Source organism: Planococcus beigongshangi (assembly GCF_016820495.1).
Classification (GTDB): Bacteria; Bacillota; Bacilli; order Bacillales_A; family Planococcaceae; genus Planococcus; species Planococcus beigongshangi.
The window spans coordinates 56,779-170,591 of the sequence record NZ_JADHDU010000004.1 but is presented as its reverse complement, the minus strand read 5'-3'; the positions used below and the strand labels follow the sequence as shown (position 1 = coordinate 170,591).

The 113,813-nt window shown below is 47.5% G+C and carries 118 protein-coding genes, 1 riboswitch and 1 other annotated feature (1 of these 120 running past the window's edge); of the genes, 37 read left to right on the top strand and 81 right to left on the bottom strand.

What is annotated here, in order from left to right; genetic code table 11:
* Positions 1-122 precede the first annotated feature (122 nt).
* Positions 123-770 (top strand): PAQR family membrane homeostasis protein TrhA, encoded by a 648-nt coding sequence (trhA, locus tag IQ294_RS10890; RefSeq protein WP_203334065.1) that lies wholly within the window; start codon positions 123-125, stop codon positions 768-770.
* Positions 771-841: 71 nt separating this feature from the next.
* On the opposite strand, the gene IQ294_RS10885 is transcribed toward trhA, so the two are convergent.
* The 8 genes from IQ294_RS10885 to IQ294_RS10850 form a co-directional block, all read right to left on the bottom strand.
* Positions 842-1,675: an STAS domain-containing protein gene (locus IQ294_RS10885; protein ID WP_203334064.1), complete on the bottom strand. Its 834-nt coding sequence runs from the start codon at positions 1,673-1,675 to the stop codon at positions 842-844.
* 79 nt (positions 1,676-1,754) lie between these two features.
* A complete protein-coding gene (locus tag IQ294_RS10880) occupies positions 1,755-2,930 on the bottom strand; it encodes an MFS transporter (RefSeq protein WP_203334063.1) in 1,176 nt (391 codons plus the stop codon).
* 1 nt (position 2,931) lies between these two features.
* Positions 2,932-3,357, bottom strand: a complete 426-nt coding sequence (locus IQ294_RS10875; RefSeq protein ID WP_203334062.1) for a MarR family winged helix-turn-helix transcriptional regulator — start codon at positions 3,355-3,357, stop codon at positions 2,932-2,934.
* Between the two features lie 933 nt (positions 3,358-4,290).
* Positions 4,291-5,559 (bottom strand): acetyl-CoA hydrolase/transferase family protein, encoded by a 1,269-nt coding sequence (locus IQ294_RS10870; protein WP_203334237.1) that lies wholly within the window; start codon positions 5,557-5,559, stop codon positions 4,291-4,293.
* A 116-nt stretch (positions 5,560-5,675) separates the two neighbouring features.
* Positions 5,676-5,891, bottom strand: coding sequence for a hypothetical protein (locus IQ294_RS10865; protein ID WP_203334061.1), 216 nt, complete (start codon positions 5,889-5,891; stop codon positions 5,676-5,678).
* Positions 5,884-6,561: a phospholipid phosphatase gene (locus tag IQ294_RS10860; RefSeq protein ID WP_203334060.1), complete on the bottom strand. Its 678-nt coding sequence runs from the start codon at positions 6,559-6,561 to the stop codon at positions 5,884-5,886. The genes IQ294_RS10865 and IQ294_RS10860 overlap by 8 nt, the downstream gene beginning before the upstream one ends.
* An 80-nt stretch (positions 6,562-6,641) precedes the next feature.
* Positions 6,642-9,728: an AAA family ATPase gene (locus IQ294_RS10855; protein WP_203334059.1), complete on the bottom strand. Its 3,087-nt coding sequence runs from the start codon at positions 9,726-9,728 to the stop codon at positions 6,642-6,644.
* Positions 9,725-10,891 carry an exonuclease SbcCD subunit D gene (locus IQ294_RS10850; protein ID WP_203334058.1) on the bottom strand — a complete coding sequence of 389 codons (1,167 nt, stop codon included), beginning with the start codon at positions 10,889-10,891 and terminating at the stop codon, positions 9,725-9,727. Before IQ294_RS10850 ends, IQ294_RS10855 begins: the two co-directional genes overlap by 4 nt.
* Positions 10,892-11,507: 616 nt before the next feature.
* Here IQ294_RS10850 and IQ294_RS10845 point away from each other — a divergent pair.
* The 4 genes from IQ294_RS10845 (at position 11,508) to IQ294_RS10830 (ending at position 13,683) form a co-directional block, all read left to right on the top strand.
* Positions 11,508-11,729, top strand: coding sequence for a transcriptional regulator (locus tag IQ294_RS10845; RefSeq protein ID WP_203334057.1), 222 nt, complete (start codon positions 11,508-11,510; stop codon positions 11,727-11,729).
* Positions 11,730-11,787: 58 nt separating this feature from the next.
* On the top strand, positions 11,788-12,228 hold the full coding sequence (locus IQ294_RS10840) for a YtoQ family protein (RefSeq protein ID WP_203334056.1): 441 nt from the start codon (positions 11,788-11,790) through the stop codon (positions 12,226-12,228).
* A gap of 161 nt (positions 12,229-12,389) precedes the next feature.
* Positions 12,390-12,905, top strand: coding sequence for a DUF2243 domain-containing protein (locus IQ294_RS10835; RefSeq protein ID WP_203334055.1), 516 nt, complete (start codon positions 12,390-12,392; stop codon positions 12,903-12,905).
* The gene (locus tag IQ294_RS10830) at positions 12,898-13,683 is read left to right on the top strand and encodes a cytochrome c oxidase assembly protein (protein WP_203334054.1); all 786 of its coding nucleotides are present in this window, start codon (positions 12,898-12,900) and stop codon (positions 13,681-13,683) included. Before IQ294_RS10835 ends, IQ294_RS10830 begins: the two co-directional genes overlap by 8 nt.
* A 263-nt stretch (positions 13,684-13,946) precedes the next feature.
* Here IQ294_RS10830 and IQ294_RS10825 read toward each other — a convergent pair whose 3' ends face one another.
* The 5 genes from IQ294_RS10825 to IQ294_RS10805 all read right to left on the bottom strand — a co-directional run bounded on the left by IQ294_RS10825 (position 13,947) and on the right by IQ294_RS10805 (position 19,620).
* On the bottom strand, positions 13,947-14,747 hold the full coding sequence (locus IQ294_RS10825; protein WP_203334053.1) for a hypothetical protein: 801 nt from the start codon (positions 14,745-14,747) through the stop codon (positions 13,947-13,949).
* Positions 14,734-15,258, bottom strand: a complete 525-nt coding sequence (locus tag IQ294_RS10820; protein ID WP_203334052.1) for an RNA polymerase sigma factor — start codon at positions 15,256-15,258, stop codon at positions 14,734-14,736. The genes IQ294_RS10825 and IQ294_RS10820 overlap by 14 nt, the downstream gene beginning before the upstream one ends.
* 107 nt (positions 15,259-15,365) lie before the next feature.
* Complete coding sequence (locus IQ294_RS10815; RefSeq protein WP_203334051.1) at positions 15,366-15,710, bottom strand: YolD-like family protein; 345 nt, start codon at positions 15,708-15,710, stop codon at positions 15,366-15,368.
* Positions 15,711-16,273: 563 nt separating this feature from the next.
* Complete coding sequence (locus IQ294_RS10810; protein WP_238942800.1) at positions 16,274-19,111, bottom strand: YhgE/Pip domain-containing protein; 2,838 nt, start codon at positions 19,109-19,111, stop codon at positions 16,274-16,276.
* Between the two features lie 2 nt (positions 19,112-19,113).
* Positions 19,114-19,620, bottom strand: a complete 507-nt coding sequence (locus IQ294_RS10805; RefSeq protein WP_203334049.1) for an Rrf2 family transcriptional regulator — start codon at positions 19,618-19,620, stop codon at positions 19,114-19,116.
* A 183-nt stretch (positions 19,621-19,803) separates the two neighbouring features.
* Here IQ294_RS10805 and IQ294_RS10800 point away from each other — a divergent pair, with 183 nt between their 5' ends.
* Both IQ294_RS10800 and IQ294_RS10795 read left to right on the top strand, forming a co-directional pair.
* A complete protein-coding gene (locus IQ294_RS10800) occupies positions 19,804-20,100 on the top strand; it encodes a hypothetical protein (protein ID WP_238942782.1) in 297 nt (98 codons plus the stop codon).
* A 525-nt stretch (positions 20,101-20,625) separates the two neighbouring features.
* On the top strand, positions 20,626-21,495 hold the full coding sequence (locus IQ294_RS10795) for a cation diffusion facilitator family transporter (RefSeq protein WP_203334048.1): 870 nt from the start codon (positions 20,626-20,628) through the stop codon (positions 21,493-21,495).
* Positions 21,496-21,826: 331 nt separating this feature from the next.
* Here IQ294_RS10795 and IQ294_RS10790 read toward each other — a convergent pair whose 3' ends face one another.
* The 19 genes from IQ294_RS10790 to IQ294_RS10700 all read right to left on the bottom strand — a co-directional run bounded on the left by IQ294_RS10790 (position 21,827) and on the right by IQ294_RS10700 (position 38,449).
* The gene (locus tag IQ294_RS10790; protein WP_203334047.1) at positions 21,827-23,287 is read right to left on the bottom strand and encodes an Msr family ABC-F type ribosomal protection protein; all 1,461 of its coding nucleotides are present in this window, start codon (positions 23,285-23,287) and stop codon (positions 21,827-21,829) included.
* A gap of 129 nt (positions 23,288-23,416) precedes the next feature.
* Positions 23,417-23,575 carry a hypothetical protein gene (locus tag IQ294_RS16320; RefSeq protein WP_238942781.1) on the bottom strand — a complete coding sequence of 53 codons (159 nt, stop codon included), beginning with the start codon at positions 23,573-23,575 and terminating at the stop codon, positions 23,417-23,419.
* Positions 23,575-24,471 (bottom strand): macrolide 2'-phosphotransferase, encoded by an 897-nt coding sequence (locus tag IQ294_RS10780; protein WP_203334045.1) that lies wholly within the window; start codon positions 24,469-24,471, stop codon positions 23,575-23,577. Before IQ294_RS10780 ends, IQ294_RS16320 begins: the two co-directional genes overlap by 1 nt.
* A 361-nt stretch (positions 24,472-24,832) precedes the next feature.
* Entirely contained in the window at positions 24,833-24,877 is a 45-nt protein-coding gene (locus tag IQ294_RS16510) for an erythromycin resistance leader peptide (RefSeq protein ID WP_203334236.1), read from the bottom strand.
* A 431-nt stretch (positions 24,878-25,308) separates the two neighbouring features.
* On the bottom strand, positions 25,309-25,623 hold the full coding sequence (locus IQ294_RS10770; protein ID WP_203334044.1) for an RNHCP domain-containing protein: 315 nt from the start codon (positions 25,621-25,623) through the stop codon (positions 25,309-25,311).
* 81 nt (positions 25,624-25,704) lie between these two features.
* Positions 25,705-25,879 (bottom strand) — a sequence feature (16S ribosomal RNA rRNA prediction is too short).
* A gap of 105 nt (positions 25,880-25,984) precedes the next feature.
* Positions 25,985-26,572 (bottom strand): GNAT family N-acetyltransferase, encoded by a 588-nt coding sequence (locus tag IQ294_RS10765; RefSeq protein ID WP_203334043.1) that lies wholly within the window; start codon positions 26,570-26,572, stop codon positions 25,985-25,987.
* 476 nt (positions 26,573-27,048) lie between these two features.
* Positions 27,049-27,372, bottom strand: coding sequence for a DUF4870 domain-containing protein (locus IQ294_RS10760; RefSeq protein ID WP_203334235.1), 324 nt, complete (start codon positions 27,370-27,372; stop codon positions 27,049-27,051).
* A 70-nt stretch (positions 27,373-27,442) separates the two neighbouring features.
* Positions 27,443-28,426 (bottom strand): zinc-binding dehydrogenase, encoded by a 984-nt coding sequence (locus IQ294_RS10755; protein ID WP_203334042.1) that lies wholly within the window; start codon positions 28,424-28,426, stop codon positions 27,443-27,445.
* On the bottom strand, positions 28,423-29,361 hold the full coding sequence (locus IQ294_RS10750) for an ArsA family ATPase (protein ID WP_203334041.1): 939 nt from the start codon (positions 29,359-29,361) through the stop codon (positions 28,423-28,425). The genes IQ294_RS10755 and IQ294_RS10750 overlap by 4 nt, the downstream gene beginning before the upstream one ends.
* A gap of 23 nt (positions 29,362-29,384) precedes the next feature.
* The gene (locus IQ294_RS10745; RefSeq protein WP_203334040.1) at positions 29,385-29,648 is read right to left on the bottom strand and encodes a cory-CC-star protein; all 264 of its coding nucleotides are present in this window, start codon (positions 29,646-29,648) and stop codon (positions 29,385-29,387) included.
* A 74-nt stretch (positions 29,649-29,722) separates the two neighbouring features.
* Positions 29,723-31,456: a carbon starvation CstA family protein gene (locus IQ294_RS10740; protein ID WP_203334039.1), complete on the bottom strand. Its 1,734-nt coding sequence runs from the start codon at positions 31,454-31,456 to the stop codon at positions 29,723-29,725.
* Positions 31,457-31,565: 109 nt separating this feature from the next.
* Positions 31,566-32,486, bottom strand: coding sequence for a ketopantoate reductase family protein (locus tag IQ294_RS10735; RefSeq protein WP_203334234.1), 921 nt, complete (start codon positions 32,484-32,486; stop codon positions 31,566-31,568).
* Between the two features lie 70 nt (positions 32,487-32,556).
* Positions 32,557-33,531: a quinone oxidoreductase family protein gene (locus IQ294_RS10730; RefSeq protein ID WP_203334038.1), complete on the bottom strand. Its 975-nt coding sequence runs from the start codon at positions 33,529-33,531 to the stop codon at positions 32,557-32,559.
* 12 nt (positions 33,532-33,543) lie between these two features.
* The gene (locus tag IQ294_RS10725) at positions 33,544-35,316 is read right to left on the bottom strand and encodes an acyl-CoA dehydrogenase FadE (RefSeq protein ID WP_203334037.1); all 1,773 of its coding nucleotides are present in this window, start codon (positions 35,314-35,316) and stop codon (positions 33,544-33,546) included.
* The gene (locus IQ294_RS10720) at positions 35,306-35,728 is read right to left on the bottom strand and encodes an acyl-CoA thioesterase (RefSeq protein WP_203334036.1); all 423 of its coding nucleotides are present in this window, start codon (positions 35,726-35,728) and stop codon (positions 35,306-35,308) included. The genes IQ294_RS10725 and IQ294_RS10720 overlap by 11 nt, the downstream gene beginning before the upstream one ends.
* Positions 35,729-35,736: 8 nt before the next feature.
* Complete coding sequence (locus IQ294_RS10715; RefSeq protein ID WP_203334035.1) at positions 35,737-36,309, bottom strand: TetR/AcrR family transcriptional regulator; 573 nt, start codon at positions 36,307-36,309, stop codon at positions 35,737-35,739.
* An 18-nt stretch (positions 36,310-36,327) separates the two neighbouring features.
* Positions 36,328-37,101: an SDR family oxidoreductase gene (locus IQ294_RS10710; protein WP_203334034.1), complete on the bottom strand. Its 774-nt coding sequence runs from the start codon at positions 37,099-37,101 to the stop codon at positions 36,328-36,330.
* 164 nt (positions 37,102-37,265) lie between these two features.
* Complete coding sequence (locus IQ294_RS10705) at positions 37,266-37,424, bottom strand: YfhE family protein (RefSeq protein WP_203334033.1); 159 nt, start codon at positions 37,422-37,424, stop codon at positions 37,266-37,268.
* 74 nt (positions 37,425-37,498) lie between these two features.
* Complete coding sequence (locus IQ294_RS10700; RefSeq protein ID WP_203334032.1) at positions 37,499-38,449, bottom strand: threonine ammonia-lyase; 951 nt, start codon at positions 38,447-38,449, stop codon at positions 37,499-37,501.
* 145 nt (positions 38,450-38,594) lie between these two features.
* Here IQ294_RS10700 and IQ294_RS10695 point away from each other — a divergent pair, with 145 nt between their 5' ends.
* Together IQ294_RS10695 and IQ294_RS10690 are read left to right on the top strand one after the other, a co-directional pair.
* Positions 38,595-39,152: an SLOG family protein gene (locus tag IQ294_RS10695; RefSeq protein ID WP_203334031.1), complete on the top strand. Its 558-nt coding sequence runs from the start codon at positions 38,595-38,597 to the stop codon at positions 39,150-39,152.
* A gap of 70 nt (positions 39,153-39,222) precedes the next feature.
* Positions 39,223-40,602 (top strand): Glu/Leu/Phe/Val family dehydrogenase, encoded by a 1,380-nt coding sequence (locus IQ294_RS10690; RefSeq protein ID WP_203334030.1) that lies wholly within the window; start codon positions 39,223-39,225, stop codon positions 40,600-40,602.
* 290 nt (positions 40,603-40,892) lie between these two features.
* Here IQ294_RS10690 and IQ294_RS10685 read toward each other — a convergent pair whose 3' ends face one another.
* The gene (locus tag IQ294_RS10685) at positions 40,893-41,810 is read right to left on the bottom strand and encodes a catalase family peroxidase (protein ID WP_203334029.1); all 918 of its coding nucleotides are present in this window, start codon (positions 41,808-41,810) and stop codon (positions 40,893-40,895) included.
* A gap of 102 nt (positions 41,811-41,912) precedes the next feature.
* Here IQ294_RS10685 and IQ294_RS10680 point away from each other — a divergent pair, with 102 nt between their 5' ends.
* Positions 41,913-42,182 (top strand): GNAT family N-acetyltransferase, encoded by a 270-nt coding sequence (locus IQ294_RS10680; protein WP_203334028.1) that lies wholly within the window; start codon positions 41,913-41,915, stop codon positions 42,180-42,182.
* Between the two features lie 72 nt (positions 42,183-42,254).
* Positions 42,255-43,502, top strand: coding sequence for an erythromycin esterase family protein (locus tag IQ294_RS10675; RefSeq protein WP_203334027.1), 1,248 nt, complete (start codon positions 42,255-42,257; stop codon positions 43,500-43,502).
* Between the two features lie 65 nt (positions 43,503-43,567).
* Here IQ294_RS10675 and IQ294_RS10670 read toward each other — a convergent pair whose 3' ends face one another.
* Entirely contained in the window at positions 43,568-44,245 is a 678-nt protein-coding gene (locus IQ294_RS10670) for a hypothetical protein (RefSeq protein WP_203334026.1), read from the bottom strand.
* A gap of 127 nt (positions 44,246-44,372) precedes the next feature.
* On the opposite strand from IQ294_RS10670, the gene IQ294_RS10665 reads away from it, so the two are divergent.
* Positions 44,373-44,681, top strand: a complete 309-nt coding sequence (locus tag IQ294_RS10665) for a protein YxiS (RefSeq protein WP_203334025.1) — start codon at positions 44,373-44,375, stop codon at positions 44,679-44,681.
* 63 nt (positions 44,682-44,744) lie between these two features.
* On the opposite strand, the gene IQ294_RS16315 is transcribed toward IQ294_RS10665, so the two are convergent.
* From IQ294_RS16315 to IQ294_RS10650, 3 genes are all read right to left on the bottom strand, one after another.
* Entirely contained in the window at positions 44,745-45,131 is a 387-nt protein-coding gene (locus IQ294_RS16315) for a hypothetical protein (RefSeq protein WP_238942780.1), read from the bottom strand.
* 122 nt (positions 45,132-45,253) lie between these two features.
* A complete protein-coding gene (locus IQ294_RS10655) occupies positions 45,254-45,640 on the bottom strand; it encodes a DnaJ family domain-containing protein (protein ID WP_349291349.1) in 387 nt (128 codons plus the stop codon).
* A 21-nt stretch (positions 45,641-45,661) separates the two neighbouring features.
* Positions 45,662-46,141 carry a PaaI family thioesterase gene (locus IQ294_RS10650; protein WP_203334024.1) on the bottom strand — a complete coding sequence of 160 codons (480 nt, stop codon included), beginning with the start codon at positions 46,139-46,141 and terminating at the stop codon, positions 45,662-45,664.
* A 692-nt stretch (positions 46,142-46,833) separates the two neighbouring features.
* Here IQ294_RS10650 and pepF point away from each other — a divergent pair.
* Entirely contained in the window at positions 46,834-48,645 is a 1,812-nt protein-coding gene (pepF, locus tag IQ294_RS10645; RefSeq protein ID WP_203334023.1) for an oligoendopeptidase F, read from the top strand.
* A gap of 36 nt (positions 48,646-48,681) precedes the next feature.
* On the opposite strand, the gene IQ294_RS10640 is transcribed toward pepF, so the two are convergent.
* From IQ294_RS10640 to IQ294_RS10625, 4 genes are all read right to left on the bottom strand, one after another.
* Entirely contained in the window at positions 48,682-48,945 is a 264-nt protein-coding gene (locus IQ294_RS10640; RefSeq protein WP_203334247.1) for a hypothetical protein, read from the bottom strand.
* A gap of 862 nt (positions 48,946-49,807) precedes the next feature.
* Entirely contained in the window at positions 49,808-50,452 is a 645-nt protein-coding gene (locus IQ294_RS10635; protein ID WP_203334022.1) for an NAD(P)-dependent oxidoreductase, read from the bottom strand.
* 14 nt (positions 50,453-50,466) lie between these two features.
* The gene (locus IQ294_RS10630) at positions 50,467-51,453 is read right to left on the bottom strand and encodes a cation diffusion facilitator family transporter (RefSeq protein ID WP_203334021.1); all 987 of its coding nucleotides are present in this window, start codon (positions 51,451-51,453) and stop codon (positions 50,467-50,469) included.
* A gap of 107 nt (positions 51,454-51,560) precedes the next feature.
* Positions 51,561-52,295, bottom strand: a complete 735-nt coding sequence (locus IQ294_RS10625) for an MBL fold metallo-hydrolase (RefSeq protein ID WP_203334020.1) — start codon at positions 52,293-52,295, stop codon at positions 51,561-51,563.
* Between the two features lie 123 nt (positions 52,296-52,418).
* On the opposite strand from IQ294_RS10625, the gene IQ294_RS10620 reads away from it, so the two are divergent.
* The 3 genes from IQ294_RS10620 to IQ294_RS10610 all read left to right on the top strand — a co-directional run bounded on the left by IQ294_RS10620 (position 52,419) and on the right by IQ294_RS10610 (position 54,397).
* Positions 52,419-52,745 (top strand): YflT domain-containing protein, encoded by a 327-nt coding sequence (locus IQ294_RS10620; protein WP_203334019.1) that lies wholly within the window; start codon positions 52,419-52,421, stop codon positions 52,743-52,745.
* Positions 52,746-52,949: 204 nt separating this feature from the next.
* Complete coding sequence (locus IQ294_RS10615; RefSeq protein WP_203334018.1) at positions 52,950-54,011, top strand: YkvI family membrane protein; 1,062 nt, start codon at positions 52,950-52,952, stop codon at positions 54,009-54,011.
* An 83-nt stretch (positions 54,012-54,094) separates the two neighbouring features.
* Positions 54,095-54,397, top strand: coding sequence for a DUF3219 family protein (locus IQ294_RS10610; protein ID WP_203334017.1), 303 nt, complete (start codon positions 54,095-54,097; stop codon positions 54,395-54,397).
* A gap of 46 nt (positions 54,398-54,443) precedes the next feature.
* Here IQ294_RS10610 and IQ294_RS10605 read toward each other — a convergent pair whose 3' ends face one another.
* The 7 genes from IQ294_RS10605 to glgB form a co-directional block, all read right to left on the bottom strand.
* Positions 54,444-54,704, bottom strand: coding sequence for a DUF3006 family protein (locus IQ294_RS10605; protein ID WP_203334016.1), 261 nt, complete (start codon positions 54,702-54,704; stop codon positions 54,444-54,446).
* Positions 54,705-54,708: 4 nt separating this feature from the next.
* A complete protein-coding gene (locus IQ294_RS10600; RefSeq protein WP_238942778.1) occupies positions 54,709-55,788 on the bottom strand; it encodes an MBL fold metallo-hydrolase in 1,080 nt (359 codons plus the stop codon).
* A gap of 115 nt (positions 55,789-55,903) precedes the next feature.
* On the bottom strand, positions 55,904-56,713 hold the full coding sequence (locus IQ294_RS10595) for an SDR family oxidoreductase (RefSeq protein ID WP_203334015.1): 810 nt from the start codon (positions 56,711-56,713) through the stop codon (positions 55,904-55,906).
* A 197-nt stretch (positions 56,714-56,910) separates the two neighbouring features.
* Complete coding sequence (gene glgA, locus IQ294_RS10590) at positions 56,911-58,347, bottom strand: glycogen synthase GlgA (protein ID WP_203334014.1); 1,437 nt, start codon at positions 58,345-58,347, stop codon at positions 56,911-56,913.
* Entirely contained in the window at positions 58,344-59,369 is a 1,026-nt protein-coding gene (locus IQ294_RS10585) for a GlgC family sugar phosphate nucleotidyltransferase (protein WP_238942777.1), read from the bottom strand. The genes glgA and IQ294_RS10585 overlap by 4 nt, the downstream gene beginning before the upstream one ends.
* A complete protein-coding gene (locus tag IQ294_RS10580; protein ID WP_284699728.1) occupies positions 59,344-60,510 on the bottom strand; it encodes a glucose-1-phosphate adenylyltransferase in 1,167 nt (388 codons plus the stop codon). The genes IQ294_RS10585 and IQ294_RS10580 overlap by 26 nt, the downstream gene beginning before the upstream one ends.
* Entirely contained in the window at positions 60,507-62,372 is a 1,866-nt protein-coding gene (glgB, locus tag IQ294_RS10575) for a 1,4-alpha-glucan branching protein GlgB (RefSeq protein WP_238942796.1), read from the bottom strand. The genes IQ294_RS10580 and glgB overlap by 4 nt, the downstream gene beginning before the upstream one ends.
* Positions 62,373-62,625: 253 nt before the next feature.
* On the opposite strand from glgB, the gene IQ294_RS10570 reads away from it, so the two are divergent.
* Together IQ294_RS10570 and IQ294_RS10565 are read left to right on the top strand one after the other, a co-directional pair.
* Complete coding sequence (locus tag IQ294_RS10570; protein ID WP_432419957.1) at positions 62,626-63,186, top strand: SCO family protein; 561 nt, start codon at positions 62,626-62,628, stop codon at positions 63,184-63,186.
* A 3-nt stretch (positions 63,187-63,189) separates the two neighbouring features.
* Entirely contained in the window at positions 63,190-63,519 is a 330-nt protein-coding gene (locus IQ294_RS10565) for a hypothetical protein (RefSeq protein WP_203334011.1), read from the top strand.
* A gap of 42 nt (positions 63,520-63,561) precedes the next feature.
* Here IQ294_RS10565 and IQ294_RS10560 read toward each other — a convergent pair whose 3' ends face one another.
* Positions 63,562-64,656, bottom strand: a complete 1,095-nt coding sequence (locus tag IQ294_RS10560; RefSeq protein WP_238942776.1) for a lactonase family protein — start codon at positions 64,654-64,656, stop codon at positions 63,562-63,564.
* Positions 64,657-64,718: 62 nt separating this feature from the next.
* A complete protein-coding gene (locus IQ294_RS10555) occupies positions 64,719-66,128 on the bottom strand; it encodes a hypothetical protein (RefSeq protein ID WP_203334010.1) in 1,410 nt (469 codons plus the stop codon).
* Between the two features lie 433 nt (positions 66,129-66,561).
* Here IQ294_RS10555 and IQ294_RS10550 point away from each other — a divergent pair, with 433 nt between their 5' ends.
* A complete protein-coding gene (locus tag IQ294_RS10550) occupies positions 66,562-67,470 on the top strand; it encodes a proline dehydrogenase family protein (protein ID WP_203334009.1) in 909 nt (302 codons plus the stop codon).
* Positions 67,471-67,720: 250 nt separating this feature from the next.
* Here IQ294_RS10550 and IQ294_RS10545 read toward each other — a convergent pair whose 3' ends face one another.
* Positions 67,721-68,662, bottom strand: a complete 942-nt coding sequence (locus IQ294_RS10545; protein WP_203334008.1) for a VOC family protein — start codon at positions 68,660-68,662, stop codon at positions 67,721-67,723.
* Positions 68,663-68,764: 102 nt separating this feature from the next.
* On the bottom strand, positions 68,765-69,475 hold the full coding sequence (locus IQ294_RS10540) for a hypothetical protein (RefSeq protein ID WP_203334007.1): 711 nt from the start codon (positions 69,473-69,475) through the stop codon (positions 68,765-68,767).
* Positions 69,476-69,662: 187 nt separating this feature from the next.
* On the opposite strand from IQ294_RS10540, the gene IQ294_RS10535 reads away from it, so the two are divergent.
* Positions 69,663-70,658 carry an alpha/beta hydrolase gene (locus tag IQ294_RS10535; RefSeq protein WP_238942775.1) on the top strand — a complete coding sequence of 332 codons (996 nt, stop codon included), beginning with the start codon at positions 69,663-69,665 and terminating at the stop codon, positions 70,656-70,658.
* 44 nt (positions 70,659-70,702) lie between these two features.
* On the opposite strand, the gene IQ294_RS10530 is transcribed toward IQ294_RS10535, so the two are convergent.
* The 3 genes from IQ294_RS10530 to IQ294_RS10520 form a co-directional block, all read right to left on the bottom strand.
* Positions 70,703-72,037 (bottom strand): nucleobase:cation symporter-2 family protein, encoded by a 1,335-nt coding sequence (locus tag IQ294_RS10530; RefSeq protein WP_203334006.1) that lies wholly within the window; start codon positions 72,035-72,037, stop codon positions 70,703-70,705.
* Positions 72,034-72,621: a xanthine phosphoribosyltransferase gene (locus tag IQ294_RS10525; protein ID WP_203334005.1), complete on the bottom strand. Its 588-nt coding sequence runs from the start codon at positions 72,619-72,621 to the stop codon at positions 72,034-72,036. Before IQ294_RS10525 ends, IQ294_RS10530 begins: the two co-directional genes overlap by 4 nt.
* Before the next feature lie 146 nt (positions 72,622-72,767).
* A riboswitch (purine riboswitch) is annotated at positions 72,768-72,869 on the bottom strand.
* A gap of 153 nt (positions 72,870-73,022) precedes the next feature.
* Positions 73,023-77,405 carry a S8 family peptidase gene (locus IQ294_RS10520; protein ID WP_203334226.1) on the bottom strand — a complete coding sequence of 1,461 codons (4,383 nt, stop codon included), beginning with the start codon at positions 77,403-77,405 and terminating at the stop codon, positions 73,023-73,025.
* Between the two features lie 669 nt (positions 77,406-78,074).
* Between IQ294_RS10520 and IQ294_RS10515 the strand changes: the two genes are divergently transcribed.
* Complete coding sequence (locus IQ294_RS10515) at positions 78,075-79,331, top strand: MFS transporter (RefSeq protein WP_203334004.1); 1,257 nt, start codon at positions 78,075-78,077, stop codon at positions 79,329-79,331.
* Between the two features lie 46 nt (positions 79,332-79,377).
* Here IQ294_RS10515 and IQ294_RS10510 read toward each other — a convergent pair whose 3' ends face one another.
* The 4 genes from IQ294_RS10510 to IQ294_RS10495 all read right to left on the bottom strand — a co-directional run bounded on the left by IQ294_RS10510 (position 79,378) and on the right by IQ294_RS10495 (position 82,080).
* A complete protein-coding gene (locus IQ294_RS10510) occupies positions 79,378-79,992 on the bottom strand; it encodes a PH domain-containing protein (protein WP_203334003.1) in 615 nt (204 codons plus the stop codon).
* A 51-nt stretch (positions 79,993-80,043) separates the two neighbouring features.
* Positions 80,044-80,265 (bottom strand): hypothetical protein, encoded by a 222-nt coding sequence (locus IQ294_RS10505; protein WP_203334002.1) that lies wholly within the window; start codon positions 80,263-80,265, stop codon positions 80,044-80,046.
* A gap of 168 nt (positions 80,266-80,433) precedes the next feature.
* Positions 80,434-81,396, bottom strand: a complete 963-nt coding sequence (locus IQ294_RS10500) for a hypothetical protein (RefSeq protein ID WP_203334001.1) — start codon at positions 81,394-81,396, stop codon at positions 80,434-80,436.
* Between the two features lie 291 nt (positions 81,397-81,687).
* Entirely contained in the window at positions 81,688-82,080 is a 393-nt protein-coding gene (locus IQ294_RS10495) for a hotdog fold thioesterase (RefSeq protein ID WP_203334000.1), read from the bottom strand.
* Positions 82,081-82,350: 270 nt separating this feature from the next.
* Between IQ294_RS10495 and IQ294_RS10490 the strand changes: the two genes are divergently transcribed.
* Positions 82,351-83,454: a C40 family peptidase gene (locus IQ294_RS10490; RefSeq protein ID WP_203333999.1), complete on the top strand. Its 1,104-nt coding sequence runs from the start codon at positions 82,351-82,353 to the stop codon at positions 83,452-83,454.
* A 182-nt stretch (positions 83,455-83,636) separates the two neighbouring features.
* Positions 83,637-85,100, top strand: coding sequence for a catalase KatA (gene katA, locus IQ294_RS10485; protein WP_203333998.1), 1,464 nt, complete (start codon positions 83,637-83,639; stop codon positions 85,098-85,100).
* Between the two features lie 253 nt (positions 85,101-85,353).
* On the opposite strand, the gene IQ294_RS10480 is transcribed toward katA, so the two are convergent.
* Positions 85,354-86,748 carry a protoporphyrinogen oxidase gene (locus IQ294_RS10480; protein ID WP_203333997.1) on the bottom strand — a complete coding sequence of 465 codons (1,395 nt, stop codon included), beginning with the start codon at positions 86,746-86,748 and terminating at the stop codon, positions 85,354-85,356.
* A 174-nt stretch (positions 86,749-86,922) separates the two neighbouring features.
* On the opposite strand from IQ294_RS10480, the gene IQ294_RS10475 reads away from it, so the two are divergent.
* Positions 86,923-87,483 (top strand): nitroreductase family protein, encoded by a 561-nt coding sequence (locus IQ294_RS10475; RefSeq protein ID WP_203333996.1) that lies wholly within the window; start codon positions 86,923-86,925, stop codon positions 87,481-87,483.
* Positions 87,484-87,849: 366 nt separating this feature from the next.
* Here the strand turns inward: IQ294_RS10475 and coaW are convergent, their stop codons facing one another.
* The 6 genes from coaW to IQ294_RS10445 all read right to left on the bottom strand — a co-directional run bounded on the left by coaW (position 87,850) and on the right by IQ294_RS10445 (position 93,010).
* Positions 87,850-88,653, bottom strand: a complete 804-nt coding sequence (gene coaW, locus IQ294_RS10470; RefSeq protein ID WP_203333995.1) for a type II pantothenate kinase — start codon at positions 88,651-88,653, stop codon at positions 87,850-87,852.
* 188 nt (positions 88,654-88,841) lie between these two features.
* A complete protein-coding gene (locus tag IQ294_RS10465) occupies positions 88,842-90,377 on the bottom strand; it encodes a solute symporter family protein (RefSeq protein ID WP_203333994.1) in 1,536 nt (511 codons plus the stop codon).
* Positions 90,374-90,781 (bottom strand): DUF485 domain-containing protein, encoded by a 408-nt coding sequence (locus IQ294_RS10460; RefSeq protein WP_203333993.1) that lies wholly within the window; start codon positions 90,779-90,781, stop codon positions 90,374-90,376. Before IQ294_RS10460 ends, IQ294_RS10465 begins: the two co-directional genes overlap by 4 nt.
* Positions 90,782-90,968: 187 nt before the next feature.
* Positions 90,969-91,721: an ABC transporter permease gene (locus IQ294_RS10455; protein WP_203333992.1), complete on the bottom strand. Its 753-nt coding sequence runs from the start codon at positions 91,719-91,721 to the stop codon at positions 90,969-90,971.
* Positions 91,718-92,449 (bottom strand): ABC transporter ATP-binding protein, encoded by a 732-nt coding sequence (locus tag IQ294_RS10450; RefSeq protein ID WP_203333991.1) that lies wholly within the window; start codon positions 92,447-92,449, stop codon positions 91,718-91,720. Before IQ294_RS10450 ends, IQ294_RS10455 begins: the two co-directional genes overlap by 4 nt.
* Before the next feature lie 63 nt (positions 92,450-92,512).
* A complete protein-coding gene (locus IQ294_RS10445; RefSeq protein ID WP_203333990.1) occupies positions 92,513-93,010 on the bottom strand; it encodes a ferritin in 498 nt (165 codons plus the stop codon).
* A 684-nt stretch (positions 93,011-93,694) separates the two neighbouring features.
* Between IQ294_RS10445 and IQ294_RS10440 the strand changes: the two genes are divergently transcribed.
* The 3 genes from IQ294_RS10440 to IQ294_RS10430 are packed head-to-tail and all read left to right on the top strand — an operon-like array spanning position 93,695 to position 96,111.
* Positions 93,695-94,453, top strand: a complete 759-nt coding sequence (locus tag IQ294_RS10440; protein WP_203333989.1) for a GTP cyclohydrolase II — start codon at positions 93,695-93,697, stop codon at positions 94,451-94,453.
* Positions 94,440-95,558: a bifunctional diaminohydroxyphosphoribosylaminopyrimidine deaminase/5-amino-6-(5-phosphoribosylamino)uracil reductase RibD gene (ribD, locus tag IQ294_RS10435; RefSeq protein ID WP_203333988.1), complete on the top strand. Its 1,119-nt coding sequence runs from the start codon at positions 94,440-94,442 to the stop codon at positions 95,556-95,558. Before IQ294_RS10440 ends, ribD begins: the two co-directional genes overlap by 14 nt.
* Complete coding sequence (locus IQ294_RS10430) at positions 95,542-96,111, top strand: 5' nucleotidase, NT5C type (RefSeq protein ID WP_203333987.1); 570 nt, start codon at positions 95,542-95,544, stop codon at positions 96,109-96,111. Before ribD ends, IQ294_RS10430 begins: the two co-directional genes overlap by 17 nt.
* 56 nt (positions 96,112-96,167) lie before the next feature.
* On the opposite strand, the gene IQ294_RS10425 is transcribed toward IQ294_RS10430, so the two are convergent.
* The gene (locus IQ294_RS10425; RefSeq protein WP_203333986.1) at positions 96,168-96,344 is read right to left on the bottom strand and encodes a hypothetical protein; all 177 of its coding nucleotides are present in this window, start codon (positions 96,342-96,344) and stop codon (positions 96,168-96,170) included.
* Between the two features lie 66 nt (positions 96,345-96,410).
* A complete protein-coding gene (locus IQ294_RS10420; protein ID WP_203333985.1) occupies positions 96,411-96,710 on the bottom strand; it encodes a hypothetical protein in 300 nt (99 codons plus the stop codon).
* Between the two features lie 103 nt (positions 96,711-96,813).
* On the opposite strand from IQ294_RS10420, the gene IQ294_RS10415 reads away from it, so the two are divergent.
* On the top strand, positions 96,814-97,596 hold the full coding sequence (locus tag IQ294_RS10415; RefSeq protein WP_238942774.1) for a YwaF family protein: 783 nt from the start codon (positions 96,814-96,816) through the stop codon (positions 97,594-97,596).
* Between the two features lie 15 nt (positions 97,597-97,611).
* On the opposite strand, the gene IQ294_RS10410 is transcribed toward IQ294_RS10415, so the two are convergent.
* Positions 97,612-98,520 carry an NAD(P)/FAD-dependent oxidoreductase gene (locus tag IQ294_RS10410; RefSeq protein WP_203333984.1) on the bottom strand — a complete coding sequence of 303 codons (909 nt, stop codon included), beginning with the start codon at positions 98,518-98,520 and terminating at the stop codon, positions 97,612-97,614.
* Between the two features lie 122 nt (positions 98,521-98,642).
* Positions 98,643-99,752 (bottom strand): histidinol-phosphate transaminase, encoded by a 1,110-nt coding sequence (hisC, locus tag IQ294_RS10405; RefSeq protein ID WP_203333983.1) that lies wholly within the window; start codon positions 99,750-99,752, stop codon positions 98,643-98,645.
* A gap of 151 nt (positions 99,753-99,903) precedes the next feature.
* On the opposite strand from hisC, the gene IQ294_RS10400 reads away from it, so the two are divergent.
* The gene (locus IQ294_RS10400) at positions 99,904-100,638 is read left to right on the top strand and encodes a SurA N-terminal domain-containing protein (protein ID WP_203333982.1); all 735 of its coding nucleotides are present in this window, start codon (positions 99,904-99,906) and stop codon (positions 100,636-100,638) included.
* Positions 100,639-100,682: 44 nt separating this feature from the next.
* On the opposite strand, the gene IQ294_RS10395 is transcribed toward IQ294_RS10400, so the two are convergent.
* Positions 100,683-100,967 carry a DUF6509 family protein gene (locus tag IQ294_RS10395; protein WP_203333981.1) on the bottom strand — a complete coding sequence of 95 codons (285 nt, stop codon included), beginning with the start codon at positions 100,965-100,967 and terminating at the stop codon, positions 100,683-100,685.
* Positions 100,968-101,259: 292 nt separating this feature from the next.
* Between IQ294_RS10395 and IQ294_RS10390 the strand changes: the two genes are divergently transcribed.
* Together IQ294_RS10390 and IQ294_RS10385 are read left to right on the top strand one after the other, a co-directional pair.
* A complete protein-coding gene (locus IQ294_RS10390; RefSeq protein WP_203333980.1) occupies positions 101,260-101,907 on the top strand; it encodes an SDR family oxidoreductase in 648 nt (215 codons plus the stop codon).
* A gap of 79 nt (positions 101,908-101,986) precedes the next feature.
* Complete coding sequence (locus IQ294_RS10385; RefSeq protein ID WP_203333979.1) at positions 101,987-102,367, top strand: nucleotide excision repair endonuclease; 381 nt, start codon at positions 101,987-101,989, stop codon at positions 102,365-102,367.
* Between the two features lie 79 nt (positions 102,368-102,446).
* On the opposite strand, the gene IQ294_RS10380 is transcribed toward IQ294_RS10385, so the two are convergent.
* On the bottom strand, positions 102,447-102,911 hold the full coding sequence (locus tag IQ294_RS10380) for a GNAT family N-acetyltransferase (protein ID WP_238942773.1): 465 nt from the start codon (positions 102,909-102,911) through the stop codon (positions 102,447-102,449).
* A 65-nt stretch (positions 102,912-102,976) separates the two neighbouring features.
* Between IQ294_RS10380 and IQ294_RS10375 the strand changes: the two genes are divergently transcribed.
* The 4 genes from IQ294_RS10375 to IQ294_RS10360 all read left to right on the top strand — a co-directional run bounded on the left by IQ294_RS10375 (position 102,977) and on the right by IQ294_RS10360 (position 106,957).
* Positions 102,977-103,831, top strand: a complete 855-nt coding sequence (locus tag IQ294_RS10375) for a dimethylarginine dimethylaminohydrolase family protein (protein WP_203333978.1) — start codon at positions 102,977-102,979, stop codon at positions 103,829-103,831.
* A gap of 150 nt (positions 103,832-103,981) precedes the next feature.
* Positions 103,982-105,253, top strand: a complete 1,272-nt coding sequence (locus IQ294_RS10370) for an ABC transporter substrate-binding protein (protein ID WP_203333977.1) — start codon at positions 103,982-103,984, stop codon at positions 105,251-105,253.
* 4 nt (positions 105,254-105,257) lie between these two features.
* Entirely contained in the window at positions 105,258-106,133 is an 876-nt protein-coding gene (locus IQ294_RS10365; RefSeq protein ID WP_203333976.1) for a carbohydrate ABC transporter permease, read from the top strand.
* A gap of 14 nt (positions 106,134-106,147) precedes the next feature.
* Positions 106,148-106,957 carry a carbohydrate ABC transporter permease gene (locus IQ294_RS10360; RefSeq protein ID WP_238942772.1) on the top strand — a complete coding sequence of 270 codons (810 nt, stop codon included), beginning with the start codon at positions 106,148-106,150 and terminating at the stop codon, positions 106,955-106,957.
* A 69-nt stretch (positions 106,958-107,026) separates the two neighbouring features.
* Here IQ294_RS10360 and IQ294_RS10355 read toward each other — a convergent pair whose 3' ends face one another.
* The 4 genes from IQ294_RS10355 to IQ294_RS10335 form a co-directional block, all read right to left on the bottom strand.
* On the bottom strand, positions 107,027-107,461 hold the full coding sequence (locus IQ294_RS10355; protein ID WP_203333975.1) for a DUF2269 family protein: 435 nt from the start codon (positions 107,459-107,461) through the stop codon (positions 107,027-107,029).
* Positions 107,462-107,771: 310 nt separating this feature from the next.
* Positions 107,772-108,398: a cell wall hydrolase gene (locus IQ294_RS10345; protein WP_203333973.1), complete on the bottom strand. Its 627-nt coding sequence runs from the start codon at positions 108,396-108,398 to the stop codon at positions 107,772-107,774.
* A gap of 165 nt (positions 108,399-108,563) precedes the next feature.
* A complete protein-coding gene (locus IQ294_RS10340; RefSeq protein ID WP_203333972.1) occupies positions 108,564-109,094 on the bottom strand; it encodes a dihydrofolate reductase family protein in 531 nt (176 codons plus the stop codon).
* Positions 109,095-109,128: 34 nt separating this feature from the next.
* The gene (locus tag IQ294_RS10335; RefSeq protein ID WP_203333971.1) at positions 109,129-109,416 is read right to left on the bottom strand and encodes a hypothetical protein; all 288 of its coding nucleotides are present in this window, start codon (positions 109,414-109,416) and stop codon (positions 109,129-109,131) included.
* A 149-nt stretch (positions 109,417-109,565) separates the two neighbouring features.
* Between IQ294_RS10335 and IQ294_RS10330 the strand changes: the two genes are divergently transcribed.
* On the top strand, positions 109,566-110,066 hold the full coding sequence (locus IQ294_RS10330; protein WP_203333970.1) for a metallophosphoesterase family protein: 501 nt from the start codon (positions 109,566-109,568) through the stop codon (positions 110,064-110,066).
* A 95-nt stretch (positions 110,067-110,161) separates the two neighbouring features.
* Here the strand turns inward: IQ294_RS10330 and IQ294_RS10325 are convergent, their stop codons facing one another.
* Positions 110,162-110,548: a hypothetical protein gene (locus IQ294_RS10325; protein WP_203333969.1), complete on the bottom strand. Its 387-nt coding sequence runs from the start codon at positions 110,546-110,548 to the stop codon at positions 110,162-110,164.
* 163 nt (positions 110,549-110,711) lie between these two features.
* On the opposite strand from IQ294_RS10325, the gene IQ294_RS10320 reads away from it, so the two are divergent.
* Positions 110,712-111,908: a DUF3238 domain-containing protein gene (locus IQ294_RS10320; protein WP_203333968.1), complete on the top strand. Its 1,197-nt coding sequence runs from the start codon at positions 110,712-110,714 to the stop codon at positions 111,906-111,908.
* A gap of 259 nt (positions 111,909-112,167) precedes the next feature.
* Here IQ294_RS10320 and IQ294_RS10315 read toward each other — a convergent pair whose 3' ends face one another.
* The 4 genes from IQ294_RS10315 to IQ294_RS10300 form a co-directional block, all read right to left on the bottom strand.
* On the bottom strand, positions 112,168-112,566 hold the full coding sequence (locus IQ294_RS10315) for a thiol-disulfide oxidoreductase DCC family protein (RefSeq protein ID WP_203333967.1): 399 nt from the start codon (positions 112,564-112,566) through the stop codon (positions 112,168-112,170).
* Positions 112,567-112,619: 53 nt separating this feature from the next.
* Positions 112,620-112,982, bottom strand: coding sequence for a nuclear transport factor 2 family protein (locus tag IQ294_RS10310; protein ID WP_203333966.1), 363 nt, complete (start codon positions 112,980-112,982; stop codon positions 112,620-112,622).
* 108 nt (positions 112,983-113,090) lie between these two features.
* Entirely contained in the window at positions 113,091-113,639 is a 549-nt protein-coding gene (locus IQ294_RS10305; protein ID WP_203333965.1) for a TraR/DksA C4-type zinc finger protein, read from the bottom strand.
* A gap of 67 nt (positions 113,640-113,706) precedes the next feature.
* Positions 113,707-113,813, bottom strand: partial view of a phosphotransferase family protein gene (locus tag IQ294_RS10300; protein WP_203333964.1) — the final stretch only. Its footprint extends 847 nt past the window's final position; only the last 107 of its 954 coding nucleotides appear in the window; its start codon lies beyond the right edge, outside the window; the stop codon is at positions 113,707-113,709.

Sequence of the window (113,813 nt, the reverse complement as noted above, 5' to 3'; positions counted from 1 at the left end):
GCTAAAGCTATTGCTTTAATTTTATACCATAACCTTAAAACAGCCAAGCTTGACTACCAATTATAATACATATATCATTACAAGTAGTTTCAATAACTACATAACGAAGAGGAGATACGAATATGCATGTATATTTCAGAGAACCTTTCAATGCAATATCCCATTTAATCGGCGCGCTCCTGTCAATCACGGCTCTTTTGGCCATGACAATGAAAGCGGGTACGGAAGGCTTGCCCACCTTGCAGATCGTATCCGTCATCCTGTTCGGGGCAAGTTTGATCTCCCTTTACACGGCTTCGACCGTTTACCATTCCGCAAAAGAAAGACCTGAAACCATCGCGTTCCTCAGAAAATTGGATCATTCGATGATTTTCCTGCTGATCGCCGGATCCTACGCCCCTTTCTGCCTGATTGCACTGGGCGGCACAATCGGCTGGGTCGTCTTCGGATTGGTGGCATTTTTCGGAATGAGCGGCATCCTATTCAAAATGGTGTGGTTCCATTCACCGCGCTGGCTGTCCACCGCCATTTACATCATCATGGGATGGATCATCGTCATTGCCATCGTACCGCTTTCAGAAAGCCTTTCCGCGACTGGCCTCGGCTTACTGATCGGCGGCGGGATCATGTACACGGTCGGTGGCATCATCTACGGTGTGAAACCGAATTTCCTGTCATTCAAATATGCCGGGTTCCATGAAATTTTCCATATCTTCATCCTGCTCGGCAGCCTGTGCCACTTTTTGGCAGTCTATTTCTATGTACTTTGAAAAGGTTGAACAGAATAAACCAAAAACCAGCCGCTGACAATTGTCAGCGGCTGGTTTTTATTGTTCATGGATTAAGCCTGCGTTTCCAATGCGCGCATCAGATTGGCATGGACTTTGATGTTTTTGAAATCGATGCCGAGAGTGATGGCCGTTTGGGCGATTTCCGGACGGATGCCCGACAAGACAGATTCGACGCCGATGATTTTCAATGAAGCCATGACCTGGAAAATCTGCTGTGCCACCATCGTGTCGATAATCGCCACTGCGGATAAATCGATGTAGAGCGTATCCAATTGCTGCTTCACGCTTTGGTCGAGCGCCGTTTCCAAAATGATTTTCGCTCGGTGTGTATCGATATCCCCCACTAACGGAAGGATGCCGATCCCCTTTTTGATTGGAATAACCGGACTGCTCAGTTCATAGATCATTTCCCGCTGGCTGTTAAGGATTCGCTGATCGGCTTCGTAATGGCTGATGGCAAACCGCTCAATTATAAAATCGAACGAGTTATTCAGGGTCTCAGCCCATTCCAGTGCATCCTTGCTGTCGGCTTCAACATTTTCCTCAAAGAATTTCCGCACATAGCTCCAGTAAATCTTTCGGAAGATCCGGATCTGGGCAATGACTTCGTACAATGGAACCGATTGGCGGGCACGGGCAGTTGCAACCATCTCCACCCATTTTTCCAAAGCTTCCCCGGCCCCATCTGTTTCGCTGATGAATACCCCCGTCACAGCTTCGATGAAAGCACCGTTTTGCGCCTTCAACTGATTTTCAATCTGTGGAGATGAATTGCCGGCATACATGGAGCCATCTGTTTTTACACGGCTGGCCAGCCATTCCTCCGTCATTTTTTCTTTATTGCCCATTAGATAGTTATATAATTCTGCTCGTTTATGCGCCATGGAAATAAACCCCTTTTGACTTTATGTCTGTCTCCCCAGTATAAGGCATAGTCTTGATTAAATGAAATTTATACCGCTGTTACATTTTAATGGATCCGGCAGATTTCGAACTGATCCATTTATAATAGATCCCGATCAGGAGCAGGAATACAGCGAGCAAGAGATACAATTTCGAATAGCCGAGCGTGCCGGCCATCACACCGAGCGCCAGCGCTCCAACGGCGATGCCGCTGTCATAGAAGGCGAAGAATGTGCCGGTCGCATAACCGCTCCGGTGTTTATCCGCAGCCTGGATGGCGAGAGTCTGGAAGCAAGGCAGCAATGTGCCGTACCCAAGTCCGATCAGCGCGCCGGACAGGAGAAGCATCCAGGACGTTTCCGTCAGGCTAAGCGTAAACAGGCCGATCGCAAAAATGACGATTGATGGGATGATGACATAATCCGGCCCTTTCCCGTCGAAGATCCTGCCGGTGAACGGACGCACCATGAGCATGGCGACCGCATAGACAACAAAGAAGAAGCTGGCTGTCTGCAATAAACCGAGGGAAGCCGCATAGACGGAGATGAACGTGATGATGCTCGCATAAGCGAAAGAAATTAAAAATCCGACGCTGGCAATCGGCATACTCTTCAATTCCAGGAAATTATGGATGCTCAGTTTTCTTGGAGCCAGCGTTTCTTTTGGAATCTTTTCGACCCGGACCATCAACGCACAAATAAACCCGATGATCATGATTACGCCGAAAACGGTGTAAATCGTTTTTGGAGAGGCAAGCGGCTGCATCGTCAATGCGATGAACGGCCCGGCAACAACTGCCAGGTTCATGGCGATGGCATAATAGCCCATTCCTTCACCCCGCCGTTCCGGTGGAATAATATCAGCTGCGATCGCACCCGCCACCGTCGTCAGCAAACTGAACCAGATGCCGTGGAAAAACCGCAGCAGCAGGAGTGCTGCCAGCGTGCCGACAAATATATACAGAATCGTACTGACAGCAAACATCAGCACAGAAAATACAAGAACTTCCCTGTTGCCGAATTTATCCAGGATCATGCCGGCACCGAGACGCATGATGATGGCACTGACGAGAAACACCGACGTTGCAAGACCGCCTTCCGTCACCGTACCGTTCAAATCCTCGACTACATATAACGGCACATATGTAAGCAATGCATAAAATACCGTAAATACAAAAAATGTACTGACGGATATATTGATAAAACTCTTTGTCCAAATCGGTTTTCTTTTAGTCATCCTAGACATCCTTTTCCGTGCGGGTCCCTGCTTTTATTTTTTTGAGCAGGTCCTGCAATTGTTTCTGTTGCGCCGGACTCAAATCCGACAGCATATCTGTTTCAAGACGGGTCACCCGGTCCTCGATTTCCGCCACTTTCGCTTCCGCTTTCGGCGTCAGGCAGACGATCCGCTGCCTTTTGTCCGTCCCTTCGACCCGTTCGGCCCAACCGCTTTCCTCCAGTTTTGACAACGTCCGCGTGACAGTCGGTGCCTCGACATTCAGGTATTGCCAAATTTCCGTCTGCGTCATTGGCCCGAATTGTTTCAGGCAGAACAGGACGGACCATTGTGCATTATATAAACCATATTCCTTCAGCACCTCGTTGACTTCCTTGATGGCCAAGCGGGATTTCTGATGGATTTCATGAAACAATAAATTCTCCATGGGAACCGCTCCTCTTGAATTACTTACCTAAGTAAGTATATTAGGTTTTGGAGGCCAAGTAAAGCTGACGCACTCTGCTGGCTACGAAAAGTGCTGATTGATGGAATGAAAGAACATTTGTTGGCGCAAATGTTCTCTGGATGGTCTTCGCTTCGCGAAAACCATCCACTGGGGCATGCAAAGCGAGGAAAATGTTGTCGATGAAGAGGATTTGCCGGGCCGAATTTCCAGTTATTTGGATATACTGTCCGGATCGGACATAATACTATCCGGGTTCTGAAAATACTATCCGGATTGGCTAAAATACTATCCGGAAATGAGAAATACTATCCGGACTCATTTCTCACACAAAAAACCAACAGATCATAGAAATGAAAGAACATTTGTTGGCGCAAATGTTCTCTGGATGGTCTTCGCTTCGCGAAAACCATCCACTGGGGCATGCAAAGCGAGGAAAGTGTTGTCGATGGAGAGGATTTGTCGGTCCGAATTTCCAGTTCTTTGGATATACTGTCCACTAAAGGCGAAATACTGTCCACTAGCATCGAAATACTGTCCACTGGAGCTGAAATACTGTCCGTTGCGATTTCCAGCAGTTTCTAAAAGGAAATCAGCCCTGATTTGATACGACCGCGAAATCTTTATTCCCATTATTTGGATATACTTTCCAAAACGGGCGAAATACTTTCCAATTCAGCTCAAATACTTTCCAAAATTCCTCAAATACTTTCTATTTCATTAATTTGACCTACGAAAAATTAATCTGCATAATTTTGTTAACAAAAAAGAGAAGTCCACCGATCCAGCGGCGTGCTTTGCCGCCGCCCGATCCGCTCTATTAATGCGGTTTACTCATATGGATAGAACAATAAATTTTTACCTCAAAAAAACCCGGAAACAGCAGCGCTGTCCCCGGGTCAGGTAAATCTTATGTTAAATGATAATCCCGTTCTTCTTCGCGTCAAACAGCAACTCTTCGCGGAAATTCGGATGTGCGATGCTGATCAGGCGCTTGGCGCGTTCAGAGATGGAGACGCCGTGGAGACGGGCGATGCCGTATTCCGTAACGATATTATCCACGTCGTTTTTGACGGTGGTGACCACTGAGCCCGGCGTCAGATTCAGCTTGATGCGCGACATCGTGTCGCCTTTGACAGTCGAAGCCATGCAGATATAGCCTTTGCCGTTTTCAGCAAAACGCACGCCTCGGGCAAAGTCGATCTGCCCGCCGCTTGATGAATAATATTTGCCGCCGACTGTTTCAGAAGCACATTGGCCGAACAGATCCACTTCCGTCGTGGCATTGATCGAGACAATGTTCTTCTCCAGCGCGATCTCCCTTGGGTCATTGACTTTACTGACCGGCAGGAACTCAACGACCGGATTATTATCAATGAAATCATAGAGCTTCTTCGAACCATAAGCGAAAGTGGCGACCACTTTACCGCGATTTGTAAATTTGCGCGTGCCGTCGACCGCTCCCGCTTTGATCAGATCGACTACTCCGTCCGGCAGCATTTCCGTATGGATGCCCAAATGGCGGTGATCTTTCAGCATGCTGATGACGGCGTTCGGCACTGAACCGATGCCGATCTGCAGCGTATCGCCGTCTTTGATGTCTTCGATGATCGAAGAGGCGATCAACAGGTCCTTATCGCTGATTTCTCCGGCTTTTTCCTCCATCAGCGGTGCATGATGCTCGACAAAACCGGCGATTTGGCTGATGTGGATCTGGTTTTGTCCATAAGTTCTCGGCATGTTCTCATTCACTTCAAGGATAAATGGAACTTCACCGACAAATTCAGCGATATAATCAGCTTGTGTGCCGAAAGTGAAATAACCGTGCTCATCCATAGGGGATGCCACTGTCATGATCATCGACATTTTCGTAACCTTCTTCAGCATCTTCGGCACTTCGTGGAAATTATTCGGGATCAATTCCATCTTAGCCTGCTGATAGACTTTCCGTGTCGCGCCGCTCAGGAAATAGGAAACATGCTTTAATTGTGCCAGCTCGCCTTTAATGTAACTGCGTTCGCGCAATGCCAGCATCTGATGGATCTTCACGTCCTGCAATCGGTCCGCGTTTTCTTCCAGCATATCCAGCAATTGGATCGGTTCACCGTTGGCAATCGGAATGATGATATCCGCGCCTTTATCGATCAATCCTATGACTTCTTCAGGATTCAATTTCTTTGTCATCTTTTTCACTCCCGCTTTTTCTGATAAAAACACTTTATCATACATATTGCCTTCTCCTGTATTTGCAAACTTACCGCTAAATTCACTTTTTTCGAAAAATAAAGAAAAACGCAGACTCATCGTCCGCGTCCCTTTCTATTTCTTGAAATTGAGTAAATCATCCCGCCCAGGCCAAATGCCACCATCAGGCCCCATAATACAAGTAAAACGTATGAACCGGTTCCGGTATCACTGTTCAGTACAGCGTATAGCTGAAGCACAAAGAATGCCAGACTGGCGAGCGCAATCAAGCCGAAATATAATAATCTTGATCGGTAGCTGAATTTATTCATGAGTAGGACCTCTTTCGGATGTTGTATGCTTTGTTTCCAAATGGATCTTCGTCCACACAAGCGAAGTCAGGAGAATCAGTTCGAAAATATTCGTCACAGCGGCACTGTCGACCGGAATCGTCACGCTGCTGCCGATGCCCATGATGACCGCACCGGCGAACATCCACGGCCAGCCTGCCTTCTTCCAGACAATCGCCCCCGCAATCAGTAAAGCGGCTGATACCAATAGGATCATTACCGGCGGTCCGGAAATCTCCTCAGCTGAAGCGTATTTCAAGACGCCATATTCCCTGACCGGCTCCAGTTCCGTCCCCCAGGTCACCTGCCAGATTTCAATCACAATCCCGATGATAAAAAGCGCAATTGCACTGTAGAGCGCCCACGATTTTCTCGCCCAATCGACTCCGGCAGCGCGCAGGGCACCAAGCGAAAACAGCACCAATGCCGGCGTCAGTAAGGCATGGATCCAGAAACGCAGGGCATTGAGCGTTTCCAATAGCGCACCTTCGCCTATGAATTTCCCGAGCGCAATAATGCCATTGTCATAGACCAAACCGAACAGCACCAGATAAACGGCCGCCATCAGCGTCCATTTCTTCTGCCTTGCCACTGCCCAGACAACCAGCCCGATATAGACGGCTGTGAGAATAAAGAATAACACCAAATCCATTCAATCACCTTCCGGAAATTACCTGTTACTTACTCCATTCACGCTCCGGAAGGGTTTTAAACTCTAAATCGGAAATCCTGCTATTTAATATGGAAACTCGTCTTACTGAAGCCTTCCTTCGACTTTCTTACTTCCAGAATCGCCGGTATTGCCGCCTTCAGTTCCTGGACATGTGAAATGACGCCGATCATGCGGCCGGAACGCTGCAGATCAATCAATGTCTCGATCGATTTATTCAGCGATTCTTCATCGAGTGAACCGAATCCTTCATCGATGAACATGGTGTCGATGGAAACATTTCCTTGGAAGCTTTGAATGACGTCAGCCATGCCAAGCGCCAGACAAAGAGAGGCATTGAATTTTTCGCCGCCGGACAAGGTTTTGACGTCGCGTGTCTGCCCCGTATAGGAATCATAGACATCGAGGCCGAGGCCGCTCTGTTTGCCGCGGGCTTCCTGCCTGTCGCTGCGGATCAGATAGAACTGCCCGTTCGACAAATTGCGCAGGCGTTCATTGGCTGCCTGGATAATCTGTTCCAGGTATTCAATCTGCAAATAACGCTCAAACGAAATTTTGAGGCTGTTCTGTCCGCGGATCATATCGTGCAGATCCGCCACCCGGTTCAATTGCGCTTCGGCTTCGGCCGCCCCTTCGACAGCTCCGTTGATCTGTTCCATCAAAGCTTCGCCTTTCGCGCAGCAATCCTTCGAATGATTCAACTTCGATAACGCCTGTTCATAATCGGTTTTCAATTGTTCGAGTTCCGCTTCCACCAGGGACAAGTCTTCATTTTTGCGTCCAGCGAGCAGTTCAGTGAGCTCGCTGATCTGCTGCTCAAGGGTGTGGCGGTCCTGGTTGAAACGCGTGATCTGCTGTTTCATCTCTTCCATGTCCGAATCGCGCATTTTCGCCCGCTGGTACGCGTCTTCCGTTTCAAATTCCGATTTCTCCAACGCATCCTTGAATTCCGCTTCCGCTTTTTGGTGCTTGGCAGTCATTTCGTCAGCAGCCGTTTTCGAATGCTGCAACGCCATTGCTGCTGAAGCCAAACGTTCTTTCGCTCCCTGGAATAAGTCCTGTGCCGCCTTCCAGACTCTCTCCATATCGTCTCTTTCAGCGATTGCCTGGCGAATTCGCCGCTCCAGAACGGCAAGCGAACGCATCTCTTCCGGGATCGACGCCAGTTTTTCAGCCAGCACCGCTTTCGCCGATTCAGCAGCGGATTTCTTATCATTCATTTCCATCAGGAGAAGCGAGCGGCTCTGCTCGGCTGTCTCCGTCTCCTCCACCAAATCCGCAAGCTTCGTTTTCCATTCGCGCAGTTCCGTTTTACAGCGCTGCAATGTTTGCACATCTTCCTCTAATTGCTGTTTGGCTTGCTCCAGCGAAGCTATCTCTTCAGCTGCTTCCGCAATGCCCCGCTCTTTCGCCTCCGCTTTTTTGCGGCTCCACTGCTCATCCAATGAAACAAGGCGCGCCGCAGCATTTCGGTAAGCGTTATCCAGCGTATCCAAACGGGATTTCTCCTGATCCAGCTGCTCTTTTGAAACAGCCGCCCCCCGCGCTCCCTGGTGTTTTACAGGATGCTCATGGCTGCCGCAAACCGGGCAGGCTTCGCCGTCTGTCAATTGCTCAGCAAGAAGATGCGCCTGGTCGGCAAACCAGCTCTCTTCGATCTCTTTATAGTTCGTCAGCGCTTCGCTGTATACCGCTTCTTTTTGATCCCTCACGGCTTGCTGGGCATCCACTTCCGTCTGTACAGCCAGCAATTCACCGGCGACGCGCAGGCGATCCTCTGCCGCTCTGAGTTCTTCGGGCTTGCTGTCAAAGCTGTCGGTCAGTTTCTCCAGTTCATTGACCTTTTCGGCTGCAGCAATTTTCTGCTGTTTTTTAGCGGTTAATTGCTGTTCGATTGCCTGAAAACGCTGTTCGGCGTCCTGAGCGGCGCTGCTCAAAACGGCGACTTCTTTTTCTTTCGCCGCCAACTCCTGCACCTGCGGCAATAATTGCTGAAGACGCAGCACCCGGTCCTGTGCAGCCGACCGCTCGTCGTCGCGGCCCTGCTGCTCGAGGAATTTCCCTTCTGCCGCCAGTTTCGCCTGTTCCGCCTGCTGTGCTTCCTCCACCGCCCGGTCGAGCAATCTGCGTTTTTCCGTCTCATTGACTCCAAGTTCCCGGTAAAGATTTTCGATATTGGCAATAAAACCTGCGCGCTCCGCCTGCTGCACCGCTTTTTCTTTTCCAGCGATTGCCGGCAGCTGTTCCGTCAAGGCTTTGTAGCGCTGCTCTTTTTCAAGCTTTTCATCAAAACGTCCATTCCATTTTTTCGCCTCGTGATAGCTTTCGAGTTTTTCCTGATGCTTTTTATACAGCGTTTCGTGCTGAATTTGGTCATCCGCGATCTTCTCTTTATAAAAGGCTGTTTCCAGCTGGAGTGCCGACAGGATCTGATGGATATTGGGCTGTTCTCTCCCTAGCACTTCGAACAATTCGGATTCCCGTTCCGGAAGCGAAGATCCGATGCTGCGAAGATGCCCGTTCAGCACTTGCGCTTCCAGCATATACGCTTCTTTTGCCGCGTCGCGCTTTTGTTTCAGCCGTTCGCTGATCATTTTATACGGTTCGGTCTTGAAGATGCGGCGCAGGATCTCTTCCTTATTATCCGTTTCAGACGTCAGCAATTTACGGAATTCCCCCTGCGGCAGCATAACAATCTGGCTGAACTGATTTTGCGTCAGCCCCAGGATCTCTTCGACGCGCTGGTTGATCTCCGACACGATCTGCCGTTCCACACATGGCTTTTCGCCGTCTTTATGAATCTCGAAAAATTCATAGCGTTCACCAGTCGGGCTTTTATTCCCCTTTTTGACGTGCGGCATCTGGCGCAGAATCCGGTATCTCTGATTGTGTATCTCGAATTCCATCTCGACACAGGTATGCACGGCATCATCCGCGAAGTCACTCCGCAGATTGCGCGTTTCGCTGCGGTCCGAACCGCTTGCTCCGCCGTACAGCGCAAACGAGATACCGTCAAAAATCGTCGTCTTTCCGGCTCCGGTGCTGCCGGAAATGACGAACAGCCGATTTTCCCGGAGATCATTAAAGTCGATTGTTTCCGTCTCCTTGTAAGGGCCGAATGCTGTCAGCTTCAATTTTAAAGGTCTCATGCTTTCACCTCTTCTTTTTCAGCAGGCTCTTCCTGCAGGAATTCCTGCAGCACTTCTTCGAAAATCGCCGCAGTTTCATCCGTCGCTCTTTCGCCTTTCACTTCTTCGTAAAATGCATGGAATAAAGACAGGGAATCCATCTGACGGCGCGACTCTCCGTCACCTTCCGATGCCTCCCTGACAAAATTCTTCCTTTCGACATGCATTGCGTTCGGGTAAACGGAACGGACCTTCTCCATCGGAAACAGGACCGGCGCATCGTCAAGCAAAGTCACGAAGACAAAATCCTCACTCACTTCGTGACGAAGGATTTCATCAATTGTGCCTTCCACCCGGCGCATATTGCGGCGCGGTTCCAGCAGCCTTTTTTCAATGGTCGCATTTCCGTCGCTATCCAGTTCAACCACCAAGTATCCTTTTTGGTGATGTTCTTCCGAAATTGAATATTTCAAAGGAGACCCCGCGTAACGGATGGTTTCATTCCGCACAAAATGGGCTTTATGCAAATGGCCGAGCGCCGAGTAATGGAACTCTTCCAAATGGGCCGCGCTGACGTGCTCCGCCCCTCCGATCGCCAGTGGACGCTCGGAATCACTTGTATTCTCTTCCTGTTCACCATGGGAAGTCACGAACGCATGACCGACAAAGACGTGGCGCACTGAAGGGTTCCACGACGTTTTGATATGATCAGTGATCGCTTTCAGTGCGTCATCATGTGTCCGGATCGCCGGATCATCGAAAATATAACGGACCATCGATGGATCGGTATACGGCACCAGGTGGAAATGCACTTCGCCATGTTCGTCTTGGAGTACGACCGGCTGCGCATCTTTTTTCACATGCCCCGCAATGTGAATGCCCTTATCTTTCATCAGGCGGCTGCCGAAATTGAGGCGTCCCGGACTGTCATGGTTCCCGGCGACCGCTAGCACTGGAGTCTCAAGTTCCAGAACGATTTTCGCCAATAATTCGTCGAGCAGATTGACTGCATCTGTAGGAGGCACTGCGCGGTCGTACAAGTCCCCCGCAATGATCACCGCATCCGGTTTTTCCGTTTTGATCGCATCTATAAATTGCTGCAGCGCGTATCGCTGTTCCTCCGTCATGTAAATCCCCTGGATGAGCTTTCCTAAATGCCAGTCGGCCGTGTGAAAAATCTTCATGGTTTGGCTCCTCTCTTTGCTCTGAAAAGAATATATGTTCGTTCCATTATACACGATTCTGTTTAGTTGTTTTAGGGGGTAATTAGGTTTATAATGAGAACAAGCGTTCTGTATAAATAAAATATAAATAGATATAACGCTTTGGCGCTATGGACAGTGCAAAGATTATGCTCCACCGCTACGCTCGTCGCAAAGGAGGCGCCATCTTCGTATGGCACACCTTGCCTCCCGCAATAAGCCGAGAAGAACACTCGTCTTATTGCTTCGGCCAATCCGGAACCGCGCCTTTGCTGAAGTTTACTTCTGGAGATGAGACAAGGTGGCAGAGTCCCCTCTTGTGCTGGCGAAGTTCTGAGAGACCCACTCGGACGATGGTCCGAGTTAACTTGGTATCGAAACCGGCGAAGAAGTAATATGTATCAGCAAATTTTTAATCTCATAAATTGAACTAAAGAAATAGCATATTATTTACCTTTTTGTGGCTGAAAGATGTCTCAAGAGGTATGAAGCAAAACAGCGCAGCGATGCAGGAGCATGGGTTTATGGAAAGCGAAGCTGTTTTGCGGAATATCGATTTTCAACACTTTTATTAAATATTGTTAAGGAGGGAAATGAAATGAAAGCACAGATCCTGAAGGCTTTTAAGTACCAGCAGCTGATCGATATGATGTATATGGCAAATGACGGGGACATCAGCAAACGCCGTGTAAAAGTCCTGAAAGTGAGCGGTGAAACGTTCCAGGCGTATTGCTTTTTGCGGAAAGAGAAGCGTACTTTCAAGATGGAGAATGTGCTTTCAGCCGTTCCCATTTTCAAAAAAGAGCGCATGATTGTCTGAAGCCACTCCTTTCGGGAAGTATGATACACTGAAGGAAATGGGTTTTGGAGGGTGAATCATGAGACTGACCGTTTATCTTGCAGGAGAAATTCACAGTACATGGCGTGAAGAAATCAAAAAGAAATCCCTGGCACTCGATCTGCCGGTCGATTTTGTCGGTCCGATGGAAAACCACGACCGTTCTGACAATATCGGCGAAGAGATTCTGGGCGAACAACCGAACGCGATTTCCAAAGATGCCGCTGCATCCAGTTTCAATAATCTGCGGACGACCGTATTGATGCAAAAAGCGGATCTGGTCATAGCGCTGTTCGGCGAACAATACAAGCAATGGAATACGGCGATGGACGCAAGCAGTGCACTGGCATCAGGCAAACCTACTATTATTATCCGGCCGGAGAAACTGCACCATCCACTGAAGGAGCTTTCCGCCAAAGCGAACGCTACAGTGGAAACATGCGACCAGGCGATCAAAGCCCTGTCCTATATTTTCGAATAAGGAAATCATTCACCAACGGAGAAAAAGAGCTCTTAGCCGAGCATCTTCTTCTCCGTTTTTATTTGTCTTTATTTCGGCTTCACCCCTTGGACTTTGGGGTATTGATGAGAAACGATTTCTTATGGCGGGTTTAAAATTCCAGGTTGTGAAAGGAGAATTCGATGGCGACTAAACCGGCAACTTCAAATTCTGCAGGCAAGACCGGCGCCCCTGCCGTGAACAGCAGCCGGAATTTTGGGTCGGGGCTGTTTTTCGGAATCGGGCTGATCGCTTTTATGGATGAAGTGGTGTTCCATCAACTGCTGCAATGGCATCATTTTTATGATCTGGCAACGACCCGGATCGGCATCCTTTCCGATGGGCTGCTGAACTCGTTCGCCTGGTTCGCCGCCATCTTTTCCCTTTTCATGGTCGCGGATCTCCGGCGGAAAAATGCGTTCTGGCTGAAAAAATGGATAGGCGCTTCATTTTTGGGTGCGGGAGCTTTCCAGCTTTTCGATGGACTGATCAACCATAAAGTGCTGAATCTCCATCAGATCAGATACAATGTCGATCTTCTGCCTTATGATCTCATATGGAATATCAGCGCTGTCCTTCTTCTTTTGACCGGCGCCTTCATCCTTTCGAAGGCACGGACTCCGCAGAAGAAAAAAAAGGCAGGCCGATCAGATGCATGAGCAACATCCGGCACAAACCACTCCCGAATTCCTGCCATTTTTTCTGTTCATGCTTTTGTTGGCAATCGTACCTTATGCAGCCGCTGTTTTCATGAGCAACCGGAAATACAGGAAATGGCCTCTGCACCGGTTTGTATTATGGTGCCTCGGCGCCCTGGCCATAGTCGCCGCTTTGACCGGTCCGCTCGCAGAACAGGCTCATCACGATTTTCGGATGCACATGGTGGTCCATCTGCTCCTCGGCATGCTGGCGCCTTTATTGATTGCCATGTCCTGTCCGTTGACCTTACTGCTCCGGACTGCGAGTACAGCGGCAGCCAGGAAATTGACGGCTATCCTGAAAAGCCGTCCGTTCCGGGTACTCGGCAACCCGATTACTGCCGCCATCCTGAATATCGGCGGATTATACCTGCTTTACCTGACAGACCTCTACCACTTGATGCATGAATCCATTCTTCTTTATGCACTCATTCATCTGCATATCTTTTTGGCCGGTTACCTGTTTACGGTTGCCCTTGTCTATTTTGATGTGACACCGCATCGTTTCAGCTTTTTATACCGCTCCAGCGTGCTGATCATCGCTCTTGCGGGACATAAGATCCTGGCAAAAACGCTTTATGCCGATCCTCCAGCAGGTGTCGGGCGGCAAGAAGCCGAAGCCGGCAGCATGCTGATGTATTACGGCGGTGATTTGATCGATGCCTTTCTGATTTTCTTCCTGTGCTGGCACTGGTATAGAGCGGCAGGGAAAGGCATCCGGCATTCTCAAATGACCTGATTGCCATACAATAAATTCAGTGATGTCAAAAGCCCTTGTCCGGGTGCAGACAAGGGCTTTCAACTTTTTTATAAGGAAGCGGTCTTTTTAATCCATTCCACAAATTGTCCACGATTCAGTCCAAGAACTGAGCAATGGCTGGACACAAAGATTTCATTGTCCGGCATGCTAAATGCAGGCATGCCGGGAGAGTGGGGATCTGACGCAGGTGCATCTGCGCGCGCTGTTCCGAGAGCACCACCAAAAGGCAGTATCCATTTAAATCATTCTTCTTCATTGTCTTTAAGTTTTTGGAGCAAGCCGTCTTCCAGCCCATCCAGATATTCGATCTTCACTATCTTGCCTTCTTCCGAAACAGCAGCTGTCCCTTCAAAATCATGGTAGCTCGTTTCGTTATTTCCGTTTCTGTACTCTACCTGGAAACTTAGATCATATACCGACGGCCTGCCTTCAATTTCCTCAATCTCGATATCAGTGGCAGCCAAGTTGTAGTCGTGATTAAAACCTGAGTACATAAAAGCATGCATAACATTTATGAATTCCTCATAGCCGCCTTCTGTAAAATAAGCAGCATAGGTTTCTTCCATATACCCCATTAATGCCTGATACTCCGGCGACTCCAGATAGGCTTCATAATCTTCCATGTATTCTTCTGAAATTTGAGCGTCCATTGCCGCGTCCAATAATTCTTTGTACTTTTCATCCGGTCCATCGAATTCCTTTTCGATAACGGCACGAATCGCTTCTTCACTTCCAGCGGCAGCGGAACCTTGATCTCCTGTTACAGCAGGAGCGGTTTCAGTATCATTTCCTGGATTCGCACTGTCCGTCCCTAAGTTCTGCGAGATGAACAGATAGCCCGCCACTAAAATGATCATGAACAGCATGAAACTGGAAGCCAGTTTAAAACCTCCGGAAAAACGCTTTACGGATTCCTGTTTATCCAGTTTCGATAGGATCCGATGGTGCAGTTTCGCCTGCCGTCTCTCATCCCAAACCAGATCATGATCCAATTGAGTCAATTGGTCATCCAGCAAAGTTCTCTGATTTTCAGTTTTTTTCATAGAAAATCCCCTCCTTGTTCAATTGATCTTCCAGCGCAGGAATTGCCCGGGACAGGGTGTTTTTAACTTTGCTTTCCGGCCAATTCAGAATTTCGGCTGTTTCCTGGATACTGAATTCCCTTATTTTCCTAAGGATGATCACTTCCCGATAAGAACTTTTTAACCGTCCGAGAGCCTTGTAAAGTTCTTTGGAGTTCTCTTTTATCTCCACAGATTCTTCAGGTAATTCGCTGCGGTTTCCTCCAATGAACAGGAGTTCCTTCAACAGTTCCAACGGCTTCTGTTTCCGGATAAAATCGATGGTAAGATTGTGTGCGATGCGAAAGAGCCAGGTTTTAGGATTCGCCTTTCTTTCGAATGTCTCATAATGATTGAATGCTTTGATGAAGGTTTCCTGCGTTAAATCTTCAGCTTGCTGATCATCACGCACCATCAGCAAGATATACCTGAATATGGAACCACTGTGCTGCTCATACCATGCTGAAATTTCCCTCTTCTTTTCAGTGGCCAAAAAATCCCCCCCTTTTTTATGCTTCTATCTATTAGACGGACTCAAAATTCAAAAGTCTTATTTTCTCAAATTTTATCTGAAATCGATGTGTGGCTGCATTATCCTGATCAATCCAGCATATGAATCGAAGTGATCGATTCAATTGCAAGCTGCATGCGGCCGCCCGCCTCTTCACATATAATACGCCCCCGCTCCCAATCGATGTCCCGGACTATGCACCGATGAAAATGGAAATGGCGCTCCTGCCACGACTGGATAAAAACTGTGCATCTGCGGTCGCAGGCTACGAAGAGCATATCCAGGATGGCTTGCTGTTCATCGGCACTGAGCATCGGCTGCGGGTCGCTGCTGTAATCATCCGCGGAACTCCAGGCATGCTCGGATACAAAAAGTCCGTCCCATTGCGTTTGTTTTCTTCCTCTTCTTTTTCCGATCCTGCTTCTTTCCTCCATAATTTACTCCCCCTCAAAAATAGGAACATTTGTTCTTATTATACCCATAAAAAATATGAAATGCTTATTTTTGGAGAAATTTTCTGCTTCAGGGGAATCAATCTATCTCCAGACAGGCTGATTCCCAAATATTCTTGGTTCGTCGCTGTAATCCCTTTATTCTATAAGAATAATAAAATCCCGAAGACCGGTTTTGTATTAACCAGCCGGTCTTCGGGAGTGGAAATTCAGCGTATTCTCTTAGTGCTGCTTCCGGTAATTTGATGATTTGCAAACTCATATTTACTCGGAATTGTTACTTAAAATCCTTACGTAACAACATTTTAATTTCCTACTTTCCAGTAACCTGGTTCGCACTTGTTACTCTTCCCTGAATTCAACAGTTTCTTTTATATACTCAATATCATTTTCTTCAATTTTATAAAAATCAATAAGCAAAACAGAGAAAAGAGACTCACGGATGAGTCTCTTTTCTCCATTTTCATTTAACCTTTTTCATCATTTCTCCAGATAAAAACCTGGAAATCACAGCACGAATTTCGAATCAATTGATGTCCAGCCGATCAGCTTTCTTCCGCCAGCTTGAATGCTCTGCGGCTCCGTATACTCAGCACGAGCCAGAGCAAGGCATTAAAGCCCAGGAAGAATATTCCGAGGATAGAAATGCTCATGATAAATGTTCCGCTTCCATACGCGGAAGACATCGCTTCCCGGAATCCGACAACCGCATAGCTCATCGGAACAAAATCGTGCACACTGCGGAAGAAACCGTTCGTCAACTCTACCGGGAACATGCCTCCACTCGCACCCAATTGCAGGACCAGCAGAATCATGGCAATGAACCGTCCGGGATTTCCGAAAGTCATCCCCAGGAACATGATCAGGAACATATAAGTGAGTGAAGTGACGATGGAAATTGCTATGAACTCGCCTGTATGTTCCACTTGCAGCTGAAAACCGAATAGCATGATAGCGTCAACTATCAATGCAGCTGCAGTTGCCTGAACAAACCCAAGCGAGAATTTGCTTAACCACCATGCAGTGCCCGAAGTGGACCGGCCTGCCGGGGTATTAATTGGGAATACGATGTTGAATGACAAAGCTCCAACAAAAAGACCCAGCGATAAAATATAAGGTGCCAGCGCATGACCATAGTTCGGCACTTCGCTGCGCTGGCTTTCGGTAGCTGTTGCCGGAGCTGCAATCATTTCAAAATTGTCATCTTCGATTTGGACGCCGTCCAAGTCGGCTGCTCCTTCCGACAGACTCGCAGCGAGTTCAAAGGATCCTTCCTCCAAACGGCTGATGCCTTCGCCCAGTTTTCCCGAACCGTTCTGGAGCTCACTTGACCCTTTACGAAGTTCACCTGCGCCGCCGGCAAGTTCATTTACTCCACCGGAAAGTTCCGGAACTGCTTCTGTCAGACGTTTTGTTCCATCCGCCAATTCATCGGCACCCGAATTCAGTTTTGCTGAGTTGGCAGCTAATTGACCGGCTCCTTGTTGAATCTGGCCTGCTCCTTCTGCCGCAGCTGACACTCCGGCGGTATAGGCAGCAGCTCCTTTTTCTAATTTCAATGAGCCCTGTTGCAATGCACCAGCTCCATCAACAAGTTCCATTGAACCTGCTGACAGGGAAGAGACGCCTTCGTTCAGGATGGAACTGCCTTGTGCCAATCCATCGACTGCAGCCGCGAGCTGAGGAAGACTCTCTGCGGCCTGTTCTGCACCTGCCTGCAATTTTGCACTGCCTTGCACAGCTTCCCCTGCTCCTTCACTGAGAGAAACTGCACCCGGTATAAGCTGGCCTGTGAGCGTATTGTGGACAGCCGAATAACCGCCCAGTGCTTGGCTCGCACCGGGATTCACCTGGTCCACCAGGTTTTTCAAGTTCGTGATTTGCTCCGGCAATGAACCCAATGATTCAAAAGCTGGAATAATCTGTTCGTTCAAACCGGATGATACAGCAGCCAGGTTTCCGGCAAGCGCTTCAATCGACGCTTGCTGTAATGTTGATTGTTCTGCAGCACTCCCGCTTACAGCAGCCGACAATTCCGTCTGCTGTTCTTCAGTCAAATTGCCGTAAACTGGTGCCGACTGTAACGCGGTCAATGCGGAAGTCGCGGCAGAGTTCTGCAATTCACTTAAATTTTGCTGGGCCGCCGCCAAATTCGCTTGAAGGTCTGAAGCTTCTTGTCCGCTGTTCGTTACAGAAACTGCGCCGTTCAATTGACTGATGCCTTTTTCAATTCCTGCAAGCCCTTCCTGCAGTATCCCGATTTGTTCAGCCGCAGGGAGACCCTTATCCAATTCCTTCAATCCGTCCTGAAGTGCCGAACTGCCCGCTGCCAAATCAGCCAGACCATCGCCCAGTGCAACTTGGCCCGACACCAACTGCTGGATGCCAGAAGAATCGTCCGCCAACTCGCTGGTTTTCGACTGCAACTCATGCAAACCGTTATCTAATCTGGCACTGCCTTGCTGCGTTTCTGAAAGTCCATCGCTCAATTGCTCAGCTCCCGGTACAAGAGATGCCAGTCCTTCCGACAGAGTTTCCGTACCTTCTACAAGAACTGAACCATTATTATCCAGCTCAGCAGTTCCTTCCAACAAGCCAACTGCCCCGTCCCGCAGGCTGGCCACCCCGTTGGTATACTCAAGAATCCCTTTGGCAAGCTGATCAGCCCCCTGATCCAAAGTTGATATGCCACCCGCAAACTGGCTGACACCGACTTCCAGCTTCTCCGCACCATCCTGGAAACTCAAACTGCCTTTTGAAAGTTCACTCAAACCTGCAGTCAATTCTCTATTTCCTTCTTGCAATCGTACAGATCCATCATTCAGCTGGCCAGCACCATCAGCTGCCTCGCCTATACCATCGCCCAGCGTTTCAATTTGCCCAAAAACCGCTTTTACATATTCTTTGGTCACATTTTCAGCGATTTCTTCTTTTATATTCATTGTTGCCTGGTTGCTGACTGCTTCAATAAAGAAGCCACGCCCGGGATTTGTTTCATACTCTAAATTCATGGCTTTGGGTTCATCACCCATAGCGGAAGCAGCATTTGCCGAAAAATTGGCCGGGATAGTCAAAACCATAAAGTATGTACCATCATCCATTCCTTTTTCAGCTGTTTCGGCATCCGTAAAATGCCATTCGAGCGCTTCATTTTCTTTTAGGTTGTCAACCAACTCATCTCCCACCGCAAATATGCTGCCTTCATATTCGGAAGGGATATCCTCGTTGACGACTGCGACTGGCAACCGCTCTGTTTTACCATATGGGTCCCATGAAGAACCGAGAAAAAACCCAGCATAAATAATCGGTATAAACATCATGACAATCATTGTTCCGAGCAAAAGCGGTTTGGCCAGCAATTGTTTCCATTCCTGTTTCAGCATTTTCACTTAAAATCATCCTGTTCTTTATCTAATACATCACTTAAAGTTTCCCGATTCCAGTTCAATGTCGGCAAATCCGACATTCCCAGCCCTTCTTTCAAAAGGTCGGCCGCCGTCACTTTGGAGAAATATTCAACCAGTAAACGGTCTCCTTGTGAAAAAACACTGCGAAGAAGTTCCTGCCCTTTTTGAGCATATCTGCCTTCATGAAAAGCGAGGCTTATCAAGCCCGTATCCGGGTACATCCGAATTGGACCTTCCATCGCTTCAATAACATCGAGCAGCGTAATATCCGTTGCGGCTTTCGCAAGCGAAATACCGCCATTATTACCTGGAACCGACACGACAACTCCTTGCACAACCAACTTTCTCGTAATCTTTTTCATGTAGGAAGGTGACACACCCAGTCTGCGGCTGATTTCATCTGAAGCAAGCGGAGCACTGCTTTCCTGTGTGGCAAGCAATACAATAATGCAAATTCCCTGTTCGACACCTTTTGTCAATTGCATATGAAGAACCTCTTTTCATCTACTTCTAACATCCATTATGGATATTATATATCCAATTAGAAATTTTACTCCTTTTCCGGGAAAATGCAAGCGGCGGGTCAGATTTATTAAATGACAATAAATAAAAAGACAACACGCAAATTCGCAGCTGCACTCCCCCGTCTCCATACGACGGTAAAGCGCATGAAAAAGCAAACGCAAAAAACAGTATGGACTCAAGTGGTGAAAACGGGAATCATCAAGTCGAATCTGATTCCGATGGCCGCCCGGATTGATCCTGCTGTACATTGCTTCGCCTTTAGCATCCTTGCCCGTGTTCTTAGGCGTGTTTTCCGTATTACGATGCTACACCATCTGGAATATCGAAGTTGGCAGTATTTCAGGGCAAAGCGCACCTATCTCCAAAGCAATATTTATTTGGTTTTACTTGTGCTCTCCGGCTTTTTGTTCCTGCCGCTCAGCCTTTTCCGGCCCCCGTAAATTGAGAATCGAAGCCCGGAATGTTTTTTTCCTTGGTGCATATGATGGGCGTATATTTCACCTTCATCATCTGTGCTTCGCTCGGCTTGAGACTTGCAGCCATTTAACGAACTTACCGATATACAAAAGAAGATCTCCAACCAGTGATTTATCACCGGTCGGAGATCTTCTTTTGATTTTTGAAGTTCTTCTAAAGTATTGGTGTTATAAGAAGATCTCTTATGGGAATGAAGAGTCTGGATACGGATAGAATACAGTCTGATGTTACCTGCTTCCGATAATATGTCATATGTTAACTTTTTTTATATACCGATAAATCTACCTCTATACATTTAAAAATAGGCTGAAAGGCAACTAAGAAAAGCTATCACGTTAGATTTCACAAGGATTTGGAGTGTCTTTCCTTATTGAAACTTTCTTGCCCTACCTCCCCCCTTATGCTATGCTGAAAAACCTTTGCTGTAGACCCACTCGATAAGCGGCTGTTATCATATTCAAGTGACTTTGAAAGTGGGGGAATGAACTATGGAACAAGAAAGATATGATAATTTAAAGCTGGGGGAAAAGGGTGCGATCATTAGTATTACCGCCTATATTATCTTATCTGTACTCAAGCTGTTTATTGGGTACATAGCCGATTCGGCAGCCCTTACAGCAGATGGATTCAATAATGTGACCGATATCGTCGCTTCTATAGCAGTTTTGATTGGATTGAAATTTTCCCAAAAGCCCGCAGATGATAATCATCCGTATGGACATTGGCGAGCTGAAACAATCGCTGCATTAATTGCCTCTTTCATTATGATGGCAATTGGCTTGCAGGTAGTCTATGCGGCTATCACTTCTGTTTTTGCCGGACGCCACGAAGCTCCCGATCTGCTTGCAGCCTGGACGGGCGGTTTTTCTGCAATTATCATGTACTTTGTCTACCGATATAACATAAAGTTGGGTAAAAAAATCAACAGTCAGGCAGTCCGTGCTGCAGCAAAAGATAACCTTTCCGATGCCTGGGTAAGCATCGCGGCAATGGTTGGAATTATCGGTGCTCAATTTCATTTGCCATGGCTTGATACCTTGACAGCCGTACTGGTGGGCTTCTTAATTTGCAAAACCGCATGGGGAATTTTTTGGGATGCCACCCATGATTTAACGGATGGGTTCGACAAAAATTTGATTGAATCATTTAAAGAAACCGTCTTAAGCGTTTATGGTGTCACAGGAGTCAAAGACATCCGAGCCAGAAACTATGGCAATCGTGCGGCAGTGGATATTGTTCTGCTTGTCCGGTCCGATTTGGATATTCGCGTTGCTCATGACATTTCAACAAAGGTGGAAAAAGAATTGATGAAGATGTATGATATCTCTGCTGTTCATGTGCATGTGGAACCAAATTAGTAGAAAAACGCTAAAGATTCTAACTCTCTAAGAGATTTCCTTAATAAAACAACTTTTCGAGAAATCTTAGTATTTCGCTGATTTAAATTGCTGCTTAAGGAGTAGGATTTAAAGAAGGACACTTGAAACATCAAAAAGGAAGAGAAAATGCTCTAATTGGCAGCTTCTCTTCCTTTTTTCTTCATTAGATGTATAGTTTATCTCTGCCGATAATCTGATGATATATAAACTGGAATAAAAGACTAAAAATCTTCTCGAAATACAAATCTTTCAAGTAATTAAAGAAACAAAAAATAGTCATCGACTAATATCGATGACTATTTCAAGTTCCTTATATCAATTGCAACTTCTTATTACTTAGGATGTACTGAATATCTGCTGAATTTCGGATAAAGAACTCATCATGGGAAACAAATACGATGGTGCCTTGATAGGCCTTTACGAACTGCTCTAGTGCTTCAATCGCTTTAATATCTAAAAAGTTAGTTGGTTCGTCCAATAACAGGATATTATGAGAACCTAGAAAGAGTAAACAAAGCTGCAGCCGGATGGCTTCTCCCCCGCTTAAATCTTTCACCTGTTTTAGCAAGTCTGTATCCACAAACTGCATCGAATGAAGGACGCTCCTTAAAAAGCTATCCTCATGTTCCGAACGATTTTTGATGTAATGGAAGACAGTCTCATCACCGCTGAACTGATAACTCATTTGCTGAAAATACCCGATCTTTGCTTTAGGAGAAATGGTCAATTGCTCATCCTTTCTCGCAATTCGTTGAAGCAATGTACTTTTACCACTCCCATTCACACCTGAAATCGCAATCTTTTTACCAAGTGGAAGTTGGAAGTTCACTTCTTCCAATAATATATTATCTCCGGCATATAAAGTGAAACGATTGGCCATGATTGGAAATTTATTGTGCAGCTCCAGTGCTTTCTGATGTGGAAAAACAATCGGCTTCTCAACTTGAACCTCACTCACTTCCTCGAGCTTCTCCATTCGCTGCTCGATTGCCTTGGCCGCACGATGTACCGCTTTCTGGCTTGTGCCTTTGGATTTTGTCTCAAACATTCGATTTGCCATGGCCTTTGATTCCTTCTTCGAATATTTTCCGGCTTGGGCAACCTTCTCTGCTTTCTTCATCTTTTCTTTTGCAGCTTTTTCCAGTCGGTTCTTTTCTTTTAAGAACTGTTCGTGAGCTTGATTTTGTTGTTCCCATTCCAACCTTTTTTGATTCATGTAGTCGCTATAATTTCCCGAATACACATGCACTTGCCCATCCTGGACTTCCCAGATCTTTGTCACAAGTTCATCCAACACGGCCCGGTCATGGCTGATGATCACCAAAGCACCATAGTAATAGCGAAGTTCTTCGAGCAAATACGAAATGCCCTGCTTATCCATATGAGTGGTTGGCTCATCCAGCAATAACGCTTCATAATAATGACTCATTAGCTGAGCGAGCTTTAATTTCGTCTGTTCTCCACCACTCAGTGACTCTAGATTTCGTGGTACCGCTAATTGCCTAAGCAATGCTGGATCAATACCGGCCTCTTCTTTTTTAGGAGTCTCCAGCTGTTTAAAGTATCCTGGATCAACGTAACTCTTCACTTGCCCCACTGTTGGCTGAATTTCTTTCGCTAATAATTTCAGTAATGTGCTTTTTCCTGCACCGTTTTTCCCCACAATGCCAATGCGGTCAAACTGGTGGATAGCTAGATCTTCAATTCGCAAGATTTCTTTATCTAAATAGGACACTTCAATATTTTTTAATTCAAAACAAAGTTTTTCCATTTTGCTACCTCCGAAATTTTTAATTTCGTACCGATAGCCAAGATCGATACGAGCTTCTGCTTCAAGCCCGCATCAATCAATAAAACAATAAAAATTGCATTACGTTCCCCTCCTAATTTAAATTTCAAGTTACCATTTACAGGTGATGGCATTAACAACAATCGAACATCCTGTAACAGCAAATAAAGCAGCTATAGTTGTTGCTTCTGCAACAATTCCTGCATTCGCAACTACACCCTTTGCGTTAAACTGATCGTTAAGCACAGCTAAACGACCAGTCCATTTCATTACATTTCGCTAGCGAGCATGTGTGCAGCTGTTTCGTGCATCTCTTGAAGGCCTGAGATTTCTGCAAATTCAGCTATAGTGATGGCGCTGGTTGTAAGAAGTTCTACAATATGCTCATCCATTCTTGACCACGTTTTTCCACCGGCATTTTCATAAGCATTGATTAACTTTGTTAGTCCATCATTCCCAAAAAGAAGGTGATGGGACAGGAAATCGACAGATACATCAGCAATCCCTACTTCTGTCCAGTCAATTAAGCCCGTTACTTGATAGTTTTTATTAATAAGGATATGACCCGGATGTATGTCCCCGTGTTTCACTCCTACATGGGAGGGCCAAAAAGAGTCTTCGGCAAGCCATGCTTGCCAACGGTCCCATAAAGCTGGATTGATTTCGTATTGTTTCTTTACCCGTTCCATTCGCTGTTTCAAGGAAGTTCTTAACTCATCGGCACGAAGGGTTTCAACCCCGATATGTTTGAATTCTTCCTGAGGCAATGCGTGTAAATCTGCTAGGACTTTTCCTAATGATTGATAATACGCAGGTGGAACATTGGATTCATCAAAACTCCAAACATAGTTCTGTTGCTCCACATCAATCGTCGCTGCAGGAATGCCCTTTAGTTGCTTATAAGCAACTAAATCTTCAGAGAAGATAGACCAATTCGGAACTTGAAAGCTCGCTTGTTGGTGAAGGATATCTAACGCTTTTTTCTCTTGGCCTGCATGTCTCATTGACTCAGGTCTACGCGGAATTCTTAAAATCCATTTATCTCCATGTTGATCTTTGGCGTGGACTACTTGAAAGTCAACACCCGACTCATTGATTTTGATGCTGCTTTCTACAATATCCAATCCTCTATCCGTTGCTAATTGTTTAAGTTTAAGTGTATTCAAGTTTATTTCCTCCAATTGTTTATTCTAATAAATTTTTTTGATTCTATTTTCTTGTATTCTCTCTATGATCTGCCGCACATTTGACAAACTCATGGTGATTCCAGAAAACAAAAAAACTCACAGACGGCTTGTCTGTGAGTAAAAGGGACATTACTAATCAATTAATATCAGGTAAATAAAGATAGATTTCATACAAATTCCTTTAAAATCCTTGTTGAAGAAAGAAAACTACAGAATTATAAAAGGTAGAGTTATACCTCTTCTTTAACTATTTTAATTTTATAGATTGAAGATTATTAAAAAAGGACAGACTTATCCCGTTTACTCTGATTTCACAAACAGAGCCTTTGAACGTATTCAATTACTGATTCAAAGTTGGGAAACGAAGTTTCATTGAGTGTGTCATTTTTTAATAATCCTCCTTATCGAATAAGCGTACATTAATCATTGTATATTACTAAATAAAGTTAGTCAAAAGAGTTGGCTTGTTCCATCTTCATGGAATTCATTTATAGAGATTAATAATTTCATAGGAGTTTAAAGTTCTACTGGATGCACCAATTATTTCCACACATTAATTGACTAAAGAATGTAAATGCATTTCTCATTAATTAGCGTTCGTAAAAGTACACCTTTGCAGACAAAAGGGAGAGTAGATGCTAATCAAAAGTGCATCTACTCTCCGTTTCTATTTATGCAGCTTCCGATAAGCGATCATATGTAAACTGGTTTTTTTGATTATAAATACTTCGTAGAGAATTTCATTAGTTGAAGGAAATAAATAAAACCCTTCACGCAGGTTTTCATGCGTGAAGGCAGAGAATAATCTGATCTTTTTCAGTTAGAATACTTCGTCATAAACGAGAGAAACTCGTCCTCTTGCCTAGTATTAATGGCAACTTTATTTTTTTGTACTTTTCCACACCTATTACATTGATGGATAATTTGATATCCTTTTTTACTTAAATAATCCCATCCTATTGGACGCATCAATCCACGGCAATTACTTGCACGGTCTCCAGGTTGATGGTCCAGATGCTTTGAATGCAAGCAAAATGGACAGTGGTTGCGAAAACTTCCATTTGTCACGGGATTAATTTGAGCTTGGCACTGTTCACATTGGAATTCGGTATTTTCTTTTTTTCTGCTCAACGTATCTTCCTCCAAGATGATTTTTTTCATCTTTGGAGAAAGGGTTCCGTTTAGTTTTTCTGACTAGGTCAGGTCCAGGCTTTCAAGGGGAATGTACAGATTCACCGCGCTGCTCTACAGTGCGATTACTTCTAGTTCCTGCTTCACAAAAGCATTTTTCATCTTTTGATCCGGACCACGATTGACTTTATAGAATTTGTATCAACCACTGTAGGACGGCTTTTACCACCCTCCACTAGTAAGTGTTCCGCCTTAATCACTGGCATTGGCATCCGTCCCCTAGAAGACACGCCGGCAGTTTTTATCGTAGTGCAAAAAATCACTCCAATATTCAAGATAATCAGACTATTCTCTATAACTATTATGCATGAAAATATTTTTCAAAACAAACGCATTCATGTATTCTTTGATTTGTGCCTCTAAACTGGTCAATATTATCTCCCGTATAATGTGCAAAGCTATGTACTACATTTAATTTGGGAACAGAAGTTGATATTATTCCCTCTCCTTCTTTACCGTCAAAGTATAAATGATAATAAGATTCTACAGTCTCGAAGTCCATTTTTTCATACCACTTCTGTACCCAAGGATTATCGCGTGTCCATGCTTCAAACCGATTTAGCCCCAACGGAATGGCACGATTCACTGCTTCTTGGAGCAATTTCTCCCCGATGCCTTGACGACGATAGTCCGGATGAACGGCTATATGCCAGATCATCCCTCCCAATCCTTCACCTCTGGAGCATACACTTCTTTCCACTTGTTCATACTCTACATCTAAAAGCCCGATAATTTGTCCATCTCTCACTGCCACCAATTCAATACTCGGATTCTCATAACTCTCTTTTCGTTGCAACACATTATCGAAGTAGGCTGTATCCAAAAAAGCGAGCACTCTGCATCTAACCCAACCGATCTCATCTGTTTGACGGTATTCTCTAATTTCCATTTCCTCATCCTTTCTTTCATTTAATAACATATCAATCATCAGCACTTTTTGCACTAATTAATTGATTACTCTATTTATTATTATCTTCAGTTTCTCAAAGTTGGTATTACTTAATTTCGAAGCGTTCGTAAAAGTACACCTTTACGAACGGTTTAAAAAAGACCTGATATGGCCAAAAAAACCGTTCGTAAACGTACCAAATGACTTTACGAACGTCCGCTTTATTCCATCCACTTTTACGAACGGTTTTGCTCAAAAAAAAAAGCCCCTAAGGACTTTTGGTGTCTAGACTCCAGCACCTAGCTCTTCGGGATATAAGTCAAACCTACTGCGTGGCAAAAAGCGCCACTCCGCAGGTTCGCCTAAAGCCCTTATTGCTCCTGCATCGCTACGCTAGCTTCGTCGCAAAGAGATGACCCAAATTACATTTGGGTCATCTCTTGCCTATCAGAACTGAACAGGCTGTTCTGCTTTTCTTAATAATACCAGCTGCCGACGATCGGGTAGCTGAAATGTTCGTCGTTCAGGGCTTTGATGATGCCGAGGATCGGGACCACCACTCCGATGATGCCGAATACGATAAGCATCGGGATACCGATCAGGAAGATGACGAGGAAACCTGAAACAGTCAATAGGACACCCATGACGATTTGGAACAGCAGCGCCTGGATCGATAATCTTCTTATATCTTTATCATCCGGATACAGGTAGGTCGCAAAAAGAAAAACGGCAACCGGCACAAGAAACGGAGCAAAAAACGCACTGGCGTGGACGAGAATTTTTAATCCTTTACTTTCCATCATTCATTACCTCCAGTAATGTTGGTTCTTATACTCCTTAATACGGATGAACGGCCATAAGGTTTCAAGATTATTGGTCCATCCGCAAAATAACTTTGCCGAATTGTCTACCGTCCGCCAAATAATCGAATGCGTGCTGTGCCTCGTCCAGCTCGAACACTTTTCCGACAACCGGATGCGTCCCGTATTGAACCATATGAGCGATCATTTCCCGCAATTCATCGCGGCTGCCCATTGTTGAACCGAACAGCTGATATTGGCCGTAGAAGAATTTACGCAGATCGAAATCGATGACATCGTCTGTAGTGGCGCCGAAAATGACGATGCGCCCGCCTTTTTTCAGCACTTCCAATGTCCGGTTGAATGTCGCTGCCCCGACGCTGTCGATGGCAAGGTCAATCGTTTCGCCATCCAATTCCTTTGTCCAGTCGCTGTCGGTCGCGATGGCAAGATCTGCGCCAATTTCTTTCGCATGCGCCAGTTTGTCTTCGCTTCTCGACGTCACAATGACACGGGCGCCGACATTTTTCGCAAACTGAATCAGAAAAGTCGCGACTCCGCTTCCCGCTCCCGGGATGAACAGCGTATCGCCTTCTTTAACCTGGCCTTTAGTAAACAGAGCCCGGTAACCGGTCAACGCCGGCAGCGCCAGGCCGCCAGCTTCTTCCCATGTAAGGTGATGCGGCTTCTTTTCGACCTGTTCAGCGGATAATGCAATTTTCTCTGCAAAGGTCCCGTGATCGGGCATGCCGAGAATATCGAATTCAGGCGGCGGAGCGTCACTGTTGGCGAACCAGCGCAGCGCCGGGTTGATGATGACTTCGTCTCCGACGGCAAAGTTCATAACGCCTTCCCCTACAGCTTCCACAACGCCCGCTCCGTCCGAACCGATGATGAGCGGCTCGGGTTTATTGCCGTGGCGGTTCACTAAATTCAGATCACGGCGGTTGATGCCCGCTGTCTTCAGCGCCACCACCACTTCCCCTTTTTTCGCTTCCGGTTCCGGCATGTCCGTTATTTTCAGTTCCCCTTTTTCGATGACAAATGCTTTCACTTTACTCCTCCTCCGAAATTCCCGCTGAATAATTTCAGCTGGTCCATATTGATAATGTCCTGTGAAAATAATGGAATGAAAATCAGCTCCTGTTTCGGAAACGTCTCCCTGATCAATTCCATGTATTTCTTTTCGTGTTTCTTGCGTTCCATCAGGAATTCGCCGTCCGCTTCTTCCGGCAGCACTTTATTGATGATCAGCGTCTTCACATGCAAATGGTATTTATGCAGCAGTTCCAGCGCTTTTTTCGTTTCAAGGATCGGCAGGCGTTCAGGATTCAATACGAAAATAAAACCGGTTTCGTCCTCATTCAACAGAAGGTCCCGCGCTTTTGAAAATCGCGCCTGGCGTTCCCGCAGCACATCGTAGATCGGATCTTCTCGCGGTTCACCGTCGTTCAGGAGCGCGGAATAATTTTCATTCGTTTTACGCCGCTTATTGAGGAGCCCTTCAATCCAGACCCCCATCAGCTCCGGCAATGTCAGCAGCCGGATGGTATGGCCGGTCGGCGCCGTATCAAATATCAGTTTATCGAAATTCTGCCGCTCTTCCAAAATGATGTGGATCAGTTTATCGAACAATGCCGCTTCGTCTGCACCTGGTGAAGCTTTCGCCGTATCGAGCTGGCGGTTCACTTCTTCCATCATACTTGTATGGACGGTCCCTTTGATATTCTCTTTCACACCTTTGATGTATTTCTCGGTCTCGATTTCGGGATCTATTTCGAGCGCATAAAGATTCTTCGCAATTTCTTTCGTATGTCCGCCGATTTTCTGATTGAAGATATCCCCGACGTTATGGGCGGGGTCCGTCGAGATCAATAAAGTCTTAAAGCCGCTGTCAGCCGCTTTGGAGGCGATGGCCGCAGCAGAAGTCGATTTGCCGACGCCTCCCTTGCCTCCGACAAAAATGATGCTTTTCGATAAAACGTCCATTCCCATTCCTCTTTTCAATGAAATTAACAGCAGCGTATACCGGAAAGGGGTGATTTTTCCATGCCCATCCGCAGGTGCCAATCATGGAATTCTTCTATCATGAAAGGATACAGTTCGAGTGTGTAATAGTAAGCAGGATTCGGAATGCCCAGCATCTCCGAATAGAGCATCAGCAGAAACAAATCATCTTCCGCCCTCAGTTCCCGCGCGATTTCCGTTTTATGAGGATGTTCCAGCACAGCTTCATACCATTTGATCAATCTTTTCAGATTATCGGTGATCAGCATATAAGCACCTCTCTATCGTAAAAATAATTGAAGGGATCACAACTAGTATGATCCCTTCTGTGCAACTATTCTATTTATTCGTCTTCCAGTGTTCCGGTTTTATTCGTGATCAGAACTTGAACAGCTGTAAGGCTGATCCATAGCGCAAAGACGAAGATGATGGAACCGAAGACAAACAGCAGCATGTTGGCTTGGTCAGCATACCAGGCCCATTGCAGAAACACCTGCTGGAACATCGCCCACAGCGTCATGAACATCAGGAAGATCATCGGGATGATGGTGACCATATAATTCCTGCCCTTTTTCCTCAGCCAGATGGAAATGAGCAGCAAACTGATGCCGGCAAGCAACTGGTTCGATGTCCCGAATAATGGCCATAGCAAGTAGCCGCCGGAACCGAAACCGTTCGGCCCTTCCGGAATCAGCACTAATGCGGCACTCGCCACTACAGCGATCGTTGTCGCTACATGCTTCTTCTCCAATGAAGGGATTTTGTATTCGACGCCAAGCTCTGAAATGATATAGCGCATCAAACGGACAGACGTATCAAGTGTCGTTGCCGCAAATGATACGACGATAACCGATACGATGGTGGAGGCGATGGCTGACGGAATCATCAGGCCCGACGCCAATTGCGTCGCTCCCTGGATGAACGAGCCAAGGCCGGCACTGCTGGATGCAGTGAAGCTGCTGTAAGTCGCGAAAAATGCGTCGCGGTCCGGGAATAAGGTGATGACGGCAATAATCGAAACGAGTGCCAGGATCCCTTCCCCGACAGCCCCCAGATAACCGACAAAGCGCGCGTCCGTTTCCTTATCCAGCTGTTTGGACGATGTACCCGAGGAGACGAGTCCGTGGAAACCGGAAATTGCCCCACAGGCAATCGTGATGAACAGCAGCGGGAACCACGAAACATCTGCATCCGGATTCGTCATTGGTGCAGTAATCTCGGGATTCGTAAACAATAGCCCAAGATACAGGATACCGAGTCCGACCACCAATTGGTGCGAATTGATGAAATCGCGCGGCTGGAGCAATTTCCAGACCGGCAATGTCGAAGCGATGTATACATAGATCATCAAGACGATGATCCAGATGAAGAATGCGGTCGAAATCGCACCAAGACCGAATAATCCAGCTCCGTCTTCTCCGCCCATATAGCGCACAAGATCAATTTGCAGGAAATCGTATTGGGCTGAGAAAATGGCTGTTCCATACATGACAGCCAGCGCAATCAACGATGGTACAAGCATTTTGATGTTCTTCTTGTAAACCGAATAACCGATCCAGACCGCAAGTGGAATTTGGATGAATACCGGAAGTACGCTTGCCGGGAATGAAATGAATAAGTTCGCGATGACCCAGGCAAAAACGGCATTGACCATCAATACCAGGATGAGGATGATGAACAGGAAAAGAATTTTTCCACGCTGCCCGATCAAACGGTGGGCGAGCGTTCCGACCGATTGGCCTTTGTTTCGCACAGACAGGGCAAGCGTTCCGAAATCATGCACCCCGGCGGCAAAGACTGTACCGAGCACAACCCATAAGACGGCCGGCAGCCAGCCCCAATAGACGGCTATCGCCGGTCCAAGGATCGGAGCAGCTCCAGCTACTGAAGTAAAATGATGACCCCACAGGACAAATTTATTCGTCGGCACGAAATCGACGTCGTCTCTGAATTTATGGGCAGGGGTTACGTAGTTCGGATCCAACCTGAAAATTTTCTCTCCAAGAAATTTAGAATAAAAGCGGTAACCTAATACAAAGATGAAAATTCCAATGGCAGCGAGAGCTATTGCATTCAAAGTCTTCAACTCCTTTTCTTCTATAATTTGAGCAAGCGCTTTCACACTTGCTCTTTAATGATAGATTAATGAAGCAATTTTGTAAATATTCCGTTAATTTAATCTGGAGTTATTTTTTTACAGCCTGCTCATATAACTTCAGCTTTGTGAAAACCGTTTCAAGCACCGGCACAGCGACTCCCGATTCACGCGCTTTCGCTAACAGAAAGCCCTGCAGATGTTCCGCTTCGATCGGCTTGGATTTTTCTGCGTCCCGCTGCATCGATGATTTCATCTCTTCGCCCAGTCCGTTGATGCGCTCCAATAATTTCTTGGAGATCCCTTTTTCAATCGGCGCACCGTCTGCTTCCATCACAGTCTCAAGTTCTTCCAGCAGCACAGCAATCGTCCGTTGGCCAGATGCCAATTTCCGGATGGGGCCGATGGGCTTTTCAAACAAGGTGGTGATGCCGGACATCGTCGTGATGAAGAGGTATTTATGCCACATTTCCTGATTGATCTTATGGCTCAGCATAAATTCGGCCTTGGTTCCGTCAAACGCTCTTTTCAACTGTCTGATGCGGTCCGTTTCCTCACCGCTGCGTTCGCCGTAAACCAATTGGTTCACCGGACTCGACTGGACAATCGTCCCGTTCTCATCCAATGTCGTTTCCACAAAGCACAAGCCGCCGATGACGGAAGTCTCCCCGAATGCTTCGATCAATTGATCGACATGGGCGATGCCATTCAGCAGCGGCAGCACCATCGTATCCTCTCCGACAAATGGACGCATATCTTCTATGGCGTCCGCAAGCTGATAGGATTTTGTCGATAACAGCACGACGTCATACGGGTGAGGTTCACTGTTTTTTGTAATCAGTTGGGGCGTGAGCCGGCAATTGCCATTGACACTGTCTATATTCAACCCCGTGGACTCTAGTTCTTGCTTCCGTCTTTCCCGCACCAAAAATGTGACGCCCTCCCCTTTTTCGAGCAGACGTCCGCCAAAATAGCCGCCGATCGCACCGGCGCCCACGACAAGAATCTTCATCATCCGTTCCCTCCTTGATATAATCTCCTTCCATCACAGACACTCACCTTAGGTCAAAGTTTCAGCTGTTCTATGGGTTGAGCACCAATTTCCCGATGGTTTTGCGGCTTTGCAGCAATTTATGGACTTCTGCCGCGTCCGCTAGAGGATAGCTTCCACCGATAGTCAATTTCAGCTTGCCGCTGGCCATATAACCCAGCAATTCCTCGAAACTTTTTTGGAACAGCTCCGGTTTGCGCATAATCTGCGGCAGGAAGAAGCCGATGACCGACTGGTTTTTTCGCATTAACTGTCCCGGATGCATCTGGGCCTGTTCTCCGCTCGCAGCTCCGAAAATGACAAGCCGGCCGAACGGTGCCAGGCATTTGAGCGTTTGATTGAACACTTCGCCTCCGACCATTTCCAGTGCCAGATCTACCCCTTTCCCTTCAGTGATCCCTTTGACTTCCTCAACCCAATTGTCCTTCGTATAGTCCACTAAATGAGTGGCGCCCATGGCCTTGGCATGTTCCAGCTTTTCATCGGAACTCGCTGTCGCAATGATTTTACCGGCACCGAATAATTTCGCGAGCTGAACGGCAATTGCACCGACACCGCCCGCTGCTGCATGGATGAGTACCGTTTCCCCCTCTTCAAGACGCCCCATCGTTGTCAGGACATGATACGCACTCAGGCCCTGTAACGGCAATGCCACTGCCTGTTCAAACTCAACAGCGTCCGGCACCGGAATCAGCATATTCTCATCAACTGCCACAAACTCAGCATAAGCGCCGGATTCGATCAATGCCGATACACGCATTCCCGTTTTGAATTTCGTTACGTTATTGCCTACTCCCGCGATTATTCCCGCCACTTCCGAACCCGGCACATAGGGCAGAGGGGTTGGAACCACATATTTCCCTTCCCGTCTCGCTGTATCCGCATAATTGACGCCGATCGCCTTTACTTCAACCAATACTTCATTGTCTGCCGGTTCCGGCCGGGTTTCTTCTATATAACGTAGAACTTCCGGACCACCGTATTTTTCGAATTGGATCAATTTCAATGCTGCTTCCTCCTAGCAAATATAATTTTCCGCTTCCAATACTGCAGAAGCTATATTCCGTTTCGTCTCATTGCTGTGTTCGGCATGAAGCCGGCTCAATTCGCCGCCAGCGAGCACCATGCTGTTTTTCAGCTCACGACCCCCGGCCATGCCCTGCATCAATTTTCTCGCTGACATCTCCACATTCAAAAGGGCGTCATCCAGCAGCGCTTTCGTCAAGTCGACTTTCGGCGTTTCTTTTTCTTCTCCATTTTTCTCTATCGCTTTCTGTGTTCTCAGTACCGCAGATTCTGCAGCATAGAGCTGGATGCCGATATCCGCCAGTTTCATCAATGTTTCCTGCTGTTCTGCGAGTTTTTCACCGAATGTCTCAATCGCCATGCCCGCTGACAGCAGGAAAACCCGGCGGATTGCGTGGACCGCTTCTATTTCCCGGGAAATAATGCCGATGGACCCGACTTTCGGGTTGTTCATTTTAGAGACAGCCTGTGCAATAAACTCACCTAACGGCAGCGTTCCTTTTCCCGCCTGTTTCAATAAACCACCCGGTATCAGCAGGCGATTCACTTCGTTCGTGCCTTCGAAAATGCGATTGATGCGCGAGTCCCGATACATCTGCTCGACTTTATATTCCTTGATATAACCGTAGCCGCCGTGCAATTGCAAAGTTTCATCCGCGACATAATCCAGCGTTTCCGATCCATGCACTTTGCATACAGCGCATTCGGTGGCGTATTCCATCAAGCGGCGGGCAATGAATGAGTGGTCTTCGACATCATAAAGGTCGCCGAGCGCATCTTCAAGATAGCCTGCCGTACGGTATTGCAGGGATTCCGATTCGTAGATGCGGACTGCCATCATCGCAAGTTTTTCCTGTGTCGCCGAGAACTCGGCAATGGATTTCCCGAACTGCTTTCGCTGTTTGGTGTAGGATGCCGACAAATGGAGGCCATATTTAGCTGCCCCCATGCAGGCAGACCCCAGATTGAATCGTCCGAGATTCAGAACGTTCAAGGCAATGATATGGCCTTTCCCGATATCACCCAGCAGGTTTTTCACCGGCACTTCGCAATGATCGAAATTGACGGTGCGTGTGGACGAGCCTTTAATGCCCATCTTTTCTTCTTCTGCTCCAAGCGACAGCCCCGGAAAGTCCTTTTCTACGATAAACGCGGTAAAATCCTTGCCGTCGACTTTTGCATAGACGATGAACGTATCCGAAAAAGAGGCGTTGGTGATGAACATTTTGCTGCCGTTCAGTAAATAATGCGTTCCCGCCCCGTTCAAGACAGCCGTTGTTCTGGCTGATAGTGCATCGGATCCCGCTTCCGGCTCCGTCAGGCAATAGGCGCCGACAAATTCACCGGATGCGAGCTTCGGCAAATAATATTCCTTCTGTTCCGGTGTGCCGAAATACGTGATCGGCAAAGTTGCGATGCATGTGTGATTCGAATGTGCGACGCCGTAGCCGCCGGCGGGACCGAGTGATTCGCCGACAATGCCTTTGCTGATTTTATCGAGCCCGAGACCGCCGTACTTTTCAGGCACACTGTGCGCCAATAAACCGAGGTCCCCCGCTTTTTGCATAAGTCTTCTGACAAGCACGAAATCCTGCTGTTCAAGCTGTTCATTGTTCGGCCGGATTTCCGTTTCCAGAAACCGTTTGGCTGTTTTTGCGATCAGGAAATGTTCTTCTGTCAGATCTTCCGGGGTGAAGACGGCCGACGGTGCGGAATGCTGATAGAAAAATCCGGCACCCGGATAGCTGAGTGTTTCATTGGCCATGCGTTGCCCCCTCCTTTACCAGGTGTTTCTCGAGCATTGACCGGAGAGGGTCCGGTATTCTTTCGGACTTCTGTTCCTTGAAATCGAAATAGACTGCGCTCGCTTCGCCGGCAGCGATGAGCTGGCCGGATTCTTGGTCTTCAATGCGGTGGACTATTGTAAAGCTCGAGTTCCCTATTTTTTTGACTTCCGATACCACTTTCAGCCTTTGATTGTAATAACCCTGACTTACAAAATCGCATTTGGCGGAAGCCATGATGACTTTCCAGTCTTCCAGATCCGCACCAAAGCCCAACTCAACAAAAAAATCGGTCCGCGCTTCTTCCAGATAGATAAAATAGCTGATGTTGCTGATATGCCCGAGTGCATCCGTTTCGCAAAAACGCACTTTCACTGCCGTTTCATAAGCCATTTTTCACCTCATCCTTTCTTCGGTTCATTGATCCCATCCAGTACAATGCTGCTGTAGATTTCAGCAAGTTCATCCGCCGCCAGTTCACCGGTTGTGTTGAACCATTGGTATGTCCAGTTGGTGATGCCAAGTACTGCGAGTGCCGTCATATCCGGTCGCAACTGTGCCCGGAATTCTCCTTTTTCCATGCCGAGGCGAATTGTTTCTTCTATAGTAAGGCGGAATTGTTCCCGGCTCTTTTTGATCTCGATTGCATTTTCTTCGGTCAGATGGCGCATTTCACGGAAAAACACCTTGCCGCTGTCGCCATTTCTCGCGATATCGGAAATCAGCAGATGAATGATTCCTTTCAGTTTTTCTTTCTGATTTACATCGCTGTCAGTGATTTTCCGTTGGCGTTCCAGCAGATCGTCGATATATTCCTCATGAATTTTCATCAGCAGCTGTTCTTTGCTGCTGTAATAATAATAGAACGTGCCTTTCGTGACGTTCAGCGCTTCCACAATATCCTGAATCGATGTTTCACTAAATCCTTTCCTTTCAAAAAGGCGGATGCTCTGTTCTTTAATCCTGTCTTTCATCGCCATTCCTCTCGTTTCTTAAAGGGTATGCATGCCGCCGTCGACGACGATTACATCCCCCGTGATATAATCCGATGCTTTGGAGGCAAGGAATAAAGCCGCGCCCTTCAGATCTTCATCGGTGCCAAATCGGTTCAGCGGTGTCTGCTTCAAGAACTGCTCGCGGCCGCGCTCGATCAGAACCTCTGACATTTTCGTCGGGAAGAAGCCCGGAGCCAGGGCATTGACATTGATATTATGCTGGCCCCATTTTGCTGCGAGGTCTTTCGTGAACGTAATGACGGCGCCTTTACTCGTGTTATAGCCAATCGTATTCATCAACTCGGGATCGATGCCGCCAAGTCCTGCGACTGATGAAATATTGATGATTTTCCCGCTCTTCTGTTTGATCATCACCTGTCCGGCCGCCCGGCTCATCAAGAACGTTCCCGTCACGTTAACGTTCATGACTTTCTGCCAGGCATCGAGCGGCATCTGTTCCACTGGCGCTCCCCATGTCGCCCCGGAGTTATTGACCAGAATATCGACTGTGCCGAATTCTTCCACCGTTTTTCTGATGACATTTTCCACATCCTGCTCACTGGTGACGTCGCATTTGAGGGCGAGCGCTTTAACTCCAAGACCTCTCAATAATTCAGCCGTTTCTTCGCAGGCTTCCATTTTCCTGGAACAGACAACAACATTTGCTCCCGCTTCCGCGAACCCCTGCGCAATTTGAGCGCCAAGCCCGCGCCCCCCTCCGGTCACAATGGCGGTTTTGCCTGTCAGATTAAATAATTCCATTACATGCATACTATTCCCTCCAAGCTTCTTGGTTTCCAACATACTTACCAGTTGGTATGTTCAGAATACTTAAACTTCATTTTACCTGTGTGTTTTAGGGATTGCAATATAGACCGGAAATTTCTTCAGACACAACAAACCCCGGTGACCTGATAGGTCACCGGGGTTTGTTGTTATTTATCACCGTTGTCCTGTTCCTCATTTTCCTGGCGCTGCGCTTCTCCAGCTTTGTCCGCTTTTTTAAAATCATCCGTATAATGGACTTTCTGAGCGGCTTTCAAATCACTTTCTTTGTCCCTCATTTTTTCGTGGGGCTGTTTGTCTTCTGCCATTCCGGTCCTCTCCTTTACTCATAGATGGATTTTATTCTTATCGTTCTTTTCCCGCCACGCGGCCGGCTAAACGTCTATTCAGGCAGACAGCTCCGAAGTTCCAGCAAATCGATATTTCCTCCGGAGAGGACGGCAACGATCCGTTCATCTTGCCCGCCCGCCTTTCCTGCCAGGATGGCAGCGACCGTCACCGCGGCTGATGGTTCAATCAGTTGTTTGGTGCGTTCGATGATGAATTGCAGGGCGGATTTTATTTCTTCTTCCGTCACCACGACGAGATCGTCCAGCTGTTTTTGCAGGATGGGGAAAGTCAGCTCACCCGGCTGTGACGTGCGCAGACCGTCCGCGATGGAAAAATTGCCGGACACGGAGGTGATTTTCCCTGATTTCAAAGACAATTGTGTGTCGTTGCCGGTCTCCGGCTCGACTCCGACGATCCGGACTTCCGGTTTGATGGCTTTGACAGCCGTGAGGATGCCACTAATCAGCCCGCCGCCTCCGACAGGTACGACAATCACATCGACTTCCGGCAATTGTTCCAGGATTTCGAGGCCGATCGTCCCCTGTCCCGCGATGATATGCGGATGGTCGTATGGTGGAATATAGACGCCGCTGTTTTCTGCAGCGAGCTGCATCGCGCGTGGAATCCGGTCGCTCGATGTAAAACCGCAGTATTCCACTTTTCCGCCGTACGCTTCAATTGCTGCAACTTTTGCCCGGTTCGCATCTTGCGGTACCACAATAACGGCAGGTATCCCAAGCTTTCCGGCTATGCAGGCGACTGCTTGCCCATGATTGCCGGAAGAGGCGGCCGTGATGAATTCCGCTCCGTTCCGGACTGCATGTTTTACTGCATTGACAGCGCCTCTGATTTTAAACGACCCTGTTTTCTGCAGATGCTCGGCTTTCAGGAAAATCCGACGGCCGGCTCTTGCATTCAATAATTCCGAGCTCAGCAGCGGCGTTTTATGAATGATATCGCCAATTTCTTCCCGCGCTTTTTTGATGTCCTCCAGATTGACCATCTTCCTCACCCCTTCATGCAAGATATTTTATCACAATGAATATTAATTCACTGACAATTCCATCACTTTATTGCCTGATTAGAAATGACGGAAGGACTAAGGTAAACTGGTGGTATGGAAAATTAACAGCCCGAGGTGAAAGACGATGATAAAACGATTGGTGGTCACAGGCTATAAACAGCATGAGCTCGGAATTTTCGATGATAAAAATCCCGGCGTCCGCTTTATCAAGAAAGCTTTGGAAAACCGGTTCCGCGCGTTGATCGATGAAGAGCTTGAATGGATCATCGTCAGCGGCCAGCTGGGCGTGGAAACGTGGGCTGCAGAAGTCGCGATCGAGTTGAAAGAGGAATTCCCCCAATTGCAGCTGGCGCTCCTCACCCCTTTTCTCGAACAGGAAAACAGATGGAATGAAACGAACCAGGAAAGATATAAAGAAATTCAGAGGCGGGCCGATTTTCACCGGAGCCTGACGAACCGTCCCTACGAAGCCCCTTGGCAATTCATCGAGAAAAATAAATTTTTCCTGCGGAATTCCGACGGCATCCTGATCGTCTATGATGAGGAAACGGACGGTTCGCCGAAGTTCATCAAAAAAGAAGCGGATCATTATGCAGAAAAAGCGGATTACCAGGTCATGCTGATTACAGCCGATGACCTGCGGGTGGTTACGGAAGAGGAACAATACGACAGCTGGGAATAAATGCGCGTGATTATTCTATTTCGGACAGGGTATGGATGTATGGAGATACTAAATTCGGAGGTGCAATGAAATGGAAGAACCGACAAATGCTATTATCCAGAGTTCACTTGATGCGCTATTGGAAAATGAAAGTTTTCTGCCTGACTTGACCGGTGCCGCCCGCGAGCAGGCTTTCACTTCCCTGAGCGCAATCCTGTCAACACCGAACAAAGTACACAAATCTTATTTACGAGTCCCATTGGACAACGGCAAAGTGGTGCGTATCCCGTCATTCCGGATTCAGCACAACGATGCACTCGGACCCTATAAAGGCGGCATCCGCTTCCATGAGAGCGTAAACGAAGAAGAAGTCATGAATCTGGCTTTCCTGATGACGTTGAAGAACGCGCTTCACGGCGTACCGTTCGGCGGCGGCAAAGGCGGCATAGTCATCAATCCCCGAAACTATTCCGAAAAGGAATTGAATTTGATCTCCCGAAAATATGTGAGGTATTTCGCTGATGTCATCGGACCGGATAAGGATATTCCTGCACCTGACGTCGGCTCGGGCGAACGCGAAATGGATTGGATGATGGCCGAATACAAGAAAGTGCATCACGGCTTGCCATATCTGGGCAGTTTCACGGGTAAATCCGTCGTCAATGGCGGCTCGCTCGGACGTCGTGAAGCTACCGGTAAAGGCGTGTATTTTTCATTCCGCTACATGATCCATGATTTCCTGAAGGAAAAAGAAGAGTTGCTGGCTTCGACGGATAATGTGTTTGCCCGGACAACGTTGGCTACAGCGAACCGTCCGCTTAAAGTCGCTGTACAGGGCTTCGGTAATGTCGGCTCCGTCACAGCGCACGAAGCGTATAAATGCCCTTTGGTGGATAATACGGTGGTCGCCGTCAGTGACCGTAACGTAACGTTATACAATGAGGAAGGCCTGAATATCCCGGCATTGATCGCATTTTCATCAAAAAACCAAGGAGATCTTCCGGCAACGGAAGAGCAATTGGCGGAAGCCGGAACGCGAGCGGAGATTCGTGGACGCGATGAGCTGCTGACGCTGGATGTTGATGTGTTATTCCTGGCTGCATTGGAAAATCAGCTGCATGAAGGCAATATGAAGGACATCAAAGCCCGGATTATCGTAGAAGGTGCCAATGCGCCGACAACACAGGAAGCCGATGATTACCTCAGCGCCAATGGCGTCGTCATCATCCCGGATATCCTGGCCAACGCCGGCGGGGTCATCGTTTCTTATTTCGAATGGCTGCAGGGCCGCGAAACACAATACGATTCGGAAGAAGAGATCTATCAGAAACTCATTGCACAGATGAGGAAAACATTCGATCTTATTTTGCCGCAATTTTACGGAGATCCATTTCCACTCCGCCAAAATTGCTTTATCCACGCCGTATCCCGGTTGTCGAATGTTTTGTATAAACAAGGCAAACTGTATTGAACAGGTGAACGCTGGAGTCCGATCGGGACTTCAGCGTTTTTTTGCGCTGGCGGGATCCGATTTTATTGAAATGGATGGGAAAATGGACGATTTCTTCGAAAATCCTTGATGATGCTGAAGATTTCATGCAAATAAAGCACTGGATCCGGGTGATTTTCGGACGTTTTGACTTTTGTGATCGGCATTGGCGGATTTGTGATCGGCATAAGCGGTTTTATGATCGGCATTGGACCTTTTGTGATCGGCATCATTTCAGCGCCGATAAAAAACGCTGGATCCCTTATCCGAATTCAGCGTTTTTCCATATTTCTCCTCTTATAGGAAATGGCATAGGCCGGGTTACGGAAATGCAGGATCGGGTCATCAGTGCACTCAATGCCTTCTGCAAGTTCCGTCGGGTCGAACAGCAGATCCTCCGGTTCAGCACTCCGCTGAATCAGCTTCAAGCGTCCGATTTCCACTTTTTCTCTGTCTTCCGCCCAATCTTTCGTCGGGTCATCCACAGGGTCGCCTTCCTCACCGATTACTGCGATGAGGCGGAATGCCGTTTCGCCTGCAGCCACACGCTTTTCAATCTCTTTTTCAAAATCGCCTTTTTGCACAGACGCCGCTTCGGCCGGATTCAGCGATTCCACGCCAGCTTCCGGTTGCCATTGAAATTTTACCGGTACGTGTTTGCCTGTTCCGTTAACGAGATAAAAAGCGTGGATGGAATGATAAAGTCCGGTCGCAAAGCTCGCAGGACCCTGCATTTTACGGATGATGCGGACAGCGGCTCGGCTTTCCGGATATTTGATGAATAAGGTAATCAGATCCCGCAATCGCGGCCGCCCTTTTTTGAAGGACTTGGCGATATCGAGCATTTCCGTGAAAACCTCCGGCGTCCGCGCAAAGAATATCGAGGATGTGACTCCCACGCTGTTCATTATCTGCCCATCCGGCAATTTGAATTGCACCGCCATCCCTTTGACCGGCGACAGGTTATCCGTCCAAAACGGATCCGGGGCACTATGGGAGAAACGCACCCATGCCTTCGTTGTGCCTTCCCTTAAATACGGCGCCACCGTCCAATTCTTCCCTTCGCCGTTCGCTGTAAATTCCGCTTCATAACCGATTCCTCTCGAATGTGCACGCCTGTATCCCGGATGCTCCCCAAAGATCTTTTCGATTTTATTGACTGCCGTTTCCGCAAGGTTTTCCTGTGCCATCCCGTCACCCCATTCTATTTTCTGTTCTTTTTCCATACCCGCTATTGAATAGTTTTAACAATAACGGGAATACATCTGTATAGACGAAAAGGAGGCTGAACGATGGATATCAAACAAGGCAACAATAAATTCTTTGTCGAAAAGGATTCGGAAGAACTGGCGGCTCTTGAATATATGCCGAATGGCGATGTGCTGACCGTTACGCATACGGAAGTGTCACCGGAACTTTCAGGCCAGGGCGTGGGCAAACAGCTGGTCAGTGAAATTGTCCAGTATGCCCGGAACGAAGGCAAAACGATCGATGCACAATGTTCCTTTGCGCGTGGTGTAATCGAAAAGACTCCGGAATTCCAGGATGTATTGAATAAGTAAGCCAACAGCATATCCGCAGCCGCGGATATGCTGTTTTTCACCTTTGAATATCCACCGAAAGGAAGTGTCTGCATGAAACTTACACTGGAAGTGGCCATCCGAAAATTTGCACAGCCTGTAACTGCCAGCAGTGATTTGGACTTATTGCTGGAAGCTGCGGGTGACGCAAAAATTGTCTTATTGGGCGAAGCCACTCACGGTACGTCAGAGTTTTACCAATGGCGCGCGGCTCTCTCGAAACGGCTGATTCAGGAAAAAGGGTTTTCCCTTATTGCGGTGGAGGGCGACTGGCCGTCGTCATATCAGGTGCACCGCTATATCAATGGCTTTACTGATGGCAATGAAAACGCAGCGGATTTATTGGCACAGTCGTTTACACGCTGGCCGAGATGGATGTGGGCCAACGCGGAAATCGCTGATTTTATTGATTGGCTGAAGGATTTTAATGCCGCGGAGAGTAAAAAGATCGGATTTTACGGCATTGATGTCTACAGTCTATGGGAATCCATGGAAGAAGTGATCCGCTACCTGACGGATGTCGATCCTGCAGGAGGCGATGTGCAGCTGGCGAAACAGGCATTTTCCTGCTTCGATCCGAGCAACCGCGAGCCTGAAAAGTATGCCATTTCCTACGCCACTTTTTCCACATCCTGTGTCGAGGAAGTTACCAGGCTGCTCGCTTCCATACAGAGCAATCCGGAACGTTACGCCAATGAAGAAGAAGCGGACCTCAATCTTCAGATCAACTCACTAGTCGCGAAAAATGCAGAAGAATATTACCGGGCCATGTTGCGGTCCGGTGCGGATTCCTGGAATATCCGGGATGGACATATGGTGGAAACGATAAATGAACTGCGGAAGTACCATGGCCCCGACGCCAGGATCATTATTTGGGAACATAATACGCATATCGGGGATGCCCGGGCGACCGATATGAAAAACGATGGCATGGTCAATGTCGGACAATTGCTCCGGGAACAGAATCCGCCGGAAGATGTCTATGCAATCGGTTTCGGTTCTTATGAAGGCACTGTCATCGCAGCGGAATCCTGGGAAGCCCCGTATGAAGAAATGCCCCTGCCACCGGCCCAAAAGAATTCGTGGGAGGAATTGCTGCACAGGACGGGTGCCCACGATAAACAGCTGATTTTTGACGACAGCAACCGCCAGTTGTTTGACCGCTGGGCAGGCCACCGGGCCGTCGGTGTCGTCTACCATCCGGAACGGGAAGCATACGGCAATTACGTGCCAACGATGATATCGAAACGCTATGACGCTTTTCTGTTCTTCGATCAGACAACCGCGCTCGAGCCGCTATGAAATGAAAAAAAGCCAGCGAAGGATTCATCCATCCTTCGCTGGCTCTGGTTATCATTCTTATAAAATTAACGGAATTCGCCGTCCACTACGTTGTAAAGGAAGTTCCAGTTATCCGCTCTGTACAATTCCTGGAATGTCAGGCGGTCGCCTGTGCCAAGCGTCACTTCTTCACGTGAAATCGCTACGACCATCGCGCTTGTCCCGTTGTCCAGGTTCAGGTAGACATCCCCGATGGATGGACGGATTGCATCGCGCTCACGGATTTTTTCGATCAATTGCTTATCCGCTTCCAGCTGGCTTGCATCGACTTTCGACTTGTCGTAATAGGCGATGTCTTTGCTGCCCTCCGCTTCACCCGGATCCATAATAAAGAATTCCTTGAATTTCACCGTGTTTTGTCTCGTCGTCAGCACGTTCTTGCCTTCAACCGTTTCCACTTTTTCAAATTCATTGAGAGAATAATGGTCCATATAATCAGGATCCGGTTTGCTGATCAGGATATAGCCGCCTTCTTCAGGCACCATATCATCGCGCAGTGTATAACGGCTGCCGAAAAATAAGAAAGAGTCCATATGCTGTGGTTTGTAGAAAGTGATTTCATCCGCTTTCGCATCCACTTGCTCCATGTCCTTGACACGGAACATAAGAACGGATCTTTTCGCGAGCGGTTTAACTGAATAGACTTTGTGCAATTCGTTATTGTAATACACGAATTGACCTTTTCTGACTTGAAGTAATTTCATCTTTTTCCCTCCGATACTATCATGGGTCCTGCTACAAATTCTAGAGGATATTAGGATGGAAGTCCAAGCATCCACCTGTTTTTTTTGGTATGTTACCTATAAGATTGCTTTTAAGGAGCTGAAAGACATGGAATATGAAAATCGTGATGACTATATCATCAAAAAGTATCAGCAGGATGAAGCCACAATGGTCCAGCTTTTCGTCAATTGGTCGCTGAGCAACGACCTGGATCCACTCGAACTTTATAAGCGCGCTTATCCTGTGCAATCAACCAATGAAGTTCTCATCAAGGCATTGGAAGACGCGGATTCTTCCGAAATGGATATCAGCGATGAGACAATCCTCGAGATTCTCCAGATGTTCGGCAACGATGATCTGGCTTTCGTTGTTTCTGAAGAAATGGAGAAGCTAAGGAAACGCAAAGGCGAGAGATGACCCGAAGTGCTGGGCCGACTTGAATTTGGACAATCATAAAACGCGGGACAGCACGCCCCCGTTTTATTTTCTTTTTTTCCTCAATTCTTTCGCCTGATTTTCTATATAACTGGTGCGCAGATTTTCATAACGGTTTGACGCCACATTGCTGTAAATTTTACTGAAGCGGCTGGTTTCATTTTCCTCTTCTGTCTGTTCATCGATTTCCTCGACTTCTTCCGCTTCGGCCGGCGGCGATTCAACCCGTTCCTTTTTCGCCGGCTTCTCCGCTTTCACTTTCGTGGCCGGTTCCGCCGGTGTCTCCGGAATCGGTTCCACTGGTGTCTCCGGAATCGGTTCCACTGGTGTCTCCGGGATCGGTTCCGCCGGCGTTTCGCCTACCCGCTCCGACGTTTCCACCTCAATCGTTTCTTCCTTTTTCATCTTCGGTGTCTCCTCTTTTCTTTCCATTGCTGCTCACTCCTCCCTTTCGATTTCCAAAAATTCATTTCCTATAAAATTCCCCTAAAAATGGGTCCGTTAAACCAACAAAGGACTTCGCCGAGGCGAGGTCCTTTGTTAAGCAAAAATTATTATTCCCATCTGCTGGCCATCCGGTCGATATTCTCCATCGTGATCGACCCTTTTTGAAGCGGCACCGGGCAGGATTGATTGAATTCGTGGATTTTCTCGTTGATTTTCGTAATGAGCAATGGCACGTCCCTGTGCTTTCCTGCTTGGCGTCTTTCCTGTATTGCATGTATCCGGTCCCGGATTTCATGCTGCAATTTAAGCCAATGCGGTTTGTAACCCTGCTCGTTAGCCACCCGCTGGAACTGCTGGAACAAGTCACCCGAGAAGTATTCGGAAGGCAACGGTTTACCGGTTCCCGGCAGATTATCCATGCCTCCGGTCTTTTCATATTCCCTCAAAATATCGCCGATCAGATCATTGCGTATTTCCTGCTTTTCTTCCGCCACTTTCCCAGCCCCTTTGGAATTCTATTTTCCAAATGAGGACGGCATAACGACGGCAACCACTGTTCCTGTTGCACACACCACGCCGTCCGCAGTGACTTCGACAGTCACCTTGAATTTCTTCGGATGGATCTCTTCCACTGCACCTGCAGCTTTTAACGTGACGCCCTGCGGAGTCGGCTTCAGATAATCAACATGCAGGGAAGCCGTCACAAAACGCGGCGGCTCCTCACCACTGCCCGGTTCAAATCCATTCTTCCGGTGCAAAGCCAGCGACGCTGAACCGGTACCGTGGCAATCCACCAACGAAGCGATGACTCCGCCGTAGACAAAACCGGGAATCGCAGTATGTGCATCCGACGGGTTATATTCGGTATACGTCTTCTCCCCCTGCCAAACAGTCCGGAAGTGATGCCCCTCTTCATTCAAACGGCCACAGCCGTAACAATGCGCAAACTCTTCCGCGTATTCATCCTGGATTGCTGTACTAGTCGTCTCATTCATCTTATTCCCTCTTTCTCCGGTGAATTTTGCTTGTAATGCCTTTATTTTAACATAGCATTATGCTGATTACCGTCAATTTTCTGAATTTATTCTTGGCAGGATTTTCTGTAAATGAACACACAGAAAAAGCGCAGCCCTTTTCATCAGGCTGCGCTTTTCCCTGTTGCAACTCCTCCACTCTCAGAGGAGTTAGTGCACGCGGAAAATTTGTTATTCATACTTCTACATTCTTAATAAAGGTTGACGAATGTTCAAATCCCGTCAATACAGCTTCTTGTTCTGTCTGCATCTTTAGATTTACTCGCATATACCTCACAGCGAATCCGATGTTCTGCAGTCAGATATTCAGTTGCACTTACACAAAAAACTTACCAATCTTCGTTTGGAGCACTTTCTTTTAAAACTCTGCAAACGGTGGTACCCGACGAGAAAACAATCGCCAGTAAAGCAAATTTTCCGCCAAGGCTGTGCATGTCCTCGTCTGGAGGCGATTATAAGCTAAGATTCTGCTTACTCGTTTCTCCCTACGGTGGTTCCGCCTTGTATCTTTTATATACCACGCACATTTTAAATTTAAACCTCTTTTTATTCGAATTTTTTAATTTATTCGATAAATCCTTTTTACTTTTTTCTCCTTGCCCGCTATACTTGGAATAGTTCGATACCCGTAATAAAAGAGGAGAGATAGATAAATGGTTAAAAGTTTACCCGCACGCTCAGAAGTGAATGTTGAAGAAACTTGGGATTTACAGTCTTTATTTGCATCAGACGAAGCCTTCCATGAAAGCTTAGGGTCGCTCCAGCAGGAAGTCGATACTTTTGAAGTGAATTATAAAGGCAAAACGGAAGATGCCGCTTCAGTCATCGAATTATTGGAAGCCTACGCGGAACTCACTGAAAAATTTGTTCCAATCGGTACATATGCAAGCCTGAAAATCAGTACAGATCAAACGGACAATGATGCTCAGATGCTGTCGAGCACATTCGGTTCGGCTGCCGCAAAAGTGAACAGCACACTGTCATTCGTAACAAGTGAATTGCTGGCATTGCCCGAAGAGACACTGGTGCAGGCAATGAAAGATTCAGATGAATTCAAGGTCTATCTGGAAAAATTGATCCGCAGAAAAAAACACCAATTGCATCCCGAAGTCGAAAAAACACTCGCCGCCTATTCATCAACATTCAACGCGCCTTACGGACTTTATAATACGACGAAAATGGTCGACATGTCGTTCGAGGATTTCGAAGTGGACGGCGAGAGCTACCCACTCAGCTATGTATCGTTTGAAGGCGACTGGGAAGCGGAAACGGATACAGGGAAACGACGCGCTGCCTTTGATGCATTTTCCGCAAAATTGAAAGACTATCAGCATACGACTGCAAAAACATATGATATGCAGCTGCAGATGGAAAAAACCACATCCGACCTGCGCGGCTACGAGTCGATTTTCGATTACCTCCTGTTCAATCAGGAAGTGGACCGTTCCCTGTACAACCGCCAAATCGACCTGATCACAAGTGAATTGGCACCGCATATGCGCAAATATGCAAAACTGCTGCAAAAAGCGCATGGCCTTGAAAAAATGACTTTTGCTGATCTGAAGATTTCACTGGATCCGACATACGAGCCTGAAATCACAGTCGAAGAATCGAAGAAATACATCAATGACGCACTCGGCATCATGGGCGAAGATTATTTGGAAATGATTGAACGTTCCTACTCGGAACGCTGGATTGATTTTGCGCAGAATAAAGGAAAATCGACTGGGGCTTTCTGTTCGAGCCCTTACGGCAACCACCCGTATATCCTGATTTCCTGGACCGGCCGCATGAACGAAGTGTTTGTCCTGGCACATGAGCTTGGGCACGCCGGCCATTTCTACAACGCGAACCGCGAACAGAATGTGTTCAACGCGCGTCCTTCGCTGTACTTCATCGAAGCGCCTTCGACAATGAACGAAATGCTCGTCGCCAATCACCTGCTGTCGAATTCGAAAGATCCGAAATTCAAACGCTGGGTCATCTCATCGATTGTCGCCCGCACGTATTACCATAATTTCGTGACGCATCTGCTGGAAGCGGCTTATCAGCGTAAAGTATACGAGCGCATCGATTCCGGGCAGAGCGTCAATGCCGGCATTCTGAATAACCTGAAGCGCGGTGTGCTCGAAGAATTCTGGGGAGACGCGGTGGATATCAATGAAGGTGCCGAGCTGACGTGGATGCGCCAGCCACATTATTACATGGGCTTGTATCCGTACACTTACAGCGCGGGGCTGACTATTTCCACGCAAGTGTCGAAACGCATCCTTGAAGAAGGGCAGCCAGCTGTCGATGAATGGCTGGAAGTATTGAAAGCCGGCGGAACGAAATCACCGGTGGAACTGTCGAAAATGGCCGGTATCGACATCACGACCGACCAGCCGCTCCGCGATACTATCGCTTATATCGGCGAACTGATTGATGAACTGGAAAAATTGACAGAGGAAATTGAAGGTAATTAATTTCATTCCGCAATATAAAAAGAGTCCTGAATTTCTTCAGGACTCTTTTTTGTCGTTCTTATTATCAGAAGTGTGCTCCACTTCATCTTTACCCGGCGTACTATCTATAGACAGCGGATCCTCGCTGTTTTTCGTGTCGTAATCAATATAATACTCCTGTTCACCCATTTGCTTAACCTGTTTTTTTGAAGCTTTGACCAGCAGCCAGATGATAAGCATGGATAGAATGAAGATAACAATTACGGAGATAATACCGGGGATATACTCAGACTTATCTTCTGGAAAGTAAAGAAATTCCATCGTGTTTACCCACCTTTATCTTCAAGTTTCATTTCATTATACATGATTCTTTAATGCCCTGAAGAGATGAAGGTGAACGTTTAATGGCAATTGGAAAAGCGACGGCACCCGCTTAGCTCTGATAGGCATAAGACAGAATAGCGAAGCGGCGCCCTTTGCCGCATAGCTGGGCTGGCTTATGACCCGAAGAGCTGGGTCGCCGGAGCCTGGACAATAGAAAAGCGACAACGGCCGTTCAGCTCCGACAGATTTAAGATAAACTTCCGAAGCGGCGTCTTTTCGGCCGCGCAGGAAGGGCGGCTTAAGTCCGAGGAGTTGGCCAGTTGGAGTCTGGACAATAGAAAAGCGACGGCACCCGCTTAGCTCTGATAGGCATAAGACAGAATAGCGAAGCGGCGTCTTTTCGGCCGCGCAGGAAGGGCGGCTTAAGTCCGAGGAGTTGGCCAGTTGGAGTCTGGACAATAGAAAAGCGACGGCACCCGCTTAGCTCTGATAGGCATAAGACAGAATAGCGAAGCGGCGTCTTTTCGGCCGCGCAGGAAGGGCGGCTTAAGTCCGAGGAGTTGGCCAGTTGGAGTCTGGACAATAGAAAAGCGACGGCACCCGCTTAGCTCTGATAGGCATAAGACAGAATAGCGAAGCGGCGTCTTTTCGGCCGCGCAGGAAGGGCGGCTTAAGTCCGAGGAGTTGGCCAGTTGGAGTCTGGACAATAGAAAAGCGACGGCACCCGCTTAGCTCTGATAGGCATAAGACAGAATAGCGAAGCGGCGTCTTTTCGGCCGCGCAGGAAGGGCGGCTTAAGTCCGAGGAGTTGGCCAGTTGGAGTCTGGACAATAGAAAAGCGACGGCACCCGTTCAATGGTCATTCCTTTTCCCCTGCAACCGTAAAGCGTTTATTGATATGCCAGCCATTTTCGATTTCATCGACCATGGCAATCGCGTAATCCGCATAACTGATATAGCTTTTCCCTTTCCTATTCACCAGAAAGGCGTCCTCGCCAATCTGGTATTTACCGGTGCGCTTGCCTTCTGGATCAAAAAATGCCGCCGGGCTAAGGAATGTCCAGCGGATGCCTTCCGACTGTTCAAGGTCAGATAAGTTCTGGGACTGGTTTAATGCGATGGCTTTAAAAGCTTCCGGAAACTCAGGCGTTTCATTCAGGCGGGTAGTTTTCGCCTCATCGACAAACAGGCTCCCTGCTCCGCCGACTACCAGAAGTCTGGTGTCTTTAGCACCTTTCAACGCATCGATGAGCGTCCGGCCTGCCTCCACATGCTGGACCGCTTTTTCAGGAGGCACACCGAAAGCATTGACGACGGCATCAAATTGTTTCAGGTCATCGGCCTCGAGATCGAAGATATCCTTTTCCAGCACAGCGACATCTTTTTCATTCGTAAGCCTCTGGGCGTCCCGGACGATCGCCGTCACTTCGTGCCCTCTGGATTTCGCTTCCTTCATAATCAGACTTCCGGCTTTTCCTGTAGCTCCGATAATTCCGATTTTCAAGACAATCCCTCCATTTATTCCGTCGGTTTCTTAATGACCACCTTTTGCCAGTGAACGATTTCATCGACTTGGTCGAACTCAATGATGATGTCCGTGACATTCGGTACGCGTTTCTTGATCTCCTCAGCAATGAAATCACGGATTTCGTCTGCTTCTTTGACTGTCATATCGGCTTCGACTTCAACTTTCAATTCCACGTGCAGATCGTCGCCTTCACGGATGACATCGAGATCCTGTATATCGTGGATGCGGGGATGTTTCATAATTTCATTGCCCATACGCTCCTGCATCTCGAGATCGGCCACTCCGAGAACGCCAGCAGCATTATCCAGGAAGATGCGCCCGACAACGACGACCAGCATGATCCCGATGATGACCGATGCATAGCCTGTCGCACTGTGGAACGGTGTGAACGTGGCGATGACGATGGCAACCAACGCAAGAACTGCGCCTCCTACTGCAACCATATCCTCTAAAAATACAAGCTTTGTAGCAGGGTTGGCGTATTTCACATTTTTAAAAGCCGCAGGGAAAATTTTCAGCCCTTTTGTCTGTTCTTTCGGAAGCGTATGCGTGATTTCTTTCATCGCTTTATGCAACACGAACATCTCCAGTACGATCGCCACCCCCAGCACGCCGACATTCAGCCAGAACCAATCTTCGGAATGTGCGCCCGATCGGATATGGTGGATCCCTTCCACAATCGTTTCATAAGCCAGAATACCAACAATCAGGACAGCTCCCAAAAGGACCAGATTGACCAATCGGCCAAAACCTCCCGGAAAGCGGTCGGTTGGCTTCTTCTTGCTGAGCCCGGAACCGATAAATACGAAAAACTGATTGGCCGCGTCGCCGAAACTGTGCATCATCTCGGCGAACATGGCCACATTCCCTGTAATCAGATAGGCAGCTGTTTTAATAATGCCAAGAACCGTATTTATAATTGCTGCCCATAAAGCTGATTTGGCTCCGAATTTCATCAAGCCGAATAATTCTCTCATAATAATCCAGGCCCCTTTCATTTTCTACCTATTAATAGCTTCCCTTTTTTTATGAAAAGGAAAACACGTTCCTGGTAAAATTTTCGAAAGGATTTTCAACCGCTATTTCAGATATTATAGGTTTTGCCGATTTGAGCGAATTCAAGCGGCCCTGTATAGGCGTTTTTCGCTGATTCCAGAATTTCTTCCAGGTCCCCGTATTGCGGGAGATGCGTCAACACCATCCTTTTCACACCTGCCTGCTCCGCAAGTTCCCCTGCTTGCCGGCCGCTCATATGCCCTTGGATGATCCCGACATATTTCTCATACAGATTCGATTCGGCCGCGATGAAATCAGCGCCTGCCGAAAACTCGACAAGTTCGTCTTTCCATGCCGTATCAGCTGTAAATACAGCGCTTTTTCCGTTTGAAGTAAATCTCAATGCCAGACAATAAACCGGATGGACCGTTTCACAAAATGAAACTTCCCATGGCCCAAGCTGGACGGGAGTATCGACATGCAGCTCCCTGCCTACCGTGACTCCCTTATAGGAAAGATTTGCAAAACCGGCGGCATCCCGGTTATGCGCATAGATGGGCAGCGGCGTCTCCCATTCCTTCAATTGCATGCCCACCATCGCGGCATGCTGCAAGACGCCGATGTCCGCCACATGATCCGGATGATAATGAGTGATGATCACCGCATCCAGTTCACTCAGTTTCATATAATTCTGCAGCGCGGCAAGTACCCCGCTGCCGCAGTCGACCAAGCAGCGGAAACCGTCCTGTTCGATTAAAAATGAGGAGGTCGCTTCATTTTTATTGGGATAGCCTCCCCAAATGCCAATAGGTGTAATGTTCATCTCCATCGCTCCATTCCGTCTATTTTTCTTCAGTATAACGCAATCCCCCAGCAGCCACTTGTTTGAAGAGCAGAAGATCGTGGTAAACATAGTAGTGGATAGAAAATTTGGGAGGGATTAATTTTGACTATTAAAATGACAGTTGAAAACGCAATCCAGGCTAAAGAAGAAATCGACAAATTAGAATCACAAGGGTACACGCACGATGACATTTACATTTTCGCTCATGATAAAAAACGCCAAAAGCATGTAACGGATGCACTCGATACTGAAAGCGTCGGGATGAAGGAACAAGGTTTCCTGGACAGCATGAAGAATATGACCAGCTCTCGCGGTGATGAATTGCGCGCGAAAATGGCAAGTGCCGGCTTAACGACACAGGAAGCAGAAGAATACGAAGAAGAACTCGACAAAGGAAAACTGGTTATCATTGCCAATAAAAATCAATAAGAATCTCATGAGAACTGGCTGAAGCCGCTAACGGCTTCAGCCAGCTTTTCTTTTTACTTAGAAAACTTCCATTTTATGTTCTTAATATAATTTCATTTACTTACTATTGTAAATCTTTCAAAAGAATTTTTGCGTACGTGCCTGTTTTTTGTTATATTTAAATAAGTTTTCATTCCAGACTCAAACACATCCAGGGGGTACACCATGATTAGAAGTTTGAAGATTGGAAGCGCTTTTATCGGAATCATCGTTGGAGCAGGCTTTGCATCCGGCCAGGAAATCCTGCAATATTTTACAAGTTTCGGTATACCCGGCATTTTTGCTGCAATATTAGCGACTGCCCTTTTCGCTTATATGGGAATGAGTTTAACAAGAATAGGCAGCCGCCTGCAGACCACATCGCATAAAGATGCTCTTTACACCATGGGCGGAAGAATTGGCGGGATCATCATGGATGCCATCATCATTCTGACGTTATTCGGCGTCGGCGTCGTGATGATTGCGGGAGCAGGCTCCATCTTTTCTCAGCAATTCGGATTCCCGGCAGCTTATGGGAATACCGTGATGGCTTTGCTTGTTATGGGAACGATCATGTTGAATATCCAAAAGGTTATTGCGATTATCGGAAGCATCACGCCGTTTCTGATTTTGACAGTTGTCGGTCTTGCCATATACAGCCTGATGACGATGGACTCCACATTCACGGCATTGGAACCGATTGCAAAATCAGCGGATTCCGCTTTATCCAATTGGTTTTATTCAGCGGTGAACTATGTATCATTTAATATAGCGGTCGGCGCTTCCATGTCGATTGTCATGGGCGGCGCAGAGAAAGATGAAAAAGTCGCTGCCCGCGGCGGATTGATCGGCGGGCTTGGACTTGGCATTCTCATCATCCTAAACCATTTGGCGATATTCTCTTCCATCGACCGTGTCGGTGAGGCGGAAATGCCCATTCTTCAGATAGCCAACGATATTGCGCCATTCCTTGGTTTCTTCGTTTCACTGATCTTATTCGCCATGATCTACAATACGGCTGTCAGTATGCTGTTTTCATTCACGGCCCGTTTTGCGGAACAAAACACCAAACGCTTCAGAATCACGGTTGTTGCTGTTGTCGGAATCGCATATGCACTCAGCTTCAGAGGATTCAAAGACCTTGTCAGCGAATTTTATCCGGTCATCGGTTTGCTCGGATTGTTCCTTGTCGTTACGCTAGTGGTGACGAACATCCGTTATTCGCGTGAGAAAAAAATGACCGCCTGAAAAACCGCCAATCCTTTTTTTAGGATGTGGCGGTTTTTTCATGGTAAAGTCAAAGTGAAGAAATTTTGAAAGGCGGTTTTTCCGTGGAGACAATTGTATGGATAGATGAGAAACAAATCGAGGCCACTGATTTCAACTCGGAACGGGTCATAGTTCCCGGTTATGCAAACGATGCACAAAAAATCTCCTTGTCATTTAAAGTCACCAGCGAAGAGTATCATGATGTGGCGGTACTCCTTTACAAAAATGATTTTCTCGTCCGCGTCCCTGAGATGGATCTGGAATTTCCTGCCGTAATCCATAATTACGCGACCGATCGTACAGATTTATATCAGCCTGGGCAAGTGGCGGATTATTACCTTGAATTGCGTGAAAAACTGGATTGAATGCTGATGCCCTGAATCCCAAACCGGATCCAGGGCATTTCTCACTTCATTTCCGTTTGAATTTACTGCCTTGGCTTTTCATCTTTAACTTTCGGGTTATCCGGTTTACCAGCTGTTCCCGGCGGATTCGTTCTTCCTCGTCCAATACGAATGAATAACCGCCATCCCGCTCATAAATTCGGAACCATGATCCTATCCTGCTGCCTTCCGGTAAATGCTGTACAGACAGGATGATTTCAAAACCCTGCTCTTCCAAAATAATAACGGCTTTACCGCCATCTTCAATCCGATCCAAATAGCCCTGCACCCGATCACTCCCCTATACAGGCCAGCCCCTGCTCTTTGATAGCCGTAACAGTTCCCTGGCCGATGCCTTTGATGTCCGCCAATTCGTCAATTGTGTCAAATGGCCGCATTCGCATGATTTCAGCCGCATAGGCCTCCCCCACTCCAGCAATTTGCTGGAGTTCCGCACTTGAAGCGATATTGATATTGATGCAGCGGTTTTCACCCTCCGCTGCCACACCTTCACGTTCAGTCACGATTCGGTAGGAATCTCCATCCGATTCTACGATGACTGTGCCGTTGACATCGGTGCCGTACACTTCCGCTCCTGCATTCTCAGCGGCAGCAAGGACTTCCGCATGTGGATGTCCGTAGGAATTATCTGCTCCGGCACTGTAAATCGCAATTTCAGCCGACACCGCCTCCAGAAAAGCCTTCCCTGTTGATGTATTGGATCCGTGGTGGCCGAGATGCAGGATTTCTGCCTGCAAATCCGTGCCACTGTCGATCATCCATTGTTCCTCTTTTACTCCCGCATCGCCCGTGAAAACAAATCGCACGTCGCCATATGCCAATTTCATCGAAATCGATTCTTCATTGGCCGCACCGGTAATCTCCTCCGGATAAAGGACTTCTATCTCCATCTTCCCTATATCAAAAACTTCTCCTGCACGCGGTTCGTAATAATCCGTTCCACTGGCATCGATCGACTGCATCACATTCAGATACGTATTCGAAGTGCTCGTATTTCCAGGCATCCAGACTTCATCGACATTAAATTCACCGATAACCTGCGCCAGCTGCCCGATATGATCGGCATCGGGATGTGTACCGACCGCCAGATCGATTTCCGTGATGCCGATCTCCTTCAGGTAATCCACCGCCTGGGTCGATTTCCAATGCCCCGCATCAATCAGGATGGCATGGCCATCAAATTCGACCAATGTCGCATCCCCTTGTCCGACGTCAATGTAATGCACCTTTAATGTCGGTTCCATTTTTGCCTGGTCTGTTTTTTCTTCCACCGGCTGTTCAGGTTCCTTGGTTTCCTGGCACCCTGAAATTGCCCATATGACAGCCATTAAAACCAATACGATCCTTTTCAAAAGCTCACTCCCTTATTCACTGTGAATTTTATCACAGCTTCTCCTGCGGTGGATAATCACCGAAAGGAATCAGGTAAAAAACCTCCGTCAGGGATTTCCCTGCTGGAGGTTGGAATTATGTCGACATATAGTCCCCGCCGTTCATATGAAGAAACTGGCCCGTCATATACGAATTTTGCGGATCCGCTAAAAATACATAGGCTTTCACCAACTCAAATGGCTCTCCGGCCCGGCCAGCCGGAACATCTTCTCCAAAGTCATCCGCAACGTCAGGGTTTATGTCCCCGAAAGTCTTGGTGATGAGCGGTGTCCAGATCGGGCCCGGCGCTATGCCATTCACCGCGATTTCCTCCCGGACAAGGCGGCGGGCAAGCGAGCGGGTCATCGCCACCATTGCACCGTTTGCACCGGCGTAGTCGATCAGGTCCGAATGGCCCCGATATGCATTGATCGATGCCGTGTTGATGATGCGCGACCCTTTCTTCAGATGGGGCAACGCTGCCCGCACAAGATAAAACATGGCAAATGCTTTGATCTCGAACGTTTTCAGCATTTGCTCATCTGTTATATCCAGCGGAGAAGTCTGCGGATATTGATAGCCTGCGTTATTAACTAGGATATCTATCTGCCCATATGACTGAAGTGTAAATTGGACGATTTTCTCACATTCTTCCGATTTCCCCAAATCGCCTTGAAACGCTTTTGCATCACCGCCGTATTTTTCGATCAGCTTGATCGTCGTTTCTGCCCCTTCTTCATTGCCTTTATAGCCGATGACAACTTTCGCCCCTTCTTTCGCATAGGCTATTGCGACAGCCTGTCCGATTCCGCTGCTTGCCCCCGTTATGATGGCGACTTTCCCTTCCAGCACCCCGCTTGCTTTGTAATCGGCTAAATCCGTATTATCGAATGATCTTTCTGCCATTGGATCACCATTCCTTTGTTGTTTATTGCGCTGTTACTTGTGGATTTCTCTGTAATTAGTAGAACTGATGATTTGCAGCACCCGATATTCTGCAAAACAGCTCGCTTTCCTGGCTGCTTGCGACGAGCGCAGCGGTGGAGCATAATCTTTGCACTGTCCATAGCGCCGAAGCGGTATATTAAGAATATCTTTTTCACTTACCTTTCAGCCAGCTCTTTATACAATTCCTCATACGATTCCGCCGATGGCTTCCAGGAATAATCCGCATTCATGCCATTTTGTTTGATGGCTCCCCAATGATCAGGTTCCGGATAAAGCGCCAATGCCCGCTCAATTGCATCGCCGAAAAGTGACCCTTGCTTGAAATCGCTCAGGAAGCCGTTGCCCGTTTTAGTATGGACATCATATTCGGTAACCGTGTCTTTCAGGCCGCCTGTCCGATTGACAACAGGAACCGTACCGTAGCGCATCGAAATCAGCTGGCTGAGTCCACACGGTTCGAAATGCGACGGCATAAGGAAAATATCGGCACCCGCGTATAGCTGATGCGCAAGGTTCTCGTCAAATCCGATATATGCCGCCACTTTCCGAGGGAATTTCTCGGCGAGTCCCCGGAAGAAGTTCTCGGATTTCTCTTCTCCGGACCCCAGCAGGATAAATTGCATTTCATTGACTGCCAGCAGCCTCGGCAGGCATTCCTCCAGAACATCGATTCCTTTTTGGCCGGCCAGCCGCGAGATCATGACAGCAAACGGAACGTCCCCTTTGACCGGCAATCCCATCTGCGTCTGAGCCGCACGCTTATTGACCGCTTTTCCTTCCACGGATGTATGGTCAAATTCCATTTCAATCGACAGATCTGTAGCAGGATTATACAATTCTGTATCCAGGCCGTTCAGGATCCCGGTCAAATCATCTTTACGCTGCTGGAGGACCGTCTCCAGCCCTTCGCCATATTCTGCTGTCAGAATTTCATCACGGTAGGAAGGGCTGACAGTCGTGATTTTATCTGCATAAAGAATTCCTGTTTTCAGCATATTATAATCGCCGTTCCAGTCGATCGCCCCTTCGTCAAACCCGCTTTCTTTCAAACCGAAACTGTTTTCAAACAGGGCTTTTGAAAATTTCCCCTGAAACTGCAGATTGTGGATGGTCAAAATCGTCTTAGCTTTTCTCCCTATTTGATTGAATCTGGTGTCTTCTTTCAATAAGAAGGGAATCATGGCAGCATGCCAGTCATGAACATGGATAATATCCGCTTCCAACTCCAGTGCCTGCATGACCGACAGCACCGCAGCATTAAAGAATCCGAACCGTTCTCCATCATCCTGCTGACTGTAGATCTCCGGACCTCCGTAATATTCTTCATTTCCTAAAAATAAATAACGGACCTGATCTTTTTGATATTGAAAGACGGCACATGTTTTCTGTTCTCCGGAAAAAGAGACTGCAATTTCTGCAAGAAGGGTAAATCCAGCGGTGAATCCTTCTGCTATCCCTCCGTATTTAGGCATCATCACGGTGACTTCATGGCCATATTCCGCGAGCTTCGCGGGCAGCGCCCCAATTACATCAGCCAGTCCCCCGGTTTTCGCGAACGGCACACATTCTGCCGCAGCCATCACTATCTTCATACTCCATCACCTTCCGACACGACACTGCCTTTCCGGATGACCACCGGCTTCTCTTTTGTGCCTCGGATTATTGTGCCCGCTTTAATGTGCACATCTTTATCCGCAACAACATAAAGCAGGCTGCACCCTTCCTCTATCACACATTTTTGCATGATGATGCATTTTTCCAGCTTCGAATTTTTGCCGATTTCGACCGCACGGCTCAGGATGCTGTCGCTGATCTCCCCATCGAGCAGACTCCCGTTCGCAACCAGCGAACGTTTGACTTTTGAGCCCTTCAGATATTTCGTCGGCGGTTCATCTTTGACTTTGGTATAGATCGGCCTTTCCGGCAGGAATAATTTACGCCAGTTTTCTGCATCCAACAACGCCATCGATTCATTGAAATAACTTTCCATGGAATTGATCAGCACGAAATAACCTCCGTATTCGTACTGGGCGAAGGTATAGGGTTTCTTCTTCAAGTTCACGATATCTTCCACACTGACAACGCGTTCTTCCCGGAAGCCTTTAATCATCCGGAGCAATAAATCCTTTGACAGGATATAGGATTTCATACAGTTGCCATTATGGACGGCTTCCGTGATATCAGCTCCTGAGGCAATGTGCTTTTCCAGCATATCGTTGTAATTGATCTGGGAAATGGTAAATGCGCTGGTCACCATGACATAGGGCTGCGCACTTTTACGGAAGAAACTGAGATGGTCTTCGAGTGCGGCAAATGAGCCTACACTAAATTGATCGCCTTCCCTTTGTGAAGTCGGCAAAAAGAACAGCCCATTGCGCCGCCTGTCGAGATCCCAACTCTTCCCTTTCCCGACATGGTCCATGAGGGATACGCTTTGCTGACTGGCAAAAACTCCGACTGAACTGATATTGGAGTTGACGATATTGGAAAGGGCAAAATCGATTAACCGGTATCTTCCCGCAAATGGAATGGAAGCGGAAGATCTGTACATCGCCAGTTCCTTCAACCCTGGAATTGTCACTGTTGCATCAATTACCGCTGCTAGCCGCATCATCTTCACGCCCTTCCGGATTATTGATCGTATAATTTGTCAAAAGAGTGATGTCGCGGTCTTTCTTCTTCAAAACGTAGTTGTCCGGTATATGCAGGTCCGGGGTGATGATGGCGCGGCTGACCTTGGCGCCCGCTCCGATCACTGCGCCTGCCATCACTACGCATTCATCCACTTCTGCGCCTTCTTTAATGTGCACATTCTGGGAAATGACCGATTTCCTGACTTTCCCTTCGATGATGCAGCCTTCATTGATAAAAGATTCCTCTATTTCACAGTTCTCCGTCACGACCTGCGGGGGGAGCTGCGGATTCGATGAAAAAATCCGCCAGGCCGGATCATGGATGACCAGTCCGGATTCCAGATTCAATAAATCCATATTCGCTTCCCACAGGCTTTCGACAGTCCCTACGTCTTTCCAGTATCCTTTATACGGATAAGCCACCATTTTTTCGCCGTTTTCCAGCATGGCCGGAATAATATCTTTTCCAAAATCATGGCTGGAATCTTCCTTATCGGCATCCGCTTTCAAATATTCCTTCAATTTTTGATAATTGAAAATGTAGACGCCCATCGACGCCAAATTGCTTTTCGGGTTTTCAGGCTTTTCAACAAAGCGCTTTACCTGCATGTCCCCATCGGTTTCCATCAGCCCGAAGCGGCTCGCTTCTTCCCAGGGAACTTCAATCACTGAAATTGTGGCGTCCGCCTGCTGGTTCTTGTGAAAATCGAGCATCAGCAGATAATTCATCTTATATATATGGTCTCCGGACAGGATCAGCACGTATTCCGGATCGTGCGCTTCCAGGAATTTCAGGTTCTGAAAAATGGCATTTGCCGTTCCGTCATACCATTTAATGCCATCAGCCTCCGCGTAAGGAGGAAGCATCGTCACCCCGCCATTGCGGCGATCAAGGTCCCATGGTGTTCCAAGACCGATATATTGATGCAGAAGATGCGGTTCATATTGTGTCAGTACACCCACTGTGCGAATCTCGGAATTCGTACAATTGGATAATGGAAAATCGATGATGCGGTATTTTCCGCCAAACGGAATGGCGGGCTTGGCAACCGCATTTGTCAGTTCTTTCAGCCGCGTCCCTTGTCCACCGGCCAACAGCATGGCAACCATCTGCTTTTTCAATCTGCTTCGCTCCCTCTCTCCATTAATTTCCAGATGCACATGGTAAACGCCGGCAAATCGATTTGGATGGATTGGTCCCGGCCATCTGCATGTATATCGTCGGCAACAGCTGTTCGGATTGCATCTTCCTGTACGCCTCCGTACTTTGCGGCAGCGCTTGAAAAAACCTGCTCGTATTTACCCGCTCCCGTTACTCCCACACGAAATTCCGAGTATGCGGCATTTGAGAAATTGCACAGCACGATGGCTTCATCTTCCGGATTTTTGCCCCTGCGAATAAAAGAAGCCACGCTTTGTTCGTGATTATCGGCATCAAGCCAGACAAAACCTTTCGGATGATCGTCCAACTGAAATAACGCCTTTTCCTGTTTATAGAATGCAAGAAGCTCTTTTGTATAGCGTGCCATCTGCTGATGCGGTTCTTTCTCAAGCGAGCCCCAGTCCAGCTCGGGCTTGAATTCCCATTCATCAAAATGGCCGAATTCCTGCCCCATGAACAATAATTTCTTACCAGGGTGCGTTGCCCAAAAACCGAGCAGCAGCCGCAATTGGCTAAACTTCTCTTCGAGTGCCCCCGGCAATTTATTCAGCAGCGATTTCTCCCCATGCACCACTTCATCGTGCGAAAACGCCAGAATATAACGTTCATCGTATTGATACATCAATGAGAAATTCATCTTCCCGTGATGTTCAGGCCGTTTTTCAGGCGGTGTTTTCATGTATGCGAGCGTGTCATGCATCCAGCCGAAATTCCATTTATAATCAAAACCGACTCCATTCTGATCGGAGGCATGCGTCACTTTCGGGTGCCCCCATGCATCTTCAGCAATTAAAATCGTCTGCGGAGCCGCCTTTTTCAAACTGGCGGTCAGGCTTGCCAAAAAGCTCTTTCCTTCTTCATTGAAAGGACGGGTTTCCTCATTTGGTATAAAAAGCTGCGTAATGACCGCATCCATCCGAAAGCCGTCGAATTTAAATTCTTCCAGCCAATAATGCGCGCTGGATTTCAGAAAACTGGCGACTTCCCCTTTTTGAATATCGAAATTCAAGGTGCCCCAATCCGGATTCAACCTTCTTTCAAGGCGCGATTCTTCGTAAAGCGGTTTGCCGTTGAACAGGGACAGCGCAAAAGCATCGCTGCAGAAATGGCCTGGCACCCAGTCCAAAAACAGTCCGATGCCTTGCTCTGCACAGGCTGAAACAAAATATTTCAAATCATCCGCAGTCCCGTGCCGGCTTGTCGGCGCAAAATAACCGGTTGTCTGGTATCCCCAGGATTCGTCGAGAGGATGTTCTGTAATCGGCAGGATTTCGATATGTGTGAACCCCATATTTTTGACATAGGGAACGAGTTCGTGGGCAAGTTCCCGGTAACTCAGGAACTCCCCTTGCTTATTCCGTTTCCAGGTGCCGATATGAAGTTCATAAATCGCCATCGGCTTTTCGATATGCTTTTCAGCAATGTCCCCTTTATTGTTCAAAACCGCCTTTGTCCATTCATGCCGGGAGCGTTCAGCAATTACAGATTTTGTATCCGGCCTCATCTGCCCTTGCTTCGCATAGGGATCGGCTTTCATCAGAAGCTCTCCCGTCGACAGCAGAATTTCATACATATAGGAAAAACCGGTCAAATCCTTCGGTACCTGGACTTGCCAAATCGTATCGTCATTCGGTAAGCGGTTCATATTATAGGATTTCCATGGATTATCCGAAGCATCGAACAATACGACGTCCACACTTTCCACATCCGGCACCCACAGGGTAAAGAACGTGTTTCCGCCTTCCACTGTCGCTCCGAAATATTTATGGGCGTCCGTCATGGAACCAGTATGAAAATCCTTCAGCTTTTCTTCCGGGATCATCAAGAGCATACCTCCTCAGCCTTCCCTTAACTGGCTATCTTTAGTAGATTCTACAAACGGAACAAAAATCCTTTGTAAATTAACTTAATATTTTGTAAATGATTGTTAAATCCAATTTCCCCTCTTTCCTGCAGTTCGAAATATATACATATGTTTTTAAGGTCCGGTACTTGTTTGACGGCCGTATATCCACTAACCTTAGGGATGTAGGAAAGTATAGAAAGGAAGGGTACTGTTGCTGAAAATCAAGTGGATGGCCCTGTTGTTATTTTTAAGCCTTGTTCTTGCCGGATGCGGCCAGAGCATCAAAGATTCCGTCAATTGGGAAATAGAAGATTTCCATTTCACCAATCAAGATAATGAAGAAGTCAGTCTGGGCGATCTCAAGGGGGAGGTCTGGCTGGCGGATTTCGTCTTCACTAATTGCACAACTGTCTGTCTGCCGATGATGGCGAATATGACACAGCTGCAGCAGCAATTGGAAGAAGAAGGACTGGATGTACGAATTGTGTCATTCAGTGTCGATCCAGCGGTCGATACACCTGAAGTGTTGAAATCATATGCAGAAAATTACGGTGCGAATCTTGAAAGCTGGGATTTACTGACCGGCTACGTGCCTGAGAAGATCGATCAATTTGCCCTGAAAAATTTCAAGACAGTGGCCAGAAAACCGGATGACTCCGATCAAGTGGTACATGGCACCGACTTTTTCCTGATTGACCGTCAAGGGGTCGTGCGGAAATTCTATAACGGCATCAACCCTCCAACGGATGAAATATTAAGCGATATCGAAATCCTGCTGGCGGAGGATTAAGCGATGAAAAAGAATAAGATCTGGATTCTTGCGGGGGCAGCAGCTGCAGCTGCGCTTCTGGTTTTCCTTTTCATCCCGCGTGACAATACGCCGCCTCCCACTGCGCGGGTGGTGCTGGAACATACTTACCGGACATATATCGCTCCATCCTGTTTCCAAGGGGCGGACGCGACGAACTTTCTTGAAGAGTCGACGCTGCAGCATGCAGAGGAATTGAATTACCCTCCCCATTCCGACTGCACGAAAAAAGCTTTTGCAGGCACTCGTGAAAGCCGGATCACAAGCATTTTAAAAGAATTCGGGATAGTTGAAAAAGAAACAGAGGATTGGTGAGAATGGAAAACAGGCAAAGGATCTCTATCCTTTGCCTTTTTTTTATATGGTCCATGGTAAGAATTTCACACAGACCGGCGATTCTGTTTTTACTTCCTGTGCCATCGCAAGCGGGCGCCCATTTTCAAGTTTCAACACGGCCAGGGAATGTGATTTTTCATTTGCCGCAATGAGCCAGCCTCCCCCTGGAGCGAGTGTGAAATGGCGCGGCCCCTGCCCTCCGCTGCTGGTGAATTCGGGATGATCCAAGCTGCCGTCTTCAGCAATCTCAAACGACACGATGCTGTCATCTCCCCTGTTCGACGCGTACAGGAATTTGCCGTCTTCGGACACAGCGACTTCAGCTGCCGTATTGTCGCCTTCAAATGCCTCGGGCAGCAATGGCAGGCGCTGGATTTTTTCAATCTTATTTTCAGTAAAGGAATAGGCCGTCACCGTAGAGTCCAATTCACCGAGCGAATAAAAAATCGGCAATCGGGGATGGAAGGCGAGATGTCGCGGCCCGCTGCCTTTTTCAGCCTCGATGCCTTGCTTCAGCCGCAGTTTTCCGTTCTCTTCATCCAGCTGATAGCAGGTGATCGTATCCGTTCCGAGATCCGATACCGCAAACAAACCGCCTGCCGGAAATTCGATGACCGAATGCGGATGTGCGGCGTCCTGCCGTTCTGCGTTCGGTCCGCTGCCCTCATGCTGGACAGAATCCGACAGTTCGCCCAGGGTACCGTCGCCATTCAGCCTGAAGACATTCACATTGCCCGCCGAATAATTGACGGACAGCAGCCACTTGCCGCTCCGGTCGATGGCGACGTAGGCAGGATGATCTCCGTTGCCTTTGATGCGGCTCGTTTCGTTGACCGCCGCTTCAGCCAGCGCCACCCGATACGTCGCAATCTCTCCGCCGAAATCCTCGCTGCCGGCTGCGAACATCTTCTTCTCTGGATGGAGAGCCAGAAATGACGGGCGTTCAATTCCACCGACTCCCGCAACTTCCGTTAATTCACCTGCATCGGTATCGAATCGCCAAAGCTTGATGCCTTGATCTTCGCGGCCGGCATAAGATCCTGAAAGCATATGAAGAATCGCCAAACCAATCCCCCCTTTCATCATCGCCGGCTCTTGCTGAAAACCGGCCGTCATTATCTACAGCCTACCAAACCCCGCAGCCCTTAGCCAATGAAAAACCACCCTGCTGCGGGTGGTTAAAATAAGAGACTCGCCTGGATGAAAACTTGTGTCATGAGATAAAAAGCGATGGCGTATTTCCAATTGAAACGGAAGCCATTTCGAATCCCTTTTAATCCGTTCATACTGCTCAGAATAATGACAGGCATAAGGAACGGCGACAGCATAATGGAAATGACACTGCCTGATGTCACGGCAAGAACGACCAATTCGGGTGAATAAGGCAGATTGGCCCCTTCTAAAATACCGGTTACGAGAACGATGACCGGCAACGGCCCCAAACCGATAAACCCGAGGAAAATGAGGAGAAACGGCAATAAAAACAGGATATTCAGGAACGGAACGACCTCAGTCAGCTCATTCATTGCCCCGATGACGTAATTTCCCGTTTCCGATTTATTCAGCGCGTAGATCATCAAACCCGCAGACATAAGAATACTGACTTGCTGAGCCTGCTTCGGAATCGAACCTGAAATATACTTCCTGCCATTAGCCAAGTAATTTTCCGTACGTTTTTTCAGCAGGAAGTAAACGAACGTCCAAACGAGGATCACCAACGGAATCGTCACCAGGAAATCGATACCCCATACTTCATGGATGATGAAAATTGTGCCGAACAATGAAATGAAAAGCAAGGCAAATTCCGCTACATCCCGGTTCCACTTCCCGATATTACGGGATTTCTTCATTGCCAAAGCAATTTCCGTCCGCAGTACCGCAGAAAAATCTTCCCCGCTCCTCCGTTCCTCCCGATAAGCGAAAAACGCAGCCAGCAAACTGCCGCCGACCGCTGCAGTAAATCCGTAAATTACCGATTTCCATAAGGTGGCCCCGAGCGCTTCAACCGCAAAGATGAAACTCGGGATGCTGATGACCCACAAAGTGGACAGCGCAAAACCGCGTAAAATAGCGGTTCCTTTGAACTGCTCCCATGCTGCGCTTTTATGCTCCTTCAGGAATGAATCGATGAAACTGTACATCATCGGCACCGCCCCGAATAACAGGAAATGCGAAATAATCTGCGTCATTCCCGTCAATCCCACATAGAACTTCCGGCTTTCATTGAGAAATTTATGGCCAAAACTCATGATTTCATCAATATAGGGTTCTTCACTGAGCACCCAGCTGATCATCGGCACGACCAGCAACAGCGAAATCAGGCTCCGCATCTGCAAAAAGCCATCAGCCAGGCTGCCGATCAGCGGATCGCCTGACATCACAAGGATCGTTACCGCAATGGACGACAGGAAAATCGGCAACTGCAATTTGCTGCCCCGCAGCTGGAGCAGCCCGAATACAAGCGTCAGCAATCCCAGTACGGAAAGAACTTCGATCAGCACGCTATTATAATAGAAGTAAGTGAAAAAATGCAGAATGGCGTAAAGCGATACCGAAACAATAAAACCTTTTGCTGCGATATCTTTCATAGAACCTCTTCCCTTCGAGTTAAAGTGCTGAGTTGTTAACTATTCTACACCTTTCAGACTAAGCTGAAACTGTCTCCGACTAAAAAAAGACATTAAAATAATTTATTTAAAGAGAATAGTTTTAAATTTTGTTAAGTTAATGATATGCTGACTTCAAACAATCATATATAATAAATTGGGGATACAGGCGCAAAGCGTGTTTCTTCCAGGTTTCCCTTGGCTTACACGAGGGAAGCTGATTCTTTTTTTGACCAATCTACCAGTTTTACAGGATAAAGAGAAACTTCATTCAGCAGGGATTCTGCATCCCGCCGAATGTTAGTTGATCCAATCGGGTTTTTATGGTCAGCTGGCCTTCCGCTTGAAGAAGCTTGAGTCTACTGGCCGTAATACGGGATATATAGAATCGTTTGATAGTATAGGAGGAAACAGAGTGGGTGTAACAAGGGACTTTTTTATTGCTTTATCCAAAAACCAATTGTTGAACACAGGTGCAAAAAAATGGGGTTTAAAACTGGGGGCCGGAAAAGTGGTAGCCGGCACTGATATTGATAGCATGATGAAATCGGTTAAAGAATTAAACAGTATGGGAATCAGCGCAACAATCGACAACCTGGGAGAATTCGTCTACAGCAGAGAAGAAGCGACTGCCGCCAAAGAGAATATCCTGCACACAATAGAAGCTATTCAGGCAAACGGCGTAAATGCCCATATGTCGATCAAGCTTACACAGATCGGCCTTGATGTGGATTATGAGTTCTGCCTCCAAAACATGCGTGAAATCGCACAGGCAGCTGCAAATTACGACATCTTCATCAACCTGGATATGGAGGATTACGCACATCTGCAGCAAACGCTCGATCTATTGCTTGAACTGCGGAAAGATTACCCGAATATCGGGACAGTGATCCAGGCTTACCTGTATCGTTCAGAAAAAGATCTTGACCGTCTTCAGGATGTCCGTCTGCGCCTTGTAAAAGGGGCTTATAAAGAAATTCCGGATGTATCCCTTCAAAGCAAACAGGACATCGATGATAATTACTTGAAATTGATCAAACTTCGCCTTCAGGGGAAAGCGTTTACTTCCATCGCGACGCACGATCACCACATCATCAATGATGTGAAGAAGTTCGTGGAAGAAAACGATATTCCGCGCGACCGCTTCGAATTCCAGATGCTTTACGGTTTCCGGACGGAAATGCAGAAAGAGCTGGCGGACGAAGGATATGCATTTACAACTTACGTGCCTTTCGGTGAAGACTGGTACGGCTATTATATGAGAAGACTTGCCGAGCGCCCGCAGAATATCAATCTTGCCCTGCGCAGCATGGTATCAAAATAAAGCGAATAAAAGAAGGAGCCGCGGATAGAATCCGGGGCTCCTTTCTGGTTAGTTGAGAAAAATTTCTGCTTCAATCATTCCGTTGCAGTCGGACGCTTTCCGCAGGGAGCTGCCTGAGCCTCCTCGCTCGCTTCGCTCACTGCGGGGTCTCAGGACTAGCTCTATATCCTGCAGGAGTCGCCGACTGCCACTTCATTCTGATCGACGAAGTTAGCGAAGCTGCTTTGCGCAATATTGATTTTGATTTTTATCACTTATCCAAATCCCTTACCTGCACCCTCGGCAATTCCTGCGTCAGCCTTTTGCGGACGGATTCATATTGCGGTGGAAGCTTCAGCTCCTGCCCCAGTGAGTCGAGCGGCTCATCAATGGTGAAACCCGGCGGATCGGTGGCGATTTCAAAGAGAATTTCCCCGTACTCGCGGAAATAGATCGAATTGAAATAATTACGGTCCTGGACAGGCGTCACGCCGAGTCGCCAGTTTTCAATCTTTTCTTTCCATGCCAGCTGATCGGCATCGTCTTCAGCGCGCCAGGCAATATGATGCACCGTTCCGACCCCCATCTGCCCGATGCCTTGCCGCTCCGTCATCACTTCTACAATATTGCCGATAGCAGCCGGCGACTGATAACGGGCAACATTGCCTTCCTGGCCCATTTTTTCTAACCCCATCACCGATTCGAGCAATTCGCCGGTCTTTTCGGCATTGGCCGAAAAAAGAAGCGCTCCCGCAAACCCTTTGATGGCGGTTTCTGCAGTGATGTCGCCGAATTCCCAAGAGCTGTTTTTACCCGGCGTCCTCTCAACCAATTCCAAAAGCAACCCGTGCGGATCTTCGAAGCCGATGTACTTTTCGTTGAACCTTTCGCTTTCGGTGAATGGGACGCCGAATTTATTGAGCCGTTCTTTCCAGAATTCCAGACTGTTGTCTGGAATCGCAAAAGCTGTGACCCCTACCTGTCCATCACCAATTTTTCCGCGGTACGCATTGCCCCACGGGAAAAAGGTCATAATCGTGCCGGGCTCCCCTTCTTCATTTCCAAAATAGAGATGATACGTTCCCGGATCATCAAAATTCACCGTTTTCTTCGCTAAGCGCAGGCCTAAAACGCCCGCATAGAAATCGACGTTCTCCTGCGCATTGCCGACGATGGCTGTAATATGATGGATTCCACTAATTCGTTTACTCACTTTTATCCGCTCCTTCAGCTGGCACTTTTGATACCTTCCATTTTAACAGGTTGATGCCGCGAATCCCAGAAGCCGGTCCGCCAATAAACCCGCAGTTGCTATTCAGCTTCTGTCTTCCTGCTCCGCTTTCTCCTGCTCCAATACCCGGTCCAGCTCTTCCAGTTCTTCATTTCTGGATTTTTCGATTTCAGCTTTTTTCTCCTTCTCTTCTTTTTTAGTATCCGCGTTCTCTTCCGCTTCCTCTTTTTGGCGTTCTTTCAGTTCTTCTATTTTCTCCATTTCTTCCTGGTATTCTTCTTCCACTTCTGACGTTCCGGGAATGAAAGGTTCGTCATTATAATCAGTCCTTCTGCCATAGCGCAGCATTTCATAGATGATCAGCCCGTTATTCGGTTTGCCATTCGCCGTTTTCATCGGAACGATATCAAAGAGCACATAATAGAAAGCGTAAAAAATGAATCGATCCCAGAACGTCACATATTCCTGGATCAAATCATTCGCCAGCATAGCGTTTATAATCAGTGCTACGACCAGATTCACTAAGATGGGGCCCGCATACAGCATGACATATGCAAATTTCCCTTCCCTTTTCAAAGAATCATACGAAAACCAGCTGTACAGGTGATAATATTTCCGAATATCGAACATCCCGATTTTTACGATCCTCGGGCCGGATCCCAACGTCAGCCTGGGATTTTTCACCCCAAGCACCAAACTGACCAGGACATATCCGCTCTCCCTCAGGAAAATGACAATCGGAAGAATGATGAAGGCCGAGATGATTAAAGAGATTAAGTCTGCTAAACCGAACATAGGAAGTCCCCCCGATTTCAATCTTTAACTAAACCATACCCAATTCTGCCTCCATTTGATTGTATAATCCCGTGAAATACGAATATTACAGGATTTGGGCAGATAGACTCTTTCTTTATGACAATCATTACAGCTAGGATGATGTTACTAACCTGGAATTACCATAAATGACGTCAGGATGTGCTTTATGAATAAATCCAATAGATTTTTGCGGAATAAGATATGGATTTACCCGATCCTCATCGGTTTATTGGTGATGGCCGTTATTTCAACAATCGAATTACTGACATCTGCAGATGCCGAGGCATCGCGGGAGCCAGGCAGTTCGGCTGTATTTGCGCCTCCACCTCATATAGATGAAATAAGAGCCGAGGTAGTGGTGATTGCCGATATCGTCTATGAAGAAAGTTCCGGTGCCCTCCTTGATATTTACATGCCGGCTGAATTGGATGATTCCGTGCCGGTCATCCTATGGATCCACGGGGGCGGTTTTGTCGGAGGCTCAAAAGACAGCCGCCGAGATTATGCGATGACGCTTGCCCATGACGGGTATGTCGTCGCCAATATGGATTACGGCCTGGCGCCAGAACAGCTGTATCCGGGTCCGGTCGTCCAGGCAAATGCCGCATTGAATTATTTAACGGAGCACGCGTCAGAATTCGGAGGCGATATGGACCGCGTCTTTATCGGCGGCGACTCTGCCGGAGCCCATATAGCAAGCCAACTCAGCGCTGTTTTATCCAACGGGGGACTGGCTGAGGACATGGGCATCCAGCCCGCAATCGAATCCGATAAATTACGCGGCGCTCTGCTGTTCTGCGGATTGTATAATATGGAAACAGTGGCAGCAACCGGATTTCCGAATATCGAATACTTTTTAAACACCTATACGGGTACAGTTGACTTCGAAAAATTTGCGCGCATCCAGGAATTATCGATTGTCCAGCAGGTCATGCCGGATTTCCCCGACAGTTTTATCGCTGTCGGAGATGGAGATCCACTGGCTTCCCAGTCAGTGGAACTTGCCGGCGCAATCAGGGCACAGGGTGCGGCGGTGGAAACAATGTTCTTTGAAGGGACCGGCAAAAACCTTCAACATGAATTCCAATATGCGCTCGACACACTGGATGCCCAGGAAACACTGCGCAGAACCTTGAATTTCCTTTCTATAAAAAGCAGATAAAAAGACTCCAAACCAGCGTAATATCGCTGGTTTGGAGTCTTTTTTCAGTTATGGCCCAATGCATTTTCAGCTGCTTGAGCTTTGTTTGCTTTGGCAGTTACAGTTTTCGGTTTACGCAATGCCGGCAGCATATTGAAGACGATGTTCAGCGCAATCGCTGTCACACTGCCCGCCACAATACCGTTGCTCGTCAGGATCTGGAAACTCGGCGGCACCATCGCGAAAATCTCAGGCACCACTGTAACACCAAGGCCGATTCCGACCGAGCAGGCAACGATCATCGAGTTTTCCGTGGATTCCCCCATCACCTTGCCAAGCATTTTAATCCCTTGCGAAATGACCATGCCGAACATCGCGAGCATCGCTCCGCCCAGCACGGCTGTCGGAATGATGGTCGTCATGGCAGCGATTTTTGGCACAAAGCCGAGCGTGATGAGCATCATTGCAGCGATGAAGATGATTCTCCGGTATTTGACGCCGGACATCTGTATCAAGCCGACGTTCTGCGAAAACGCCGTATATGGAAATGCGTTGAAAATACCGCCGAGCAGAATGGCCAGGCCTTCCGCGCGGTAGCCTTTCGCCAAATCTTTTTGCTCCAATTTCTTTTTTGTAATATCGCTGAGTGCGAAATAGACGCCTGTCGATTCAACGAGTGATACCATGGCCACCAAACACATTGTCAGTATGGCTGATACTTCAAAAGTCGGCATGCCGAAATAGAACGGTTTGACCATATGGAGGTAAGAGGCTTCCGCAATCGGCGCAAAGTTTACGAGACCCATGAATCCTGCCACTACTGTTCCGGTGACAAGTCCAAGAAGAATCGAAATCGCGCGGATAAAGCCCGTCGTAAATTTATAAAGCAAAATGATGAAAAGCAGTGTTCCGAACGCCAATGAAATATTGGTGATGGAACCGAAATCTGCAGCTCCCTGGCCACCGCCCATATTATTGATCGCTACGGGAATTAACGTAATTCCGATGATTGTAACTACAGAACCTGTGACGATCGGCGGGAAGAACCGAACGAGACTGCCGAACACTGTGCTGATCAGGACGACGAAGATACCGGAAACGATGATTGCTCCGTAAATGGCTGAAATACCGAATTCTCCTCCAATTGCAATCATTGGACCCACTGCTGTAAAGGTACATCCGAGAACGACCGGCAGTCCGATTCCGAAAAAGCGGTTGCTGACGATCTGCAGGAGTGTTGCGATACCGCATAATAAAATATCGATGGATACCAGATAAGTCAATTGTTCCGAAGTGAGGCCGAGAGCTCCTCCAACGATCAACGGGACCAAAACAGCTCCAGCGTACATCGCCAGGACATGCTGCAGGCCTAAAGCCGAATCTCCAAGAAATTTTTTCATCGGATAAATTCCTCCTCAAAGAATTCTGCTTTGCCATTTTCCATCGTTCTGATATTTGCGAGCGTTTCTACACGGATGCCGCGGTCGCGAATTTCCTTGCCGCCTGGCTGGAAGCCTTTTTCAATGACGATGCCGACACCGGCGAGCGATGCTCCAGCTTGCTCGATGATATCCAATAACCCCAATACCGCCTGGCCGTTCGCCAGAAAATCATCCAGGATCAGCACCACATCATCTTTATTCAAAAAATCTTTAGAAACAGAAATATCGCTAGTGACATTTTTGGTAAATGAATGGACGCTTGCCGTATATAAATTGTCGGTCAATGTGAGTGACTGGCTTTTGCGTGCAAAAACCGGCTTGATGCCCATCTTCAGCCCCGTCATCATGGCAGGTGCAATCCCTGACGATTCGATCGTCAGTATTTTCGTGATGCCATTGCCTGCAAATCGTGATGCAAATTCTTCCCCGATGGCTTCCATCAGCACCGGATCGATCTGGTGGTTGAGGAATGAATCCACTTTCAGTACCGACTCCGATAAGACTCTTCCTTCAGTTAAAATTTTCTCCTGTAATTGCTTCATGTCGCTTGGTCCCCTTTCGTCACGGCCAAGGGCATAAAAAATAGCCCGCAGAACCGTGCATCCATTCATAACCATGAGCGGAGCAATGTCCTTCGAGCTTAAGTTCGAAAGGAAACGCAAAGAAATATGCACAATAAGGCATAATCCATCGTTTCGTTGCTTCTCATAGTCGGTTTATTTACGGTAAACCGGTAGAAACTCGCGAGCCATATCCCCGCTATTATATGAGTGAATATTATTTTAGAATGGTCCAATTATAGCATGTGCTTTTTATCTTTCAAGCGTTATGAAATTAAAAAAATATTTCGAATTCTAAGGCGTGTACAGACTCTGGTGCCCTGGATCCTGATAAACCAAAGAGATGCCCGGGAGAAACAGCCTCTCCCGGGCATCCGCTTTCCTTACTCTACATTAATGTAAAGTTTTCCTTCTGCAGCTTTGCGTGCTTCATTGCCAAAATTGTCTTTGGCTTTGACTTCAAGCACCGCACCGTTCGCAACTGTGCCATAAGGAACAGTCCAATAGCCTACATAATGGCCATCTGTCTGTTCGATCATCGGCAATTCTGTCGCATTGACCGGCAGGTTCGTCAACGGCATATGGACCATGAATGTCGCTTTCAATCCAGGTTCTGCGTTGAACTCGATTTTAACGCTTCTGCCTGTCGTCAGATGAACATCTTCAGCTGGCGTCAGGTTTTCGATTGTCGGAGCCGTATATTTCGCTGTCAATGTAACGGTTTCAGAAGCTTCGTTACCTGCGGAATCGGTGGCCACAACCGTAATCACGTTCGCACCTTCATCGAGCAAGATGCGTTTCGAATACTTGCCGTCTGCTACTGTCGCTTGCTGCCCGTTTACTGTAACGGATTCAAGATTTGCATCTTCAACCGTTCCCTGTACTGTCACCGTTTCGCGATTCGTTTTGTCCCCATCAGCCGGATTGCTGATCGTGAGCGCTGGTGCCAGTGTATCCAATATAATGGTAACAGCTTCAGATGCACCAGTTTCCCGGCCATCCAAAATGGATACAGCAACCAATTCGTTCGTTCCTTCTTCCAGTTCTGCCGGAATAGAGAACGTGCCGCTTGCGTCAACTTCAACCGATCCCGCTTCTTCACCGTTGTTCTGAAGCTCGATTGTTGAAGTCGGTGAAGCTGTTCCTTCCACCGTCACTGTTGCTTCGTTCGTCACCGATCCCGTTTCAGGAGACACGATCACCGGCGCCTGAACTTCATAGCTGACACGTGCACGGATCATATAATTCCCTTCCGCTGCAGGTGTCGGAGCCCATGCACCGCCGACTTGCTGATAACTTCTCGCAGCATTTTCGCCATTTTCATCTGTTGCAAGACCAGGCGTATTCGGATTTGCAAACGTCTGTCTGTAAACCATATAGAAATCGCCTTGAACTGCAATACTGTGCTCAGACAGATCTACCACGGTCCATTCCCCGTTACGGAGAGCTTCCGCTTCGATCGGTCCTGCGAGCATTTTGCCCGGAGTTCCGTCAGCGCCTGTCGCATCCCAAACTTCAACTGAGAATGCCGTGCCGCCTGGTACTGGCCATTCCGTATCCCAGAAACGGAATACGCCGTCAGTGACAATCCCGGATTCATTGCCATCCGGAAGAGACATTTTCACTGCCCACGCATTGCCTGCATCATTATAAGCGCGTGCGTTTTCAGCAGTTCCATCGTCATAGCCGATTTCTCCGCCCGGATACGTGTAGAATGGCTCAAGTGCGAAATTCAGTTCTGCAGCACCATCGCGGATGTCGACTGCAGCTTCTGCGCCGTGATAGCCGCTTGCCACCACTTTCACTGTATATTCACCTTCATAAGCAGTCAGTTCATAACTGCCGTCTGCCGCTGTTTGGACTGGAGTGATATTAGCATCTTCGACCAACATCACTGTTGCGCCTTCGATCCCTTCTCCTGTCGCTTCATCTGTAATCGTTCCGCTTACCGTATTCTGTGTCACTTCTTCCAAAGTGAAATTCGCACGTGTCGTAGCGTCAGCTTCGATTGTTACAGCCTGCTCTTCAGACTGGAACCCGTATGCTTCCGCTTTGACTGTGAAGTCCCCTGGAGAATGTGACAGTGAATAGCTGCCATCTGCCGGGTTCGAATAAACAGAACGCCCGGATTCAAGCACACTCACTCTTGCACCCAGTGGCAATAGAGTCGGATTAATCGGTGTCTCGACTGCCGGCAATTCTTCTTTTACCGGAACTGTCGGGTGAATTTTCGTTGGATCGACTGGATCTTTCAGCGAGTCCGCACCTTTATCCTTCACCAGGCCAAGTCCGATTCCATTCGATTTGCCGTTGTTGCCGTTGTTGCCGTTTTTATTGCCTTTGCCTTTGCCTTTGCCTTTGCCTTTGCCTTTGTCTTTGTCTTTGTCTTTATCTTTATCTTTATCTTTGTCTTTCCCTTTTCCTTTATTGACTGAAGCTTTGCCGGTTTGGGAAATATCAGCTAAAGCAACATCGTCAATATACCAGCCGTCTCTGACAACACTGCCGTCAGAATAAGCATTGAATCCAAGGTAGACGCGCTGGCCGCTGTAAGCAGTCAGATCGATTTCCTCTGAAGCCCAGTCTCCTGTTTCTCCCTGGAACATTTGCAATTGCTCCCATTGCTCCCGATCCGTCGAGATGAAGACATGACCGTAATCCCATGCTGTGCCTGAAGAAGATTCTTCAAAGCTGTGCCAGTGCTTGAACTGGAGATATGAATTTCCTTCCGGAAGATCAACCGGAGGCATCACCAATGTTGCGTTCATGCCCGAGTCGTACGTGCCAGCGAGATTTGTCGCGTATACATTTTCACCTGAAGCTGCATTGCCCGGCCCTGATGCCGGTGCACCCAGTTCCCAGCTGTTATTATCGCCGAATGAAGTCCAGCCTGCTGCTGCACTTTCAAAATCTTCGAAGTAACCGATCGTAATGGCCGGCTTTACTTCTATTGTATAGTCTTCAGACTCCACTTCATTATTTCCAAAGTCATTGATGATCCAGTTATAAGTGAACGACTGTCCGCCAATCGCTTCACCTGGAACAATCGCTGCAAATTCCCCGGATTTGAAATCACCGGATTTGCGTGCAGCATCGATCGACTGCGGGTTCCCATTTTCATCTTCGTAATTCAATACCACAGAGGAAACGCTGATATTGTCTGTTACTGAGATTGTCAGTTCCAAATCCATTCCTGCATACGTTTCAGCAGGTGCAGCATGTTCGAAAACCGGAGCTTCATTGTCTTCTCCCTGTTTCGTCACTTGCCCTTCAAGTTTGCCGATGCCATCCAGAATAGAGGAAACTGCTGCATACGCATCGACCAGACCGTAACCGTAAGCATGGTTCGGAGATTCCGGATAATTTGCATCCGTTAACGGAGTTGCTGTATCGAGCAGGATCTGCTCCATTTCATCAACCGTCAAGTCTGCATTGACCTGACGCAGCATCGCCGCTACAGCAGAAACTGCCGGACCGGCCATTGATGTACCATTCCAGCCGCCTTCATATCCGCTGCCTGGTACAGCCGAACGGATATTGACACCCGGAGCTGAAATATCCGGTTTGATCTCGCCGTATGGCGATGGGCCTCTTAATGAGAAGCTGCCGACTACGTCGTTGATATCAGTTGCACCTGTCGCAAATGATTCCGGATAGTTTGACGGAGACGCTACCGATCCCGGTCCGCCCGGGTTCGTCATTGTCGTATTCCCTGCCGAGAATTCCGGGAAAATTTCTGCAGCGCGCCAGTTGATGACGACATCGCGATACCATTCGTCAAGCCCTGGTCCACCGCCCCATGAATTGTTGACGACATCGGGTGCCAAATCGACACGCGTGTTGCCTTCCGAATCGGTAGGCGCAAGGATCCATTCAGCCGCTTCCAATAAATCGGCATCTGATCCACCTGAAGCAGTAAATGCCTTAACGCCGATCCATTTCGCTCCCGGTGCCACCCCAACCTGGTTGGAGCCATCGGGTTCGCCGCCGACCATTGTACCGGTGACATGTGTGCCGTGGCCTTGATCGTCATATGGAGTCGTCTGTCCTGCAGTTGCGTCAAACCAGTTGAAGTCATGATCCGCTTCACCTGTCGCCGCATTATAACCGCGATATTTTTCTTTTAACGCCGGGTGATCCCACTGGACTCCGGTATCGATGCTTGCCACAACCGTGCCGGATCCATCAATTCCCATATCCCATGTTTCAGGGGCATTGATGCGGTCAACGTTCCATTCCACGTTGGCGACATCCGATTCAGGAGTGACTGCATTTTTATTTTTCGTTGTAAAAAGCTGGCGTGTTTCGTTGGCCAGGACTTTTTCAACTTCATCGAAAGTCGCAATTTTTTCAGCAATTTCCTTTGTTGCGGTTACCGCCATCCCATTTACGATGAAATAGGAGTCGAATTCTTCGACCTTGCCGGCTTCAACTTGCTGTTCCAAAAACTGCGTTACATTTTGCTGTTCTTCCATCGATGTCGACTTTAACTCGGATACAACCGCAGAACGCTGAGTAATCAAAGATTTTTGAGACGATAAACCTGCTTTTTTCGCACTGTCCTTCGCAGATTCCGCTACTTTTTTGGTATCAGCCTTTTCTTTGAATTTGACCAGGAATGTCACTTTCTCCTCGTCTTTAAAGCTGGTCAGTAAGCGGTCACTGATTTTCTCCGGAGCTGTAACCGACGTATCTTTTGCCGATCGATGCAGCTTATTGGCAGTTTCTGCACTCGCCAAGCCTGGAGCAACCAGTGAGAAAGTCATAAGAAGCGAAGCGGCGACACTAAATGCTTTCTTGGAACTTTTCTTATTCAATGCTTTTCCTCCCTTTTGGATAATACCAATTTTTTCCTTTGATTTACTTCACAAAAAAACACCACTCCCCCTTACCTGAAAATTTCAGAAACCAGCGTCTTGGTGTAAATTCATATTTCTCTGAGTTGTTGTAGTTACTATACAATAAAAAAACAGTAAATTATTTGAAGATTTTGAATTAATAAGAACGAACTATATAATATAATTAGGTAATATTACATATATTTTTTTGTTAATAAATACAAATATTACTTGGTATTGCAAGCTTCACGGTCAAATTAAATTTAATTCAGTCATATGTAAAATTATTCTATTTGATTACAAATACATTAAAACGAATAGATATACCTATGCCATAACTGGAATCACTTTTACCTTTAATAACTTTCGCAAATAATTGTCATTTCGGATATTTGGTGGGAGGAAGAATCACCCGTTTCCATTGCTATATTATTTCTATGCTTTTTTCCCAATGGGTAGTCCGGATAATTTATCTCCCGAAACTTCGCGCACCTTTTGAACCAGGACCACCTTTTCAAATAATAGGAATTGATTTAACTTTTCGAAACTTGTATATTTAGAGAGGCGAAATAACATCTTCAGAAAAGAGTGGATTAAATGAAATCCTGGCTCCTGGAATGGAAAACGAATATCCTTTCCTTCAACCGAAACATCAAACTATTCATGCTCGCCAATGTCCTGATCCAAATTGGGATGGGCGTTTTCATGGTGATGTATAATCTCTATATAAAAGAACTCGGCATGCCGGAAACAGTCAATGGCAAAGTCATTTCCATGACAGCCACAGCTTCCGCCATCGCATTGATCCCCGCCGGCTTCCTGAGCGACAAGCTGGGGCGCAAATGGATCATTATCGCAGGCGCTTTGCTCGGCGCAGTCACTTTGTATTACCGGAGCTTCGCAGTGCTGGAATCTCCGCTTGTCACCGCCGCTTTTTTCACGGGACTTTTTATGGCGTTCGTCCAGGTTTCCGGAGTCCCGCTGCTGGCTGAAAATTCCAAGCCATCCGAACGCGTTCATATGTTCAGTATCTACTTTGCCTTGATGACCGTTGCCAACGTCATCGGAAGCCTGCTCGGCGGCGTTGTATCGGATGTCTTCCAGATCTTTCTCTCGATGGAAGCTGTGGACGCCATCCGCTGGTCGCTTGTATTCGGGGCTATACTTTTCACTGCAGGCATCATCCCTTTGTTTAGATTGGGCAATAAGCCACCGCCGCCATCAGAGAAAGTGGAGACCCGGATCGAGATTGAACCGGATGAACCCGGATTAAAACGCAATTTGATCGTCATCTTCCATTTCTCGTTCGCCAGCCTGCTGATCGGACTCGGTTCGGGTCTTGTGGTGCCTTACTTGAACCTGTATTTCGCAAACCGGTTTGATGCGTCCAATACGTATATCGGTTTGGTGCTGTCCCTGGGATCCGCGATGACAGCGGTCGCTATGCTGATCGGCCCGATGCTCGTACGGCGGATCGGCAAAGTGAAAGCGCTCATCGTTTTCCAGGTACTGTCCATTCCGTTCCTGATTTTAACCGCCTATACGACTTCCCTACTGCTCGCGTCTCTAGGGTTTCTGCTCCGTCAGGCATTGATGAATGCCGGGAATCCGATTCAAAGCGCCATCGCCATGGAAGTGGTCCATGATAAATACAAAGGGCTTGCCAATTCCGTGAATCAGATGGTCTTCAATGTCGGCTGGGCGACCATGGGCCCGGTTGCAGCCGCCCTCGTCATTGCGTTCGGTTCCTATTGGGGCTATGCGTATGCGTTCACGATTACAGCCGCGCTCTACATCGTCTCTTCTGCGTATTATTATTTCATCTTCGGGAGAAGGAAGTTGAGTGAGGAATAACGAAGAGCGAAAAAGCACCGGACCCACGGGGGTCCGGTGCTTTTTCTTAATTGTTGATGTATTTTTCGAAGACGTCTCCGAAATCTTTTATATGATACTGGTTTCTGACAGAAGTGAGCCATGTGAAGCCAAAATCCGTCAGTTTCGAATACTGGTCATCAAGTACAACGTTCGCAGGACGGGAATTTTGCAGAATCATTGCCGCTTTATCGAGGCTTTGATTTGCCATATCGGTCACAATGCCGTTTTCATAAGTGATTTCCGCAATGCGCACCAGCGATTTGTACAGGTCTTTCAATTGTTCGATCTGGTTTTTCTGGACATCGATCTTGAATTGCTCGACTCCCAGTTTGAAAGTGATTTCCACATCAAGATCGATTTTCCCCGCAGTTTCAAGGAATACATCCGTCATTGCAAACTTCGAATAAGGATAGCGTTTCAACGTTCTTTTCGACGACATCGCGCTTTCCCCGTCTACATGGATCAACGCCAGATTCGTGAAGCAATATTCGTCTGCGCGTGTTTTGATGAGGAAATAGATTTTTTCCTGATCTTCATGCATGACATAATCGTCGGAATCCGTCTTATCAAAATCTTTCGGATCGATGATTTTACCGACATCCGATAATCCTAAAGCATCTGAAGCCATTTTCTTGAACATGTATTTTCCTCTTTTCTGTGTGAATTATGATGTATTCCATTTTGATGAATACTAACTCCCGAAGTAATTGCGCAGGTAGTCCACTGTCTCTTCCCGGCAGCTGTCGGTTAACGGCGATCTCCCGGCATGCAGCAGATCTCCGTAAAGCATATCTCCCAGAAACCGGACTTCTTCAGTGAAAGCCGCGTCTTGCTCTGCATCGTAAACTTCCAGCTTTACATAAACGGAAGTTCCCTGTTCAGTAAAATCAATGATCATGACCCGGTTGTCCATATATGCCTCCCCCGAAAACTTCAAACCACTTTTTCATTCTAAGGAAATTCTAGCATTTCCGCATTTTCTTTGCTGAATTTTTCCTCGTTTTTTTAATTTTCCAGGCAAAATAAATAACCAGCAAAGAAAATCAGATTGATTTCTTCACTGGCCATCCTGCTGCGAACTTCAATATCCGGCGCCTTCTCCAATAAGCAGCTCCGGGAAGTCTTTTTCAATATGCTCTATGAGACCGTATTCCTCCAAAATTTCAAGCAGATCGTCTTCGTCCGCTTTATAAATATCCGGCAGTCCATACTGCTCGGACCGTTTAAATTTCAAAATGTATTTACGGCGTCCATTTTTTGTGATGACATAAACATCCATGACTTCGTAATGTTTAATCGTCCGGAATTCCTGATGCTCGATCAAAGTGGCTCCGTCCATTTTGTCCAGATGGGTATAGATGAAAGCTTCCGACCTTTTTTCTTCTGCCGATATAAAGCTCATTTTTGCATGGTGCCTGTTGATGAAGCGCTCAGACAAGCGCTGATGGAAGGTGATCGTTTCCCATTCCACCTTATTTCGGTATTTCTCGATGAACAGCTCGGACAAAACCTGATGGCGTGTAACGGCAATCCAGTCCACGCGGTCCGGATGGCGGTCGATCAGGGACATCGGTAAATGCTGGCAAGCAGATAGCGAGGGCCAGGACAATTCTTCCCGGTATTTTTCGATAAATGCCGGTGACAGGCCCCTCGAATTCAGCAGTTCATTTTTACGGGAGACGATTTCCCAGTACTGCCTGACATTGAAAGGGGTCGCTACATTATCCCATGTCTTTTTCTGCCTTTTGCTCAATAATTCCGGTGTTTGAGCCCATTTCCCCGGATCTGAGAATTCGGCGATGAAAGCTTCAGAAACCTTTTGGGTGCGGATTACTTCATCCCAGTACAGGCGCCCGCTGAATTCACGGATGAACGCTTCGGACAGCTCCTGATGCCCAGACACCAAGTACCAATTCACCAGCATTTCGTTGTCACGCAGGAAATTTTCAGACAGCTGCTCTGTTTCACTTACGGTATTCCACGAAACCGAGCGTTTATCTTTAATCGCCCTCGCTTCCATTAATTCGGCTAACGTATCAAACATTTGAGTCACTCTCTTTTCAAATAGTCTCCCCATAATTCCGCTAATGCGGCCGGGCCGGTCTCTTACCTCAGTATCATCAATTTTATATTATATTAAAAAAATGCGCTTCTAGCTGATGTTACATCTCTTATTCCCTAATGAAAAGGGATAAAACAGAAATGCGTTGTTTTTATCACTTAATTGATGTTCATTTTTCGGATTCAACTGCCCAAAAACACCCTTAAGAAAAAATCCGCTGATATTTCCAGCGGATTTTCTGATTTCTTCTATTAGATGCAGATTTGCACCATATTATTTTTTCTTTACAATGGCCACGGTGCATCTTGATACGCAAATGAGCCGTTCTTCTTCGTCCATGATTTTAATATCCCAGACCATTGTCGTGCGGCCTCTATGCAACGGTGTGCCGATTGCCGTAACAATGCCGTCCCGCTTCCCGCGGATGTGATTGGCGTTAATTTCGAGTCCGACCGCAATTTCATTTTCCTGATCGATAAAATGCCACGTCCCGACACTTGCCACAGTTTCAGCAAGGACGACTGAAGCACCTCCGTGAAGCTGCCCGAACGGCTGATGTGTCGCTGCATGGACCGGCATCGTCGCCGTCACGCGCTCTTCTGAAATCTCACCCATTTCAATCCCCAAAACTCCCGCAATCGTTTCCTCTACAGGTTTCATCTGCATCGCTGTTCCCCCTTTGTCGTTCTCTATCCCATCATGGCAAAAGTTACTACTTTTGGCAATAAACACTCTCTTTCCGGTTTGTTGTAATCAGGAAATTTTCCTTTCCCAGCCTCAAAGCCTTTTAAACCCTGTTTTCATTTCTGTAATCAAAATGTAACAATAAATCATATTGCCTATTCTTTTCGTTGTATATAGAATAGAGAGTACTAAAATTGATGCGTATACTGTATTAGCCAACTACAAATTTCACTATTCCAAGGGAGAGAAAACATGAATAAAATTGCCTTTTCAGTTATTGCTTCCGGATCTTTAGCCCTTTTAATCGGAGTTGCAGATACAGAAGCCAGTTCCACTTATACGATCAAATCGGGTGACAGCCTTTGGAAAATCGCCTCACAGCATAACGTGACGGTAGCTGACCTGAAGCACTGGAATAACCTTACATCAGATGCCATCCATCCGAATCAGGTCATCAAGGTGGCAGCGGCCACAGTAGCCCCTGTTCCTGTTTCCACACCATCACCAGCTGCAACGGTGCAGCCGGCAGGCAATACGGTTGGGACATATACAGTTAAATCCGGCGATACATTATCAAAAATTGCTTCCATACATAAAACCACCGTAAGCAAATTGCAGGAACTGAATAAAATTTCCGGCCATTTGATCTATGCGGGACAAAAGATTAAAGTGACTGCGGCGGCTGTAAATCCGGCCCCTGTCACTGCTGCACCACAAGCGCCTTCGACGGCCCCCGCCCCTGTTTCAACTCCGGCTCCAGCAGCCGGCACAGGCAGAACCCATAAAGTTGTAAGCGGTGATACACTGACGGCCATCGCTTACCGCAACGGCATTTCTGTAACTCAATTGATGAACTGGAACGGCCTGACGTCAAGCATGATCCGCATCGGGCAGGTGCTGAAGATTGAAAATACGGCAACGGCGCCTTCTGTCACTACGCCGGTATCAAATCCTGTTCCACCTGCTGCCGCACCTGCAGCAGCAGATACAGCCGGAAAAATAACGGAAATTGCAAAATCGCTGATCGGAACTCCTTATGTTTGGGGCGGTTCGACTGCCGGCGGATTTGATTGCAGCGGTTTTATCTTCCATGTATACAACCAGGCAGGCATTAAAATTCCACGCACCAGCACGACCGGATACGATGCACGTTCATATGATGTGAATTCACCGGCAATCGGCGACCTCGTATTCTTTGAAAACACGTATCGTGCAGGAATCTCCCATGTGGGTATTTACATCGGCAACAATCAATTCATCCACGCGGGCGGCGATCAAGTCCAAGTCACGAATTTGAATAATAGTTATTGGAGCAAACATTTCTCCGGATTCAAACGCCTTTACGCGATGAACTGAATTCTTTGACGCCCACCTCTTTTCCTGTACTCAGGAAAAGAGGTTTTTATATGTGAGCATATTTAGTAGTTCAATCTTTCTTTATTTATAATGATTATCATTAAGGTTTGATTTTAATTTATAAAATGGTATGATTGTAAGGTAGTGTTTTACAGAAAAAATGAGAATGAGGTGTTCGATCGATGAGTACAGAGAAAAGAACGTTAACTACCAGCTGGGGAGCCCCAGTAGGCGACAACCAGAACTCACAGACAGCCGGGCAACGCGGTCCGGTATTGCTTCAGGATGTTCATCTTCTTGAAAAATTGGCACACTTTAACCGGGAACGTGTTCCTGAACGTGTCGTTCACGCTAAAGGCGCTGGCGCACACGGTTATTTTGAAGTAACACAGGATGTCACTAAATATACAAAAGCGGCTTTCCTTTCTGAAGTCGGCAAAAAGACGGACATGTTTGCCCGCTTCTCGACAGTGGCAGGGGAAAACGGTTCTGCTGATACAGTTCGCGACCCACGCGGATTCGCTTTGAAATTCTATACAGAAGAAGGAAACTACGATCTAGTCGGAAACAACACGCCGATCTTCTTTATCCAGGATGCGATCAAATTCCCTGACTTCATCCATACACAAAAACGCGATCCAAAAACGCATTTGAAAAACCCTAACGCAGTGTGGGACTTCTGGTCATTATCACCTGAATCCTTGCACCAGGTGACTTACTTGATGGGCGACCGCGGGATCCCTGCAACACTTCGCCACATGCACGGTTTTGGAAGCCACACATTCAAATGGACGAACGCTGAAGGCGTTTCCCATTGGGTGAAATACCACTTCCTGACTGAACAGGGCATCAAGAACATCACACAGGAAGTAGCTGACAAGATTGCCGGCGAAAACCCTGACTTCCATACAGAAGACCTGTTCAACGCAATCGAAGAAGGCGACTTCCCGGCATGGAAAATGTATGTGCAGATCATGCCTTTGGAAGATGCGAACACATACCGCTTCGACCCATTCGATGTAACAAAAACATGGTCACACAAAGATTACCCGTTGATCGAAGTTGGCCGCATGGTGCTTGACCGCAACCCTGAGAACTATTTTGCTGAAGTTGAGCAGGCAACATTCTCACCTGGTACACTCGTTCCTGGTATCGACGTATCCCCGGACAAAATGCTTCAGGGCCGTTTGTTCGCATACCATGATGCACACCGCTACCGCGTAGGCGCGAACCACCAGATGCTGCCGATCAACGCAGCGAAAAACCAGGTGAACAACTACCAGCGTGATGGCCAAATGAACTTTGGTAAAAACGGCGGCGGTTCAGTTTACTACGAGCCGAACAGCTTTGGCGGCCCGACTGAAACAGCAGCCGCTAAACCGGCACCGCTTGAAGTGACAGGCGTGACTGATTCAGTGCCATACTTCAAAGAAGATTATTACACGCAGCCAGGCGACCTTTACCGTCTGCAAAGCGCTGAAGAGCAAGAGCGCCTTGTAAACACATTCGTCGGCGGCTTGAGCGCTGTAACTCATGAGCATATCAAACTTCGCATGATCGAGCATTTGTATAAAGCAGATGCAGAATTCGGTTCGCGCGTGGCAGCAGGATTGAATCTTCCTGTGCCGGGTTTGGCAGAAGTATAATAAATTACTGAGAATTTCAGCTTGAGATTCTCAATTAGCAGCCGGTCCTCCTGTATGTGGGCCGGCTATTTTTATGGGGATTTTTGTAAGTTGGGCATATTTGATGTAAAGTTGGGCATAAACTAGTGAAAGTTGGGCATATATCTATTGAAGTTGGGCATATATCTATTGAAGTTGGGCATATCCGAATCGGAGTTGGGCATAAACCGAAAAAGAGGATGCAGGCTCACCGCCCGCATCCTCTTTCCAATTTTTATTCGTGTTCAATTTCTGCGACCAGCGCTGCTGCCAGATCCTTGCCCTTCTGGATGCACGCGCCGATGCCGACACCGTGATAGGACGCGCCTGCCAGGCGGACAGCAGGCATCTGCTCAGCCAGTTTCCGCTCGAGGCCTTCAACCGCCGACTTGTGATTCATATTGTAATTCGGCATATTGCCGTTCCAGCCGGTGACTTCCACCGTCGCCGGCTCCGCCGCAAGCTTCAGGCTCTTGCGGATATCCTCCAGCGCCACGGCCACCAGCTGCTGTTCCGTCATCCCTTTTAACTCATCGAAGCCGGGATTCGAACTCTTATAGAATAAACGCACCAGCAGCTTTCCATCAAAGGAGGTATGCGTCCATTTGCGGCTCGTCCATGTGCAGGCGTTGCACCGGAGATCCGTATTCTTGGAGACGATGAATCCGGTGCCGTCTTCCGGCAATTCCGAATCTGCGACATCGAAGCCCAGATAGATGCTGATGAGAGAGGAATTATGCAATTGGTTAAAATCCGGTTCGAGCTCATCCAGATTCAATAATTGCTGTGCCAGATGATGGGGAGCCGTCAGGATGACACAATCCGCTTCCATGGTCCGGCCATCCGCCAGAATGATGGCCGCTTTCTCTCCGGTTTTCTCAAGAGATGAAACTGCTGCGCCTTTTAAGATGGCCGCATCGGTCAGCGTCTCTTCCAGCCGGTCAATCAAAACGCCCATCCCCTTATCGAATGACAGGAATTTTTTATTGGCTGCTCCCTGGAATTTCGCCCGATTCGCTTCCAGCCCTTTGATGATGCTGCCGTATTCATTCTTATAATCGACCAGATATGGCAATGTCGAGGCCAGCGTCAGGTCATGCAAGTTACCGGAATAGACGCCCGATAATACAGGGGCAATCTGTTTTTCCACCAATTCCTTGCCCAAAAAGCTTTCAAGAAATGCCCCGACTGAACTGTCGCGGGTGAAATGCTCATTCTTCGTGCCGAAGTCCTTCAGTGCTTCCCGTTTGCCTTCTTCAGAAATCAGCGTCGAGCTGAACAGCGCTTCCTCGCTCATCGGAATGCCGAAGACCGTATCTTTTGGAATCGCATGCAAGCCGCTGTCCGTATATAAATAGGAAATGCCCGTGCCGTTATAGACGACGCGGTCTTCAAGGCCCAGCTCCTCCACAAGCGGCCAGACGCTTGCGTGTCTCGCAACGATCGAATCTGCGCCAGTCTCCATGATGAATTCCCCGTCCGTCACCGTACGGATCTTGCCGCCCAGTTCCTGCTCCTTCTCGATCAGCGTCAATTCCAGCCCCAACCCTTGCTGCCTATTCAGCTGCTGTAAATAATGCATGGCGGAAAGGCCTGTGATGCCGCCGCCGATAACTGCCACTTTCTTCATGCCAACCACACTCCTTACTGTTGATTCCATTTTAACAATAAAACCGGCAGCCTGCAGTCAGGGATATTTGTATTCTAAGTGAACGAATAACAGGCAGTTTCATTTGTTAGAAGCCATTCCTTAAACGTGATAGTATGGTAATAAAGTAATACGAGAATGAAGGAGAGTTCATAAATGCCAAACCCTATAGACAAAACGATCATGGAAAGACGTTCCATCACTAATTTCAAGCTTGACCCGGTCGACATCGATGAAATCATCGAGCTTCTCGATATCGCCAAATGGGCTCCGAATCATAAAGTCAACGAACCTTGGCGCTTCCTGCTGTTTGCAGAAGCCGGCAAAGAAAAGTTCGTGGATGCATTTCTTGGCGCCGCTTCAAAAGTAAACGGGGCGCCTTCACCCGCTGCACTCAATAAAGCCGAGTATTTCCGTGACATTCCGCTTCACCTTGTTGTCGTTATTTCTGAAGACCCGCGCCAAAAACAGCGCGATGAAGATATGGGCGCAGTCGCTTCCCTGCTCCAGAACTTCCAGCTGGCAGCGTGGGAACGTGGAATCGGCATGATCTGGCGTTCCAATGACTGGATTTATAAGCCGGAATTCCGCAATGCGCTAGGCGTTCAGCCAGGTGAGAAAATTGTCGCCACGATGATGATCGGCTATCCGCAGACGGTCCCGCAAAAACGTGAGCGGACGCCTATCCGTGAAAAATTGACGATCATTACAGAATAGCCAGCTTGTAGGAGGACTCTAATTGCCAGGGTCCTTTTTGTTTTTTTGAAAAAGGCTTCGCGGACGCGAAGCCTTCCTTTAAGGGATTGGAGTTTTTCGCGCAGCGAAAAACATCCGCTGTTGAACTTGCACTTTGAGTGAGGGCAAGTTATGGGGAATCACGCATTGCATTTGTGTTTTAAATTGCAGATTATTGGCACTTCGCACATATTTTTCTCTCACCGCACACAAATCCTTCTCACCGCACATAAATCTTCGTGTGCGCACACAAACTCCGTTTACCGCACATAAAAGTCAGGAAAACCGAAAATCCGCTTCCCAAGTCAGGCACATCAAAAAAGACGGCGCAGAATCTGCACCATCTTCCTATTTCAAGACCGACATCGCCCCAACTGCACCGGAATATTCCCCGTTTTCGAGGAACAGCGGTACGGCGCCGCGCAATACGGTATAGCTTTCCACCACTTCTTTCAGCAATTGGTTCTGGAAGAACGAAGAGCCGATATAGATGATGGTGGAACTTCTGCAACTTTTTGCCGCCTGCACGCTGATGGTGCTGACGGTTTCCCCGACGAGGCCGATTACAGCAGCGAGCAGTTCTTCTTTTGACAGCTGGTCCGCAATCTCGAAGATTTTATTGCCAAAATTGCTGGCTGTCAGTTCGCCCGAGATCGGCGGCGTCTTGCCTTCGTAGATATGCTTCACTTTCAGGTCGATCCGGTCCCGCGAACCGCGCCGCGCCAAGGTGACCATTTCCTCGTAATCCATGACACCTGTGAGAAGACGGCTTAGGCCGACCAGCGTGCCGCCGCCGATTCCGGTGCCGCCAACGCGTTCCTGCCTGTTATTTTCAATGCAGTGAATCGAAGTGCCGGTGCCGACATTCGTCAGCAGATAGGAATCATCCTGCCGGTCCATCCGTTTCAGCAGAAATTGAACGCCTAAATGAGTCGCTTCAAATTCCACCATCTCTTTGGCTCCCTTTTTCAATAAGGAAAGCAGAACGGCTGACTTTCCTCCGGTGATACAGATTTCCGCATCGCTCAAGCCATTTACCCAGGCAGCCACCTGCCCTATTTCAGCAATCGGGTATTTCATGAAATTGAGTGACCCGTTTTCGGTATACGCCACTTTGATCAGCGTACCCCCGGCATCTATTCCGACAATCATACTTGCACCTGCTCTTTCCCGCATTCCATCTATTAAATGTAAAATGAGTTTTCAGTCATATGATGAAATTCTACCACAATAATGAAATTCTGGGGAATGGGTTGTTTCGTTTTACCGCAATCGATTTGAAAAGCCTGCAAAAATAAAAACCCGGCAGTGGATCCGCCGGGTTTGAAACTTTATTCCATTTATAATTGCTTGAAGCCGCCTGTGTTGGCACGGACTTTGACTTCCGCAAATTGCTTGGCATTGACTTCTTTCGACAGGAGCGTACCCACAAATCCACCGATAAAGCCGAGCGGAATGGAGACGATTGCCGGATTCGTCAATGGGAAGAGCGGATTTCCAGTGAAGATGGCTGCTCCCGCTTCCGGGCTGATGACACTAGGACTTACCGAAACAAGCACCAATGCTGAGATCAGTCCCGTCAAGATGGCTGAAATTGCACCTGTCGTATTGAATTTTTTCCAGAAAATCGTATAGACGATAACCGGTAAATTCGCGCTTGCTGCGATACAGAAAGCGAGTGAGACAAGGAAAGCTACGTTCAAACTTTGTGCGAAAATCGCCAGGATGATGGAGAATACTGCTACTCCAACTGAAGCATAGCGTGCTGCCAACATCTGCTGGCGTTCTGTCGCTTTCCCTTTTTTGATGATTTGGCCATAAATATCATGTGCGAAAGCCGAAGCTCCCGACAGCACGAGACCCGCCACAACTGCAAGAATGGTTGCAAACGCCACAGCCGAGATGAACGACATGAGGATATCGCCGCCAAGTGCCTGGGCCAATAGCGGTGCCGCCATGTTTCCGGCAGGGTTTGTAGAAGTGATCAGGTCAGCACCGACGAATGCCGCTGCGCCGAATCCAAGGAAAATTGTCATCACGTAGAAAATACCGACGATCCATGTTGCCCACATAACTGAACTTCTTGCCGTTTTAGCATCCCGCACCGTGAAGAAACGCATCAGGATATGCGGAAGTCCCGCAGTACCCAGCACCAATGCAAGCATCAATGAAATCGTATCCAGTGGAATTTCATACCTCACACCCGGCTGCAGATACGCTTCTCCGTGCGGTGTAGCTGTTTTCATTTGTGTAAACATTTCAAAAATGTTGAAGTTGAAGTTCTTTAATACCAGGAAGGAGAGAATGACCGTCCCGACCATCAGCAGGACTGCTTTGATGATCTGCACCCAGCTCGTCGCCGTCATGCCTCCGAATAATACGTAGATCGTCATCATGATACCGACGAGGAGCACAGCCCATATGTATTCAATGCCGAACAGCAGCTGGATCAGGGCACCCGCTCCGACCAATTGGGCGATCATATAGAAGATAACGATGGTAATCGAGCTGAGTGCCGCAGCGCCCCGCACTTTCTTGGCATTAAAGCGGGCATTGATCATATCCGCCAGTGTGTATTTCCCAAGATTCCGAAGTGGTTCCGCTACGACGAACAGCACCACCAGATAAGCTACCAAATAGCCGATCGAAAACAGGAATCCATCAAAACCGAAGAGTGCGATCGATCCGGCAATCCCGAGGAACGATGCGGCGGATAAATAATCGCCCGCAATGGCCATACCGTTCTGCCAGCCTGTCAGTCCGCCTCCCGCTGTATAAAAATCACTCGCGGAATTTGTTCTCTTCGCCGCATAGTATGTAATTACCAGCGTCATCAATACAATGAACAAAAAGATAATAATTACCGTGGCATTCATCGGATATCCTCCTTGTCTTCATAACCGAATTCTTTCAGCGTCTCTTCTGCCATCTGGTCAAACTTCGCCGCCCGCTTCATGTAAACGGTTACAAGAATCCACGTCATGGCAAACAGTCCGAAAGCGAACACCCAGACCCAAGGGATGTCTCCCACAAAAGGTGCATCCAGCCAGTTGGTATAGGAAATCACTACATTGAAAAGCAGGTATAACCCCAGAAATAAGATCGTTGTGGGGATAAGGAATTGTTTCTTTTTCTTCATCAGGTCTTTAAAACTCTCCGAACGTTCAATCTCCTCAAAATCCGGAACATGCAGCGGGCCGCCTCTGTCCTGGGGATTTTTCGAAGCCTGTTCACGCTGAGCCGCCTTTTCCAGCGCCAATTCTTCAGCCGTTCTCGCCATGTTTCAACCTCCAATTAATTAAATATTTTTAATATAATGATAATTAAATCATTAACATACCGACCGGTCAATAAACTTCTTCAAGAAACTTGAAAAAAGTTCCTTTTTCATACATTTTATTTAATCTTTCTCTATTATGAGGACTTTCGACACCCACTGAAAAATAAAAAGCTGACCTTTTTTAAGGTCAGCTTTTGTGGATCAATTGCATTCTTTGATTGAATAAAGTCGGATACGACAGGAATCCGAGCATGACGCTCGTCACCGCGGCAGTCGTCAGCAGCAGGAACATGATCAGCAACTGGAACTGGACGGCCTGGATCGGATCCGCTCCGGCGATGATCTGCCCGCTCATCATCCCCGGCAATTGCACAAGCCCCACCGTCTTCTGGCTTTCGATGGTCGGAATCATGCTGGCTTTGATCGACGTGATCAATTGGCGGTGAATCGCCTGTTTCGGTGTCCCTCCGAGCGACAGCACCAATTCCGTTTGATCCTGTTGCGATTCGACTTCCGCCGTAAACCGGTTAAGGAATAAAATCGACAGCACCATCGAGTTGCCAATTACCATGCCGCTGATGGAAATGATGTATTGTGCCGTCGGCGGGGTAATATTGAGGCCGATCAGAATCCCCTGCGTCAACACTTCCACAAAAATCAGCGTCACTGCCACTTTCCAGGTGATGCCTCTGATCGACGCCCCTTTATTTCTTGCATTCTGTGTCGCCGCGACAATCATCAGCGTCACCATCAGGAAAATATAGAGAAGACTCTCTGAATCAAAAACAAATTTCAGGATAAAACCGACCAACAGCAGTTGGATGATCGACCGGACAGTCGCGATGATGGTGTCTCGTTCAAGCCCCAGGTTCAGTGTTTTCGACAGAGCCAGCGGAATCAGGACGAAAATCAGCGTAATGGATAATGTCAAATACGTCATTCCGCTCCCCCCTGTACAAACAATTTCACTCTGTCATGGACCGGGTCACGCAGCAAATCGCTCTCTCCTGTTTCAACCACTTCGCCGTCCATCAGCACCCATGTAAAATCCCCGATATCGAGTGCTTGCTGAAGATTATGCGTGATCCAAATGATGGTTGTTCCGAATTTCCGGTTGATCTGCGTGATCAATTCCTCCACTTCCTTTAAAGACGTGCGGTCGAGTGAAGACGTGATTTCATCCAGCAGCAGGATATCGGGTTTATTGACAAGCGTTCTGGCAATTGAAACTTTTTGCCGCTGGCCGCCTGACAGGTCCGCCACTTTCCGGTTCAGGTATTTCTCATCAAGGCCGACAGCCTGCAGCAAATTGACAGCGGCCTTTTCTCCGAGCTTGTTTCCCTGCAATTCCAGCGGCAACGACAAGTTATCATAAACTGTTCCGCTGACCATCGGCGCACTTTGCAACGCAATGCCGACTTTTCTTCTGAGCGCAACAGGTTCAAAACTGCCGATCGCCTGATCCTTTATGTAAATTTCACCGGAACCAGGAGACAGCAGGCCATTGCACAGTTTCAGCAAAGTCGTCTTGCCGGCACCGGAAGGCCCCACCAATGTCGTAATCCGCCCTTCAGGGAATGAACCCGTGATGTCCCGCAGAATCTGATCGTCCCCTATTGAATAATGCACATGTTTGAAATGGATAGCGGGTTTATAATCCATTGTCATCTCTTTTCCCTCCCTAACAGAAAAACAGCACACAGTCAGCCGTGTGCTGTTCCTTCGCAAATCTTATTCGTCCAGTTTTCTTTCAGCGAATTCATCGTCCATTTTCAGGAAGTATTCGCCGCCTTCTTCGATGCCTCTGACACGTGTAATAATATCGCGGAAAGTTTTTTCTTCTTCCATCTGTTCTTCTATAAACCAATCAAGGAAAGACAAAGTTGCATGTTCCTGGAGCTCATCAGCCAGCGTCACCAGCGCATAGATATTGCTCGTCACTTCTTTTTCCTGAGCCAGTGAACTTTCAAGCACATCGATGGCACTGACAAAATGGTTTTTCGGTTCAGCCAAACTTTGTAAAACCGGTTTTTCGTCCATCACTGTCAAATAATGATAGAACTTCATCGCGTGAAAATGCTCTTCCCGTGACTGCACCAGATAAAAGTTGGCAAATCCGTGATACCCTTTTTTCGAAAAATAAGCGGCCATGGCGGTATAAGCGTGAGCAGCCAGCAATTCATTGTTAAACTGATCGTTCAATGCGTTCGTAAGTTTTTCAGGTAACATCGACCATTCCTCCTTCTAGGTAAATTAAAGAAATAACATTTATATACCGCTTCGGCGCTTTGGACATTGCGAAGATTATGCTCCACCGCTGCGCTCGTCGCAAAGGTGACGCCATCTACGTTTGGCGTACCTTGGTTCCCACAATAAGCCGAGAAGAACACTCGTCTTCTGCACCACTCGGCATTCGCCTGCTCCTGAGCCGCGCCTTTGCTTGGGTCCACTACTGGAGTTGAAGTGAAGCAGCCAAGACTCAAACAATCTCAGCGTAGCGTTGAGCACCCACTCGGACGAAGGTCCGAGTTCGCTTATGAAAACCACTTCAGCACGAGAAGAATTTCTTAGATATGGAGCAAAACAGCGAAGACTTAGCCTCGCGAGCGTCGGCTAATGTCTTCGGTGCTGTTTTGCGGAATATCGACTACTGTAAAGAATTTAGGTCAGCTTATACAGTTAATAATTATTCTAATGTAGACAATATAACACATCTTCAATTAGATTTAAAGTAATTGAGAATCGTTATTTTTAAATGATAATAATAATCATTTAAAACAATGGATAATCCTCTTTAATCAATAATCATTATCATTTACTAAAAATATTCACCCAATCTGATTCTATTTACTTACTTTTAGTAACCGATTGTAGTACCATAACTTTATTATAGTTTTTATGGGGGAATTCTGAATGACGGCAATGAAATTGGAACCGCAGGTATTTGCGGTATTAAAAGATAAAATACAAATGATCAAATTAACGGAAGGAGCCATCTATCTTGTGGGACCGATAAAACTTCCGGTCAATCTGGATGGGGATACGATCATCTTCGATTGGTATTGCTGGCTCAACCTTGATGAAGTGACCGAGGATTACGAGCAGATCATCGAAAAGCTTTCTTCTGCCAACCTGGCGGAATACCAGCAGTCGAGCGTTCTGGTATATGGAGATTTCAAAAACACGGAAGATGCATTGATTCGCATGCATTCGATTTGCCATACCGGAGACATCTTCGGCAGCAAACGCTGTGATTGCGGTTTCCAATTGAAGCAATCCATGAAACGCATTGCCCAGCACGGCAGCGGCGCGCTTTTCTATCTGGCGAATCACGAAGGCCGCGGCATCGGCCTGTTCAGCAAAGCGATGGCTTATGTCCTGCAGGAAAATGGCTACGATACCGTCGAAGCCAATGAAAGCCTCGGTTTTGTCGATGATTCCAGAAGCTACGATGATGCCATCGCCGTCCTTCGCGCATTGCGCACAAAACCGGTGACCTTAATGACGAACAATCCGAAAAAAGTCGCTGCCATTGAAAAAGCCGGCCTCGCGATCGCCGAACGCACGTCACTGTGGGGAGATGAATCCGAATATAATTCCGCCTACCTTGATACGAAAGTAAAACGGTCGGGCCATATAAAAGAGGAGGATCCGCTCCATGCCAAGTCATGAATTCTATATGGACCTCGCGTTGAACAATGCGCGGGCGATGAAAGGCCAGACCGATCCGAATCCTCTCGTGGGCTCGGTAATCGTCAACCGCAACCGGATCGTCGGTGTCGGCACCCATTTGAAAGCGGGTGAACCCCACGCTGAAGTGCATGCACTCCGAATGGCGGGAGAGGCGGCTCGCGGCGGCACGATTTATGTAACGCTGGAACCCTGCTCCCACTTTGGGCGCACAGGCCCCTGCGCGCAGGCAATCATTGATGCGGGATTGGAACAAGTGGTGGTAGCCGCACTGGATCCGAATCCACTCGTTGCCGGCAATGGCATCAAGATGCTGGAAGACGCCGGCATCCGTGTAATAACGGGCATCCGTGAACAGGAATCATTGAAGATGAACGAAGTATTCAATAAATTCATCACCACAAAAACACCCTTTGTCACTTTGAAATCGGCTTCTACGCTCGACGGCAAAATCGCGACCCATGCACTCGACAGCAAATGGATCACATCAGCTGATGCGCGCCGGGATGTCCACGAGTTGAGAAGCGAACATGCAGCAATTCTTGCCGGCGTCGGCACCGTGATCGAAGATGATCCTGAATTGACGGCACGCATCCCGAACGGCCGCAACCCGATCCGCGTCATCATGGATTCTTCACTGCGGCTGCCCCTGGATGCCAAAGTCGTTGTCGACGGCGCTGCTCCCACCTGGATTTTCACGAGCCGTACATATGATCAGGCGAAAAAGGAACAGCTTGAACAGGCGGGAATCCGTGTGTTCGAAACGGGCGGCGAAAACCGGACCGATGTAAATGACATGATGCACATACTCGGCGAAGAAAATGTCTCCAGCCTGTTCATCGAAGGCGGTGGCACCGTCAACGCTGCATTTCTTGAAAATCAGCTGATCGATAAAGTCGTCCTCTACTTTGCCCCTAAACTTGTCGGCGGAAAAAATGCCCCGACATTCCTGGAAGGACTTGGATTCGGCTTGATGAAAGATGCCATCGATTTAACGGATGGTGAATTTACGAAAATCGGAAAAGACTTTAAATTTACCGGTTATCCTGAAAAGCGAGGAATCTCAACAGATGAAATTCGGATTTGATATAGACGACACCCTGATTAATTTGCGGGAATATGCTTTCCATCATTATAATGAACAACTTGGCCGGAACGTGCCGGTCGATTCCTTCCATGCATTGAACCGCGTGGAAATCCACGAAGTGTTCGGCATGACCGACGAAGAAGGCAAAGCCATGTGGAACAGTTCGCTCAATGCCATTTACTATACAGACTGCCCGACTTATCCAGGTGCGGTTGAAGTGCTGCAGCAATTGGATGCCGACGGGCATGAAATCTATTACATCACTGCGCGTTCAGCAGCTCACGGCGAAGGTACGAAGAATTGGCTGAAAAAGCAGGGCTTCCCTGTCCGCGACAATCATTTCTATTGCGGCATGAAAGATGAAGAGAAAGTGAAGATCATCGAAGACCTTGACCTTGATTATTATTTCGACGATAAGCCGGAAGTGCTGGAAACCCTGGCCCGTGATGGATTGAATGTCATTGTCAGAGACCAGTCCTACAACCGGCATATGGACCTTCCCCGCTTCAGCGACTGGAACGAATTGCATGAACTGATCAGGAAAAGCTTATAAAAAACCAAAAGAACCGGCCTGGATTTCAGGCCGGTTCTTTTATGAAAACAGCTGTTTCAGGAAACCCTTTCTTCGGGCGGCAAGGTTTCAAACACCACTAAAGCAAGTGTGGCAATCGGCCCCATCAATAATGACAGCAAAAACCAGTTAATCCCGCTCCGGTTCTTCCCTTGCGCTATCCCGGCATTGATCAATGCAAGCGTCCCCCAGCCAACATAATATTCATTCCCCATTTTCTCTGCCCCCTTTTTTATAAATTTTACCATATAAAAAAGAAGACGGAATTCGCACCGGCTTCTTCAGTAATTGATATTTTTCAGTTTCTTGAAGGTCGAGACGAACCCTTTTGGATCCATTTCCACTTTATAAGTAATGACTCCCCTATGTGTATGAAGATACAGCAAATTTCCTTCGTCCGAAAAAGTTTTATAGGAAATATCCCATACATTCGTCAAATTGAATTTGGTCGTGGAGGCGACAAGTTGATCTTCATATAAATGAAGATCATGCTCTGTTTTGATGATTTTCATCTCACCGGCTTCTATGGAACGTTCCGTATTGACGCAAGTGATGGTGGACAATAAATTCGAATGCGCCATTCCGGCACCTCCTTCGGTTCTTTTATAGCAGTCTACCGTATTTCCAAGCCAGATGGCAACCGATGCGGGCTGCAAAAAGGAGATGGACGACAGGAGGAGATGGATGTTACAATTTTCTAACAAATCACTTTCCGGGAGAGGGTCATGGCGGATGGACAGCTGGTTCGGTTTAACATCGCAGCATTATTTCACCCCTTTTTCAGCGAGTCATCTGATTGTCCTGGGATCAGCCCTGTCCGGAATTTTCCTGCTGATTTTGTTCAGAAAGCGGTTGAGCCGGGGATCCCGAATGTTCACTCCTGTGCGCTGGACGCTGTTCTCTATTCTTTTAGCCTGTGAAATTACGTATCAATATTGGACGATCTCCAACGGAATCTGGAACTTCGCCAGCCACGTCCCCCTTCATCTATGCGGGATGGCTTCAATTACAGCCATGACCGGATTGGTGACGCTGAATAGGCATTGGATCCAAATTTCGTTTTTCATCGGCATCGTGCCTTCTTTTCTTGCCTTGGTCACACCGGATATGCCTTACGACTATCAGCATTACCGCTTCTGGATGTTTTTCATCCAGCATACCGCCATTCCCTGGGCCAGCCTTTTTATGGCTGGATCCAAACCGGAAACCATTACGCTGCATTCAGTTTTTAAGGTATTTTTGCTGCTCGTCGCTTATGCGCTTATTGTCGGCTTTCTCATAAATCCGCTCACCGGCGCCAATTACCTTTACTTATCCCAGCTTCCAACCGCTGATACCCTGCTGAGCTTTTTCGGAGATGGCGTCTGGTATTACCTGAACCTTGGAATCACCGCCCTGCTGATTTTCCTGCTGCAGTTTTTCTTGTGGAACCGCTACATAATAAGACGTCAAAAAAGACTGCCGTAACGGCAGTCTTTTAGTTTATTCCGTATCAAAGTATTCGTTCGTCAGGTCTCCGTTAACACCGATGCCCGCTGCACTCCCTTCCCCTGCTGCAATAACCAGCTGGGACGGGACGATAAGTGAAGCGTCTCCCGCCGCATAGACATTCCAGACATTTGTGCGGCCGTATGCATCGGTCAGGATCCCCCCGTGGTCATTCAGCTTGCAGCCCAATTGCTTCGCAAAAGGAGTCGAATGGCTCCATAGCGGCGTCGTAAACCCTCCGACGCGGTCAACGAGTGTACCATCTTCAAGTCTAACGCTACGTAACTGTCCACTTTCGCCTTCCAACCCATCAATGATATCTTCATAAACCCTAATTCCTTTTGACTCCAATTTGGCTTTTTCACCTTCTTCCAACCTGCCGATCCCATTTGTGAACACGGCAAGATCCTTGCTCCAGGTATATACTTTCTTAGCCAGATCATACACCATTTTATCGGCGATGATGGCCAGAGGCTGATGCTGAAGTTCCCAGCCGTCGCAGTAAGGACAGCTGAACAGGCTCGTGCCATAGAACTTTTCAATATCCGGGATATTGGGCAATTCCTCTTTCAGCCCCGCAGCAATAATGAGCTTGATGCTGTGAAAAGTTTCTCCATCATCCGTGTCCAATCGGTAATGGCTTTCAGAAATGCGTTCAATATTGATGATCTGGTTCTTCTTTAACTGAACGCAATCATATTTCGCCACGTCTTTCCGTCCGAGTTTCTTCAGTTCTGCCGGCTGGATGCCATCCCGTGTCAAGAAGCCGTGTGCTTCCCTCGTCACTAAATTCCTTCCTTCATCGTCGTCAAACAGCAAGGTATTCCGCTTCGAGCGGCCAAGCACCAATGCAGCGCTCAGCCCTGCCGGCCCGCCGCCTATAATGGCACAATCATAGATCATCCTTTTCACCTCTTCCAATCTCCGCTTATCCTTTTCCGGTGGCTTTTCCCGTTCCTCCCAAGCCATAAACGTTCTATGCAAAAATAAAGCCGATTCCCGTGTATCCGGGAATCGGCTGGTGTTTACGTTAATGGTGTTAAAACTTCTGTCAGTGCGTGGATGAAAAATTCATTTTCCTCATCAGTTCCGATTGTCACACGGATATGTTCAGGCAAGCCCCAAATTTTCCCGTAGCGCACAATAATCCCTTTTTTCATCAGCTGCTGGTAAATTTCTTCCCCGTTCCCGCCAATTTGGACCAGGATAAAGTTCGCTGTCGTTTCAGTATAGGACAAGCCCAGCTTTTCGAAACTTCTGTAAAGGAACTCGCGCCCTTTTTTATTGGCATTGAAAGAAGCCGAGACATGCTCGTCGTCCTTGATAGCCGCCGATGCTGCGATTTGCGCCAGCGTGTTGACGTTGAATGGCTCTTTCACTTTCAGGATCGATTTGATGATCCCTTCCGATGCAAGACCGAAACCGATCCGTACACCGGCGATTCCGTAGATTTTAGAGAATGTCTGCAATGCGATCACGGGATGTCCGGATTTTACGAATTCAAGGCCATTCGTATAATCTTCCTTATCGGCAAACTGGCTGTAAGCCCCGTCAAATACTACAAGGACATCGTTCAGCCCTGCCAATAACTGCGACATCTGCTGGCTCGTGATATACGTGCCGGTCGGGTTATTCGGCGAACAGATATAAACGATTTTCGTTTTATCGGTAACGGCTTCCAGGATTTTTTCTGCATTATACTGGAATCCTTCATCGAAAGGCACTTGCTTGACAGTGGCACCCATGATGTGGGCACCGAAATCATATTCGCTGAATGACGGCGCAGGCACGATGATTTCATCCCCCGCTTCAAGGAACGCTTCTGAAATGAGCGTAATCAATTCATCAGCGCCGTTGGTCGTGATGACCTGCTGTTTTTCAACGCCGTATTGTTCTGCAATTGCCTGCCTCAATACGCTCGCGTCAGCATCCGGATAACGGTTCAGGTCGGCCAGGCTCTCCTGAATGGCCTTTACCGCTTTCGGAGATGGTCCGAGCGGGTTTTCATTGGATGCCATTTTGATGACACGCTCAAGACCCAATTCCTTCTGCACTTCCCATATCGGCTTGCCTGGTGAATACGGCTGAATCACATCAAGTGTTTTGCGGGTTTTAATATTGCTGCTTTTCGTCATTCGAATTCCTCCATGATCGTATTGTAAATTGCATCTAATAATTATTTCATCATACCATCTTTTTGCTTGTCCGATAATACAGAAGTATTTGTAACCTTCGCACAAATGTGGTTTACTTTAACGAGAACCATTGGAAGAGGAGAATTTTACGATGTTGAAAAATAAATTATTGGTACTGCCCATATCCCTGCTGTTGTTGCTGGGAGCTTGTTCGGATAATGAAAATGCGGAAACACCGGAAGAAACACCGGCTGAAACAGAAGCAGCTGCTGAAAATGCAGCCGATGCACCGAAAACAGAGCTTGATCTGCCGGCAGGTGAAGATGTGGTCGTCATAGTAAATGGAGAAGAGATCAACGGCACTGTCTACAATAGTGTGGCCCGCCAACTGGAAAGCTCACTGGCGACCCAAGGGAAAAAAGTCTCTGATCCTGAAGTTGCCGAACAGGTGAAAGAGCAGGCAATCTCGGTGATTACAGGCAATAAACTGATTATCCAGGATGCAATCGAAAAAGGACATACAGCAGATGAAAAGGAATTGGAACAGCGTGTGGAAGAATTGAAAAACCAGTTTGAAAACGAAGAGCAGATGAATATCGCGCTGCAAAGAATCGGATTTACGCTGGAAGATATGGAACAGCAATTCCGTGAGCAATTGATCTATGCAAGTTATTTGGAAGATGAGATCGAAGCCGCTGAAGTGACGGAAGAAGAGATGAAAGATTCCTATCAGGGCTACGTGGATTCCACGGAAGGCGAATCACCGGAATTCGAGGAAATGAAGCCGATGATCGAGAAATCACTGGAAGAGCGCAATGTCCAGCAGGCTGTCTATGACCGTATTGCAGAATTGCGCGAAGCGGCTGAGATTGACGTGAAAATCTAAGTGAACGAAAAAAGCTCCAGCCACATAAAGGCTGGAGCTTTTTCTTATAGAGACAATTTTTCGCGGCAATATGCCTGTACATCCGCTTCTTCGTCTTCTTCAAGCGCGAATTCCAATGCCTGGCCAGTTTGCTTGTCCATGAAATTATAATGGGCGATACGTGCTCCATTGTCGTCAGCAGCCATAATGACACGCAGATCCAAACCTGCTTCAGTATAAAGCTCATCGTCTTCATCAACTTCGACCGTCAATAAAAACTCGTACCGGTCACTCTCCATTATTCCTGTTGGATCATTGATTTTGTGAAATGTAAAATCTTTAATTTCCATATGGTCCACCTCCGTCTTGTCTCTATTCTAGCTTGTTTTTGAGGTTTTTGACAGCTTTAAGCGAAACGTTGAAACTCCGCCCTGCCTTTCTGCCGGTTTTATTGTTTATCTGCAGGCCAACAGGGAATAATAGTAAAATCATGATAAAGAGAAACTTCATTCAGCGGGATTTTCTGTATCCCACTGAATGTTAGCTGATCTAATCGGATTTTCACGGTCTGTTGACCTCCCCCTTGAAGAAGCGGGAGTCTTACTACCCGTTGATACGGGATTAAAAAGGAGCGATTTTTCTATGGATGTTTTAGTAATCGGAGCAAATGGACAAGTTGGACGAAATATTGTAAAAGAGTTGGCGGCCCAAAACCATAAGGCGGTGGCCATGGTGCGAAAAGAGGAACAAAAAGCGAAGCTGGAAGAACTCGGTGCTTCAAAAGTTGTTCTGGCTGATTTGGAAGAAGATTTCAGCGATGCTTTCGACAACGTCGACGCTGTTATTTTCGCAGCAGGGTCGGGGCCGAAAACCGGTCCGGATAAAACGCTCACCATCGATTTATGGGGTTCTGTAAAAGCGGCGAAATACGCGGAAGAAAAAGGCGTGAAGCGTTTCGTGCAACTCGGGTCGATGGGCTCTGACAATCCGGATGCAGGCGGAGAAGAGATGAAACCTTATCTTGTCGCGAAACGGACAGCGGATGAAATGCTGCAATCCACAAATCTCAATTATACCATCGTCCGACCGGGTGCTTTGACGGATGAAGACAAAACCGGAAAAGTTGAAGTCTCTGCACAAGGCTTCTCATCGATGGAAGGCCGTTCGATTCCCCGCGCTGATGTAGCGAATGTACTCGTCAATGTGCTTGAAAGGGAAAATACGTACGGCAAGGTATTTGAAATCCTGCAAGGTGAAGAAGATGCTGAAAACCAGCTGGGCACCCTCTGATAAAGCGGTTTGGGAGCGGATGGATTTCCGCTCTCTTTTATGTTAAAATAAGCATTACGATAATAGAGGACGTGATAACATGATCAATATCCAACCACCAAAAGCGGATGTGACGATTACACAGCGCAAACAGGAAATTACAGGCGACGAAGCAGTCATCAAACCTTTATACGGTTTTATCGACCTTCACGAGATCCCGCGCGATAAAGGCGGCATCATCCAATTCTTCAACCACAGCGGCGAATTGCTGTTTGTCGGCAAAGCCCGCAAGCTGCGCCAGCGCGTGAAAAAGCATTTCGAAGACAATGTCTCACCGCTTAAAAACCACCGTGACGAAGTTCACCGCATCACAGTATCCATTGTGGAAGACCCGATGGAACGTGAAATTTACGAAACCTATTTGATTAACGCCCATAAAGCGAAATACAATGTGGATAAAGTCTTCTATAAAGAAGATTAATATGAAAAAAGGACACCCCCGGGTGTCCTTTTTTCATATTCAAAGTGTCCACCCTATTTTTCAATCCGTCAATCGCTTCTCAAAATAATGCTGGCTGTGGCCGGCCGGATGGTCTTCGATTCTGCCGAATTCCCGGAACCCCCTGCTTGCGGTAAAAATCAGGCGCCTGGAAGCTGAAAGTATCCACCGTCATCAGCCTGCATTCCAATTCGCGTGCGTATCGTTCCGCCTTCCCCACCAAGCGGGATGCGATGCCGCTTCCCCGCTGGGCCGGGTCGACCCATAGAAAATCGATGTGGAGCTGCTGCCAATAATATGTACAGGTAATTCCTCCAATGACCCCGTCTTCATCATCCCTGGCGATGAAGCTGATATTGCCATAAGGCCTGTCTTGCAGCTCTGGAAGATTTTTTCTGTTATGTTCCACCACTTTTTGTCTGATCAGATCTCTGTCTTCCTGAATTTCCTGCTGGATGATTTTCATGCTGCCAATCCCCTTCCATTGCTCTTTTGCCATTTCTCTTCCCATCATCCCACTTTTCATGTTTTAACACATCCCATTTGAGGGAATAACTTCATTACCAAGTAGAATTTTTGGAGGAACCGACTATGACAGCATTTACAAAATCATCATCAGCCCGCTGCAGGAGCGAGTACGATTCGCTGCGCCGCGTGTTATTATGCCCACCGGAATATATGGAAATTAAAGACGTTATAAATGATGTGCAGAAAAGATATCTGGAAGAGAATATCGATACGGAAAAAGCGATGCGGCAGCATACGGAATTCATCCAGGCTTTGCAGCGTGAAGGTGTGGAAACTGACTTGCTGAATCCTTCTGAAACTTTTCCTGAACAGGTTTTTACAAGAGATATCGGTTTTACAGTCGGTGAAACTGTCTATATCGCCGAAATGGCTTCGGAAATCCGCCAGGGCGAAGAAAATGTATTGCAGAAATGGCTGAAGCACAATAAATTCCAGTCAGCGACGCTCGGCTGCAACCGGGTTGAAGGCGGCGATGTCCTCGTCGACCAGGACACGGTTTTTGTCGGTGTCAGCAGCCGGACAAGTGAAAAAGCGATTGAAGAATTGCAGCAGAAACTGCCGGATTACATGGTCATCCCGATTTCATTCAACGAAAAATACCTTCATCTGGATTGCGTTTTCAATATTCTGTCCCCCACGGAAGCCCTGATTTACGAGGAGGCACTTGATCCGGACACGGTCGCTATGCTGTCCAAACGCTATACGCTCATACCTGTTGATGCAAAAGAACAATTTGCTCTCGGCACCAACGTCCTTTCGATCGGCAGACGGCGCGTTTTCAGCCAGCCTCAGAATGTTAATGTGAACTCCTTGCTCCGAGCTAATGATTTCCATGTCATCGAAGTGGATTTTTCTGAAATCATCAAGTCCGGCGGCGCATTCCGCTGCTGTACACTCCCTTTAATCAGGGAAGGATGAAGAAAAGAGCACAAGCCCATCAAGCTTGTGTTTTTTCATGTACATATTTCATTACTGCCAAAAACAAACATTCTAATTATTCTGTTATTTTGATCAAATTTACGGTATAACAATAGTAACGATACTTATTATGAAAAAGGAGGACTCCCCATGATCAGTAAAAAAAATTCATTCACGGCATTATCTCTCGCTTCTCTTCTTGCACTGGCAGGCTGCGCCGGTGAAAGTCCGGATGACAGCGGATCGGAAACAGACAGCGGTTCAGGTGACGGTACGCAAATCAGCTTTATCCATTGGCGCGGTGAAGACAAAGCGGTGTTCGATGATATTATTGCGCAATTTGAAGATGAATTCCCTGATATCGATGTCGAGATGAACATCTATCCATCTGAACAATATCAGGCGACCGGCCAGCGGATGCTGACGGATGGCTCAACGGGCGATGTATTCACTTCGTTCCCTGGTGCCCAGTTTGAAGCGATTGCGAGTGCCGGATTTTTTGAAGATCTCAGCGGTGAGGATTTCGTCGGAAATTTTGATGAGAACCTGATTACAGTCGGAGAGAAAGACGGCCAGCAATTGGCTCTGCCTTATCAGCTTGTATTCAATATGCCAGTCTATAACAAAGGCATGTTTGATGAACTTGGTCTGGAAGTCCCGAAAAGCTGGACAGAATTCCAGGAGATGGCCGATACTCTGCTTGAAAATGATATTGTCCCGATCGCCTTCCCGGGTGCCGATATCGGTCCGAACCAATTCATGAACAGCATGATGATGAATAATGCACCGGATGAAGACATTTTCACAAAACTGCAAAGTGGCGAGGAATCTTTGACCAACGAATGGTGGGTGAAAACACTGGAGGATTTCCAGCTTCTGGAGCAAAAAGGTTATATCCAGCCTGATGCCCTCGGTACCAGCCAGGACTCCGCCATGGCCATGGTAGCGAATGAGGAAGCGGCGATGCTTGCTACCGGCTCTTATCATATGGCGTCGCTGCTCGGTCTGAACCCGGACCTTGAACTTGATCTGATGGCGCCGATTACGGTCGAAGAAAGCGAAGCCCAATATGAAGGCATCAATACGGCTACGTTCATGCTGGCGGTGAACAGCAAATCCGAAAAGAAAGAGCAGGCAAAAGAGTTTATCCGATTCCTCAGCAGACCGGAAATCGCTTCACAATATGCCAATGAAACCGGACAGCACTTGACAGTCAACGGTGTTGAATACGAATCGGAAGTGCTGCAGAACACCGCTTATTGGATTGATGAAAGAACAACCAGGTTCCAGCCCCGGTTCCTCATAACAAACGCACAGATTGAAGCAGCTGTTCTAAGTTCGATCGAAAATGTCCTTGGCGGAGCTGAACCGATGGAAGCAGCGGAAGAAGCCCAGCAGATCGTCGATGAAAACAGGGAATGACTGAATGAAGATTTCAAAGATGATCTATCTGTTCTTTATACCGGGGCTGCTTCTCTACAGCATCTTTTTCATCTATCCCACCATCAGTGCCCTGTTTTATTCGTTCACTGACTGGGACGGGCTGAGCGATGCTTATCAATTTGTAGGAACCGGAAATTACGAACGCGCATTGACCGGTGATACCATATTCCGGAAAACAGTAGGGAATAACTTGAAATTCATGCTGGTCGTTGTTATTTTACAAACGATCGTGGCGCTGGCGTTCGCTTTGATTGTTTTGAAGAACACAAAAACCAACCTATTTCTGCGTGCGCTGTATTTTTTTCCGACGATCCTTTCTTCCGTCTCTGTCGCTTTTATCTGGTCGTTCATCTACGATCCGTCTCTCGGGATCCTGAACCAGATCCTTGAATTGCTCGGCCTTGATGTCCTGCGGCAAAATTGGCTCGGCAATGCCGATATCGCGATTTATTCGCTGGCCATCACGCAAGTCTGGTTCCATGCAGGACAGATGCTGATCATTTTCGTGGCGGGCCTTCAGGCGATTCCGGAAGACCTCTATGAAGTGGCTAAAATTGAAGGAGCCAGCAAATGGCAGACGTTCCGCAAAGTTACGTGGCCGCTGCTCGCCCCTTCCGCCACAATCGTCATCGCCTATACGACCATCCAGTCCTTTAAAGCATTTGACCTTGTGTTTGCCATGACTGGCGGCGGGCCCAACAACTCTACACAAATCATTGCCACGTATATTTTCGATGTGGCTTTCCGCAGCTATAATTTCGGCTATGCCAGCTCCATTTCCGTGCTGTTCATGATCATCATCGCGGCAATTACGTTCCTGCAGTTCAAAGCGCTGCGATCTGACCGCATATCTTATTAGAAGGAGGGGATTTTTTGCTATTCCGGAAATTTTCATTGATCATCTATGCCTTATTGATCCTGATTCCTCTGGTGATGGTCGCCCTCACTTCCCTGAAGACGCTGCAGGAAACATTCCGCGATCCTCTCGGGTTGCCTGATGACGGCTTCCAGTGGAGCAATTACAGTGCGATTTTCCAGGAACAGACGATGGCCGGCTATTTCATGAACAGCAGCATCGTGACGCTGTTCTCCGTGGTTCTTACCTTATTTTTCGCTTCCATGATCGCATTCGGCATCACCCGGATGAATAATTGGATCGGCAATCTGCTGTTCGGCTTGTTCACACTCGGAATGATGGTGCCTGCCCAGGTCAACATGGTGCCGCTTTATTCACTGATGCTGGATTTGGATCTGACAAACAGCCTGCTTGGCCTCATCCTTGTCAATATTGCCGTGACACTGCCGATCGCCGTCTTTATCCTGACCGGCTTCATGAAAACTTTGCCGAGGGAATTGTTTGAAGCGTCGACGATCGACGGCGCAGGAAACTGGCAGATCTATATGAAGATCGCCCTGCCGCTTTCACTGCCTTCACTGTCCGCGACAGCCATCTTCCTTTTCGTGATGCATTGGAATGATCTCTTGTATCCGCTGCTGTTCATCACGGATAATGCGTATAAAACATTGCCACTGGCCCTGCTCGAATTCCAGGGCGAGTATTCGACGAACTATCCGATGCTGTTTACGGGCGTCATCCTCGCTTCAGCGCCAATGGTTATCGCCTATGTCTTCCTGCAGCGTTTCTTCGTGGCAGGCATGACAGCCGGTGCAGTAAAAGGTTAACTTTTGATGACAATAAAAACTGGCGGCCGACTCATATTCGAGTCGGCCGCCAGTTTTCGTTTATTGCGTTTATTGCCATAGAGCCGGTTTGTCGACCATGAACCACAGCATCAATAATAACAGCCCGATGTAAATCCATAGCGAGCGCCGCAGTTTATCCGCCAGCGCCAATTGGTCGGCTTCCGGTTCAGTGAATTTTTTCAGCACCGGGGAAAATGCCCGTGCGAGAAAAAAGACAGATGAAAACATGACCGCTACCGTCATTAAAATCCACGGGCTGTTCCATGGCCAGGGCCCCTTCCAGGCCATCAGCACACCGGATACGACCAGCACATGACCTGCATGCATCACCAGCCGGACCGCGGATTTAAATGTAATGAGCAGCGCCTGCAAAGATCCTGCATCGGCCGCTCCGATACGTTTTGTCATGGGCAGCAACACAAAAAATGGCCCGATGGATAAAGCTGCACTCATGATATGTGCATATAAGATTATCGTATACATCCTTTTACCTGCCGCCTTCCATAAGCTCTTCATTCATTATAATTGAGACGATCCGCAAGCAACAGGATTACAGCCGGCCAAAAGGGTTCGGGCGCCTGCGATGCAGAGACAGGAGCACATATTTTGAATCCATTTCGAAGCTATCCCGGCAGTCAGCACCACGACGTCCTGTCCCGCCGATTGTCTGATCTGCGACGACAAAGATCACGTCATCACCCAAGCGAAAGCAGTCTTCTTCAATAAATGGCGGATGCGGGGTCTCTCCATAGAAAAAAGACCACTTCGTGTGGTCTTTTCCGTTTCCATCCGCTTATTCTGCAAAGAAATGACGGCCGATCTGGGTCAGTACTGTCCTGGAGAATATCCAGTCATCGCTGACACCTGCCGGGTTATAATAATAAACTGCTCCCATGGTGGGGTCAGCTCCGTCCATCGCTTCTTTTACGGCGTCATAAGCACTTTTATCCGGCGTCAGCAGGTACTGATCGTCGTTGACGGCTGTAAAGGCGTTCCGCTGGAAAATGACTTCTTCGGTGCTGTCCGGGAAATCCGGAGATGCGATGCGGTTCAATACAACCGCCGCAACACCGACTTTGCCGACAAAGCTTTCACCTCTTGCTTCCCCGTGCACGATTTTTGCCATCATTTCAACATTCTGCAGTTTCGCTCTCGTCATCGGGCCAATAATGCCTGTCGGCGGCAATCCATAGTCTTCCTGAAATCTGGTGACCGCATTATTCGTAATGACATTAAAGTATCCAGTGACATCTTCCTCGTAATAACCCATTCGCCCCAACTGCGCCTGTATCTCATCGCCGTCATCTACGATCGGCCCGGCAATCCTGTTCGGTGCCGCACTCGATTCAGAAGGTGGCAGACATAAAAAAATGACAGCCATTACTGCCCCGCCCATTATATTCTGTTTCAATAAATTCATAGTCCCTCTCCATTCCGCAAACGTTATCGCATGAAAAAACCATCGATAGAAGTTTTGCCCTCTACCTAAAGTTCCCTATGAACCTCTTTTTAAACATTCAATAACAGATACAAGGGAAATCCATGGATGCCCGGCGGCAGGATTTCCCTTGAGTCTGTCCTCTTTTCACTTCATTACGTAATGCAATTGAGCAAATTCACCGTAACGTTTTACTTCTTTTAACTTAAACTCGGTCATAAGATCGGATTTCCGAAATAACGGAATTCCTTTGCCGATGATAACAGGCGCGATGGAAATGATAAATTCATCGATCAGGCCCGCTTCGACAAAATCAGCCAATAATTCAGATCCGCCAATCACCCAAATATCTTTTCCGGGTTGATTTTTCAGTATTTCAGCGAAAATCGGGACTTCCGTATTCGTAAATTCAATGTCCCCTGAAACAGAAGCGGGCACCGAACGTGAAAATATATAGGATTTGAGCCCGGTGTAAGGATATTCGTCTTTTTCCATCTCCATGACCCAATCATATGTCCGCCTGCCCATCACCACCGTATCAATGGTTTCCATGAATTCCGCGTAGCCGGCATCCCCTTCGCCCTCAACTTTAAAAAGCCAATCCAGCGAATCATCTTCAGTGGCTATATATCCGTCCAGACTTGCAGCTATATAGCAGACGATTTTTCTGTTATCCATCTTGTCATGCCTCCTGAAAGTAACGTGGTTCCATTTACTTTCCGTTCTCGAGCTCCGCTATTTTCCGGTGTGTCTGCGGGAAACCATTGGCCTGCCATTCCGAACGGAAAGCGGAATCCAATTGGGTCAAGCCGATTTCTGCATCGTCATAATCTGCATTCACACTTTCTTCGCGGTCGACCGTCACACTATTGCGCATATCGTTGTCTTCATAGACCCATACTCTTTTACCGCTCTTTTTTCTAAGTGACTGAAACAGGATGATACCGCCGGCAAATGCCGATCCTGCAAAAACAAGTTTATTTAAATTCTTCTTATTCATTGATATCCCTCCACTTGATAATACGCTCTTTCTGTCTAACTTCCCTCCATTCGACAATATTAACCCTGCCGGATGTGCAGCCGCACATTTAGACGCGGCCTCCATTCTTTGATAAAGTAAAGGAAATTCAGTTCATCGGAGGCAATTAAATGAAGAAAATCGTCATCTTGTCTGACACCCATATACCCGTGAGAGCAAAACAGCTGCCGGACATTTTGCTGAAAGCCTGTGAAGAAGCGGATTTAATCCTTCATGCCGGTGACTGGCAGACGCTCGACGTCTATTTCGAACTCTCAGCTTATGCCGAAACAATTGGGGTTGCCGGAAACGTCGATCCCTGGGAAATTATCGACCGCTTTGGCAAAAAGAAAATTTTGGCGGTGGATGACGTGAAAATCGGCATCACCCACGGAGACGGCACTGGCAAAACCACCGAACAGCGTGCATTAGCCGCTTTCACAGATGATGACGTGGACCTGGTCATCTTCGGTCATTCGCATATCCCCGTGATGAAAGAGCTGAATGGCGTGACCTTGTTCAATCCTGGCTCACCCACTGATAAACGCAGACAGATTCAATACTCCTTCGGTATGCTGGAAATCGGAGAAACCTGGAAATTGGAGCATATTTTTTTCGACAAGGAGGAGTAAAGCCATCTAAAAACCGGACCGCAGCAGCTGCAGGTCCGGTTTATTTATTGTTTATATTTATATATTGGCAGTCGATCAAGTCATGCCTGGTTTTCTCATTTGGATTTATCCACCGTTACAAGCGGGTGGCCGGAATTTTCGAGGCAGTTTTGAAGAAACGTGATGAACCCTTCTATATTCTCACGAGAAATATAGGCCATTTCCATATAACTTCCATCCGTAAAACGGATCGTCAGGTTCACTGTCCCCTGCAGCTCGTCTTCAATATGTCCGACTTCGGCTAGAGAGGCCTCAAGTACAGATGGGTCTTCCCCGTTGCCGCCTTTGAATAGTAAAAAGCCATCACTCGCTGCAAGCAACCCTTTACTGCCAGTCAGTGTGGTACTGCGGTCTGTATGCAAAACTCCATAAACCCAGTGGTCGATCGAAGCGTTCGGCTTGGTGTTCTTCATCTCGTCGAGCAATTTTGCCGGATGTGCCATGTAAACGCCCCCATTACTGTAAGTATTTCCATTATACCCCTCTCTATGCCGTTTGATTGTTTAGTTTCTGTTACAAATGTTTCATTCTTACTAAACAATGGTTCAATTATCTTGAATACAGGGTATTGAAGAGAAAGTTCAACAGGAAAGGTGGATCAGACATATGCGGCTGGAATTGGATTTGCTTGAACAAACGGATACTTCTATTTTCTTTGTCTGGACGAACACGGGTGATACTTGCCGGGTCGAGAGGGATGGAGAAACTTTATACAAAGGCACAGAAAACTCCTTCAAGGACGAAGGGCTGAATCCTGGTGAATTATATATCTATACGATTGAACGGCTCGATTCAGACGATAAAGCGGTCGAACGCATTAAATTGCAGACAGGCACTGAGAATTATGTGGAAGATTTCGTCAACCGGCTTCAGCAGATTACTGTCAGCACCATCCTTTCAGATTCAAAAATCGCGTTGGCCTGGGGCGAAGTTGGCGGGATTGAAAGCTACGATATCTACCGGGACGGGGAGCCATTGGCAACGACCGATAAAAATCAATATACGGATTTCACAGCTGAAAAAGATGAGCATTATACGTATTGGATACGTGGAAAGCGGCCGCTCGAACGTTCGGAAGAGGACATGCGGACGGAAAAATCACTTATCGCCTCTTTTTTCGGGCTGATCAATTTCCGGTCTTCTCCGGAACAAGCTGCGGAAGAAGAATTTTGGATCATCAAACGGGTGGGCAGCCGGAAAGAGCTTCTGGCCGAAAAGCCGACCAAAAAAGATCAGATCGATCAGCCGGAATGGGAGCTGCGCTATATGACTTTCCTGTCGGATGACATTCTGCCAAATCCAAGTCCGATGTCTCCCAACCGTTTCTTTAAAGGGGACGGCCGCACTTTTGATCCAAATTCAAATGATTTCAGAACCCGTGTCGATTTGAAAGTGCGCTTCACGGAAACCGGTGCTGAAGTCGTTTGCGACAAAGAAGTCGGAACGACCATCGCCTATAATTGGCGGAAGAAATTCCGTAAAGCCGACGTGGCTTCTGCAGAAGGGATTGTATTGAAGGAAGCAAAAGAAGACCGGCATAAAATCGGCATCGATTTAAAGCATTCTGTCGGCAACCCGTTAGTCACTTCCCCCAATATCGACTATCAGCTCGCCGCCACTTTCTACAGAGTCGGTGTATATGATATTATCGGCATCCATGACCAGGCGCCGAACCACGAAGTCTATATGAAAAGTTCCAGCGAGGCCGAATGGGGGCAGATCCACGAAGCAGAAGATAAAGGCTTGTCCTGGATGGCGGATCCCATCGCCTGTCAGTATTGGCGGATATCGAACTTTGAGTAAGAAAAGCGACGGCGCCCGTTAAGCTCTGAAAGGCATAAGACGAACCGGCAGAGTGGCGCTCTTTGCCACGGCAGCCGGGATGGCTTATGACCCGAAGAGCTGGGCAGCCTGAGTCTGGACACGAGAAAAGCGACGGCGCCCGTTAAGCTCTGAAAGGCATAAGACGAACCGGCAGAATGGCGCTCTTTGCCACGGCAGCGCCGGAGTTTGATCACTAAAAAGCCCGTGCCGGAAAACTTATCCGGCACGGGCTCTCATTTTATTTATCCAAAAATCGTTTGCGGATGTGCGGAGGCGGCAGCATGCAGCTGTTCAGCTTGCCGAACACCTTGTAGCGGTTGTTTGCGATGATGTCATATGCCCCATCACGAATTGCAGCTGGGAATGGCCGCAGATGATAAGCCAGTTTCCAGAGGCCTGTCAGGTGATGCGAAATCCGCAGTGCGCCTTCCGATTTTACATAAGCTTCACCATTCTGTATCAAGACCAGACTGTCTACATCGTCCGGGATATTGTATTCGCGGGATAGTTTTTCACCGACTTCACTTTGCAGCGAAGCAAAATGGAAATAACCGGCCGGATCATGATTGATGATGAATTGGACACTCGAATCACAGAAATTGCAGTCGCCGTCAAATAATACTATTGCATGTTCCATCGTCTTTTCCTCCTCTGCAAAAAGTCTCTTCTCTATAAATAGCCTTTCTGATTTCATCCTAAACCCGCCTGCCCCGTTAGCGTACCCTGATGAAAAAATAATTTCCAGCCGGTCGCCCGTTTTTTCCATACCGAACTGCGGTTGCTGTTTCTGCCGGTCGTGCGGTTTTCAATGCGGTAAGTCGTGAGAACTGCTTCATCTCCGAGTAGGTGCATCTGAAAATCCATTATCTCCATATCATCCGGCTCCAAAGCATGGTCTCCGTCATATTCCGCACGCAGAAATATCCTTCCGCTGCTGCCGAACTCGTAAAACTCATCATCCAGCACTTTGCTGAGCTTTTCCTTCGATACGCGGACGTCCGGCCTGATATGGCTGCATTCCAATTCGTAAATCTCCTGTTCCAAATTGCCCATCCGTTGCCCACCTCACTATATTTCCCGGGAAATGTGTTAGTTCGTCCAGTTTAGCCAAGCTATCCAAAAAAAGAAATGTCCCGGCAATTGAATGCCGGACATTTCTTATCAGCCTTTTTCGTCTTCGCCCTCACCATCGTAAAAATCACCCATCTGCTCGTCATCTCCCGGCTGATCCTGCGGGCCATCTGAGGAGCCGAAACCTTCCACATCTTCAAAACTGTCATTATAATCCCGGATTCTGCTGTCTTCTTTTTCAACTGGCTGTCCTGTGGAACTTTCCAGTACGTCTTCTTCGACCGGACGGCTTTCAAGATCCAAATCGCTTTCCGCGTGATCGATGCAAGTCAACGCCGTCGGAAGAGCTTCCATCCGTTCATAAGGGATTTCCTTGCCGCATTCCGCACATTTCCCGTATGTTCCATCTTCAATCGCCGCTAAAGCTGCTTTAAGGTCCGTTATTTCTTCTTCCTTAAACTGCGTCAATGCCATTCCTCTTTCCTGATCAAAAAGATCTGTGGCATTATCCGCCGGGTGGTTGTCGTAATTCGAAAGCTCAGTTGTTTCAAATTCCTCTGTATGCTCCACCCGCTCTTCAAGCTCTGCCAATTGGTCAGTCAATTGCTTTTTCAGTTGTTCCATCTGTTGGTCTGTCATGCCGATTCCTCCTAAAAAACTACTTGTATTGTATATTTCCTAAATCGGAGAAATCAAACCTGCCAGCTCATTCATCAAAACGCTCGAGCAGGGTCAACAGATACTGGTCCAGCCGGTGCCGGATCAATTCATCGGACAAGCCGCTCATGCCGAGCGCCGTCCAGCCGCTATAGA

Excerpts from the sequence above, each read along its gene's own strand:
- trhA (WP_203334065.1), top strand. The coding sequence starts at position 123 with ATGCATGTATATTTCAGAGAACCTTTCAATGCAATATCCCATTTAATC.
- IQ294_RS10885 (WP_203334064.1), bottom strand. The coding sequence starts at position 1,675 with ATGGCGCATAAACGAGCAGAATTATATAACTATCTAATGGGCAATAAA.
- IQ294_RS10880 (WP_203334063.1), bottom strand. The coding sequence starts at position 2,930 with ATGACTAAAAGAAAACCGATTTGGACAAAGAGTTTTATCAATATATCC.
- IQ294_RS10875 (WP_203334062.1), bottom strand. The coding sequence starts at position 3,357 with ATGGAGAATTTATTGTTTCATGAAATCCATCAGAAATCCCGCTTGGCC.
- IQ294_RS10870 (WP_203334237.1), bottom strand. The coding sequence starts at position 5,559 with ATGACAAAGAAATTGAATCCTGAAGAAGTCATAGGATTGATCGATAAA.
- IQ294_RS10865 (WP_203334061.1), bottom strand. The coding sequence starts at position 5,891 with ATGAATAAATTCAGCTACCGATCAAGATTATTATATTTCGGCTTGATT.
- IQ294_RS10860 (WP_203334060.1), bottom strand. The coding sequence starts at position 6,561 with ATGGATTTGGTGTTATTCTTTATTCTCACAGCCGTCTATATCGGGCTG.
- IQ294_RS10855 (WP_203334059.1), bottom strand. The coding sequence starts at position 9,728 with ATGAGACCTTTAAAATTGAAGCTGACAGCATTCGGCCCTTACAAGGAG.
- IQ294_RS10850 (WP_203334058.1), bottom strand. The coding sequence starts at position 10,891 with ATGAAGATTTTTCACACGGCCGACTGGCATTTAGGAAAGCTCATCCAG.
- IQ294_RS10845 (WP_203334057.1), top strand. The coding sequence starts at position 11,508 with ATGAAAGCACAGATCCTGAAGGCTTTTAAGTACCAGCAGCTGATCGAT.
- IQ294_RS10840 (WP_203334056.1), top strand. The coding sequence starts at position 11,788 with ATGAGACTGACCGTTTATCTTGCAGGAGAAATTCACAGTACATGGCGT.
- IQ294_RS10835 (WP_203334055.1), top strand. The coding sequence starts at position 12,390 with ATGGCGACTAAACCGGCAACTTCAAATTCTGCAGGCAAGACCGGCGCC.
- IQ294_RS10830 (WP_203334054.1), top strand. The coding sequence starts at position 12,898 with ATGCATGAGCAACATCCGGCACAAACCACTCCCGAATTCCTGCCATTT.
- IQ294_RS10825 (WP_203334053.1), bottom strand. The coding sequence starts at position 14,747 with ATGAAAAAAACTGAAAATCAGAGAACTTTGCTGGATGACCAATTGACT.
- IQ294_RS10815 (WP_203334051.1), bottom strand. The coding sequence starts at position 15,710 with ATGGAGGAAAGAAGCAGGATCGGAAAAAGAAGAGGAAGAAAACAAACG.
- IQ294_RS10810 (WP_238942800.1), bottom strand. The coding sequence starts at position 19,111 with ATGCTGAAACAGGAATGGAAACAATTGCTGGCCAAACCGCTTTTGCTC.
- IQ294_RS10805 (WP_203334049.1), bottom strand. The coding sequence starts at position 19,620 with ATGCAATTGACAAAAGGTGTCGAACAGGGAATTTGCATTATTGTATTG.
- IQ294_RS10800 (WP_238942782.1), top strand. The coding sequence starts at position 19,804 with ATGAAAAAGCAAACGCAAAAAACAGTATGGACTCAAGTGGTGAAAACG.
- IQ294_RS10795 (WP_203334048.1), top strand. The coding sequence starts at position 20,626 with ATGGAACAAGAAAGATATGATAATTTAAAGCTGGGGGAAAAGGGTGCG.
- IQ294_RS10790 (WP_203334047.1), bottom strand. The coding sequence starts at position 23,287 with ATGGAAAAACTTTGTTTTGAATTAAAAAATATTGAAGTGTCCTATTTA.
- IQ294_RS16320 (WP_238942781.1), bottom strand. The coding sequence starts at position 23,575 with ATGAAATGGACTGGTCGTTTAGCTGTGCTTAACGATCAGTTTAACGCA.
- IQ294_RS10765 (WP_203334043.1), bottom strand. The coding sequence starts at position 26,572 with ATGGAAATTAGAGAATACCGTCAAACAGATGAGATCGGTTGGGTTAGA.
- IQ294_RS10760 (WP_203334235.1), bottom strand. The coding sequence starts at position 27,372 with ATGGAAAGTAAAGGATTAAAAATTCTCGTCCACGCCAGTGCGTTTTTT.
- IQ294_RS10750 (WP_203334041.1), bottom strand. The coding sequence starts at position 29,361 with ATGGACGTTTTATCGAAAAGCATCATTTTTGTCGGAGGCAAGGGAGGC.
- IQ294_RS10745 (WP_203334040.1), bottom strand. The coding sequence starts at position 29,648 with ATGCTGATCACCGATAATCTGAAAAGATTGATCAAATGGTATGAAGCT.
- IQ294_RS10735 (WP_203334234.1), bottom strand. The coding sequence starts at position 32,486 with ATGAAGATTCTTGTCGTGGGCGCCGGTGCGATCGGCGGCTATTTTGGC.
- IQ294_RS10725 (WP_203334037.1), bottom strand. The coding sequence starts at position 35,316 with ATGGCCAATGAAACACTCAGCTATCCGGGTGCCGGATTTTTCTATCAG.
- IQ294_RS10720 (WP_203334036.1), bottom strand. The coding sequence starts at position 35,728 with ATGGCTTATGAAACGGCAGTGAAAGTGCGTTTTTGCGAAACGGATGCA.
- IQ294_RS10715 (WP_203334035.1), bottom strand. The coding sequence starts at position 36,309 with ATGAAAGACAGGATTAAAGAACAGAGCATCCGCCTTTTTGAAAGGAAA.
- IQ294_RS10710 (WP_203334034.1), bottom strand. The coding sequence starts at position 37,101 with ATGCATGTAATGGAATTATTTAATCTGACAGGCAAAACCGCCATTGTG.
- IQ294_RS10705 (WP_203334033.1), bottom strand. The coding sequence starts at position 37,424 with ATGGCAGAAGACAAACAGCCCCACGAAAAAATGAGGGACAAAGAAAGT.
- IQ294_RS10700 (WP_203334032.1), bottom strand. The coding sequence starts at position 38,449 with ATGGTCAATCTGGAGGACATCAAAAAAGCGCGGGAAGAAATTGGCGAT.
- IQ294_RS10695 (WP_203334031.1), top strand. The coding sequence starts at position 38,595 with ATGATAAAACGATTGGTGGTCACAGGCTATAAACAGCATGAGCTCGGA.
- IQ294_RS10690 (WP_203334030.1), top strand. The coding sequence starts at position 39,223 with ATGGAAGAACCGACAAATGCTATTATCCAGAGTTCACTTGATGCGCTA.
- IQ294_RS10685 (WP_203334029.1), bottom strand. The coding sequence starts at position 41,810 with ATGGCACAGGAAAACCTTGCGGAAACGGCAGTCAATAAAATCGAAAAG.
- IQ294_RS10680 (WP_203334028.1), top strand. The coding sequence starts at position 41,913 with ATGGATATCAAACAAGGCAACAATAAATTCTTTGTCGAAAAGGATTCG.
- IQ294_RS10675 (WP_203334027.1), top strand. The coding sequence starts at position 42,255 with ATGAAACTTACACTGGAAGTGGCCATCCGAAAATTTGCACAGCCTGTA.
- IQ294_RS10670 (WP_203334026.1), bottom strand. The coding sequence starts at position 44,245 with ATGAAATTACTTCAAGTCAGAAAAGGTCAATTCGTGTATTACAATAAC.
- IQ294_RS10665 (WP_203334025.1), top strand. The coding sequence starts at position 44,373 with ATGGAATATGAAAATCGTGATGACTATATCATCAAAAAGTATCAGCAG.
- IQ294_RS16315 (WP_238942780.1), bottom strand. The coding sequence starts at position 45,131 with ATGGAAAGAAAAGAGGAGACACCGAAGATGAAAAAGGAAGAAACGATT.
- IQ294_RS10650 (WP_203334024.1), bottom strand. The coding sequence starts at position 46,141 with ATGAATGAGACGACTAGTACAGCAATCCAGGATGAATACGCGGAAGAG.
- pepF (WP_203334023.1), top strand. The coding sequence starts at position 46,834 with ATGGTTAAAAGTTTACCCGCACGCTCAGAAGTGAATGTTGAAGAAACT.
- IQ294_RS10640 (WP_203334247.1), bottom strand. The coding sequence starts at position 48,945 with ATGGAATTTCTTTACTTTCCAGAAGATAAGTCTGAGTATATCCCCGGT.
- IQ294_RS10630 (WP_203334021.1), bottom strand. The coding sequence starts at position 51,453 with ATGAGAGAATTATTCGGCTTGATGAAATTCGGAGCCAAATCAGCTTTA.
- IQ294_RS10625 (WP_203334020.1), bottom strand. The coding sequence starts at position 52,295 with ATGAACATTACACCTATTGGCATTTGGGGAGGCTATCCCAATAAAAAT.
- IQ294_RS10615 (WP_203334018.1), top strand. The coding sequence starts at position 52,950 with ATGATTAGAAGTTTGAAGATTGGAAGCGCTTTTATCGGAATCATCGTT.
- IQ294_RS10595 (WP_203334015.1), bottom strand. The coding sequence starts at position 56,713 with ATGGCAGAAAGATCATTCGATAATACGGATTTAGCCGATTACAAAGCA.
- glgA (WP_203334014.1), bottom strand. The coding sequence starts at position 58,347 with ATGAAGATAGTGATGGCTGCGGCAGAATGTGTGCCGTTCGCGAAAACC.
- IQ294_RS10585 (WP_238942777.1), bottom strand. The coding sequence starts at position 59,369 with ATGATGCGGCTAGCAGCGGTAATTGATGCAACAGTGACAATTCCAGGG.
- glgB (WP_238942796.1), bottom strand. The coding sequence starts at position 62,372 with ATGATCCCGGAAGAAAAGCTGAAGGATTTTCATACTGGTTCCATGACG.
- IQ294_RS10570 (WP_432419957.1), top strand. The coding sequence starts at position 62,626 with ATGGCCCTGTTGTTATTTTTAAGCCTTGTTCTTGCCGGATGCGGCCAG.
- IQ294_RS10565 (WP_203334011.1), top strand. The coding sequence starts at position 63,190 with ATGAAAAAGAATAAGATCTGGATTCTTGCGGGGGCAGCAGCTGCAGCT.
- IQ294_RS10560 (WP_238942776.1), bottom strand. The coding sequence starts at position 64,656 with ATGACGGCCGGTTTTCAGCAAGAGCCGGCGATGATGAAAGGGGGGATT.
- IQ294_RS10555 (WP_203334010.1), bottom strand. The coding sequence starts at position 66,128 with ATGAAAGATATCGCAGCAAAAGGTTTTATTGTTTCGGTATCGCTTTAC.
- IQ294_RS10540 (WP_203334007.1), bottom strand. The coding sequence starts at position 69,475 with ATGTTCGGTTTAGCAGACTTAATCTCTTTAATCATCTCGGCCTTCATC.
- IQ294_RS10535 (WP_238942775.1), top strand. The coding sequence starts at position 69,663 with ATGAATAAATCCAATAGATTTTTGCGGAATAAGATATGGATTTACCCG.
- IQ294_RS10530 (WP_203334006.1), bottom strand. The coding sequence starts at position 72,037 with ATGAAAAAATTTCTTGGAGATTCGGCTTTAGGCCTGCAGCATGTCCTG.
- IQ294_RS10525 (WP_203334005.1), bottom strand. The coding sequence starts at position 72,621 with ATGAAGCAATTACAGGAGAAAATTTTAACTGAAGGAAGAGTCTTATCG.
- IQ294_RS10520 (WP_203334226.1), bottom strand. The coding sequence starts at position 77,405 with ATGACTTTCTCACTGGTTGCTCCAGGCTTGGCGAGTGCAGAAACTGCC.
- IQ294_RS10515 (WP_203334004.1), top strand. The coding sequence starts at position 78,075 with ATGAAATCCTGGCTCCTGGAATGGAAAACGAATATCCTTTCCTTCAAC.
- IQ294_RS10510 (WP_203334003.1), bottom strand. The coding sequence starts at position 79,992 with ATGTTCAAGAAAATGGCTTCAGATGCTTTAGGATTATCGGATGTCGGT.
- IQ294_RS10505 (WP_203334002.1), bottom strand. The coding sequence starts at position 80,265 with ATGGACAACCGGGTCATGATCATTGATTTTACTGAACAGGGAACTTCC.
- IQ294_RS10500 (WP_203334001.1), bottom strand. The coding sequence starts at position 81,396 with ATGTTTGATACGTTAGCCGAATTAATGGAAGCGAGGGCGATTAAAGAT.
- IQ294_RS10495 (WP_203334000.1), bottom strand. The coding sequence starts at position 82,080 with ATGCAGATGAAACCTGTAGAGGAAACGATTGCGGGAGTTTTGGGGATT.
- IQ294_RS10490 (WP_203333999.1), top strand. The coding sequence starts at position 82,351 with ATGAATAAAATTGCCTTTTCAGTTATTGCTTCCGGATCTTTAGCCCTT.
- katA (WP_203333998.1), top strand. The coding sequence starts at position 83,637 with ATGAGTACAGAGAAAAGAACGTTAACTACCAGCTGGGGAGCCCCAGTA.
- IQ294_RS10480 (WP_203333997.1), bottom strand. The coding sequence starts at position 86,748 with ATGAAGAAAGTGGCAGTTATCGGCGGCGGCATCACAGGCCTTTCCGCC.
- IQ294_RS10475 (WP_203333996.1), top strand. The coding sequence starts at position 86,923 with ATGCCAAACCCTATAGACAAAACGATCATGGAAAGACGTTCCATCACT.
- coaW (WP_203333995.1), bottom strand. The coding sequence starts at position 88,653 with ATGATTGTCGGAATAGATGCCGGGGGTACGCTGATCAAAGTGGCGTAT.
- IQ294_RS10465 (WP_203333994.1), bottom strand. The coding sequence starts at position 90,377 with ATGAATGCCACGGTAATTATTATCTTTTTGTTCATTGTATTGATGACG.
- IQ294_RS10460 (WP_203333993.1), bottom strand. The coding sequence starts at position 90,781 with ATGGCGAGAACGGCTGAAGAATTGGCGCTGGAAAAGGCGGCTCAGCGT.
- IQ294_RS10455 (WP_203333992.1), bottom strand. The coding sequence starts at position 91,721 with ATGACGTATTTGACATTATCCATTACGCTGATTTTCGTCCTGATTCCG.
- IQ294_RS10450 (WP_203333991.1), bottom strand. The coding sequence starts at position 92,449 with ATGACAATGGATTATAAACCCGCTATCCATTTCAAACATGTGCATTAT.
- IQ294_RS10445 (WP_203333990.1), bottom strand. The coding sequence starts at position 93,010 with ATGTTACCTGAAAAACTTACGAACGCATTGAACGATCAGTTTAACAAT.
- IQ294_RS10440 (WP_203333989.1), top strand. The coding sequence starts at position 93,695 with ATGACGGCAATGAAATTGGAACCGCAGGTATTTGCGGTATTAAAAGAT.
- ribD (WP_203333988.1), top strand. The coding sequence starts at position 94,440 with ATGCCAAGTCATGAATTCTATATGGACCTCGCGTTGAACAATGCGCGG.
- IQ294_RS10430 (WP_203333987.1), top strand. The coding sequence starts at position 95,542 with ATGAAATTCGGATTTGATATAGACGACACCCTGATTAATTTGCGGGAA.
- IQ294_RS10425 (WP_203333986.1), bottom strand. The coding sequence starts at position 96,344 with ATGGGGAATGAATATTATGTTGGCTGGGGGACGCTTGCATTGATCAAT.
- IQ294_RS10420 (WP_203333985.1), bottom strand. The coding sequence starts at position 96,710 with ATGGCGCATTCGAATTTATTGTCCACCATCACTTGCGTCAATACGGAA.
- IQ294_RS10415 (WP_238942774.1), top strand. The coding sequence starts at position 96,814 with ATGTTACAATTTTCTAACAAATCACTTTCCGGGAGAGGGTCATGGCGG.
- IQ294_RS10410 (WP_203333984.1), bottom strand. The coding sequence starts at position 98,520 with ATGATCTATGATTGTGCCATTATAGGCGGCGGGCCGGCAGGGCTGAGC.
- hisC (WP_203333983.1), bottom strand. The coding sequence starts at position 99,752 with ATGACGAAAAGCAGCAATATTAAAACCCGCAAAACACTTGATGTGATT.
- IQ294_RS10400 (WP_203333982.1), top strand. The coding sequence starts at position 99,904 with ATGTTGAAAAATAAATTATTGGTACTGCCCATATCCCTGCTGTTGTTG.
- IQ294_RS10395 (WP_203333981.1), bottom strand. The coding sequence starts at position 100,967 with ATGGAAATTAAAGATTTTACATTTCACAAAATCAATGATCCAACAGGA.
- IQ294_RS10390 (WP_203333980.1), top strand. The coding sequence starts at position 101,260 with ATGGATGTTTTAGTAATCGGAGCAAATGGACAAGTTGGACGAAATATT.
- IQ294_RS10385 (WP_203333979.1), top strand. The coding sequence starts at position 101,987 with ATGATCAATATCCAACCACCAAAAGCGGATGTGACGATTACACAGCGC.
- IQ294_RS10380 (WP_238942773.1), bottom strand. The coding sequence starts at position 102,911 with ATGAAAAGTGGGATGATGGGAAGAGAAATGGCAAAAGAGCAATGGAAG.
- IQ294_RS10375 (WP_203333978.1), top strand. The coding sequence starts at position 102,977 with ATGACAGCATTTACAAAATCATCATCAGCCCGCTGCAGGAGCGAGTAC.
- IQ294_RS10370 (WP_203333977.1), top strand. The coding sequence starts at position 103,982 with ATGATCAGTAAAAAAAATTCATTCACGGCATTATCTCTCGCTTCTCTT.
- IQ294_RS10365 (WP_203333976.1), top strand. The coding sequence starts at position 105,258 with ATGAAGATTTCAAAGATGATCTATCTGTTCTTTATACCGGGGCTGCTT.
- IQ294_RS10355 (WP_203333975.1), bottom strand. The coding sequence starts at position 107,461 with ATGTATACGATAATCTTATATGCACATATCATGAGTGCAGCTTTATCC.
- IQ294_RS10345 (WP_203333973.1), bottom strand. The coding sequence starts at position 108,398 with ATGAATTTATTGAAACAGAATATAATGGGCGGGGCAGTAATGGCTGTC.
- IQ294_RS10340 (WP_203333972.1), bottom strand. The coding sequence starts at position 109,094 with ATGGATAACAGAAAAATCGTCTGCTATATAGCTGCAAGTCTGGACGGA.
- IQ294_RS10335 (WP_203333971.1), bottom strand. The coding sequence starts at position 109,416 with ATGAATAAGAAGAATTTAAATAAACTTGTTTTTGCAGGATCGGCATTT.
- IQ294_RS10330 (WP_203333970.1), top strand. The coding sequence starts at position 109,566 with ATGAAGAAAATCGTCATCTTGTCTGACACCCATATACCCGTGAGAGCA.
- IQ294_RS10325 (WP_203333969.1), bottom strand. The coding sequence starts at position 110,548 with ATGGCACATCCGGCAAAATTGCTCGACGAGATGAAGAACACCAAGCCG.
- IQ294_RS10320 (WP_203333968.1), top strand. The coding sequence starts at position 110,712 with ATGCGGCTGGAATTGGATTTGCTTGAACAAACGGATACTTCTATTTTC.
- IQ294_RS10315 (WP_203333967.1), bottom strand. The coding sequence starts at position 112,566 with ATGGAACATGCAATAGTATTATTTGACGGCGACTGCAATTTCTGTGAT.
- IQ294_RS10310 (WP_203333966.1), bottom strand. The coding sequence starts at position 112,982 with ATGGGCAATTTGGAACAGGAGATTTACGAATTGGAATGCAGCCATATC.
- IQ294_RS10305 (WP_203333965.1), bottom strand. The coding sequence starts at position 113,639 with ATGACAGACCAACAGATGGAACAACTGAAAAAGCAATTGACTGACCAA.